Source organism: Flavobacterium kingsejongi (genome assembly GCF_003076475.1).
GTDB classification, from domain to species: Bacteria; Bacteroidota; Bacteroidia; order Flavobacteriales; family Flavobacteriaceae; genus Flavobacterium; species Flavobacterium kingsejongi.
Window position 1 is genome coordinate 3977786 of sequence record NZ_CP020919.1, and the last position, 115343, is coordinate 4093128.

Consider the following 115343-nt stretch of genomic DNA (forward strand, 5'->3'; position numbering starts at 1 on the left):
TTCCACTTGATTTTGTAAATGAGCATTTACACGAAATTCCACAGGGTCAGGATTTCTACCTCCATTGTGCTGGTGGCTACCGTTCTGTTATTATGGCATCGATTCTAAAATCAAGAGGCTACCATAATATCATCAATGTTGAAAAAGGAATTAGTGGAATCCGCAATGAAGGAATGCCATTGACCCAATTCGTTTGCCCGTCAGGTTCTTAAACACTATTAGAGAATATCCTGAATTTATCATAATACTGAAAAATAGTCCTAAATAATAACAAAAAATTAGATTTAAAAGTAGTTAATCCATCATAATTTTAAATACTTTTGCTCTCTAAATTAACTTATAGTAAAAAATGAAAAAATTTCTTTTGTTCGCTTCTGTTGCAGCAGTATTAGTATCGTGCAATAAAACTGAAAATGCGTATGTAATTTCAGGAACAGTAGCTGGTGTTGAAAATGGTGTAAATGTTATTCTTGAAAAACAAGGAGACCTGGGACAATTAGTTCCTGTGGATACCGTAAAAGTTGAAAATGGAAAATTTAAATTTGAAGGTTCAGCAAAAGAACCAGAATTTCATTTAATCCAGGTTGGTGCTGTACAAGGTAAAGTTCCTTTGATCCTTGAAAATGGTGAAATCAATGTAGTGGTTTATAAAGATAGTGTGCGTGCAAGTAAAATTAGCGGTACATATAATAATGATGAATTTGTAGCTTTCAACAAACAAGGCGAAAAGATTCAAAAGAAAATGATGGAGTTTCAACAAGCTAATATGGCTGTAATGACTGAAGCACAGAAATCAAACGATACTGTAGCCATCAATAAATTAAGAAAAGAATTCAATGGTTTCCAAAAAGAAATGCTGGACCAGTCTGATAAATATGTAGAAAGCCACCCAAAATCCTTCATCTCTGTATTGTTGATCGATGGTTTCCTGGGGCAGCCTGATGCAGACCTGGTTAAGATAAAAAAATATTTCAATGCGCTTTCTTCTGACCTGAAAGCCACTAAACCTGGTAAAGCGATTCAGGAAAAACTGGATAAAGTACAAGCTGTAGTAGTAGGCCAAATGGCTCCTGACTTCTCTGCTCCTACTCCAGAAGGAAAAACAGTATCCCTGAAAGAATCATTGGGTAAAGTTACAATCATTGATTTCTGGGCTTCCTGGTGTGCACCATGTCGTGCTGAAAATCCAAACGTTGTAGCACTTTACAATGAATTCCATGATAAAGGCCTAAACATCATCGGTGTTTCTTTAGATAAAGAAGGTGATGCTGAAAAATGGAAACAAGCTATTGCCGCTGATAAATTAACCTGGACACAGGTTTCAAACCTTAAATTCTGGCAGGATCCTATTGCTGTTAAATACAACATCCAAACGATCCCACAAATGTTCATCCTGGATGCAAGTGGTAAAATCGTAGGAAAAGACCTTAGAGGAGAAGCGCTAAAAGCGAAAGTAAAAGAACTTTTAGGCGCTTAATTCCTACCGGACACATACAATTTCAAAAAATCTCCTCCGGGAGATTTTTTTATTTTATTCAAAACCAATACATTAAAAAAAACCTTAAAATTATCTTCTGAAATTGTTTGTATACTAAAAAAACAGTCCTATATTTGCACTCGTTGAACGGAAAAGCTCAGGCTTTTCAGAGGATCGGGGAGATACTCAAGCGGCCAACGAGGGCAGACTGTAAATCTGCTGTGAAAACTTCGCAGGTTCGAATCCTGCTCTCCCCACGAAAATCTGGACATTGTCCAGGTTTTTTTTTGCCCTGTTTTCTCCTGACCGAATGCTCCAATACAACACATTAATATAGCAACTAAAAAAGAGCCTCCAAAACGTAGTTTTGAAGGCTCTTCAAGAATTAGATCATCCGTAGGCTTAACACCCGGGATATTGACTTATTTGCTTATTCCAGCATAAAACTGATACTTACATTGGAAGTAATTTCAATCTCGCCAATGGCTAATGTTTCCGGAGCCATATCAGCACTTCCAGCATTCATTTTCATAGCTGACATCATTGGACGTGGATAGTAAGGCTGTGTATTATCGGAAACCAAAACTGCTTTCCCTACTCTTTGCCCTAAAGCTGTTGCATAATCATTCGCTTTTAGCTTGGCATCAGCTACTGCTTTCACACGTGCTTCCGATTCATATTGCGCCAGTTTTGTTGATTTAAACTCTACTCCCTGGATGTTATTGATCCCTGAATCTACCAATCCGGTCATCAGTACATCATACCCTTTCAGGTCTTTCAAGGTAATTGCAATCGTTTGTGAAGCCGAATAATTGTATTTCTTTTTATCGTAATCGTAGTTCTTATTCAGGCTTACACGTTGCGTTTGGTAATCAGCCTCCGCTATTTTTGACTTTTTAAGGAATTTGATCACCGCATCAATGGCCATATCATTTTTCTTCTTCACCTCTGTAGCGTCAGCACCACTGTTTTCTACTCCTACCGTGATAATAGCAAAATCAGGTGCTACTTTAACCTTACCTTCACCAGCTACACTGATTTGTGGTACTAATTTGTGATCCTGAGCATTGGCTAAGGTTGATGTTGCTGCGAATAAAATAAAGACTAATTTTTTCATAATTTGATTTGTTAGATTTGTTTTCATTTTTACAATGTATTTTCTGTCATAAAGCAAAAGGTATGCCACTATAGTTTACCCGCTTTTTCAAGTACAAACAACAGCACGATGGGAATAGCCAGCAAAACAACCATTAATGTGTTTTCTGTAAACATTTCCGGCACTCTTGCCAGTGTGATGAGATATCCGGCTATCGCACCTCCAAAATGCGCTGTATGCCCTATATTATCGCGCTTCGCCCGCATTCCGTAGATAGAATATAATAAATACCCAATACCAAAGACATAGGCTGGAACCGGAATTATAAAATACAATCCCAAAGTCATATCTGGCCGTAATAAAATAGCAGCATATAAAATGCCTGTCACAGCACCCGAAGCTCCGATGGCGCGATAGCCGTAATTATTCTTATGGAAATAATAGGTCAACAGGCTTCCTGCTAATAAACTGGCAGCATAAATGAGTAAGAAATAAAAATTACCCAAATAAGCAATTACTACAGGAGCAAAGAAATATAGCGTAAGCATATTAAATGCCAGGTGCATGATATCGGCATGCAAAAAAGCTGAAGAAAACATCCGGATCTGATCTCCGGCACGTATACTCCCAATATGAAACTCATACTTTCGGAAAAAAGCCGGATCGGTAAACCCCTTATAACTGACTATACAAGTTAATACAATAATGCTGATTAAAAAAATATCCATAAAAAGATTTTAAGTAGCAAAAATAACCATTCCCCGGGCATATTGAGTTAGCGAAAGAATAAATTATACGAAAAACCAGAATTCTTTTTTAGAATAATAAAAAGTATATTTGTAAAAAAATCTATAATGCAATTATTCGTATTTATACTTGTTTATCCAATCTTGTGGTGCATTTCGATTCTGCCTTTTAGGATACTTTATTTTTTTTCTGATATTATCTATTTCATTGTATATCATATTGTGGGCTATCGTAAAGAAACCGTACGTGAAAACATGGCTATAGCACTCCCCCACCTGACAGATGAAGAACGTAAAATCGTAGAACAGAAATTCTACCACCACTTTTGTGATACATTCCTGGAAATGATCAAAACCATGACAATTTCAGAAAAGGAAATAAAAAAACGCTTTGTATTTGACAACCTTGAAATCATTGAAGAAATTGAGGCAAAAGGCAAAAGCATTATTCTCATGTGCGGCCATTATGCCAGTTACGAATGGTTATTGCTCATGAACAAATACATCTCATTCCAGGGCTTTGGGATCTACAAACGCATTTATAATAAATACTTCGACCGGTTGGTCCGAAGGATCAGGGGTAAGTTTGATGCCACATTAATTGATGCAAAAGAGGCCGCATTAAAAATGAAAGAAAACCAGCAAAAAGGTATTTTAGGATATTATGGCTTTATCAGCGATCAATCGCCAAAACTACACCGTACCAACCATTATACTAAATTCTTCGGTGTGGAAGTACCAGTACATACCGGTGCAGAACTATTGGCAAAAAAGCTGGATATGAATATCATGTTCGTAAAAGGCGAAAAAGTAAAAAGAGGCTATTACAAAGCTAACTTCATCAAATACATTGACGAGCCCAAAACAATACCGAATTACCAGATTACTGATTGTTTTATAAAACTACTGGAACAGCAAATAATTGAAGCTCCCGAATATTACCTGTGGACACACAAAAGATTCAAGCACCGCAGGGATCCGGTAACCACACAAGCTTCTTAAAAACAAAAAAGAGGGAACTCATATCGGTTCCCTCTTTTTTGTTGCTCTTTATTATTGAAACCACTGCTTTACCATATCAGCCTCAAATGTTCCGGCGTTTTTATGGATAAATTCATTGGATATTTTATTATAAGAATAATCTGCAGCCCATTCTTTATGATTTGCTGCAAGGGCTTTCAGGCTTTCACAAACAAACTGAATTTCTTCATTCGTTGTTGTAGGATGGATGGACATCCGGATCCAACCTGGTTTTTGCATCAGGTCACCGGAATCAATCCTGCAGGTCAGGTCATTGGAAGTGGCCTGGTCTACGTGTAACAAATAATGTCCATACGTACCGGCACAACTGCATCCACCGCGTGTTTGTATACCGAATTTGTCGTTTAGGATTTTAACGCCAAGATTAAAATGCAATTCTTCAATAAAAAAAGAAATCACACCCAGTCGGCTTTGGTGTAGCGGCGCCAATATATTCAGGTTGTCCACAGGTTCCAGTTCCGAAAAAACATAATCAATGATTTCTTTTTCACGTTCGAGGATATTTGCTACACCCATTTTTTCTTTAAGCTGTACGGCCAATGCTGTTTTGATCACCTGCAAAAATCCCGGGGTTCCCCCATCTTCGCGATCTTCGATATTGGTGACATATTTATGTTCTCCCCACGGATTGGTCCAGCTTACTGTTCCACCTCCCGGACAGTCGGGAATCATATTCTTGTACAGTTTTTTATTGAAAATCAGAACCCCTGATGTTCCCGGGCCTCCCAAAAATTTATGCGGAGAGAAGAAAATAGCATCCAGATAGGCTTCCGGATTTTCGGGATGCATGTCTACTGCCACATAAGGCGCCGAACAAGCAAAATCCACAAAGCAAACCCCGTTATGGCGGTGCATTAACTCAGCTACCTTATAATAGGGTGTTTTGATTCCTGTCACATTCGAACAGGCAGTAATCGAAGCAATCTTCAGCGTACAATCTTTGTATTTATCCAATAGTTTTTCCAGGCTTTCCAAGCAAAGCAATCCTTTTTCACAAGCCGGGATTACCTCAACCCGGGCAATCGTTTCCAGCCAGGATGTTTGATTGGAATGGTGTTCCATGTGGGAAATGAACACTACCGGTTTTTTTTCTTCCGGTACTATGGTAAATTCCTTTAAATTTTCCGGAACCTTAAGTCCCAAGATGCGTTGAAATTTATTAATAACACCGGTCATTCCTGTACCATCTGTAATAAGGACGTCATCTTCACTGGCATTGACATGGTGTTTGATAATGTGCCTGGCTTTATGATAGGCCATTGTCATCACGGTACCGGAGATAGTCGTTTCCGTATGTGTATTGGCTACGAATGGGCCAAATTGATTTATAATTTTCTCTTCAATCGGCCGATAGAGCCTTCCACTCGCTGTCCAGTCTGTATAAACAATTTTCTGTGTCCCAAAAGGAGATTCAAATTCCTGGTCAATTCCAATGATATTGGATCTGAATTGTTGGAAATACGTTTCTAACTTGGTTGGTATTACGGTACTTTCAGCTGTGTTCATACTATATTGATTTGTCGCAAATTTATGCTTTTTTATGGAAATGAAAATGTGTACCCCGATCTAATTATTGCGCTGCCTTTTATTTAACTAAAATTTACAATCCCAAACGCTGTAATCTTTTGGAAAGTTATTGGAAAAGAATTAGGTTTGAAAAACGTTTGAACTCAAAAAATAGAGCTCGATGAACTCTGTACACCAATAACCATTCAAAGTATAGCCTTAGCAGGGCAATTACATCCATAAGCATGACATTAGATTTCCATAGTATTAAAGACAAGAAATATTTATTCCGACTCGAAGACAGCCAGATTGCGTTACTTTCTGAAATATTCCAAATATTCCGACTGCGTTCGGGATTGTACATTGATCCGTATGGAGACGTGAAACTAAGCCTGGAATTGCAACGTTTACTATTACAGATTATTGATGAATACGTCGCTGCAACAGACCTCAACGCCAATAAAGAAAAAACCTCAGCCATATTGGAGTTTAAAGGACTTATCCGGTATTTCACAGCCAAAAAAACGGATCTTTTAATTGTAGGCGATTAAAAAAAATACGATGGACGCAATTACTATTTTAAAACATTTTGCAGAAGGAATTCTAACCGATCTGGAATTGGAGCTCCAATTGCAGGAGAACCCACAAATGGAGGCCTGCCTTTCCAACCCGTCCCTTGATTGGCAGCATACTTATTTACAGCATACTACGCCTTATTTGTATTTGGCTGAAATGAATATTCAAACCCTTACAGGACGTTACGAAGCGCAGGCAATGATTCAATTGTTCCTGGAAAAATCAGGCATAAAAAGTATTGATTACAAAAAATACAGGGAAGATTATGAGCTTATTTCCCGCGCTCAACCGAAATACGTTGATGCACCGCCCGCTTTTATTGAAAAACACATCCTTCCAAAAGAATCGGAGCATTCCAAAACAGCACAACAGCAATTGGTAAAAGAAAGGTTTGCAACACTTTTCAGGTTTCATGGCAAACCACCAAAATGGATCCAGAATCCTGCCTGGCCGATTGTAAATGAAAAGCCTTTATTTTATCTGGGGGCATTGCCCATCAAAAACTGCGACTTATTTCACGATGATGGATGCCTCTATATATTCACTGACCCGGATACCGGATTAATGACTACCATCCAGCAATGGTATTAGTTTTGAATTTTTCTATCTATAAAAAGTTCCATTTCATCATTTGCAGGAATTAGCTCCCTACGGGTTTGTTCCAATAAACGATCGGTAAAAAGAATACCATTCAAATGATCTACCTCATGCTGAAAAATCACAGCTGTAAATCCCTGTACCATTTCTTCCATAACCTCTCCCGATTCCAGCATGTATGAAAGGCGTATGGCATAACTCCGCAATACATCATCCTGTATATCCGGAATGGACAAACAACCTTCGTTTCCTTTACGTAATAAATCAGAGTACCAGATAATTTTGGGATTCAGGTAGAATTCCGCAGGATCATCGGGTTTGTCATAACGGGTCACCCATATTGCATTCCTGTTAATTCCAATTTGGGGTGCCGCAATTCCTATACCGGGATTGGCCGGATCATTCATGGACAGCAACATACGCTTCGCCAGAACACTCAACAGCTTCTCTCCCGGCCGTACATCAGCAGAAGCATGGGTAAGAATTTCCAGCTCTGCAGGTTCGGTAACCTGGATAATGCGCAGCTTCCCCTCTCCTGATGTGATGAGCTCCATCTCCTCCTTACTGAACTTCTCTGCTTTATTTTTCATCTTCTGTGCCTGTACAACCATTGTTAATAGTACGAAAACTAAGGTAACCTGAAATCTATTTTTCATTTCATAAATATAAAAAACCCCGGCAAATTATCAAAATGCCGGGGTTTTATTTTAAATTCCGGCAATCTGCCGTATTTCATCTATAATTCGCAAAGCAAGCTGATCTGCCGCCTCCTGCGAGAATGCCTCTGTATAAATTCTAATTATAGGCTCTGTATTGGATTTGCGCAGGTGCACCCAATTGTCTTCGAAGTCAATTTTCACCCCATCAACAGTAGTAATATCTTCCGATTTATATTTTTCGGTCATCGCTGCTAAAATAGCATCAACATCAATTTGCGGGGTAAGTTCAATTTTATTTTTGCTCATGTAGTATTCCGGATAAGATGCACGCAAAGCAGAAACTTTCATTTGCTTTTCGGCCAGATGTGTCAGGAATAAAGCTACCCCTACCAATGAATCCCGCCCGTAATGAGATGCCGGATAAATGATACCGCCATTTCCTTCACCTCCTATAATAGCATTATTCTTCTTCATCAGTTCTACGACATTCACTTCCCCTACAGCACTGGCTTCGTATGTTCCTTTATGACTGTTGGTCACGTCCCGCAATGCCCTGGAAGAAGACATATTAGAAACCGTATTCCCGGGTGTTTTCCCCAATACAAAATCAGCACAGGCAACCAGCGTATATTCTTCACCAAACATTTCTCCGTCTTCGCTGATAAAAGCCAAACGATCTACATCCGGATCAACAACGATTCCTAAATCGGCTTTTTCTTTTACAACCAACTCGGAAATATCGGTGAGATGTTCTTTCAGCGGCTCCGGATTATGCGGAAAATGCCCATTCGGCTCACAATAAAGCTTTACCACTTCCACGCCCATCTGTTCCAGTAATTTTGGTATAATAATACCACCCGAAGAATTGACACCGTCTACCACCACTTTAAATTTTGCTTTTTTTACAGCTTCCACATCAACCAAAGGCAAATTAAGCACTTCGTCAATATGAATGTCCATATAAGCATCATTTTGCGTAATTGTCCCCAGCGAATCCACATCCGAAAAATCAAAATCTTCGGCTTCGGCTATGGCGAGTATTTTCTCTCCTTCTTCCCCATTCAGGAATTCTCCTTTTTGGTTCAGTAGTTTCAAGGCATTCCATTGTTTCGGGTTATGGCTTGCGGTTAGTATAATCCCGCCGTCTGCTTTTTCCAAAGGCACCGCGATCTCTACTGTTGGTGTAGTAGAAAGTCCCAGATCAATAACATCAATCCCTAAACCGATGAGTGTATTAACAACCAGGTTATGGATCATAGGACCGGAAATACGGGCATCACGACCAATAACAACAGTAAGTTTTTCTTTTTTAGAGTACGCTTTCAGCCAGGTTCCATAAGCCGAAGCAAATTTTACAGCGTCTAATGGAGTTAAGTTATCCCCTGTTTTTCCGCCTATAGTTCCCCGGATTCCGGAGATTGATTTTATTAAGGTCATTTGTTTTAAATTAATTTGGTAACGCAAATATAAGAACTTGACAACAGTCAAAACTTCGCATTATTAAAAAATTATACTAATTTACAAAAAGGGCTTTCTGTACTTTGCATTTAAAACGGCAATTTACCACCACACCCAGGAAATACTTTGTAACTTTGGAATATGACCGCTAAAACACGAAATTAAAAATGAATTTTCTCGCACACATCTATTTATCCGGAGATAATGATCTTATAAAAATTGGCAATTTCATGGCAGATGGTATCCGTGGCAAAGAATATGAAAGCTACCCTGATGCGATCCAAAAAGGAATTCTATTGCATCGCGCTATCGACACCTACACGGATTCCCATGCTGTATTTCGGCAGAGCACCAAGCGGCTTCATGAGAAATACCATCATTATGCGGGAGTTATTGTCGATGTTTTTTACGATCATTTCCTGGCAAAAAACTGGGCGAAATACTCCGAAGAAAAGCTTGAAGATTTTGTCCAGCGTTTCTACGATTCGCTGGAAAAGCATTATCCGATCTTATCCGAAAAAACACAAAACATGCTGCCGTATATGACCGAACAAAACTGGCTCGTCAGTTATGCTACTGTCCCAGGAATTTCTAAAATTCTCGCCCAAATGGACAACAGGACAAAGAATCAATCGAAAATGAAACATTCACCGGAAGAGCTTGAAGCCTATTATTCCGAATTTGAATCCGAATTTACTATCTTTTTTGAAGATTTAAGAACACATGTAGCAGCGAAACGGGCTATTCTTTAAGAAACTGGCCAAATCGCATACCTACGTTAATTATTATACAATTTATGCCTGGTTTTTGACCTTTCTTTTTGTTAAAAATCTTATTTTAGCAGTTCGAAATAATAACCTCCTTTTTTCATCAAAAAAATTCAAATGCCCAATACTGCAGCTCTAAAAATACGACAGTTTTTCAGGAATATTTTCAATTCTTTTGAAACTGTTCTCTTCATCCTGAAGGGTTTTCTTAGCGACAGGCAGTTTATATATTTATCCTGTATCATCGTTTCGATTTCGTGTGCCTTTGCCGTAATTTTATTAAAGAGTTTTGCCCATTCTGTATTTCTTTTTGCCAATTACATCAACGGGTACCTGAAACTGCCTTTTATCAACAGTATATTACCAATTGTAGGGATTCTATTGACGGCTTTTGTAATTAAAAACATATTGGACGGCAAACTGGAAAAAGGAAGTTCCAAAATTCTGTATGCTGTAGCCCGTAAAGGCGGTATCATGCCTCGAAAACAGATGTACTCTCAGATTATCACCAGTTCCCTGACTGTAGGATTGGGAGGTTCTGCAGGATTAGAATCGCCAATTACCATCACTGGGGCAGCTTTCGGTTCCAATTATGCCCAAAAATATAAACTTTCGCAGAAAGACAGGATATTGCTATTGGCCTGTGGTGTGGCTGCCGGTATTGCTGCTGCCTTTAATGCTCCTATTGCCGGCGTGCTCTTTGCTATTGAAGTGGTACTGACCGATGTGACCATTACTGCCTTTATCCCACTAATGATCTCTGCAGCTACGGGTGCGATTGTATCCACTATTGTACTGAAAGAAGATGTATTACTCTCTTTCGGGCATCAGCAGCACTATGATTTTCATAATATCCCTTTTTACATTTTACTGGGAGTATTGGGTGGATTTGTGTCTATTTATTATGCCCGGAACTTCCAAAAACTGGAAAGCTATTTTCATAAATATAATAAACCCTATAAAAAAGCCCTGATTGGTGCTTCCATGCTGGCGGTCATGATATTTTTCTTCCCAACCCTTTTTGGGGAAGGATACGAAAGCATCAAAATATTATCCAATGCCACACCGCAGAAAATATTGGACAATACGCTTTTAGACGATTATAAAAGTAATGAATGGTTATTATTGCTGTTTGTAGGAATAACAATGATGCTGAAAGTTTTTGCTACAGGATTAACGTTAGGCAGTGGTGGAAACGGTGGGAATTTTGCCCCTTCCCTTTTTGTTGGTTCCTATCTCGGCTTCTTTGTTGCCAAGTTTTTTAACCTCCTTGGATTACCGCACCAGTTGCCAGTAGGCAATTTTACGATTGTAGGGATGGCCGGTATATTGAGCGGACTTTTTCATGCGCCACTAACCGCAATTTTCCTTATTGGGGAAATCACCGGCGGTTATAACCTGATGGTTCCACTGATGATCGTCTCTTCGATTAGTTTTGCTGTTTCTAAACGTTTTGAAAAACATTCTATGGATGTTAAGGATCTTGCCGCAAAAGGACAGGTTTTTACCAGTAACAAAGACAAAAACATCCTCTCTACCATTGAGTTATCCAAAATAATCGTCACCAATTTTAAGACCCTGCAGATTACCGACCGATTGGAAAAAGTAGTAGAATACCTTACCGATACCAAACAAATCATTTTTCCGGTGGTCAATGCCGAAAATGAACTGGTGGGCGTAATCAACTTTGATGCTGTACGGCAGGTCGTCTTTAACCCTTTCCGGGTCAAGCATACCACTATGGAAGAGATTATTACAAAAGACATTCATCCTATTACCGATGAGGATACGTTGTATTATATGCTAAAGAAATTTGAGGCATCACAACTTCCGGAACTACCCATGATAAAAAATGGCAAGCTTTCTGCTATGGTATCCAAGACACTTATCCTGGAAAACTATCGTGCCCAGGTAAAAACCATGACTATTGAATAAAAAAACCTGAGGTGTAAAACTGAAGCCCATACTTCGCCCTGGTTATAAATAAATGTTATAATAGTCCTTAATACCCATACGGTTGCTAAAAATAAACTTCAAAATAGTACCTTTGTATTTTGCTATAAATCTATGATCGAAAAGGATAATAATATCGAAGTATTGGGCGCTCGTGTGCACAATCTTAAAAATATAGATGTAACCATACCCCGGGAAAAATTAGTTGTAATTACTGGACTTTCGGGGTCTGGAAAATCATCACTGGCTTTTGATACCATATATGCCGAAGGGCAACGCCGCTATGTAGAGACTTTTTCTGCCTATGCACGGCAATTCCTGGGTGGCCTGGAACGTCCGGATGTCGACAAGATTGACGGACTTTCGCCGGTTATTGCTATTGAACAGAAAACAACCAGTAAAAGCCCGCGCTCTACCGTAGGTACTATCACAGAAATATACGATTTTCTGCGATTACTCTATGCACGTGGTGCAGATGCCTACAGTTACAATACCGGGGAGAAAATGGTCAGCTATAACGATGAGCAGATCAAAAACCTGATTATTGAAAATTTCAGTGGCAAACGCATCAATATCCTCGCTCCGGTGATCCGCTCCCGAAAAGGGCATTACCGTGAGTTATTTGAGCAGATCCTAAAACAGGGTTTCCTTAAAGTACGCGTTGATGGTGAGGTAAAAGATATTGAAAGTGGCTTCAAACTGGATCGTTACAAAACCCATGATATCGAGATCGTCATTGACCGTATGCTTGTAGAAGATACGCCAGATACGGACAAGCGTTTGAGCGAAAGCATTAAAACCGCCATGTACCATGGAGAGAATGTATTATTAATCCTGGAACAGGATTCAGGTGAAACGCGCTATTTCAGCCGGAACCTGATGTGCCCGACTTCGGGTATCTCCTATCCCAATCCGGAACCTAATAATTTTTCTTTCAACTCCCCAAAAGGAGCCTGTGATTACTGTAATGGCCTTGGCATCGTACACGAAACCAACCTGAAGAAAATCATACCCAATCAAAAACTTTCAATCAAAAGTGGTGGTTTTGCTCCTTTAGGTGAATACAAAAGCTCGTGGATGTTTAAACAGCTGGAAACAATAGGTGAAAAGTATGATTTTAAGCTCACCGATCCTATTGAAAAAATTCCGGAAGAAGCGATGGCTATGATCCTGAACGGTGGTAAAGAGAAATTCACCGTTGCTTCCAAGACATTAGGCGTAACAAAAGAATATAAAATTGAATTTGAAGGTATTTCAAATTTTATTAAAAGCCAGCATGACGATCCCGGATCAGCTTCCATCAGACGATGGGCGAAGGATTTTATGGACGAAATCGAATGCCCGGTATGTCACGGTTCCCGCTTGAAAAAAGAAGCATTGTATTTCAAAATCAACGATAAGAATATTGCGGAACTTTCTGCGATGGATATTTCGGATTTGGAAATATGGTTTGGCGATCTTACGAATAATATTTCTGAAAAACAGATCATTATAGCTTCTGAAATCATCAAGGAAATCAAGTCGCGGCTGAGTTTCTTAATGAATGTAGGCCTTAATTACCTCGCATTGAACCGGGGATCCAAAACCCTTTCCGGTGGAGAGGCACAACGTATACGGCTTGCAACGCAAATCGGTTCCCAGTTGGTGGGAGTGCTCTACATACTGGATGAGCCAAGTATCGGATTACACCAGCGCGATAACGAAAAACTGATTCATTCTCTGGAGCAGCTCCGGGACATTGGAAACTCTGTCATCGTAGTCGAGCACGATAAAGATATGATTGAACGGGCAGATTACGTCATTGATATCGGCCCAAAAGCCGGTAAACATGGTGGCGAAATCATCAGTACCGGTACACCAAAAGAATTACTGAAAGAGCATACACTTACCGCTTCCTACATGAACGGCGAAAGAATGCTGGCTATTCCTGAAAAAAGAAGGAAAGGAAATGGAAAAACGATCAAGTTGAGCGGCGCTACCGGAAACAACCTGAAAAATGTTACCGTAGAATTTCCATTAGGCCAGATGATTTGTGTAACAGGAGTTTCAGGAAGTGGAAAATCAACGTTGATAAATGGAACACTATATCCGATATTGAATGCCCATTTCTTCAACGGTGTTAAAAAACCGCAGCCCTATAAAAAAATAGAAGGCCTGGAACATATTGATAAAGTTATTGATATTGACCAATCGCCCATAGGACGTACACCACGATCCAATCCAGCTACTTATACCGAAGTATTTGCTGAGATCAGAAGCCTATTTACCATGACTCCCGAAGCGATGATTCGGGGTTATAAACCGGGACGATTTAGTTTTAATGTGAAAGGTGGGCGCTGTGAAACCTGTGAAGGCTCCGGAGTACGCGTCATTGAAATGAATTTCCTGCCGGATGTATATGTAGAATGCGAAACCTGCCAGGGCAAACGTTTCAACCGGGAAACCCTTGAGATTCGCTATAAAGGCAAATCCATATCGGATATCCTGAATATGACCATTGATGAAGCGGTACCATTTTTTGAAAACATCCCTAAAATCTACCGTAAGGTAAAAACATTGCAGGATGTGGGATTGGGTTATATTACACTGGGGCAGCAAAGCACTACGCTTTCCGGCGGTGAAGCACAACGTATTAAACTGGCCGGAGAACTTTCGAAAAAAGATACCGGAAATACGTTTTACATTTTGGACGAACCCACTACAGGCCTCCATTTTGAGGACATCAGGGTACTGATGGAGGTGATAGATAAACTGGTCGACAAAGGCAATACAGTACTGATTATTGAACACAATATGGACGTGATCAAATTAGCCGATTATATTATCGATATTGGCCCCGAAGGTGGGAAAGGCGGCGGGCAGCTGATTGCTAAAGGGACACCAGAGGAAATTGTGAAAGTTAAAAAAAGCTATACCGCTCAATTCCTCAAAAAAGAATTGCATTAATTCCTTTTAAAAATAATATTCCTGTGTAGTGCAGGCACAAAAATTAAAAAAGAAAACATGAGATTAGAAGATTTTGATAATGACGAAGATAAAGTAATACAGGATCGATTAAAGCAGAAAACCTGGAACGAAATACGAACCAATGACTCCTGGGCCATTTTTAAAATTATGGCTGAATTTGTCAATGGATACGAAAACATGGGGCGTATCGGGCCCTGCGTTTCTATTTTTGGATCCGCACGAACCAAACCCGATGACAAATACTACCTGCTGGCTGAAAAAATTGCTTTTAAAATCAGTAAAGCCGGTTACGGTGTTATTACTGGTGGTGGTCCTGGAATCATGGAAGCAGGTAATAAAGGAGCGCATCTGGGTGGTGGTACTTCAGTAGGGCTGAATATTGAATTGCCTTTCGAACAACATTTCAACCCGTATATAGACCGTGATAAAAACCTGAATTTTGATTATTTCTTTGTACGTAAGGTAATGTTTGTCAAATATTCCCAGGGATTTGTAGTGATGCCTGGTGGATTTGGTACATTGGATGAACTTTTTGAGGCGATCACACTGATCCAAACCAAAAAAATAGGTAAGTTCCCAATTATCCTGGTAGGATCTGATTTCTGGTCCGGTTTACTGGAATGGGTTAAAACGGTTTTGGTGGAAAAATATGCCAATGTCAGCCCAGCCGATCTTGACCTGATCAAAGTGGTGGATAATGAGGAAGAAGTCGTTCAGGCACTGGATGCATTCTATAAAAAATACAATTTAAGCCCTAACTTTTAGGCCTATAAATTCAAAAAAGCTGTCTTTACCGACAGCTTTTTTTATAGGGTATCTTTAAATTTTACGTTCCTATTGGATTATGAGTTTTTGGGTCGTTATACCATCAGCTGCACTGATCTTCGCGATATAAAGTCCCGATGCCAGTTCCGGTTGTATTTCACTCTCCCCAAAACAATGGTGTATGCCTAGCTTTTGCCCCGATACCGAATAGATCGCCACCGTATAGGCTCCGGTTAGTCCGGTTATCCTAAAGTGATTTTTAGCAGGATTAGGATAAAGCCCCCAACCGTTTTTTGAAATCTCGGTATTCGAAAGTGCGGCAAACCAGGGAATAGTTGTTTTGGTTCCCCAAATATAATCAGCAAGATCAGGATAATCAATAAACGGATTGCGATTGTGTTGCCAGGTATAAATGATATTATTACGGTTCATTTCAAAATCATCAGCTGGATCAGCGTGGTTCCATTGTAAAAGCGTCGCCAGATCGCCTATTTTATATGGCGTACTATCGGGTAGGTTTCCATTTACAACATCCAAAGCAGTATAACGTACTGCCATATAAAATAAGGCACGCGCCACATCCCCGTGCCAGCTTCCCTGATTCCCGACTGGCCCATTATAGTCATTCAGCCCATAATCCCGATTGCTTCGGGCACTATTTTCAGGTCCATCTTCACTTCGCAACGCATGGGCATCGGCATGCCCGCTTAATATATCATCCGCGTTGGTCGGGAGGTAAATTGCAATGCCGTCTGCCAACGGAGACGTCCCATTACTAAAACCTCCCCTGGATTGTGGAAAAATGTGCTCCCTATTCCAAAAGCCAACACTATTCGAGGTAAGCTGGAATTTGTACTTTGCCCTCCCCTGCTCTGTATACATCAGCCAGACTTCATTGCTATTCAGCGGGTTCTGATCTGCTTCATATAAGATTGAAGTAACATCGCGATAGCTATGTGCCCGTACAACCGCCGGATTGGCAATAATATCTTGCACCGCCTGCTTTAAAGCAGCTCCAGACAATCCTTCCAAAGAAGCATAATAATCAGGATCCTGGGTACTGCTCACAATTCCATAAGTAGGATTCAAAGGAGTTCCCCAGGATGAAACGGTATAATCATTATCCACAATACGTACTTCATAATTATCGTTTAACCGTACAAATTCCTCGGGAAGCGACAAAATCCGGATCAAAGCCACCTCATCCCCTTCATCCATACTATCATCAATAGTATGGATGGTGGTGCTATAAGTCGTGCTACCAGCAGGAATAGTTACTATTGTGTTTCCTGTATAATCTGCCGTATCAAATGTTCCATTGTCAAGGATAAAATTAAAAGTTAGCGGCGTTTCGACTGCAAACTGAGTGGTAAAAGAAATGGTAAAATCTCCACCTTCTTCCAATAGCGGTGTAGAAACGGTATAGGATACGCCATTAAATATAAAACCACTTCCATCATTATGCGTACCGGGTGTGGGTATTTTAACTTCAAAAGTTCCGTCCATTTTACGCTGGATCGAATGTAGAGTACTCAGATTATTCTCATTCTCATTGACCTGTGTCGTAATCCCAAAAATATTCATAAGGCCAGCATCATCCGGATCACTGGTATCATAAAGCAGCACATCTATCAAATGTTCTGTTGTGGCAAGGGTTTCGTCTGGAAAATCATCATACGCAGCCTGATAAATGGCTATAGCATCTGCACCATTCTGTATAATACTGGTGGGAAACAAACGTTGGGGCACCGGAGAAACAGCCGTATTTCCTACCACAACTAAGCCGTTTCTATCTGTAGTAAGTCCTGTCAAATCGATTGTATAATAACTTCGGTTGCCTCCCGCTCCGGATCCATTAAAAAATACCAGTACGTAACCATCTAAGGAAAAATAGGGGATTTCTGATTTGAGTTCTATGAACTCTTTGTCATCAATACTGGGTGTATCGCAATCCAGCTCATTAATAACAATTTGACTATGGGAAAAACTGAAAATCATCAACAAGAAAAAAAGTAGTGTTTTTTGCATAATTTTATCTTTTAGTCTTATCAAAGATAAGTTATTTAACAATTTATGACCCGAAAAAACATTTTTTAATTATTGCAGTACATTAATTCTCATTTTATTCTTCATATCCAACATCAGTGCTTATTTAACTTCTGTCCAAGCAACCTTTTGCACCTATTTCCCTCTATAGAATAGGACTTATCTGTCCATTTTATGTCGTGAATGAATACAAAATACTGATTATCAGCAATTAAAAAATAAAACATCACACCCTTTTATTTTTAAAGTTGAAGCTGTACTTTGCGTTTGGGAATACAGTATATTACAGGGATCAAGCCGGGGTAAAATTAATCCATACAGAACATTGAAATTATTTAAATTTATAGTTATCCTATTAATTCTATTGTCGTCGGTTAAAGACTATGCGCAACATCGTATTGTACTGAAAGCTGAAGTCGATCTGGAAACAAAAATCATTGCTGCAGAACAGGAGCTGGATTATTATAATGATTCCGATGTACCCTTAAATGCTATAGTCCTGAATGACTGGAACAATGCCTATTCTGCCAAAGATACTCCGCTGGCCCGAAGATTTTCGGATGAGTTTACCCGAAGTTTTCATTTAGCCAATGATGAAGAACGCGGTAATACCAACATCCTTTCTATCATTGGTCCGGAATATACTTCTCTACACTATACGCGGCCTCCCGAACATCCCGACCTCGTACTGGTGACCCTGCAGAATCCGGTTATGCCCCACCAGAGGATCCGTCTAAAAATAACATACCTCATTAAAATTCCAAGCGACCGTTTTACCCGATACGGTTATAACAGCAATGGGGAAATGAACCTGAAAGACTGGTTTTTAATGCCTGCCCGATTTCAGGATCAGACTTTTACCACCTATAGTAACGAAAATCTCGATGATGCTGCAAATGCAGCCAGTGATTATACGCTCTTGCTCACGGTTCCCAAAAACAAAGAAATCACTTCAGACCTGAACCAGATCCGTACCGAAGAGAAAGCGGAAAAAACAATCTACACATTCGAAGGGAAAAACCGTCATAATTTTAGTTTGGTCATCAGCCCTTTTATAAACTACAGCAGTTATAAAAATACTATCACAGAAGTAGTCACCGATATAAAAAGCAATCGGGTTACTGAAATACAAAAAGCGATCCTGATTGATAAAATAGTCCTTTTTGTAAATGATAATGTCGGCGGTTTTCCCCATGAAAAAATTACCGTGTCCCAACTGGATTATGACCGTGATCCATTTTATGGGCTTAACCAGCTTCCAGCATTTTTAGCCCCATTTTCAGACGATTTTTTGTACGAAATTAAATTCCTGAAAACCTATACCAATAATTTCCTAAAAAGCAGCCTGCAACTGGATCCCCGCAAAGAAAACTGGATTTATGACGGATTGCAGATGTACCTTATCATAAAATACATTGAAGAGAACCACCCGGACATGAAAATGATGGGGAATATCTCAAAATTCAAGCTGCTGAAAAGTTTTTATTTAACCAACATTGAATTCAACGGGCAGTTCAACTACCTCTATTTGCTGATGGCCCGTAAAAACTTAGATCAGCCTATAGGAGACGCTAAGACTACATTCATTAAATTCAATGAGCAGATCGCAGGAAAATATAAAGCCGGCCTCAGTTTCAACTACCTGGATCAGTTTCTGGGAGATGCTACGTTAACCATAGCCATTACCGACTTTTACAGCCTGAATAAAAAACAGCAAACGACAGAATACGATTTTGAAACCATCCTAAAATCAAGAACCGATAAAAATATTGATTGGTTTTTTAATACATTAGTCCATAGCCGGGAACTTATAGATTATCGGTTTGGAAATGTGGTCCGGTCAAAAGACAGCCTTACCGTAACCGTAGAAAACAATCAGAAAGCCACAGTTCCGATCTCTTTATACGGGTTCAAAAACGGCAAAATCGTTTTTAAAGAATGGCTTGAAAATATCAAAACCGACAGCACTTTTACCATTCCCCGAAATGGTGCCGATAAACTGGCTTTAAACTATACTGACGAAGTTCCGGAATACAACCAAAGAAACAACTGGAAGTCCCTGAAAGGATTTTTCGTTCCCAACAGGCCCATTAAATTCAACCTGATGAAAGATCTGGAACATCCGTATTACAACCAGATTTTCTATGTCCCCGATTTTGAATACAATCTCTATGATGGGTTGGCTTTGGGAATGCGCCTGCATAATAAATCGCTTTTGGACAAACCGTTCAGTTACGATGTAACTCCTATTTTTTCCTTCAAAACGCAGTCCCTGATCGGCTCAGCTTCTGTTGCTTACAATCAGCAGATTCGCGATTCACGGTTGTATAATATCCGCTATGGGATGAGCAGTTCCTATTATCATTACGCTCCTGATGCGGCCTATTTGAAACTGACTCCATCGGTTACCTTTCGCTTTCGCGAAGAAAACCTGCGGAATAATAAAAAGCGGTTTATCGGTCTGCGTTACGTGATGGTCGATCGGGAAAAAAGCATATTTACGATGGACAAAAACAATGAGAATTATTCTGTTTTGGATATCCGGTATGGAAGTACAAAAACCGAAGTGACCAATCATTTTAGCTTCCTGACCGATGTACAGGTATCCAACGCCTTTGGTAAGTTTTCCGGACAATTAGAATACAGGCACCTGTTTGATAACAACCGTCAGGTGAATTTGCGTTTTTATGGCGGTACATTCCTGTATCGTAAAACAGACTCCGATTTCTTTAGTTTTGCGACCGATCGCCCGACCGATTACCTTTTTGATTACAATTATTACGGTAGATCAGAAAGTAGCGGCCTGTTTAGCCAACAATTAATTATTGCTGAAGGGGGATTCAAATCCAAACTCGACATTCCCTATGCGAACCAATGGATCACAACGGTAAACGGCAGCTTTAATATCTGGAACTGGATAGAGCTTTATGGCGATGCAGGAATGGTCAAAAATAAATACAGCGATCCAAAATTCATCTACGACAGTGGGATCCGCCTGAATTTGGTAACGGATTATTTTGAATTGTATTTCCCGGTGTACTCCAGTAATGGATGGGAGATTGCCCAACCCAATTATAATGAGAAAATACGTTTTATCGTTACGATAAGTCCCGGTACGCTGCTGAATCTTTTCACCCGAAAGTGGCTGTAAATAAGTCTGATAAAACTTTCCCTTCTTATCTTCCCTGAGAGCAACAGCATGGAAATGCTTTTAGGAATTGTGCAATAAAAGAAGAATATACACTTTGAAAAAGAATTTTATGATCAAAGAAAAGGACTTTTTTTTATATTAAATTTATTTTAAGCATCACTATACTAACAATAGCATACCCAAATTATCATATGATGCCTATTCATTACGAATAATTAAAATTTATGTTTTTTGTTTTGTATCATTGTTTTGATTAAATTTGTTGCAACGAATAACTTTTTGACTTCATAAACATGACAGAAACACCCACTAAGCAGGCGCTATCTTTTGAAGATTTTAAAAACCAGGTACTTAACGATTATAAAATTGCGGTTACCAGTCGGGAATGCAGTTTGCTGGGAAGACGTGAAGTACTAACCGGAAAAGCCAAGTTTGGAATTTTTGGGGATGGAAAAGAACTTCCCCAGCTTGCTATGGCCAAAGCTTTTAAAAACGGGGATTTCCGTTCCGGATATTACCGTGACCAAACGTTTATGATGGCCATTGGAAAAATGACAATCCAACAATTTTTCGCCGGACTTTACGGCCATACCGATATTGAGCAGGAACCCATGTCTGCAGGAAGGCAAATGGGAGGTCATTTTGCTACCCATAGCTTAAACGAAGATGGGTCCTGGAAAAGTCTTACCCAACAAAAAAACTCCAGCGCAGATATCTCTCCTACGGCCGGGCAAATGCCACGTTTATTAGGACTCGCACAAGCTTCTAAAATATTCCGGAATGTTACCGGAATTCCAAATAAAACCGATTTTTCGATCAATGGAAATGAGGTAGCCTGGGGCACCATTGGTAATGCCAGTACCTCTGAAGGTTTATTTTTTGAAACCATCAATGCTGCCGGCGTATTACAAGTGCCTATGGTAATGAGTGTCTGGGATGACGAATATGGGATTTCCGTACACGCAAGGCATCAAACTACAAAAGAAAATATTTCAGAGATCCTGAAAGGATTCCAAAGGGATGAAAACACTAAAGGCTATGAAATCATCCGTGTACAAGGCTGGAATTATCCGGCGCTGATCACGGCTTATGAAAAAGCTTCAAAAGTAGCCCGTGAGGAGCATGTACCGGTTTTAGTACACGTGAATGAACTCACTCAGCCTCAGGGACATTCCACTTCTGGTTCACACGAACGTTACAAAAATGCGGAGCGTCTGGAATGGGAAGGTAATTTTGATTGCCTGCGCCAAATGAAAATTTGGATGACCGAAAACAATCTCATTACCGACGCTGAAATTGAAACGATAGAAACAACGATTCGTAAAGAGGTATTGGAAGGCAAAAAAGCAGCATGGAACGCTTACCTCAACCCTATCAAAGAAGAACAGCAGGAATTGGTAACGCTTTTAGTGCAAATTGCAGCAACAAGCGACAATAAGGTTTTTATTGAAAATGCTGCCGCAAACTTAAAAGGAATTAAAGAGCCTATCCGTAAAGATATTCTCGTGACTGCGCGAAAAGTATTGCGCATGGTGATCCGGGAAAATGGCAAAGCAGCCCTTTCCGCATGGGTTACTGCGTATACCGAAAAAATCCAGCCTAATTTCAGCTCCCACCTGTATTCCCAGTCGAAAACAGCAATTGATTCTGTAAAAGAATTATTGCCTACTTATGACGATAATGCCGAAGATGTAGATGCGCGATTGATCATACGTGATAATTTTGATGCTATTTTTACCAAATATCCGGAATCCCTTATTTTTGGTGAAGATGCCGGAAATATTGGTGATGTAAACCAGGGATTGGAAGGCATGCAGGAAAAATATGGCGAAGAACGTATAGCCGATGTTGGCATCCGTGAAGCAAGTATTATCGGGCAGGGAATTGGAATGGCGCTGCGGGGCTTACGTCCTATTGCAGAAATCCAATACCTCGATTACCTGCTCTATGCTATACAAATCATGAGTGATGATTTAGCTACCCTGCAGTACAGAACCCGTGGAAAGCAAAAAGCGCCACTAATCATCAGGACACGTGGCCACCGACTTGAAGGAATCTGGCACTCCGGATCTCCAATGGGAATGATTATCAATGCCATTCGTGGTATTCATGTATTAGTGCCCCGGAACATGACCAAAGCCGCCGGATTCTATAATACTCTATTGCAAACCGACGAACCTGCTCTTGTAATAGAATGCCTGAACGGTTACCGCCTGAAAGAAAAAATGCCTACGAATCTTGGTGAATTCACTACCCCAATCGGTGTCGTGGAAACGCTAAAAGCAGGAAAGGACATTACGCTGGTTTCTTACGGATCTACTTTACGGTTGGTAGAACAAGCGGCGAAAGAATTAATGGAAGTAGGTATTGATGCCGAAATTATCGATATCCAGTCTTTACTCCCTTTTGATACGCAACATGATATTGTAAAAAGCCTTGCCAAAACCAATCGTCTTTTAGTGATTGACGAAGACGTTCCCGGAGGTGCTTCTGCTTATATCTTGCAAAATATTCTGGAAGTCCAAAATGGGTACAAATACCTGGACAGCAAACCAGAAACATTGGCTGCAAAAGAACACCGTCCGGCCTATGGCACAGATGGGGATTATTTCTCCAAACCTTCAATAGAAGATATTTACGAAAAAATCTATGCCATCATGCATGAGAGTGATCCCAACACCTATCCTGCATTATTTTAGAGCATCGAAAAAGAATAAAAAAAGGATTAATCCCTGCGGATTAATCCTTTTTTGTTTTTACGAAAAACAAAAAATTAACGTATCTTAATTATTGATTGCCAATAAAATAATGTAATTTTATGAGATTACAATTATTTATAATTCAGTACTTATGATTACCAAACAGGGAATATTACTTCAGGCACCGCAATTATCCAACCAGAATTCATTGAAAACCTTAGTAGAAAACCGAACGGTATATACCCTGAATCACTGTGAGCTCAATATTTTTGAAACCTACCAACAGGCGCAGCTCGTCCCTTTAAAATTTAATGATTTGGTGGTGACCAGTATGCTACGGGGGAAAAAAGTAATGCATCTTTTCGACCAAAAAGGGTTTGATTACCTTCCCGGAGAAACTGTAATCGTGCCACCGAATATTGAGATGAAAATTGATTTTCCAGAAGCTTCTTACAAAAAACCAACCCAATGCCTGGCTTTAGCGCTGGACTATTCAAAAATCAATGAGACACTAAATTTCTTAAATGAAAAATACCCTAAAGAGGGCACCAATAATTACTGGGAACTGCATTCCAATAACTATTTCTTTTACAATAATGCCGATTTGGCTGCTTCCATCCAGAAGCTCATCAAAGTCTCCCTGAGTAGTTCGGTAACAAAAGATATTATTGCAGATCTAACCCTGCAGGAAATGCTGATACAGATTATACAGTTGCAAACCCTGAAAGCAACTCAAAATGATACTATCGAGGATTCCAAAAGTACCATAATGCCTATTGTATCTTACATCCGTGAAAACCTCAACAACGATCTCTCCCTGAAAAAATTAACTGATTTTTCCTGTATGAGCAAAACGACATTCCACCGCTTTTTCAAAAAGGAACTCGGCATGAGCCCCGTTGAATTCATCATGCATGAAAAAATAAAAATGGCGAAAGCTTTATTAAATGAACCCAATATCCAAATCAATCAGGTTTCGTACGAGCTGGGGTTTGATGACAGTAATTATTTTATCCGGTTGTTTAAAAAACACGAGGGTATTACGCCAAAGCAATACCAGAAATTAACTACTTAGTATCACCGTTTTACTCTACTGTGGTTACCGGTTCCAAATCAGCCTCTTCTTCCGGCGTAAAAATGCGGTAATCAATTTTGAATGTTTTTCCCATAGGCGTTTCCAGTGAGAATCCTCCTGCTCCAAAGCCATCCAGAACATCCAGTGTAAAATGGGTATGTTTCCAATATTCAAATAAATCCTTATCGACCCAGAATTCTGCTCCTTCCACAAGGCCTATGCATACATCTCCCATTCTCAGGTAGTAGCCCCCTTTTTCAAAACACATCGGTTGTGTCCCTTCACAGCAACCACCAGCCTGATAGAACATCAGTTCACCATGCTCTTCTGCCAATAGTGTAATCAGGTCTTTTGCTTTTTGGGTTGCATCAATTCTTTTTGTCATTTCCTTTTCCATTTAGGCATTTAAAAAAATAATATAATAAAAAAAGACAAAGCCCCGTTCGGACTTTGCCTTTTTTAAAATCTAAAATTAAAAGAATCCTAATTTCTTTTTATCATAAGAAATCAGCATATTTTTAGTCTGGCGATAGTGCCCTAACATCATTTTGTGGTTTTCCCTACCAATTCCGGATAATTTATACCCTCCAAAAGGAGCGCCTGCCGGATAGGAATGGTATTGATTGATCCAAACCCGTCCCGCCTGAATGGCTCTTGGAACCTGGTAAATTTCATGTGCATCACGGGTCCACACACCGGCACCCAGGCCATACATGGTATCATTTGCAATGGCAATAGCTTCTTCCGTCGTTTTGAAAGTGGTGACAGCCAATACCGGTCCAAAAATCTCTTCCTGGAAAATACGCATTTTATTATGCCCTTTGAATAAAGTCGGCTTAATATAGAATCCGCCGGCAAGTTCACCTTCTAAATGATTTACTTCACCTCCTGTCAATACCTCTGCTCCTTCTTCTTTTCCTAATTTAATATACGACTGGATTTTTTCAAATTGTACATTGGATGCCTGTGCGCCAATCATCGTTTTCTTATCCAGTGGGTTACCCGCTACAATAGCTTCAGTGCGCTCGATTACTTTTGCAATAAATTTATCGTAAATATCCTCATGGATCAATAATCGGGAAGGGCAAGTACAGATTTCCCCCTGATTTAAGGCAAACATCACTGCGCCTTCAATTGCTTTGTCAAAGAAATCATCATCATGATCGGCAATAGACGGGAAGAAAATATTCGGTGATTTCCCTCCTAATTCCAATGTCACCGGTATAATATTCTCTGTCGCATATTGCATAACCAGGCGACCAGTCGCAGTAGATCCTGTGAAAGCCGCTTTGGATACTTTCGGATTGGTCACTAAAGCCCGTCCGAGTTCTGCACCAAAACCATTCACAATATTAACTACTCCGGGAGGCAAAATATCACCAATCAATTCCATCAATACAAGAATCGATACTGGCGTACTTTCTGCTGGTTTTAAAACTACCGTATTTCCGGCTGCCAAAGCTGGAGCTAATTTCCATACTGCCATCAGGATTGGGAAGTTCCATGGAATGATTTGCGCAATAACCCCTAAAGGCTCACTTAGAGCGATAGAAACCGTATTAGAGTCCAATTCGGCTATAGAACTTTCTTCGGCTCTTATAACGCCTGCAAAGTAGCGAAAATGGTCTACTACCAATGGGATATCCGCCGCTAACGTTTCACGAACAGGCTTTCCGTTATCTATAGTTTCAACTACAGCAATATATTCCAGGTTGTCTTCAATTACCTGTGCTATTTTATTCAAGAGGTTACTTCGCTCCGTTACCGAAGTTTTCCCCCAGGTCTTAAGGGCTTCATGTGCTGCATCGACCGCTACTACCAAATCTTCCTTGCTCGATTTTGCGGCTTTTGTAAATACTTTACCATCGATAGGGGAAACATTATCAAAATATTCTCCTTTGATAGGTGGTACAAATTTACCATTGATATAGTTATCGTATTTGGGTTTAAATTCCGGTCTTTTAAAAATATCGCTCATAATTACAAATTTTAGTTTCACCCAAAGTTCAACTTTATAAATGCAATACAATAGCATTATCCGACCATAAAATAGCACAAAGGGATAAGTTCACTACCAAAGGTCAATTTTTTACTATTGCCAATATAGCTTCCGTTTTAGCAATACCTAATTCACGGAATGTTATATTTAATTTTTCATATTCTAAAAATATTGGTTTATAAAATATATTTTTATAATTTGCAGTCACTAAATATTATCATATAATGAATAACATAACGCGCTTATTCGATTTTCCATACTATCAACTTGAAAAACACAAACTTCCCAACTCCCTTGTTACAAAATATGACGGGAAATGGGTTAAAACATCCACGCAGGAATATATTGACCAATCCAATACCATTTCCCGTGGCTTGCTGCGGCTTGGCGTAAAAAAAGATGACAGGATTGCAGTGATATCGTCCAGCAACCGGACAGAGTGGAATATTATGGATATTGGTATCCTCCAGCTTGCTGCCCAGAATGTCCCAGTCTATCCAACGATCTCTGAAGAAGATTACGAATACATACTGAATCATTCCGGTGCGATTTATTGTTTTATTTCTGATAAAACAGTTTACGATAAAATCAACGCAATCCGCAATAACGTCCCAAAACTAAAGGAGATTTATGCTTTTGAAGATATTCAGGGATGTAAAAGCTGGAAAGAAATCCTGGATTTAGGGAAGGACGACAGCAATCAGCAGGAAGTGGAAACCTTAAAAGATTCCATAAACACAGAAGATCTTGCCACTATAATTTATACTTCCGGTACTACAGGACGTCCAAAAGGTGTAATGCTCTCCCACCAGAACATCGTATCCGATGTATTGATGAGTGCGGAAAGAGTTCCATTTGAAGCCGGAAAAAGCGTTGCCCTTAGTTTTCTGCCGGTTTGCCATATTTATGAGCGCATGATTTTATATCTGTACCAATATTATGGGGTAGCAATTTATTTTGCTGAATCGATAGAGAAAGTAAGTGATAATTTAAAAGAAGTACAGCCGCACGTTATTACGGCAGTACCTCGATTATTAGAAAAAGTATACGATAAGATTTATGCCAAAGGCGCTGATCTGACCGGAATAAAGAAAAAACTATTTTTCTGGGCTATTGAATTAGGCCTGCAATATGAGCCTTATGGAGCCAACGGAGCCTGGTATGAATTCAAACTATCCATCGCCCGTAAATTGATTTTCAGTAAATGGAAAGAAGGGCTTGGTGGTAACCTGGGACTTATGGTTTCCGGAAGTGCGGCCATCCAACCCCGACTGGCACGCGTATTTGCTGCCGCTGAAATCCCGGTAATGGAAGGTTATGGTCTTACCGAAACTTCCCCTGTGATTGCGGTAAATGATATGCGGAACCACGGTTTCAAAATTGGTACTGTTGGGAAAGTGCTCAATGGTGTTGAAGTGAAAATTGCCGAAGATGGTGAAATCCTCTGCAAAGGGCCTAATGTTATGTTAGGCTACCTGAACGATAAAGAAAAAACGGATGAAGTTTTAAAAGACGGTTATTTTTGTACGGGCGATATTGGTGAAGTAGACAAAGACGGCTTCCTAAAAATCACAGACCGGAAAAAAGAGATGTTTAAAACTTCCGGCGGAAAATATATTGCTCCTCAAATGCTGGAAAATGCCATGAAACAATCCCGTTTTATAGAGCAGATCATGGTGATAGGCGATGGCGAAAAAATGCCTGCTGCTTTCATTCAGCCTGATTTTGATTTCGTAAAACAATGGGCATCCCGCAAGCACCTGAATATTGGTACTACAAATGAAGAAATTGTAGGCAATAAAGAAGTCAACCAACGGGTACAGGAAGAAGTCGATGGGCTGAATCAAAAATTCGGACACTGGGAACAAATCAAAAAATTCGAACTCACACCCGACGTTTGGTCTGTAGACTCCGGGCAGCTCACCCCTACCCTCAAACCCAAAAGAAAAGTAATCAAGGAAATGTATAAAGACTTGTATACTAAAATATATGGTACAAATTAATTATAAAAGCTCCTTATCTTTATAGGAGCTTTTTTTTGCCCCTTTTTATAAAAATAATTCTATTTATTATGCATGCATAATAAATAAATTAGTATATTTGATATCACGAAATTACTATGAAAGATAAAACTATTGATTATATTTTAAGAGCAACGTGGCAAGCCGTCGCAAGGATGTATAATGAACAAGCTTCAAAATACGGTGCGACGATGGCTACAGGATTTGCCTTATTGAGTATCGATAAAGACAAAGGAACGCCCTCAACTTCCTTAGGCCCTAAGATGGGTATGGAAGCAACGAGCCTCACCAGGACCCTGAAATCTATGGAAGATAAAGGACTGATCACCCGAAAAAAAAATCCGGATGATGGCCGTGGTGTATTAATGTACCTGACGAAGTTCGGGAAAGAAAAAAGAGAGCTCTCCAAAAACACTGTGCTGAAATTTAATGAAACTGTACGTCAGCACATTTCAGAAGAAAAAATGCAGCATTTCATAGAGGTATCAGAGATTATCAATGAACTGATTTCCGAAAAAAATATTTTCACAGAAGATCATAAAGAATAAAAAAGTAAAGTTTTTCTTTAGGACGCTTTACGCAATCGATATAGAAACAAATAACAAAAAACATGAAACGGATTATCAAAAAAGTTGCCGTTATTGGTTCAGGTATAATGGGGTCAGGTATTGCAGCCCATTTTGCGAACATCGGCTTAGAAGTATTGCTTCTTGATATTGTTCCTCGTGAACTCACGGAAGCAGAACAGAAAAAAGGACTGACATTGGAAAGCAAAGCAGTCCGGAACCGAATCGTTAATGAGCATTTGGCAAATTCATTAAAATCGAAACCCTCTCCTATTTATCATCCAAAATTTGCCGATCGCATTACTACCGGTAATACAACAGATGATTTACCAAAAATCGCAACGTTTGACTGGATTATTGAAGTAGTCGTAGAACGCTTGGATATTAAACAACAGGTTTTTGAGCAAATCGAAAAGTATAGAAAACCGGGCACATTAATTACTTCCAATACCTCCGGGATTCCAATTCACTTTATGAGCGAAGGCCGAAGTGAAGATTTTCAACAACATTTTTGTGGAACCCATTTCTTCAATCCGGCACGTTATCTGAAGTTATTTGAAATAATCCCAGGACCAAAAACCACTCCTGAAGTATTGGACTTCCTGAATGAATATGGCGAGAAATTCTTAGGAAAAACTTCTGTAGTCGCTAAAGACACTCCTGCATTCATCGGAAACCGTATTGGTATATTCGGAATCATGAGTATGTTCCACCAGGTCAAAGAGCTTGGGCTTACTATTGAAGAAGTGGACAAGCTTACAGGTCCTGTTATCGGAAGGCCAAAATCGGCGACATTTCGTACTGTAGATGTTGTAGGACTTGATACTTTAGTCCATGTGGCAAATGGTATTTACGAAAATGCTCCGGAAGACGAATCCCATGAATTATTCAAATTACCGGAATTCATCAACACCATGATGACCAACAAATGGCTTGGAAGCAAATCCGGACAGGGATTTTATAAAAAAGTAGATAAGGATATCCTATCACTGGATCTTGATACACTTGAATACCGCCCGGCTAAAAAAGCATCTTTCGCGACGCTCGAACTTACAAAAACCATTGACAAACCCATCGACCGCTTTAAAGTTCTGGTAAAAGGAACCGATAAAGCAGGTGAATTTTACCGCAAGAACTTTAGTGGCATGTTCACGTATGTCGCCAATCGCGTACCTGAAATCACAGACGATCTTTATAAGATTGACGATGCGATGAAAGCGGGATTCGGATGGGAAAATGGTCCTTTTGAAATTTGGGATGCTATTGGTGTAGCGCAAGGAATTGCCCTGATGGAAGCAGAAGGATTGAAACCTGCAGCCTGGGTTACCGAAATGCTCGCTTCGGGTAATAAAAGTTTTTATTCTATTAAAGAAGGAGCAACCTATTATTATGATATCGCTACGAAGTCCCAGAAAAAAGTTCCGGGCCAGGATGCCTTCATTATTCTGAATAACATCCGCGAAAGCAAAAAAATATGGAGCAACAGCGGTGCAATCATCCAGGATCTGGGAGATGGCATCATCAATCTGGAGTTTCAGTCTAAAATGAACACAATTGGAGGCGATGTACTCCAGGGGATTAATAGAGCCATTGATCTTGCAGAAAAAGAATTCCAGGGACTGGTTATCGGTAATCAGGCCGCTAATTTTTCTGTTGGTGCCAACATCGGTATGATCTTTATGATGGCCGTAGAACAGGAATATGATGAGTTAAATATGGCCATCAAAATGTTCCAGGATACCATGATGCGTGTACGCTATTCGGGAATCCCGGTAGTAGTCGCACCACACGGTATGACATTGGGCGGTGGCTGTGAAATGAGTATGCATGCAGACAAAGTAGTCGCTGCTGCCGAAACCTACATCGGTCTGGTTGAATTTGGCGTAGGCCTTATTCCAGGCGGCGGCGGATCTAAAGAGATGACACTCCGTGCTTCAGATACCTTCCATAAAAATGATGTGGAACTGAATGTACTCCAGGAATACTTCCTTACGATAGGAACGGCAAAAGTTTCCACTTCAGCATATGAGGCTTTTGATTTGGGTATTTTACAAAAAGGAAAAGATGTTATCGTCGTGAATAAAGACCGACAACTCGCAGAAGCGAAGAAACACGCCCTTATCCTTGCTGATGCCGGATATACACAACCTGTAAAACGCAAAGATGTAAAAGTCCTTGGAAAACAAGCCTTGGGAATGTTCCTTGTGGGAACTGACAGCATGCAGGCTGGAAAATACATCTCGGAGCACGATAAAAAAATTGCCAACAAACTGGCGTATGTAATGGCTGGTGGTGATTTATCAGAACCGACGCTGGTAACAGAGCAATATCTTCTGGACCTGGAAAGAGAAGCATTTCTTTCCCTGGCAACCGAAAGAAAAACCCTGGAAAGGATACAATTCATGCTTACCAAAGGAAAACCATTACGCAATTAAATAAAGAAACCGGAAAATGAGGTTCTCATAGTAGGACTAAATTTCTGAACGCTTTACTCTAAAAATAACATTATGAAAACAGCATATATCGTAAAAGCATACCGTACTGCCGTGGGGAAAGCCCCAAAAGGCGTATTCCGATTTAAAAGACCGGATGAGCTGGCGGCAGAAACCATTCAGTATATCATGAATGAGCTTCCGGATTTTGATAAAAAACGTATTGATGATGTCATGGTTGGAAATGCCATGCCTGAAGCAGAACAAGGCCTGAATGTAGGCCGCCTAATTTCTTTGATGGGGCTAAAAATCGAAGATGTGCCCGGAGTTACCGTCAACCGCTATTGCGCTTCAGGATTGGAGACTATCGGGATGGCAACCGCTAAAATCCAGGCAGGCATGGCCGATTGCATTATTGCAGGAGGTGCCGAAAGTATGAGCTTCATCCCGATGGGGGGCTACAAGCCTACTCCGGATTATGCTGTCGCAAAAGAAGGAAATGAAGATTATTATTGGGGAATGGGATTAACCGCTGAAGCTGTAGCAAAGCAGTTTAACGTTTCCCGTGAGGATCAGGACGAATTTGCCTATAACTCGCACCAGAAGGCTTTAAAAGCCCAGGCAGAAGGTAAATTTGACAAACAGATCGTTCCGATAACTATTGAACAAATCTATGTGGATGAAAATGGCAAAAAAGCCACAAAATCCTATATTGTAAATAAAGATGAAGGCCCACGTGCCGATACTTCCAAAGAAGCCTTGGCAAAATTACGCCCGGTTTTTGCTGCCGATGGTAGTGTAACCGCAGGGAACTCTTCTCAAATGAGTGACGGTGCTGCTTTTGTGATGATCATGTCAGAAGAAATGGTCAAAGAACTAAACTTAGAGCCTATTGCACGCTTAGTGAATTTCGCTTCTGCAGGTGTTGAGCCGAGAATTATGGGAATTGGCCCGGTAAAAGCCATTCCAAAAGCCTTGAAGCAGGCAGGTCTTACCCTGAATGATATCGAGCTTTTTGAATTAAACGAAGCATTTGCTTCCCAATCCCTAGCCGTAATTCGCGAGTTGGGTATCAATCCGGATATTGTGAACGTCAATGGAGGCGCTATTGCCTTAGGGCATCCACTGGGATGTACCGGAGCAAAATTATCTGTTCAGCTATTCGATGAAATGAAACGCAGGGGTAATAAATATGGAATTGTAACGATGTGTGTAGGAACTGGGCAAGGAAGTGCCGGTGTGTATGAAATACTATAATCCTTCACGTACTACCTCAACAAACTAAAAAATAAATAAATCAGAGGATTTCAAATGTACGAACAGGAATACTGTGATAGCATTTGGAATCTAAAATCTAAAAAAAATAAAAATGGGAGCAATAACAAGAGGAGGTCAATTCCTCGTAAAAGAAACAAAAAGTGAAGACATTTTCACTCCTGAAGATTTTTCAGAAGAGCAGTTGATGATGCGTGATTCTGTAAAGGAATTTATCGATCGCGAAGTGTGGCCCCACAAAGACCGTTTTGAAAAGAAAGACTATGCTTTTACCGAAGAGACTATGCGTAAAGCAGGTGAATTAGGCTTTTTAGGTGTAGCAGTTCCGGAAGCATATGGCGGATTGGGAATGGGATTCGTTTCTACCATGCTGGTATGCGATTACATATCCGGAGCTACCGGGTCCTTCTCTACTGCTTTTGGAGCACATACCGGAATTGGTACGATGCCTATTACATTATACGGTACAGAAGAACAAAAGAAAAAATATGTCCCAAAATTAGCCACTGGCGAATGGTTTGGATCCTATTGCCTTACCGAGCCTGGAGCGGGTTCAGATGCCAATTCCGGTAAGACAAAAGCTGTGTTATCTGAAGATGGTAAATATTATTCCATCACCGGACAAAAAATGTGGATTTCTAATGCTGGCTTCTGTAGTGTATTTATCGTTTTTGCCCGTATTGGTGACGATAAAAACATTACTGGTTTTATCGTAGAAAATGATCCTGCAAATGGTATTTCCATGAATGAGGAAGAACATAAATTAGGGATTCGCGCCTCCTCTACCCGCCAGGTATTTTTTAATGATACCAAAGTACCGGTAGAAAATATGCTGGCAGGACGTGGTGAAGGTTTTAAAATAGCCATGAATGCTTTAAATGTTGGCCGTATTAAATTGGCTGCTGCCTGTCTTGACGCACAACGTCGCGTTATTTCTGCTTCAGTAAAATATGCCAATGAAAGAGTTCAATTCAATACCCCTATTTCCAGTTTTGGTGCTATCCGCTCTAAAATTGCAGAAATGGCTACGAATATCTACGCTGGTGAAAGTGCTGCCTACCGCGCTGCCAAAAACATCGAGGATCGTATTAATGCCCGTATCTCGGAAGGCGCAACACATCAGGAAGCGGAACTAAAAGGTGTGGAAGAATTTGCCATCGAATGTTCCATCTTAAAAGTAGCCGTTTCTGAAGATATCCAAAACTGCTCTGATGAAGGAATCCAGATTTTTGGTGGTATGGGATTCTCAGAAGACACACCAATGGAAAGTGCCTGGAGAGATGCACGGATTGCACGGATTTATGAAGGTACCAATGAGATCAACAGAATGCTTTCTGTAGGAATGCTGATTAAAAAAGCAATGAAAGGCCACGTAGATTTATTAGGCCCTGCAATGAAAGTAGCAGAAGAATTAATGGGAATCCCTGATTTTAATACACCTGATTACAGCGAACTTTTTGCAGAAGAAAAAGAGTTAATTGGTAAAATCAAAAAAGCATTTCTAATGGTTGCCGGTAGTGCTGTACAAAAGTACGGTCCTGCTTTAGACGAGCACCAACAATTATTAATGGCTGCATCCGATATGCTGATAGAAATTTATATGGCGGAATCTGTGATCTTAAGAACAGAGAAACTTGCAACAAATAAAGGACAGGAAAACGTAAAAGAACAAATCGCTATGGCTCAGTTGTATTTATACAAAGCGGTGGATATTGTAAACCTAAAAGGAAAAGAAGGAATCGCTTCTTTTGCCGAAGGTGACGAGCAACGCATGATGCTAATGGGATTGCGCCGTTTTACAAAATACACCAACCTGCCTAACGTAGCAGCATTAAGAGAAACAATTGCAAAGAAATTAATCGAGGATAATTCCTATTCCTTTTAATTTCCGGCATCAACTTTAGTTTAGTTTGTTTAGTTAAACCGCCTGTATCCACAAGATCAGGCGGTTTTCTTATACACAAAAACAGCTTCTCAAATAGAGAAGCTGTTTTCGAAAAATTAGTTAGTTTGTTTTTAATAAATTATATAGGTCGTTTTCCCTGAATAATTCTCAAAATTACAGCAATGATTGCAATTACTAATAAGATGTGTATCAGGTTCCCTGTTACAAATCCTCCAAAGAAACCGATTGCCCAAATGATAATCAGGATGACTGCGATTGTATAAAGTAAATTTCCCATAATAATAGTTTTAGATTGTTATTGTTTTGTTTGATAAAGGAAGGAACTCCTTACTGCTTTAGTCGGGGTATTGACTATTTGATTTTATCTTTCCAAGCTTCAGCTTTAGCCAAGTGTGCTTTTAAAACATCCAATTGTGCATTAGCCCAAGCTACAACTTCAGAATCTTTAGAGTTTTTAGCGGCATCTTCATATTTAGAGATCGCATCTTTATGGCTGCTTACTAACCAGCTTGCATAAGCTCTGTCAAAATCAGCACCTGTCTTTTTATTCAGGTCTTCAAAATCTTTTTTAGAATCATCTGTAAGACCTGCAGGTAAAGTAATTTGTTTTTTAGCAGCAAGTGCTTCTAATTCTTTCCAAGCTTTTTGGTGGTCTTCTTCCATCATTTTACCAGTAGCTTTTGTATCAGCATTAGCACTTTTCTGTACCAATTTACCTGCTTCAACCTGCTCCATATTAAATGCTGCTGCTTCTACCAAGAAATCAGCATCATCTTCTTTTTGTGTATCTTCGAATTTAGCTTCATTTTGATCCTCAGCTACTTTTTCAGTATCTGGAGTTTTGTTCTTGTCATTACATGCTGTAAGGGTGAATACCATAGAGGCTGCAATGAATGTACTACTCAATAAAATCGATCTTAAATTATTTACTTTTTTCATAATAATAAATGGTTTAGTTTGGTTAAACATTCTATATTACAAAATTGTAAAAAATGAAGGTAAGAGGCGTTACACGATAATTATTAAATGTTACAGAATATACATATCCCATATCAAAAAAGCCATTTCACAAGGCATACAGGCTTATTCTTTCTGTTTTTCTACTATAGTAGGCTTTATAATTTCGACAGAATACTTGTTTGGAATGATTTTCTTGCCGTAGGTATGAGCATACACTTTTGTAAATTCGGCCCCAAAATACAGAATGATAGCGGAATAATAAACCCACACCAAAATTACAATCACCGATCCAGCCGCACCATATACTGAAGCTACAGTAGAACTCCCAATATAGGCGCCAATCCCAAATTTGCCGAGCATAAAGAAAAGAGACGTAACACCAGCCCCGATAAGAGAATCTTTCATCCCTATTTTACCATCGGGCAACGTTTTAAAAATGAGCGAGAATAAGGCCGTAATAATTAAAAAAACAATAAATAAATTCAGCCCATAAAACAAGTAAACGGTTCCTTCGTGAAAATACAACAGAAGACGTTTATTAAGTACATCCATTAGGGTGTTTAAAATCAAACTGACCAATAACAGAAAGCCAACAGAGATAATCATGGAAAAAGACATGAGTCGGTTCTGTATAAATTTCCTTAGTCCTTTGTCTGGTTTTGCTTTAAATCCCCAGATGTAATTAATAGATGTCTGGATTTCGGCAAAAACGCTTGAAGCCCCAATCAGCAGCATTATGATCCCAATGGTCATTGCAAATTTATTATCACTGGAAACCTCAACATTTTTAATCGCTTCCTGGATCTGAAAAGCGGCATCATTTCCAACTAAACCATTAATTTGACCAAAAAATTCACCCCTTACCGCCTCTTCGCCAAAAAACAATCCGGCCAGTGATATAATGATGATGATTAATGGTGGTAAAGAAAAAATGGTGTAATACGACAATGAAGCACTCAATTTCATGGCATTATCCTCCAGAAATTCATTAACTGTCATTTTTAATAAGTCGTATATTTTGATAAAAATGCTTTTCCTTTTCATAGCCATTGGGGGTTTAGTCATACTAATTTAGGTAAAGTAAAATAAATAGCGACTACTATTTAGGAAGGAATATCGTAAAAGTAGTACCTACATCCGGGATGCTGCTTGCACTTATGAATCCCTGATGGTTTTCAATAATCTTTTTACAGATCGCTAATCCTATTCCCGTTCCGGAATATTCTGATTTGCTATGCAGCCTGTGAAATAATACAAAAATCTTATCGGCATAGGCCTGATCAAAACCAATTCCATTGTCTGTGACTACTATTTTATGGTAGAGTTTGTGTTTTTTTACCGTTATTTCAGGATAGTCCTTACTATCAATAATTGATGCCTTTATCGTGACCACAGGAGTTTCTTCCAGCTTACTGTATTTCAGTGAATTATTGATCAGATTAATCAATACCTGCTGGAACTGAAATGGAACAACGGAGATTGTCGGTAAATCTTCTGAAACGATTACAGCATTGGTATCATCGATTAGTTGTGCCAGTTCGTATTTGGCATTTTCCAACAATAAATTCAGGTTGATGTTCTCAGTAATCATTTCGCCTTTACTGGCACGCGAATACATCAGCAAATCCTGTATCAGAATTTGCATGCGGTTGGAGGAGTTTTGTATTTTTAGGAAATAGTCCTGCCCACTTTCTGAAAGATTGGAAAAATCCTTATCCTTGATTCGCGAAATGAACATTTGTATTTTTCGAAGTGGTTCCTGTAAATCATGACTGGCAACATGGTTAAAAGAAGACAATTCTGTGTTTTTTATTTCCAGTTCCCTATTTTTTTCTTCCAGGCCAACTGTGTTTTTATGGGATTTGGTAACATCACAGGTCACCCCGACAATCATTCTTTTGCCATGAATGTCCGTGATTATTTTTGCTGTAGATTTAAAGAAACGAATCTCCCCATCCTTCCGGATAATCCTATAATAGATGGATTTATTCTTTTCATCTTTTTGGTGTCGGGTACGGTCGCGCTTGAATTTATCAAGATCGTCCGGATGCACGAATTCCATGTATTTTTCAATATTAATATCGAATTCCTGAGGCTGATACCCAATAAGCCTGTAATAATTATCTGAAAATGTAATTTTATCCGTCGATAAATCGCGTTCCCAATGGCTGATACTGGCGATTGACTCCGCATGTTCAAATGCATTATTGACCAGTGTAAGTTTCTGGTTTAGTCGTTTGAAACGCTTCAGATCCGAATTGATCCTGTAAAATGAAAAGAGGAAAACAACAAGGGAAAATAATACTACAAACAGTGATGTAATGGGAGTCAGATTGAGTTCCTGCCTATGATCTTTTTCATATTTTAGCAGTTGCTTCATTTCTACATTGATCATCTTATTGGTTTGCGTCCGGATGCTGTCCATTACATTTTTGCCCATTATCATTTTATCCCGCAATGTGGATGCATCATAGTTGGGTGCATTGGACACTTCAATTCCCTGCAGCAATAAAACATAATGCTTATCTATAAGTGCTTTTAGTTTATCTAAATTTTCCAGCCGTTGTGGATGCTCTGAAAATATAGTATGCAGGTTTTCCAATGACTGATTGATTTTTATCCTGCTTCCGTTATAGGCTTGCAAAAAATCATTGTCATGTGTCAGAATATATCCTCTCTGCCCTGTTTCAGCATCTTTAATTGTAGAGACAAGCTGCTCCAACTGAATGTGTACCTTATGGGAATTAATAATTAACTCCTGGGATTTATTCAGCGACTGGATTTGCTTATTTGAAACTCCTGCAATAAAAAAAATTACAAAAACTGAGATTGCAAAAAGAATGATGTAAAATATAGAAGATTTGAAAGCCGGAATAATTTTCATCTTATACCATTTTAACCCTTAAAAAACTAAATATTTAAAAGGAAGGTTTCTTTATTGAGCCCAGAGGTATGATACTGCCAGTCCAGATTAATCACTTCAGACAGCACTTTTTTAAGCTCTGTAAAACTATTTGGTTTTTTAATGTAGATATTCGCCCCTCCACAAATGTATTCTCAATATCTTCTTCAGAAGAAGATGTAGAGTAAATCGCCACCGTCAATCCTTTAAGACGGCTATTATTTCTAATTTCTTTAAGGCAATCCAGACCTGATTTTGCAGGCATATTTAAATCGAGGAATACAATATGCGGTAAAACGATTTGCGGCTCATTCAAATAATTCATCAGCTGCACCCCATCATTTAGCGTTTTAATATTAGTCGAAATCTTAGTTTCGTCTAATGCATCTTTAAAAAAAAGACGATCATCCGGATCATCATCTGCAAGCAAAATATTATATATTATTTGCGACATATAGTAGTAAGGTTGGGTATAATTCTGTTCAAAGATAAGGCATTTTTTAAATAAAAAATATTGAAAAATTCCTGCTTATGACATGTTTAAATTCTTTCTCTTGGTAATGATGCGATGAAATGCTGTAGGGGTTAGCCCGGTAGTTTTCTTGAATTGATTGGACAAGTGTGCTACACTGCTGTAATTTAGCTTATAAGAAATCTCAGTAAGCGTAAGTTCTTCAGTAATAATTAATTTTTTTACACGTTCGATCTTTTGAATAATGATAAAGTTCTCTATAGAAGTATAGGTTACTTCTGAAAATAAATTGGAAAGATAACCATAACTATGGTTCAATTTTTCAGCGAGATAAACTGAAATCGTGGCGTTTGGCAATTTATCCTGAACATAAACCAAATCAATAATCGTATCTTTAATTTTTTGTATTAAAGCGCTTTTCTGATTACTAATAATTTCAATTCCATACCGCGCCAGTGCATCATTAAGCTGATTCTGCTGTGCCTCTGAAATATTCTCAATAATCTCTACTTCTCCAAACTCTTTTATTTTATAAGATAGTTCCATTTTCTCCAACTGCTCTTGCAAAATCACTTTACAAGCCTGGTGGATATCGTATTTTATATAGATCGTCATCATGCTTTTCTTAGGGAGTATAAATATATTAAAAAAAATTGGCATAAATCAAATCCTAACCGACAAAAAACAATAATTGATAAATCGCTAAAAAAATAATTAAAATATCGTTTTGTCCTAAAAAATAAAAAATAGGCTTTTAAATCACTTAAAAAAAAATTATATTTACATGCATTTAACATAAAATAAACTTTAAAGAAAAAACCCTTTTTATTCCTCCTGTAACTCCTTTAATTTCAATTTCTTGATTAAATTTGCACTATAAACCAAAAAGCCATGAATCCATCTGCCCAAGGCTGGATCGATAAATTTTTTTCCGAACAAAAACCATTACAACTCCCCGTTGTACCCTATATCGATGCTTTTTATAAAAAGACAAGAGAAACCGGATTTATCTATGGGCATATCGTCGCTTTTGATACTGTAACTCCTATAACCATTAAAGGCTGGACTTCAGAGGAAATCTCCAAAACAGCACTTTTGAATACATTGTACGGACTTTATGCTATAGTTACGCATGAAAGCAATCCAAAGGAATTCGTCATTAAGACAGTAGCCTTCTATAATGAAATGCATCGCGAAGGCTTTAGCCTCTTAAAAAAAATACTGCCTGATAATTCGCCTGCTATTGTTTTGGAGAAAATAATAGATGAGCAAGTACAAACCAACCAGAATATTATCAGTAAAAACTTCTCGCATATTGTAACGAATGCACTTCTTTTTATGGATGTGCTGGCGTTTTACCAGTACCTTCAAAAAGGAACTATTCCGAATAATTATCTCAAAAAACTGGAAGAAACTATAGTTAGCATTGTCACCCTATCCCTTAATACGAAAGAAAACAAATCAAAGTATGACGATTTGTTGATTCGGCTGTTTGAGGCTTCAATACGGTATACGAAATTTTCTAAAGTAAATGTCCAAAACCTGGAAAATCTGGGACTGGATTATTTTGAATCCGCGCTGGAAAAAAATTACCTCATCGACTTGGCCGGAATGACCCTCTGGAGCGACCAGGTCATGCAGAAGCAGGAAGCTTCTTTTCTCTATCAATTGGCAGAAACTATGCAGGTTTCAAAGGCATTTGTTTCAGAAAGTATTGCAACTACCAATACTTTTATTACCCATTATAAAAAAGAAATACCTTTCTTTAACTATTCCAACCCTGTCAAACACTTTTACGATCAAATGACGCAAACTGTCGTTTTACTGATCAATCGGAATAAAACCAGGCTATTGAAAGAACTGTCACAAAATGGTGAGTTAATGATTTTGTTAGCGCATTCTACAAAACGAAACCTCGAAGAAAAAGAGAAGAAAAAAATAAAAAAACAATTGCTGGAAATCTGTAAAACGATCCCTTCACTGACCATCTTCCTTTTACCCGGCGGCACCTTATTACTCCCAATCCTGATTAAGTTCATCCCACAGCTATTGCCTACTGCGTTCAATGAAAATCTCGATACTGAATAAAACACGAGTTGACATTATATAAAAAAACCTGACTTTACAGTCAGGTTTTTTCAATTTATATATTCAGCAACTAACTGCTTTTATTAAAACTTTAGCTGGTACACGGTATCCAGGTCATTATTAGAACAAAGATTTACATTCAGGTCTTTTACAATTCCAGAATCTAATCCATATACCCAGCCATGAACACATAATTCCTGACCGTTTTTCCAGGCACCCTGAACAATTGACGTTTTGGCGAGGTCATTGACCTGTTCTTTTACATTTAGTTCCACAAAAGCATTAAAGCGATCGTGTTCGTCAATGATAGAATCCAGGTAAGCATGGTGGATTCGGTATACATCTTTAATGTGTCGAATCCAGTTGTCTATAATACCAATAGAGTCATTACCCATTGCTGCCTTTACACCGCCACAGCCATAATGACCACATACAATAATATGTTTTACTTTCAGGACATTTACTGCATAATCCAGTACACTCAGCATGTTCATGTCAGAATGCACTACCATGTTGGCGATGTTCCTGTGTACAAATACTTCACCGGGTTGGGCCCCAATTACTTCGTTTGCCGGTACACGGCTATCCGAACAGCCTATCCACAACAGTGGTGGTGATTGTCCTTCTGATAATCTTTGAAAGTATTCTGGATCTGAAGATATTTTACTTTCTACCCATTTCTTATTCCCGTCTAATATTTTTTTATAAAAATCGCTCATTTTGTGTTTATTTTTAATTTCCCCGGAGTGCTATGTACCATTATTTTACACGCTCAGGATATCGTTTTTATTATTTATTTATGTTTTTCAATTGTGACATTGGTCATATCATAGTCACTGTTTTCTAATTGATAGGCTTCTTTAAAACCAATAAGGATGACCTCTATATTCTCTTCCTTCGCTTTGATTTCCTTAAACTCTTCAATAAGATCCAATACATCATGGGCAATATATACCGTATCGGATGCATTAATAATTACTTTCGAATTTTCCGGAATAGCAGATAATGTAGATTTAATCGCGGCTTTGTTCAAAAAAGAAACTTCCTGTGCCAGATCAATGTGGATTTCATCCCCATCCGTATATTCTTCTTTACGAAAATTATAGGCTCTTTTCAGATTTCCTCTCAGTATAAAAATAATACTGATCACCATCCCTAATGCTACCCCTTTTAGCAGATCTGTAAAAACTACAGCCAACATGGTACAGATAAAAGGAATAAACTGGTATTTACCTTTATGCCAAAAATGCAGTATTGTTGCTGGTTTAGCCAACTTATAACCTACTAATAACAATATCGCTGCCAGTGTAGACAAAGGGATTTTGTTCAGTAAAAAGGGAATTAGCAAGACACTCACTAAAAGCAATACCCCGTGAATAATAGTAGACATTTTCGTTTTTGCACCTGCATTTACATTCGCAGAGGAACGAACTACTACAGATGTCATCGGTAACCCTCCGATCAGCGCGCTGAGGAGATTTCCAACACCCTGTGCTTTCAACTCAACATTGGTATCGGTATAGCGTTTTTGTACGTCCATTCGATCTGAAGCTTCAATACATAACAACGTCTCGATCGAAGCTACTATAGCAATAGTAACAGCGGTAATCCATACTTTGGTATTGGTCACAGCAGTAAAATCGGGAACAACAATAATGTCTTTAAATTCATCAATGCTTTTTGGAATTGGAAGATTTACCAAATGTTCTTTTGAAATTGCCAAAGCACTTCCTGTGCTCATAAAGAATTCATTAATAACGATTCCCACCGCTACAGCCACTAAGGCTCCTGGAACAAGTTTTAGCCTTTTCAGAATTCCAATACGTTCCCAGCAAATTAAAATCAATAATGAAATCACGGTAATAATTACAGAGCCTAACTGGATTGAATTCAATAGTTCTGCAATAGGCGAAAATAATCCTTCACTTTGCCTCAGCGTTTCATCGCCTTCAAAATCGGAATCATATCCTATCGCATGCGGAATCTGTTTGATCACAATAATAATTCCAATCCCGGCAAGCATTCCTTCAATGACATTGGTTGGAAAGTAATTAGATATACTTCCTGCCTTGACAAAGCCTAAAATAAGCTGGATTACTCCCGCCAGAAAAAAAGCAGTCAAAGCAATATTAAAAGCACCGAAATCAGTAACCGCGGTGAGGATAATTGCGGTGAGTCCGGCAGCCGGACCTGTGACACTTATATGTGATTTACTTAAAAAGCCTACTACGATCCCACCAATAATCCCAGAAATAATTCCTGACAAGGGCGGTGCACCAGAGGCCAAAGCGATACCTAAACATAGGGGAAGTGCCACCAAGAAAACCACTAAACCAGATGGAAAATCTGATTTGAGGCTGGCAAAAAGATTTATTTTTTTTGTCATTACCTTTTAAAAAAATTTAATACTATCTAAGCCTTAATCATAAGCATGACTAAGACAGCTCTGGCCGCAATGCAGCAAAAGCAAAAAAAGTATTAAATCAATTCAGGAGGGGGAGAGAAAATCTCTTCAGAAATACTATCGTGTTTCTGATCATTTTCTGAAGCAATCGATTGTGAATTTTGAGGAAAGAATATAACAATATCTTCAATGCTGTTGAAAAAAAGTTTGCATTCTGCTTTTACTTCTTTATGGGAATGTTCCTCTTCGGACATATTGTAAACCAGGGATGTATCAATAGATTCCTTAATGATGCTCACAATAGTGGGAGCAGCAAGAAAGGTGATAAAAATTATCAATACCAGTTTAACAATCGTTTTCATGCTGCAATGATAGTAAATAAGTCGCTTATTTAAAAGAATTATAAATAAAATTAACGCAAAATTAAATTAGAAAAGCAGCCCTAGGGCTGCTTTTCTAACAAAAAGTTAAACCATTATATACCTTCTTCCAACCAGGCTTTCATCATCCATACCGTTTTTTCCTGTTCCGTAATAAAATCGCTTACTAAAGAGTTAGTCCCTTCGTCATTTACCGCTCCAGATTTTTCAAGTATAGCCCTTTCAATAACCAAAAGGCCTGTCAGTGAGGTAACCACTAAGTTTACAGCTTTCTCATCATTGGAGATATTTTTTCCAATTTCGAGTGTATTATGCTGTATATAATCTTCAAAAGTATGCAGTGGTGTACCACCCAGTGTCAGAACACGCTCTGCAATCAGATCAATTTTCAATTGTGCATCATTGTACAATTCCTCAAATTTTGGATGCAAATCGAAAAAACGTTTCCCCCTGATATTCCAATGAATACCGCGCAGGTTTTGATAATATATCTGAAAGTTCGCCAAAAGCGTATTGAGATCATCTACTAAAATTTGGCTTTCCTTTACCGGAAGCCCGATGCTATTAATTTTCATAAGTCCTTATTTTTATTTCTGTATTGTTATTTTCAAATTTATCAAAAATTTCACTACATTAATGATAGGATAAATTGATAGTTTTTATAATTTTATCAAAAATAATTATACAATGACGATTACTCAATTATATTATGTCCTGGCAGTCGCCGAAAACAAGAACTTTACCCTTGCAGCTGAAAAATGTTTTGTTACCCAGCCTACGCTTAGTATGCAAATTCAAAAACTGGAAGACGAATTAGGGATTCTTATTTTTGACCGCTCTAAAAAACCCATTCAGCTTACCGAAATTGGCCAAAAAATCGTTTCGCAAGCTAAAAATATTGTGAATGAATCCGGCCGGATCAAAGATATTGTAGACCAGCAAAAAGGCTATATTGGTGGGGAATTCAAATTAGGCATCATTCCAACTATAATGCCTACTTTACTACCGATGTTTTTAAATAATTTCATCAAAAAATATCCGAAGCTGAAGCTTATCATAGAGGAACAAAATACTGAAGATATTATACTGAAGCTAAAAAATGGCCATTTGGATGCGGCAATCGCTGCTACGCCTCTGGAAGATGATCATATTAAAGAAATGGTATTGTACTACGAACCTTTTGTAGCCTACATCCCTGAAAACCATCATAATTTTGGTAAAGAAAAAATTGATATCCAGGATTTGGATATTGATGATATCCTATTGCTACAGGATGGGCATTGTTTCCGCGATGGAATCTTAAACCTGTGCAAAACACAACATGATAGCAAGTCGCCTAATTTCCAATTGGAAAGTGGTAGTTTTGAAACATTGATCAAACTGGCGGATGAAGGTTTAGGGACAACATTACTCCCCTATTTACACACCTTGGATTTAAGGGAAAAAGACAAAATTAAATTACGTCATTTTAACGATCCTGCGCCTGCGAGACAAGTAAGTTTGATTTATCCAAAAAGCGAATTAAAGCTACACATCATTGAAGCGCTGCGAAGTACGATTGCCGGAGTTGTAAAAGGTGCTATCGCCTTTCATAATGTTCAGATCATCAGCCCGATCTCTAAAAGCACAAAAGCATAACACAAAGCCGGATAGTCATATCCGGTTTTTTATTTTAAAGCTTCCCCCGAATCAGGTTAACACAATCAGTAATCGTTTCCAGCTTTACACATTCTGCCTGTGTAATGCGGTTATTACCCTGCATGTCCCGTACAATAGAATTGAAAAAACGGGTAAACATCTTCTTATGAAACTGACGGATACCAAATTGATCCTTTAAATGGTGGTCCATCCTTAATGTAGTACATTCCGTGCCGATTACAGATTGTATTACTAATCGCAGCTGGCTTAAAATAAAAAGCTGTGTTTTGTCTGAAAATCCACCAGAAGATTTTCGGTCATCTGAATCAAACATTTGATTGTCCGATAATAACTTTTTTAATTCGTACGTAAAACGTAGCAGTTCTTCGTTATTATTATAATATTTCATACATCCGAGTATTATTTTAAACTTGTGCAGTAAAATTATAATTTATGCATATGCTAAAAAATACCCACTAATGGGGATTTTTTATGGGGTTATTAATTTTCTTCCGGAAAGATTATTGGCTTCGATATAAATCTTTTTAACATCCGGATACAACGCTTTTATTTCGGTTTCCAGCTTATGAATTGTTTCATTGAGTTCCTGTATTGTAATCTCTTTTTTAAACTGGACGTCCATCGCCAACAGAATTTCATTGGGCGCTAAGTGCATGGTTACCGGATAGTACAAACTAAAAACGTTAGGCTCATTATTGACCAACTGATAAATACCTTTGACAATATCGAGTTGCGCACTCTCGCCTACCAACAAATTTTTACTTTCAACAACCATAATAACCGCTACAAACACCAATAATAAACCAATGAGTATAGAAGCTGCCCCATCAAATAGTGGGTTGTTAAAATAATGCCCTAAGAAAATACCCAATAATGCAATTGCCAATCCGGTCAAAGCAGCACTTTCCTCATAGATTACGGCAAAAAGTGACGGATCCTTACTTAAGCGGACTTCTTTCCAAAATCCATGTATCCCCTTTTTTTTATTGAATTCGCGAATAGCAAATAGCAGTGATCCTCCTTCAAAAGCCATGGAGATAAATAAGACAATATAATTCCAGGTCGGATCTTTTAAAGGTGTAGGATTTTGCAAATGTGAAATCCCTTCATATAATGACATTCCCCCACCCAATGCAAAAACCAGCACGGCAACGATTAAAGTCCAAAAGTAAATTTCCTTTCCATAACCAAATGGATGTTCAACATCGGGTGCTTTCTGACTTCTACTAATACCCAATAATAATAGTAGCGAATTTCCAGAATCTACAGTACTATGAATACCTTCTGAAATCATTGCTGAACTTCCCGTAAATGCCGCAGCGATAAATTTTATAATTGCGATTCCAAGATTTGCTGCCAATGCACCATAAATTGCAAGCTTAGAGCCTTTTGCCATAAATAATCAGTTATTTTAACAAGAAAGGAAATAATATTTTGCATTTAGCCCATTTTCAGAACGTTAAAAATAAATAAACACAACACTTATTTCAATCCTGACTGCAAAACCATAAAACAATAACGCCAATCACCTTAAAGCTATTCCGTTACTAATTAAATGATTACTATATGATTACTATTCTCATCATGTTAGATCCTACGCAATTCAAGATTTTATTTTTTAGTAAGCAGCAAGAAATAGCCTCTTACACTACCTATAAAACAATTTGCCTGATGCAAAATTAATGAGATTGTAATGATGTAACATTAGATAAAAATTCTATAACCCATTTTTATCATGAAATGGCAATCTTTGTTTCACTTAGAAAATTGCTATACCTTCTAAATAAATTGCTATGAAAAACTTGACCATTTTAAAACCCCTTATTACGTTGTTTACCATTTTTGCACTGTTTGCTGCAATTGTAATTGGCCTGACATCATAAGTTAATAAGCGCTAAAAGCGTTACGAAAAAAGAAACGATTAATCAATAATTCACTTACTTACATTATGTACCCCCAAAACGCTGTGTCCAATTTTCCTAATACCAAAAAGATAAACCATACTGTTGAATTAAATGCCCTATTCATAGAACACCTGAAAAAAATGTTGTGGACAGAGCAGACCATATTACCTGTAATCAATGTCATGTTAGAAAATAGTACCTCTAAGAAATTAGTCGATTTTCTTACCCTAAAGCAACTGGAAGCAACAATACATCTTGCAAGCCTTGAAAGTATCTTCAGTGCCTTAAACCTTCCAATGGCTACGAAAGAATTTGATGCTGTTGAAAAACTGACACAACAACTTTTGGATTTCATGAATAACACAGATGCAGGAGATGTTATGGATGCAGGAATTATTTCGTACTGCAAAAAAATTCAGCACTATCAGGTTATGTCTTATGGTATATTAAGAGCTTACAGTATTACCGTACGTAAAGAAAAAATAATCCGCTTACTGGAGAATATCATTTTTGAAAACAAACAATCCTATCAAAAATTGGAAAGGCTTGCAGAATATTACATCTGATTTTAAATAACCCCTAAAAAAATCGTTATGCCTGACAAAAAACAAGATCTAAGAGAAACAGAAAACCTGAAACAACAGGATTTGAAAAGGAACAAAGAGAATGGAGACGGTCAGTTTATGACCACTGATCAGGGATTAAAAATCAATGATGATCAAAATTCTTTAAAAGCAGGCGAACGCGGCCCTTCTTTGCTGGAGGATTTTATCTTACGCGAAAAAATAACGCATTTTGATCACGAAAGGATTCCGGAACGAATTGTACATGCCCGAGGTTCAGCTGCTCATGGCTACTTTCAGGTATACAAGTCGATGGAAAAATATACCAAAGCCGGCTTTCTTCAGGATCCCAACATAAAAACTCCTGTTTTTGTTCGCTTTTCAACAGTTGCCGGATTTAGAGGTTCTACTGATTTAGCGCGTGATGTACGTGGCTTTGCAGTAAAATTTTATACCCAGGAAGGAAACTATGATTTAGTAGGAAACAATGTTCCTGTATTTTTCATTCAGGATGCTATGAAATTTCCGGATCTTATCCATGCTGTAAAACCAGAACCCCATAATGAGATTCCGCAAGCTGCCTCTGCCCACGATACTTTTTGGGATTTTATTTCACTAATGCCGGAATCGATGCACATGATCATGTGGGCGATGTCTGACCGTGCTATACCAAGAAGCTATCGTATGATGGAAGGTTTTGGTGTACATACCTTTCGTTTTATCAATCGCAAAAATGAATCTTTTTTCGTCAAATTCCACTGGAAACCTAAATTAGGGACACATGCCGTGGTTTGGGACGAAGCAGTAAAAATATCTGGTGCTGATGCCGATTTCCACCGTCGGGATTTATGGGAAGCCATAGATAGTGGAATGTTTCCCGAATGGGAACTGGGAGTACAAATCATCCCTGAAGCTGACGAGCACAAATTTGATTTTGACTTACTCGACCCTACTAAATTAGTTCCAGAAGAAACGGTACCGGTGACTATAATCGGAAAAATGGTGCTGGACAGGAATCCGGACAACTTTTTTGCCGAAACGGAACAAGTAGCCTTTCACCCGGCCCATTTGGTTCCTGGAATTGACCTCACTAATGATCCTCTATTGCAGGGAAGATTATTTTCGTATACCGATACTCAGCTTTCCCGATTGGGAAGCCCTAATTTCCACGAAATTCCCATCAACCGCCCCATAGCTCCATTACATAATAATCAACGTGATGGCCATATGCGTCAGGAGATTAATACAGGACGCGTGAGCTATCACCCCAACTCCCTTGGTGGTGGGTGCCCCTATCAGGCAAAAATTGCAGAAGGTGGATTCCATAGTTTTAATGAACGTATTGATGCCCAAAAAATACGCGACCGAAGCGAGAGCTTTAGCGATCATTTTAGCCAGGCAACTTTATTTTATAACAGCCAGACTCCGGTAGAACAAAATCATATCATTAATGCCTTACGCTTTGAATTGGGTAAAGTAGCCACCGTTGCAATTCGGAAAAGAACCGTAGGCCTATTATCCCAAATTGATGCTACACTGGCAGCTAAAGTTGCAGAAAGCCTGGGATTTCCTGTGGAAGCTCCTAAAAAGCCAATGAATCATGGTGTTCCTGCTGATGCTTCCAAAGAAAAGTACGAACCGAAAAGCAAAAAGCAGTCAGTTTCGTCTTCACCGGCATTGAGCATGCTCAAAAATAAAACCATAACCCCCACTATAGCATCCCGTCACGTCGGTTTTTTATGTACCGATGGTGTCGATGGCAAATCACTCAATGCATTAAAAACGGCACTGGAAAAAGAAGGTGCAGTGGCAAAAATTGTAGCCACCCACAATGGTTCCATACAAACCAGTGAAGGACGCGAACTGAAAGTTGATCATAGTTTCCTCACTTCTTCATCGGTACTTTTTGATGCTTTATTTATTCCTGCCGGCAAAAAGAGCATTGATGCCCTGAAAAATGACCCTACAGTCTTCGAATTTCTCAATGACGCTTACAAGCATTGTAAAGTAATCGGAGCCGATGGTGAGGGGATTGAAATCCTGGAACTAACTAATTTTTATAATCTGCTAAGCAAACAGGAAAGCCCCAATAATGGCATTATCCTAAATGCTAAAGATGATTCTACTGACTTTTCAACCAATTTTATTGATGCATTAGGAAGACACCGTATTTGGGAAAGAGAAAAGTTGAAATAAACATCAACTTATACAATCGAAAATGCCTTGCAACTGACATTTTCCCTAAACGAAAAATTGCACAATATTGCTTTACCCCTTAGATAAGCAATGACTAATGAACAGTAGAAAATATATAATATGGATAAGCCTAAAGAATTTCCGAAACAAGCCCAAAGCCAACAGCCCGGTAAGGAATCAGAGATGAATCCAAAGCCTGAAATTATACGAGACAATTATAAAGGAAGTGAAAAACTAAAAGGAAAAATAGCACTTATAACCGGTGGTGATAGTGGTATCGGACGAAGTACAGCCGTACATTTTGCCCGGGAAGGCGCTAATATAGCCATAGTTTATTATGATGAACTGGAAGACGCGAAAGAGACCAAAAGATTAATCCGTAAAGAAGGTGCAGAATGCCTGCTAATACGTGGTGACCTGAGAAATGAGGATTTTTGTAAGAAAGTTGTAGCACAAACTATTGCAGAATTTGGGACTATAAACATATTGGTAAACAATGCCGCCATGCAATTTCCAGAAAAAGATATTGAGAATATAAGCACCTCCCAGATTCATCAAACTTTTGAAACCAATATTTATCCTTTGTTTTTTGTAACACAGGAGGTTTTGAAATCAATGCAACAGGGAGATTGCATCATTAATACTACTTCTGTAACCGCCTATCGCGGCAGTGAGCACCTGTTGGACTATTCCAGCAGTAAAGGCGCTATCGTTTCCTTCACCCGTTCTGCAGCGACAATGCTTGCCGAAAAAGGAATCCGGGTCAATGCTGTAGCCCCAGGCCCTGTATGGACTCCTTTAATCCCTGCAACGTTTACAGAAGAACAAGTAGCTGTGTTCGGACAGGACACTCCGATGAAAAGAGCAGGCCAACCTTCAGAAATTGGGCCTGCCTATGTTTTTCTGGCCAGCGAAGACAGTTCCTATATTACCGGACAGGTCATTCATCCGAATGGTGGGGAAATAGTAGGAGGATAAAATCAAGAATCTAATCTTAAAAAAATACAACTATGAGTAATGGAAAATTAATTTTTGGAATTGCAGCAGGAGTTGCAGCCATAGCAGGAACAGCATTATACGCTCACAAAAGAGGGTTAATTGATTTGAACGAACTATGCAACAGAGCAGAAGATGAATTCAATAACTTTAAGAATAAAAGAGACGAAAAATTGAATTCATTGGAACAGAAAATCAATAATTCGATCGATAAAGGTTATGAATTCGCTGAAAAAGCAGAAATCAAGGCGGAAGAATGGGTAGAAAAAAACAATCCTCCTACACTATAACACTATATTGATAGTCCAGGTATAACCATATACGGGATGCAGTTGCTTTCGCCAAAATAATATAAATTTGCCGATCAATCTAATTCGTATTTCCCTATGAAACTTGTATTTGCCTCCAATAATAAAAATAAGATTAAAGAAATCCAGAACCTGCTTCCAGATATTATCGAAGTGGTAAGTCTGGAAGCAATTGGCTGTCATGAAGATATTGCAGAAACTGCGGATACTATAGAAGGCAACGCCAAACTGAAAGCGGATTATGTTACACAAAAATACGGCTATGCCTGTTTTGCCGACGATTCAGGCCTGGAGGTAATGGCATTAAATCATGCACCAGGTGTAATTTCTGCACGTTATGCAGGACCGGAACGCAATGATAATGCTAATATGGATCGCGTTTTGAAAGAATTGGACAATAATCCCAACAGGGCAGCACAGTTTAAAACCGTGATAGCACTTAATTTAGATGGTAATCAGCATCTTTTTACAGGTACTATACAGGGTAATATAACAACCGAAAAGCTGGGTAATCAAGGATTTGGATATGATCCTATCTTTATTCCGGAGCATTTTACCGAGACTTTTGCACAACTTCCTTTTACCGAAAAGAACAAAATTAGCCATCGGGCAAAGGCCATTGCGCAGTTAATTGCGTTCCTGAAAAAATAACATTCTGATTATCAATTATTAATAAAAAAATAAACTTCAAAATAGCATTAGTTTTTGTCAATTATAAACAGTACTTTTGCACCCTATTTTAAATACATATATGAATAAATTTGAACAATTAGGATTGAATGAATCGCTTCTGATGGCGATAAAAGATCTAGGATTTGAGAATCCGTCGGAAGTACAGGAAAAAGCGATTCCCCTATTATTGGAGCAAAACACAGACATTGTAGCATTGGCGCAGACCGGTACAGGGAAAACTGCAGCGTTTGGTTTTCCACTGATTCAGAAAATTGATGCTAACAACAGAAACACACAGGCATTAATTTTATCACCAACACGCGAACTTTGTTTACAAATCACAAATGAGATTAAACAATATTCAAAATACGTTAAGGGCTTAAACACTGTAGCAGTCTATGGTGGAGCAAGCATCACAGAACAGGCGCGTGAGGTAAAAAGAGGAGCACAAATTATTGTTGCTACTCCGGGGAGAATGCAAGACATGATCAACAGAGGACTGGTTAATATTACACAACTGGAATTCTGTATTCTTGACGAAGCAGATGAAATGCTGAACATGGGATTCTATGAGGATATCGTTTCCATTTTGTCTACTACTCCAGATGAGAAAAACACTTGGTTGTTTTCTGCAACAATGCCACAAGAGGTAGCAAGAATTGCAAAAGAGTTTATGCGCACACCGCAAGAAATTACGGTTGGGCATAAAAATGCTGGTTCTGCAACAGTTTCACACGAATTTTACCTAGTAAACGCTCGTGACCGTTATGAAGCACTGAAACGTTTGGCCGATGCTAACCCGGATATTTTCTCCGTAGTTTTCTGTCGTACCAAAAGAGACACACAAGCTGTAGCGGAAAAATTGATCGAAGACGGGTATAATGCTGCTGCCTTGCACGGTGATTTATCACAAGCTCAAAGAGATGGTGTAATGAAGTCATTCCGTGGTAGACAAATTCAGATGCTTGTTGCGACTGACGTTGCGGCAAGGGGAATTGATGTTGACAATATTACTCACGTAGTAAATTACCAACTTCCTGATGAAATTGAAACGTACAACCACCGTTCTGGTAGAACAGGTCGTGCTGGTAAATTAGGAACTTCTATCGTAATTATCACGAAAAGTGAATTGCGTAAGATTTCTTCAATTGAGCGAATCATCAAACAAAAATTTGAAGAAAAAACAATCCCTTCCGGAATTGAAATCTGTGAAATACAGTTATTGCACTTAGCCAATAAAATTAAGGATGTAGAAGTAGATCACGAAATCGATAACTACCTTCCTGCTATCAATAATGTGCTTGAGGACTTAACGAAAGAGGAATTGATTAAGAAAATGGTATCTGTTGAGTTCAACAGATTTATCAACTATTACAAAAAAACAAGAGATCTTTCTTCTCAATCTGCTGGAGAAAGACGCGAAAGTGATGGTGCTCCAAGAGAGAACAACAATGGTGCGGTTCGTTATTTTGTAAATATTGGCTCAAGAGACAATTTTGACTGGATGTCTTTAAAAGACTACCTGAAAGAAACATTGGATCTTGGTCGTGATGACGTGTTTAAAGTGGATGTAAAAGAAGGATTCTCATTCTTCAATACTGATGCAGAGCACTCTGATAAAGTCATGGAAATCCTAAACAACGTACAATTAGAAGGAAGACGTATCAACGTTGAAATTTCTAAAAATGACGGTGGCGGAAGAAGAGACCATAATGGAAGAAGTTCTTCTGGAGGTTCCAGAGGTGGATTCAACCGTGGTGGTGGAGAAAGAAGCGGTGGTTTCGGATCCAGAAGCAGCAGTGCGCCAAGAGGTGACCGTGGCGGAAGCCGTGAAGGTGGCTTTGGCTCAAGATCATCCTCTGCCCCAAGAAATGAAGGCGGTTTCTCTGATAGATCTTCAAGAAGATCTGAAGGGTTTGGTGGATCTGCTCCAAAACGTCCAAGAAAAAGCTAAGAATATTTTTTGTTAATATTCTTATAATTGCATACTGAACTACAAAATATCTTGAAAGTTTTACTACTTTTAAACCTTCTAAACAGGTTATGAGATATTTTGTAGTTTTTTTATTTTTATTCGTATCAGTTTCCTCTTTCTCTCAGGAGAATAATACTGTAACTAAAGTTACCGGAACCATTATTAACGATAATACCCTGCTCCCTATGAGCAATGTAAATATCATTAATATCAATCTTGTTAACGGAACCACAACCGATAACAAAGGAGTCTTTGAACTCAATGTCCGCGTTAATGACACACTGCATATTTCGTATGTCGGTTTTCAGTCCATAAAAGTCCGGGTGACCAATGACTGGGTGAAAGCAAAAACGACCAAAATCCAACTTACTGAAAAAGCATATGCTTTGGAAGAAGTAGTAATTAAATCCCATTACCTTACCGGTTATCTTGAAGTAGATACTAAATTGATCCCAGTTGCCGAAAATTATCGTTTCAGCATCTCTGGTTTGCCACAAGGTTATGAAGCTGGTGAGTATTCCCCAAATGCTTTATCTAAAGTATTAGGCTCCGTATTTAATCCTGCCGATTTACTCTATAATGTTTTTGGAAAAAAACCAAAAGAACTGGGTAAGCTCAAACAAATGAAAAAAGACGATACTGTACGGAACCTTTTACAGACAAAGTTTGACAGGGAAACACTATCTGTATTATTAGGACTTTCCAAAAAGGATATAGAAGATGTTTTAGAGCGTTGTAACTACTCTGAAACTTTTATACGCACCGCAAACGATCTTCAGATTATGGATGCTATCAGCGGCTGCTATGAAGAATATAAAATCTTAAAGCGTAATTAGAACGGTTTAATTTCTAAAAAACACAAAAGCGATTAATGTATTTTATTAATCGCTTTTTTATTACTTGATTTTTTCCAGGTAATGTTGCTCAATACGCTTGATGTCTTTGATTGATTTTCGGGTCCAGTCCAAACGTTTCTCTGTTATTTCTTCTTCAGTCAGTTGCCAGTCAATTTCGGAAGCCCGTAATCGGCTCGTGAGGTTTTGAAGAATTATCGCCGCTGAAACAGAAATATTCAGGCTCTCTGTAAAACCATTCATGGGAATTTTCAAAAATCCGTCGGCATGCTCCAATACTTCCTCTGATAATCCAAGGCGTTCGGTACCAAAGAAAAAAGCTGAAGGTTTAGTGATATCAAAATCTTCCAACAGACAGTCATTCTCATGTGGTGTTGTGGCTATAATCTGGTAGCCCTTTTCTTTTAAAGTCGTGATGCAATTTTTAATATCATTATACCGGGTAACATCTACCCACTTCTGCGCGCCCATGGCAATTTCCTTATCGATGGTCTTGCCGTATTTTTCCTCAATAATATGAAGATTTTGTATTCCAAATACTTCACAGCTCCGCATTACAGCACTGGTATTATGCAGTTGAAAAACATCTTCTACCGCGACCGTAAAATGGTTGGTACGTTGTTTCTAAACCTTCATGAATTTGTTTTTCCTGTTTTCCGTTATAAAATTTTCTAAATAACTGAGGTAATCTGTGTTTTCCAAACTTTTTCTGCTTTTTTATATCTGTATTATCAATAGATTTTCTACTTTAGTAAAGCACAAATCACAACCTATGACTCAAGAAGAATTACTACCGCTAATTTACAAAAAAGATGACAGGGCGTTCAAGCTTTTATACGATATGTATTCCAAAAGTCTCTACGGAATCATTTACAACCTATTAAAAGATAAAGAAGAATCCGAAGATGTACTCCAGGAAGTTTTTATAAAAATATGGAAAAACATCGACAGCTATACCGAATCAAAGGGGCGCTTTTTTACCTGGTTATTGAATATTGCCCGTAATGCTTCAATCGACAAACTCCGATCCAAAGGATTTAATAATAATAAAAAAAACTTATCTTCTGATAATTTCGTACATATTCTTGACAACAGCAATACACTATCAAACAAAATTGATACAATTGGAATTAAAGAATTTGTGAAAAAGCTAAAACCAAAATGCATCCAGCTTTTAGATCTTTTATTTTTTAAAGGATACACACAGCAGGAAGCTTCAGAAACACTGGAAATGCCGTTGGGAACAGTAAAAACACAAAACAGGAACTGTATTAGCGATTTAAGAAACTTATTAAAAGTATAATGGAAAAAACAGAACTTATCGAATCTGGGATTTTAGAACTTTACGTTTTTGGCACCTTAACGGAAGCTGAAAACAAAGAGGTAGCCGAATCTGCAAAAAAATATCCGGAAGTAGCTGCAGAAATTCTATCTATAGAAAAAGCAGTGATCAACCTTTCCGATAGTTTCGCACCTTATTTATCAGCAGAAAATTATGAGAAAATAAGAAAACAACTCATTGAGAAACACAGTAAAGTCATTCCTATCGCGGAAAAAGAAGAATCCCGAAATTCCTTCCGTTATATCGGATGGGCTGCTTCTATACTCCTACTTTTAGGTATTGGCTTACTTGGCTATCAACTGAACCAGAAAGAACAGCTTCTGGCGCAAAATCTAAAGGAAAAAAGTGTTTTGGAACAGAACCTTGCTTTAGTGCAGACTCAAAATGAGCACAGCAACCAGGCATTGGCGATTGTACGAAATGATGATAATATGGCAATCAAATTAGCAGGACAAGCCATTGATTCTACGGCTTCAGCAAAAGTGTACTGGAACAAAAATACCCAGGTAGCCTATGTTGACGCTGCAGGTTTACCCGATCCTCCAAAAGGAAAGGTCTACCAGGTATGGGCTTTAAAACTGAATCCGCTTACCCCAACAAGTATCGGAGTATTATCTGACTTTACAGCAGAAAACCTGAAGATATTTTCTGTAGCCAATGTAGCCGATGCAGAAGCATTTGGAATCACACTGGAACCGGAAGGAGGCAGTAAAGCACCAACGTTAGAACAATTGTACACCTTAGGAAAAGTATAAAACAACTACTAATTACAATGGGTTTTGGTTCACTTTAACAGTGCCGCCAAAACCCATTTTTTTGATATGAAACAGAAAATTGTAGCGCTCACAGGAGCAGGAATTAGTGCCGAAAGTGGCATCAAAACATTCAGGGATAGTGATGGGCTCTGGGAAGGTCATGATGTTATGGCAGTAGCCTCTCCCGAAGGATGGAGGAAAAATCCTGCACTTGTATTAGATTTTTACAATAAAAGAAGACAACAATTACTTACGGTATCCCCTAACCCTGCGCATGAAATACTTGCAGCACTGGAGGAAGATTATGCCATTACCATTATAACACAAAATGTAGATGACCTGCATGAAAGAGCAGGAAGTATAACAGTCCTCCATCTCCATGGCCAGCTTTTAGAATCAAGAAGTTCAAAAAATGAACATTTGATTTATGACTGCCGATCTGATATTAAAATAGGCGACTTCTGCAACGAAAATAGCCAACTAAGACCAAATATAGTTTGGTTTGGAGAAGATGTTCCTGCGATAGCTGAAGCGGCTCAAATCGTTGCAAAAGCGGATATTCTCCTGATTATAGGTACCTCACTCCAAGTCTATCCGGCAGCAGGACTAATCGATTATGCTCCGGATACTACCCCGATTTATTATATAGATACCAACCCTGCCCCCATCCCTACAATTCAAAATACCTGTACTGTAATTACCGCTAAGGCCAGTGAAGGATTAGCCACCTTTAAGAAGATGTTAGAAACTTCTATACGTTAACCTTTTGGAGTAAATCATTATGCTGCTGCGTAAATCATAACGTTTTTATAAATTTAATCTTTGACACCTGACTGTGAGTGGATATTTCGTATTTTAGAGGAAACTAAAAAAACGATTTATGAGTCTATTAAAGTCTTTTTCTACTATAAAAAATATAATTACACATCTTGATTTTGGTAAATTAGAAGCTCTTTCTAAAAAAGTAGACCTGAATGAAGTCATGGAATCCTTTTCAAAAATGAGTGATGGTGATTTAGCCAAACTCATGAAAATGATGAAATCCAATCAAAAAGAAAAAGTAATTCCTGAAGTAAATGGTGATTTTTATGAATTAGGAAAAACACTTCCAAACAATGAGCGTGAAATTTTACTTAAAGTCCGCGAATTCATGAATACCGAGATAAAGCCTATCGCAAACGAATACTGGAATAAAGCTGAATTTCCGATGGACATCATCCCAAAATTTGCTGAATTAAACATTGCCGGACTTACCTACCAGGGTTATGGTTGCGCCGGGCATTCTGCATTGCTGGAAGGTTTTATTGCTATGGAAATGGCACGTGTCGATAGTTCCATCTCTACTTTTTTTGGTGTACAAAGCGGACTTGCAATGGGTTCGATATACATTTGTGGCTCCGAAGCACAAAAGCAGGAATGGTTACCCAGAATGCAAAAAATGGAAGTTATTGGTGCTTTTGGATTAACTGAGCCACTTGTAGGTTCCGGTACCGCAGGAGGATTAACGACCACATGTAAGAGGAATGGTGACGAGTGGATATTGAATGGACAGAAAAAGTGGATTGGTAACTCCCCCTTTTCTGATATTACAATTATCTGGGCAAGGGATCTTGATGACGATAAAGTAAAAGGTTTTATCGTAAAAAAGGAGAATCCAGGATTTGAAGTCGAAAAAATGAAAGATAAAATGGCTTTGCGAACTGTACAAAATGGCCTGATCACACTTACTAATTGTAGCGTTCCCGAAACCGACCGCCTACAAGAAGCCAATTCCTTTAGAGATACAGCAAAAGTATTGCGAATGACCCGGGCCGGAGTAGCTTGGCAAGCCGTTGGCTGTGCCCGTGGCGCTTATGAATTGGCTCTAAAATATACAAATGAAAGAATTCAATTTGGTAAACCCATAGCCAGTTTCCAATTGGTACAGGGCATGCTTGTTTCCATGTTGGGCGACCTTACAGCCATGCAAGCGATGGTCTACCGGCTTTCTGTGATGCAAGACCAGGGTGATTTAGCAGACGAACACGCTTCGCTTGCCAAAGTTTTCTGCACCTCAAGGATGCGGGATATTGTAGGCCATGCCCGGGAACTTTTTGGAGGAAACGGTATTCTTCTTGAATATGACATCGCCCGATTTGTTGCTGATGCTGAAGCCATATATTCTTATGAAGGAACAAAAGAAGTCAATTCATTAATTGTGGGTAGAGCAATTACCGGACATAGTGCGTTTGTGTAGTCCCATAACAATATAAAAAGCTGTATTTTTGCAGTGTACTTAATATAGAACAAAATGCTAGGATTAAAACTTGCCACCGACCCACGCTGGGTTAATATTGTGGAATCGAATATTGAAGAGATACTTACAGATCACGCTTGGTGTGAACAAAAAGCAGCCACTAATGCAATCACTATCATCACGTATAACTCTGAACTGGAAGACCTTGTAACAGAATTATTAGTTATTGCAAAAGAAGAACTGGATCACTTACAATTGGTCCATAATATTATCAAGCAAAAGGGGCTTGTCCTAGGCAGGGAACGGAAAGATCATTATGTAAATGAATTATTCAAATTCATGAAAAAAGATGGAAGCCGTAATGATGCATTAATAGACCGTCTTCTCTTTTCTGCAATGATCGAAGCCCGTAGCTGTGAGAGGTTCAAAATATTATCAGAAAACATCAAGGATTCCGAATTAGCAGCATTTTACCGTGAATTAATGATCAGTGAAGCGGGACATTACACCACTTTTCTCGGATTTGCGCGAAAATATACCGAAAAAATCGATGTGGACAAACGCTGGAAAGAATGGATAGAATTTGAAACTTCCATTATCACTAATTATGGTAAAAATGAGACCATTCACGGTTAATCGCAATAAATTACAAACGACAAAAGCCAATGATTTCATCATTGGCTTTTTGTTGTTTGGTTAGAACTGTTAGTGCTTTTTTTTTAAGCTTCCTTCACAAATTCACCGGCAGCAGTAAAGAGAGCCGTTACTTTTTGCCCGTCTTTCGAGAGTACCAATTTGTATTCTCCATCAGCAGCTACATACGCTTCATCCATACTGTAACCTCCATATTTTTTAGAGATATTTTGAAGCGCTTCCTGAGATACTTCCGATCCGTCGATTCTTTTATATTCTTTCTCCTGGTGGATAGTAGTGTTGGTAGTTGTAGTTTCAGTTACTGTATTAGCAGAGGCATTAAACGATAAGGCGATTACTAAAGCGGCTGTTAAAAATAAATTTTTCATAATGCTATATTTTAAGGTTGTACTTGTTCTCTGTATAATCAGTATGAAAGAACTATACCAAACACAGCTATTTATTCAAGCTTGTCGTTTAACTGTTCTATTACAATACTTTATGAAGTTTCCTATGCTTTATGGAAATCTAAAAAAGCAGTTTTATTTCTACACTATGGGGAAGTCGTACCCAAAAATGCTACACTTTTGTTGTTTGTTTTGTTATACAGAAGTTTGTCTAGTCCTAGAATAGCAATACAGGATTAATAATAATAAAAGTACATTTTTTAGACAGAAGTAGCTTCATGGTTACTTCTGTTTTTTGTTTTATAGGTTTTCATTTCTATTTCTTTTTGCTGATGCATTTGCATCGGAGTAAGCATATGATTAGAGCAATGCGGTCTTACTAGATTATAAATCTGTATAGATTCCTTAACTACTAACTTAATAATATTAAGTTGCTGATCATTATACCTATCTACTAAAAACTCCTGTTTTAATATTCCATTTACCCTTTCAGCGACCGCATTTTGATATGGATCATAAGACTCAGTCATGCTACAGCGCAGGTTTTTAGTCTTGCGTATCACTTTTTGATATTCATCAGAACAATATTGTATACCTCTATCTGAGTGATGGATTAACGACAAACAACTATTTTTCCTGCTCTTAAGAGCCATTTGTAAAGCTTTAAGACTATTTTCGGCATTTAAATTAGTAGCTACATTAAATCCCATGATCCGTTTTGAATATGCATCTGTTACTAAGCTTAAATAGCAGGGCTTACTTCTTTTTCCGATGTATGTAATATCGGATACCCAAACCTGTTCAGGACGTATTATTTTTAAGTTTTCAATTAAATTCTTGTGTTTTTTAAAACGATGATATGAGTTAGTCGTAATATGATAGCTCCGTTTTGGAGATATTAGCAGATGGTTTACTTTGAGGATATTAAAAAACATATCTCTTCCAATCTTCAATGCTCTAAGCTCCTGGTTTAATAAATAATACAACTTTCTCGTACCGATACGAGGCATTTTCATCCTAATCTTTCTTACCATAAGAATGACTTGTTCAGACTTTGATTGCTTTAAGATTTTTCTTTTAATGCTACGATAATAGACCTGCCTGTCTATCCCGAACAAACTACAGGTAAAACCTAAGGTTTGTTTTTGTTCTTCTTTAAATAGGACAATTGTTCGGGTGATGAGTTTTTTCGGATATCGATATTATATTCTTTCTCTGCAATATCAATAAGCATATCAAAAATAATAGCTTTCTTATCCGTAAAATTAACTTGTTGCTCCAGATGAGCTTTCTGTTTTTCAAGAAGCGTAACTTTAGCTTCGAGTTCCATGATTTGCTGTTCAGGTGTTTTAGCCATTTGAGATGGGGTTTGGGTTTCCCAATCAAAGTTACCAAATTTTCTAAGCCAACTAACAACTGTTGAACGTGCTTGCACACCATATTTTTTACAAGCTCCATGTGTAGATAACTCTCCTCGTTCAATCTCATGGACGATTTGCAATTTGAGAGACATACTGTAATCTCGCTGGGTTCGCTTTACATAATTTTTCTCTTTAGACATAATTGAGTTTTTTTTTGTATCGCTATTTCAGGACGGGACAGTTTTGTAAAACAAAAAACCCTTCATCATAGATGAAGGGTTTTTAAAAGAAAGGCGACGACATACTCTCCCACATAACTGCAGTACCATCTGCGCAGGCGGGCTTAACTTCTCTGTTCGGGATGGGAAGAGGTGAGCCCCGCCGCAATAACCACCTTAAGTCGTTACAATTGCTTTGGGCAATCTTTCTATTATTAATACACCATAAATTGATGCAAAACAACAGACAATATCTTAACATACTGAGATAAAGAAAGTATTTTTATTTACTATTTTTAGAAAGTTGCACCCTCCCGGTTCCCCGGGAGGATTCGTACATAAGCTTACGGGTTATTAGTACTACTCGACTATGACATTACTGCCTTTACATCTATAGCCTATCAACGTGGTCATCTTCCACGACCCTTAAAAGAAATCTCATCTTGTGGTGGGTTTCGCGCTTATATGCTTTCAGCGCTTATCCCTTCCAAACGTAGCTACTCTGCGATGCCCCTGGCGGGACAACAGATACACTAGAGGTTTGTCCAACTCGGTCCTCTCGTACTAGAGTCAGATCCACTCAAATTTCTAACGCCCACAGTAGATAGAGACCGAACTGTCTCACGACGTTCTGAACCCAGCTCGCGTGCCACTTTAATGGGCGAACAGCCCAACCCTTGGGACCTTCTCCAGCCCCAGGATGTGACGAGCCGACATCGAGGTGCCAAACCCCCCGTCGATATGAGCTCTTGGGGGAGATCAGCCTGTTATCCCCGGCGTACCTTTTATCCTTTGAGCGATGGCCCTTCCATGCGGAACCACCGGATCACTATGCTCTACTTTCGTACCTGATCGACCTGTATGTCTCTCAGTCAAGCTCCCTTATGCCATTGCACTCTACGCACGGTTACCAAGCGTACTGAGGGAACCTTTAGAAGCCTCCGTTACTCTTTTGGAGGCGACCACCCCAGTCAAACTACCCACCAAGCAATGTCCCCCGCAATACGGGGTTAGGCTTCAGATAAGCAAAGGGTGGTATTTCAACAATGACTAACCAACGCCTGGCGACGCTGGATCGAAGTCTCCCACCTATCCTACACATCACTTATCCAAAGTCAATACTAAGCTATAGTAAAGGTGCACAGGGTCTTTTCGTCCCACTGCGGGTAATCGGCATCTTCACCGATACTACAATTTCACCGAGCTCATGGCTGAGACAGTGTCCAGATCGTTACACCATTCGTGCAGGTCGGAACTTACCCGACAAGGAATTTCGCTACCTTAGGACCGTTATAGTTACGGCCGCCGTTTACTGGGGCTTCAATTCAATGCTTCTCCGAAGATAACATCTCCTCTTAACCTTCCAGCACCGGGCAGGTGTCAGGCCCTATACTTCATCTTACGATTTTGCAGAGCCCTGTGTTTTTGATAAACAGTCGCCTGGACCTCTTCACTGCGGCCAGCTTGCGCTGGCGACCTTTCTCCCGAAGTTACAGGTCTATTTTGCCTAATTCCTTAGCCATGAATCTCTCGAGCACCTTAGGATTCTCTCCTCGACTACCTGTGTCGGTTTACGGTACGGGTACTAATAACCTGAAGTTTAGAGGTTTTTCTTGGAAGCCCTTAGGTGTACTATCTCTTTGTCCGAAGACTCCGAGTACTATCGGCCTTTGCCATTCTCAACGGATTTGCCTATCGAGAATATAGCTACAGCCTTCAACGAACTATTCCGTCAGTTCGCGACACTTTCATCACTCCGTCACCCCATCACAGTTATCAGTAGTACGGGAATATTAACCCGTTGGCCATCGACTGTCCCTTTCGGGTTCGCCTTAGGACCCGACTAACCCTCAGCTGATTAGCATAGCTGAGGAAACCTTAGTCTTTCGGTGTGCGGGTTTCTCGCCCGCATTATCGTTACTTATGCCTACATTTTCTTTTCTAACCGGTCCAGCATACCTCACGATACACCTTCGGCCCTGTTAGAATGCTCCCCTACCACTTGTAATAAATTACAAATCCATAGCTTCGGTAATATGCTTATGCCCGATTATTATCCATGCTCGTCCGCTCGACTAGTGAGCTGTTACGCACTCTTTAAATGAATGGCTGCTTCCAAGCCAACATCCTAGCTGTCTGGGCAGACAAACCTCGTTTTTTCAACTTAGCATATATTTGGGGACCTTAGCTGATGGTCTGGGTTCTTTCCCTCTCGGACATGGACCTTAGCACCCATGCCCTCACTGTTAGTGAACATTATATAGCATTCGGAGTTTGTCAGGAATTGGTAGGCGGTGAAGCCCCCGCATCCAATCAGTAGCTCTACCTCTATATAACTTTATAACTAACGCTGCACCTAAATGCATTTCGGGGAGTACGAGCTATTTCCGAGTTTGATTGGCCTTTCACCCCTACCCACAGGTCATCCGAAGACTTTTCAACGTCAACCGGTTCGGACCTCCACTATGTGTTACCACAGCTTCATCCTGCCCATGGGTAGATCACACGGTTTCGCGTCTAACACTACTGACTAAAGCGCCCTATTCAGACTCGCTTTCGCTACGGATCCGTGGCTTAACCACTTATCCTTGCCAGCAACGTTAACTCGTAGGCTCATTATGCAAAAGGCACGCCGTCACCCCACGAAAGGGCTCCGACCGCTTGTAAGCGTATGGTTTCAGGATCTATTTCACTCCGTTATTCACGGTTCTTTTCACCTTTCCCTCACGGTACTGGTTCACTATCGGTCTCTCAGGAGTATTTAGCCTTAGCGGATGGTCCCGCCAAATTCAGACAGGGTTTCACGTGCCCCGCCCTACTCAGGATACCACTATTCTTATCTTCTATTACTAATACGGGACTATCACCCTCTATGGTTTAACTTTCCAGTTAATTCTTATTCTATCCGCAAGAAATCGCGTGGTCCTACAACCCCAAAATTGCCGTAACAACTTTGGTTTGGGCTAATCCGCGTTCGCTCGCCACTACTTACGGAATCACTTTTGTTTTCTTCTCCTCCGCCTACTTAGATGTTTCAGTTCAGCGGGTTTGCTCACCTATCGGTGTGGCATGTCTTCAACATACCGGGTTGCCCCATTCGGATATCTACGGATCAAGTCGTGTGTGCCGATCCCCGTAGCTTTTCGCAGCTTATCACGTCCTTCATCGCCTCTGAGAGCCTAGGCATTCCCCATACGCCCTTATTTTGCTTATTGTACTTTCTCTTTACATATTACTATGTAAAAAATTGTGCTTTCTACTTTTTAATATTTTTCTTATCTCAATATGTCAATGAACTTTTTTCACTCTACGTGAATTGTGGAGAATATCGGAGTCGAACCGATGACCTCCTGCGTGCAAGGCAGGCGCTCTAGCCAGCTGAGCTAATCCCCCATTTCCTAATTTTAAATTATGAATGTTGAATTTTGAATTAATGGTAATTCATACTCATACTTCTAAAATTTCCTTTTAATTAAGCTTAAAATAGTAGTCCCGGGCAGACTCGAACTGCCGACCCCTACATTATCAGTGTAGTACTCTAACCAGCTGAGCTACGAGACTCTGTTTTTTTGCTTAATTTGTATTATTTGAACTAACAGCGAGAGTAATGCATCATATACATCATAAAGAGCTTCATTTTACGTCTTTCTCTAGAAAGGAGGTGTTCCAGCCGCACCTTCCGGTACGGCTACCTTGTTACGACTTAGCCCCAGTTACCAGTTTTACCCTAGGCAGCTCCTTGCGGTCACCGACTTCAGGTACCCCCAGCTTCCATGGCTTGACGGGCGGTGTGTACAAGGCCCGGGAACGTATTCACCGGATCATGGCTGATATCCGATTACTAGCGATTCCAGCTTCACGGAGTCGAGTTGCAGACTCCGATCCGAACTGTGAACGGTTTTATAGATTCGCTCCTGGTCGCCCAGTGGCTGCTCTCTGTACCGTCCATTGTAGCACGTGTGTAGCCCAAGGCGTAAGGGCCGTGATGATTTGACGTCATCCCCACCTTCCTCTCAGTTTGCACTGGCAGTCTCGTTAGAGTTCCCGACATGACTCGCTGGCAACTAACGACAGGGGTTGCGCTCGTTATAGGACTTAACCTGACACCTCACGGCACGAGCTGACGACAACCATGCAGCACCTTGTAAATTGTCCGAAGAAAAAACTGTTTCCAGTCCTGTCAATCTACATTTAAGCCTTGGTAAGGTTCCTCGCGTATCATCGAATTAAACCACATGCTCCACCGCTTGTGCGGGCCCCCGTCAATTCCTTTGAGTTTCATTCTTGCGAACGTACTCCCCAGGTGGGATACTTATCACTTTCGCTTAGCCACTCAGATTTGCACCCGAACAGCTAGTATCCATCGTTTACGGCGTGGACTACCAGGGTATCTAATCCTGTTCGCTACCCACGCTTTCGTCCATCAGCGTCAATATATTAGTAGTAACCTGCCTTCGCAATCGGTATTCCATGTAATATCTAAGCATTTCACCGCTACACTACATATTCTAGTTACTTCCTAATAATTCAAGCCCTGCAGTATCAATGGCAATTTCCCGGTTGAGCCGGGAGATTTCACCACTGACTTACGAGGCCGCCTACGGACCCTTTAAACCCAATGATTCCGGATAACGCTTGGATCCTCCGTATTACCGCGGCTGCTGGCACGGAGTTAGCCGATCCTTATTCCTACGGTACCGTCAATCTGGCTCACGAGCCAGGGTTTCTTCCCGTATAAAAGCAGTTTACAATCCATAGGACCGTCATCCTGCACGCGGCATGGCTGGATCAGGCTTGCGCCCATTGTCCAATATTCCTCACTGCTGCCTCCCGTAGGAGTCTGGTCCGTGTCTCAGTACCAGTGTGGGGGATCTCCCTCTCAGGACCCCTACCCATCGTTGCCTTGGTATGCCGTTACCATACCAACTAGCTAATGGGACGCATGCTCATCTTTTACCGATAAATCTTTAATTATTAAATGATGCCACTCAATAATACTATAAGGTATTAATCCAAATTTCTCTGGGCTATCCCTTTGTAAAAGGTAGATTGCATACGCGTTACGCACCCGTGCGCCGGTCTCTGGTTCCGAAGAACCATACCCCTCGACTTGCATGTGTTAAGCCTGCCGCTAGCGTTCATCCTGAGCCAGGATCAAACTCTTCATCGTATAATTTTAATAATTTGTCGACGAAAATTTTAGCGTATTCTTTACTACTTATAGTAGCCTTACTCTCTCTTATTTGCTGTCAATTCAATATGTCTATGAACGTGTCTTCTTGTGTTTCGCTTGTCTCTCAAAGCGGCTGCAAAACTATATCTTTCGTTTCTATCTCGCAAGCTTTTTTTGAAGTTTTTTTTTCGGAAGATTTAACACCTCCTTTTCCCTTCTATTACTTACTCAATCTTTCAACGAACTTCCCGTGTTTTGCGGAGCGCAAAGGTAAATCATCTCTTTATTTCTGACAAGCTTTTTGTAAAGTATTTTTTCAACACCTTTTCTTAAACCCATCTCAATATAATTATGAACTCGCCCTTATTGCGGGTGCAAAAGTAACCCCTTTTTCCGCTTTTCCTAGCCTTTAATACCCTTTTTTTAGGTTTTATTTAATATTATATTTTAATCCGCTCGAAAACAATAAATTAACTGTAAATTTATTTTATAGATTATAATCCTAAATCACCTAAACATCTTGTAAAATCAGTCATTCTCTAACTATGCAGATTCAATATCGAATTTAAGAGACAAATAAAACACATCAATACCGCTCTAAAATGGCATCCAAATATTCAATTTTTCAAAAATCCTATATTTCAGGCATACTTCAATTCTCTTCAGACCAATAAACCATCATCCATATTTTATTTTTAGGCCTTTCATGAAAAATTATTTAAATTTTCTATATAAAATAGCATCCTAAATCAATCTCAATAAAAAGTCCCTATCTCAATAATAGACTATCCAGAATCTTCAGGAGTAACATCCAAAATAAAAAATGATTTTGCAAAATTAACAGTCAATATTACTCTTTCACACCATCAATCCATAACCAGGATAACATTTCACTCTGAATTAATGATCAGTGAAGCGGGGCATTATACTACTTTCTTAGGATTTGCGCGAAAATATATCGAGAAAATCGATGTAGACAAACGCTGGAAAGAATGGATAAAATTTGAAACTTCCATTATCACTAATTATGGTAAAAATGAGACCATTCACGGTTAATCGCAATAAATTACAAACAACAAAAAGCCAATGATTTCATCATTGGCTTTTTGTTGTTTGGTTAGGACTATTATAGTGCTTTTTTTTTAAGCTTCTTTCACAAATTCACCGGCAGCGGTGAAGAGAGCGGTTACTTTTTGCCCATCTTTCGAGAGTACCAATTTGTATTCTCCATCAGCGGCTACATACGCTTCATCCATACTGTAACCTCCATATTTTTTAGAGATATTTTGAAGCGCTTCCTGGGATACTTCCGATCCGTCGATTCTTTTATATTCTTTCTCCTGGTGGATAGTAGTGTTATTCGTTGTGGATTCAGTTACTGTGTTAGCAGAAGCATTAAACGATAAGGCGATTACTAAAGCGGTTGTTATAAATAAATTTTTCATAATGCTATATTTTATAGGTTATACTTGTTCTCTGTATAATCAGCATGAAAGAACTATACCAAAGCATATCGTTTTATTAAACACCCATGTTTAACCATTATATTACAGCGACTTATGAAGTTTGGTGTGCTTTATTGAAATCTAAAAAAGAAGTTTTATTTCTACACTATGTGGAAGCGGTACCCAAAAATGGGATCAAACGCAAAACTTGGGGATTACCCAAAAAGATTAGATAATCTAAATAAGAAGAAATCTACTTTACGCACTCCTCTAAATTGACTCCTAAATGCTTTTACTTTAGCATTAAAAGATTCTGCTGAAGCATTTGTACTTCTATTGTCAAAATAGTTTAAGATTGACTGGTAATTAACCGTTATAGTATTTAAAAGGATATTAAAATTTTTAAACCCTGACTCCTCTATATTCCTGTACCAATGTGCCAGTTTTGTCATCGCAACGTGTTTATTGTTATGATTGTTGTAAATACCTCGTAGTTGTTGGGTTAAACTGTATGCTTTTTTAATATCGGGATATAAGCCAAATAATAATTGGGCTCGTTCGTTTTGTCTTTCGGTCCATTTATCGCGGGATTTATAAAGAACATATCTACTTCTGGCGAGCAACTGTTTTACAGAGTCTCCGATAAAAGATCTGGGAGATAAGTTTTGTTTTCTCTTTTCGCTTGTAATATCAATCGATTCTCAGTATCCATCGCTTCCCAACGATATTTTATTCTAATCTCCTGTAATGCTTCTAGAGCTAATTTTTGAACATGAAATCTATCGGTAACCTGTACCGCTTTTGGAAAACATTTTTTGGAAATCAACTTCATGGAATTAGCCATGTCAAGTGTTATTTCTTGAACCCAACTTCTTTTTTTGTAATCAATTTTACAGATATGTTCAATGACCTGATCTGCCTTTGTCCCTGCAATAATAGCAACTAGGCAACCTTTTTTACCTCTAGCTTCCTTATTAGTTACGATAGTAAAAAGCTCACCCTGAGACAAGGCTACTTCATCAATTGACAAGTGGGTACCTATATTTTCAGGATAAATAATCCACTCATGCGCATGTTCACGTGGAGCCCACATACTAAAGGAGCTTAAATATTTTTTGTATTGTCTTTGTAATTTTTTTCCATTGACTCCAAAGAAACCTCCAATGGTACGACAGTCAGTAGCAGTTTTATCTATTAATTTCTTTTAAAAAAGCCGCAAAATCCTGAGTCATACGGGTTCTCTTGGCAACTAGATTCCAATCTCTTTTAACGACCTCACTTGTGTCTTTATTGGTCCAGCGACGTCTTTTGATGTGTAGATACACAAACTTCCCTCTCAAAGGAAAGTCCTGAATGGTGATCTCATCCTGGAAACCCTTTGAAATTAACTGAAGTCCATTAAATTCTGACGGAGGTTTGGCATTCTCTTCAAAGTATAGGTGTAATATTTCTTCTGTATTAGTAGAAGAAACCACTTCAAAATGGGCAACTAAAAAATCAGGAAGCATAAACTTCAATAGCTCTATAGGGGTCATATCAAATTCTTAGATTGCAAATTTCTGATTTTATTTTGACATTCCTCCCCAAGTTTTGCGTTTGATCCCCAAAAATGCTACACTTTTGTTGTTTGTTTTGTTGTACAGAAGTTTTGTAAAACAAAAAACCCTTCATCATAGATGAAGGGTTTTAAAAGAAAGGCGACGACATACTCTCCCACATAACTGCAGTACCATCTGCGCAGGCGGGCTTAACTTCTCTGTTCGGGATGGGAAGAGGTGAGCCCCGCCGCAATAACCACCTTAAGTCGTTACAATTGCTTTGGGCAATCTTTCTATTATTAATACACCATAAATTGATGCAAAACAACAGACAATATCTTAACATACTGAGATAAAGAAAGTATTTTTATTTACTATTTTTAGAAAGTTGCACCCTCCCGGTTCCCCGGGAGGATTCGTACATAAGCTTACGGGTTATTAGTACTACTCGACTATGACATTACTGCCTTTACATCTATAGCCTATCAACGTGGTCATCTTCCACGACCCTTAAAAGAAATCTCATCTTGTGGTGGGTTTCGCGCTTATATGCTTTCAGCGCTTATCCCTTCCAAACGTAGCTACTCTGCGATGCCCCTGGCGGGACAACAGATACACTAGAGGTTTGTCCAACTCGGTCCTCTCGTACTAGAGTCAGATCCACTCAAATTTCTAACGCCCACAGTAGATAGAGACCGAACTGTCTCACGACGTTCTGAACCCAGCTCGCGTGCCACTTTAATGGGCGAACAGCCCAACCCTTGGGACCTTCTCCAGCCCCAGGATGTGACGAGCCGACATCGAGGTGCCAAACCCCCCCGTCGATATGAGCTCTTGGGGGAGATCAGCCTGTTATCCCCGGCGTACCTTTTATCCTTTGAGCGATGGCCCTTCCATGCGGAACCACCGGATCACTATGCTCTACTTTCGTACCTGATCGACCTGTATGTCTCTCAGTCAAGCTCCCTTATGCCATTGCACTCTACGCACGGTTACCAAGCGTACTGAGGGAACCTTTAGAAGCCTCCGTTACTCTTTTGGAGGCGACCACCCCAGTCAAACTACCCACCAAGCAATGTCCCCCGCAATACGGGGTTAGGCTTCAGATAAGCAAAGGGTGGTATTTCAACAATGACTAACCAACGCCTGGCGACGCTGGATCGAAGTCTCCCACCTATCCTACACATCACTTATCCAAAGTCAATACTAAGCTATAGTAAAGGTGCACAGGGTCTTTTCGTCCCACTGCGGGTAATCGGCATCTTCACCGATACTACAATTTCACCGAGCTCATGGCTGAGACAGTGTCCAGATCGTTACACCATTCGTGCAGGTCGGAACTTACCCGACAAGGAATTTCGCTACCTTAGGACCGTTATAGTTACGGCCGCCGTTTACTGGGGCTTCAATTCAATGCTTCTCCGAAGATAACATCTCCTCTTAACCTTCCAGCACCGGGCAGGTGTCAGGCCCTATACTTCATCTTACGATTTTGCAGAGCCCTGTGTTTTTGATAAACAGTCGCCTGGACCTCTTCACTGCGGCCAGCTTGCGCTGGCGACCTTTCTCCCGAAGTTACAGGTCTATTTTGCCTAATTCCTTAGCCATGAATCTCTCGAGCACCTTAGGATTCTCTCCTCGACTACCTGTGTCGGTTTACGGTACGGGTACTAATAACCTGAAGTTTAGAGGTTTTTCTTGGAAGCCCTTAGGTGTACTATCTCTTTGTCCGAAGACTCCGAGTACTATCGGCCTTTGCCATTCTCAACGGATTTGCCTATCGAGAATATAGCTACAGCCTTCAACGAACTATTCCGTCAGTTCGCGACACTTTCATCACTCCGTCACCCCATCACAGTTATCAGTAGTACGGGAATATTAACCCGTTGGCCATCGACTGTCCCTTTCGGGTTCGCCTTAGGACCCGACTAACCCTCAGCTGATTAGCATAGCTGAGGAAACCTTAGTCTTTCGGTGTGCGGGTTTCTCGCCCGCATTATCGTTACTTATGCCTACATTTTCTTTTCTAACCGGTCCAGCATACCTCACGATACACCTTCGGCCCTGTTAGAATGCTCCCCTACCACTTGTAATAAATTACAAATCCATAGCTTCGGTAATATGCTTATGCCCGATTATTATCCATGCTCGTCCGCTCGACTAGTGAGCTGTTACGCACTCTTTAAATGAATGGCTGCTTCCAAGCCAACATCCTAGCTGTCTGGGCAGACAAACCTCGTTTTTTCAACTTAGCATATATTTGGGGACCTTAGCTGATGGTCTGGGTTCTTTCCCTCTCGGACATGGACCTTAGCACCCATGCCCTCACTGTTAGTGAACATTATATAGCATTCGGAGTTTGTCAGGAATTGGTAGGCGGTGAAGCCCCCGCATCCAATCAGTAGCTCTACCTCTATATAACTTTATAACTAACGCTGCACCTAAATGCATTTCGGGGAGTACGAGCTATTTCCGAGTTTGATTGGCCTTTCACCCCTACCCACAGGTCATCCGAAGACTTTTCAACGTCAACCGGTTCGGACCTCCACTATGTGTTACCACAGCTTCATCCTGCCCATGGGTAGATCACACGGTTTCGCGTCTAACACTACTGACTAAAGCGCCCTATTCAGACTCGCTTTCGCTACGGATCCGTGGCTTAACCACTTATCCTTGCCAGCAACGTTAACTCGTAGGCTCATTATGCAAAAGGCACGCCGTCACCCCACGAAAGGGCTCCGACCGCTTGTAAGCGTATGGTTTCAGGATCTATTTCACTCCGTTATTCACGGTTCTTTTCACCTTTCCCTCACGGTACTGGTTCACTATCGGTCTCTCAGGAGTATTTAGCCTTAGCGGATGGTCCCGCCAAATTCAGACAGGGTTTCACGTGCCCCGCCCTACTCAGGATACCACTATTCTTATCTTCTATTACTAATACGGGACTATCACCCTCTATGGTTTAACTTTCCAGTTAATTCTTATTCTATCCGCAAGAAATCGCGTGGTCCTACAACCCCAAAATTGCCGTAACAACTTTGGTTTGGGCTAATCCGCGTTCGCTCGCCACTACTTACGGAATCACTTTTGTTTTCTTCTCCTCCGCCTACTTAGATGTTTCAGTTCAGCGGGTTTGCTCACCTATCGGTGTGGCATGTCTTCAACATACCGGGTTGCCCCATTCGGATATCTACGGATCAAGTCGTGTGTGCCGATCCCCGTAGCTTTTCGCAGCTTATCACGTCCTTCATCGCCTCTGAGAGCCTAGGCATTCCCCATACGCCCTTATTTTGCTTATTGTACTTTCTCTTTACATATTACTATGCAAAAAATTGTGCTTTCTACTTTTTAATATTTTTCTTATCTCAATATGTCAATGAACTATTTTCACTCTACGTGAATTGTGGAGAATATCGGAGTCGAACCGATGACCTCCTGCGTGCAAGGCAGGCGCTCTAGCCAGCTGAGCTAATCCCCCATTTCCTAATTTTAAATTATGAATGTTGAATTTTGAATTAATGGTAATTCATACTCATACTTCTAAAATTTCCTTTTAATTAAGCTTAAAATAGTAGTCCCGGGCAGACTCGAACTGCCGACCCCTACATTATCAGTGTAGTACTCTAACCAGCTGAGCTACGAGACTCTGTTTTTTTGCTTAATTTGTATTATTTGAACTAACAGCGAGAGTAATGCATCATATACATCATAAAGAGCTTCATTTTACGTCTTTCTCTAGAAAGGAGGTGTTCCAGCCGCACCTTCCGGTACGGCTACCTTGTTACGACTTAGCCCCAGTTACCAGTTTTACCCTAGGCAGCTCCTTGCGGTCACCGACTTCAGGTACCCCCAGCTTCCATGGCTTGACGGGCGGTGTGTACAAGGCCCGGGAACGTATTCACCGGATCATGGCTGATATCCGATTACTAGCGATTCCAGCTTCACGGAGTCGAGTTGCAGACTCCGATCCGAACTGTGAACGGTTTTATAGATTCGCTCCTGGTCGCCCAGTGGCTGCTCTCTGTACCGTCCATTGTAGCACGTGTGTAGCCCAAGGCGTAAGGGCCGTGATGATTTGACGTCATCCCCACCTTCCTCTCAGTTTGCACTGGCAGTCTCGTTAGAGTTCCCGACATGACTCGCTGGCAACTAACGACAGGGGTTGCGCTCGTTATAGGACTTAACCTGACACCTCACGGCACGAGCTGACGACAACCATGCAGCACCTTGTAAATTGTCCGAAGAAAAAACTGTTTCCAGTCCTGTCAATCTACATTTAAGCCTTGGTAAGGTTCCTCGCGTATCATCGAATTAAACCACATGCTCCACCGCTTGTGCGGGCCCCCGTCAATTCCTTTGAGTTTCATTCTTGCGAACGTACTCCCCAGGTGGGATACTTATCACTTTCGCTTAGCCACTCAGATTTGCACCCGAACAGCTAGTATCCATCGTTTACGGCGTGGACTACCAGGGTATCTAATCCTGTTCGCTACCCACGCTTTCGTCCATCAGCGTCAATATATTAGTAGTAACCTGCCTTCGCAATCGGTATTCCATGTAATATCTAAGCATTTCACCGCTACACTACATATTCTAGTTACTTCCTAATAATTCAAGCCCTGCAGTATCAATGGCAATTTCCCGGTTGAGCCGGGAGATTTCACCACTGACTTACGAGGCCGCCTACGGACCCTTTAAACCCAATGATTCCGGATAACGCTTGGATCCTCCGTATTACCGCGGCTGCTGGCACGGAGTTAGCCGATCCTTATTCCTACGGTACCGTCAATCTGGCTCACGAGCCAGGGTTTCTTCCCGTATAAAAGCAGTTTACAATCCATAGGACCGTCATCCTGCACGCGGCATGGCTGGATCAGGCTTGCGCCCATTGTCCAATATTCCTCACTGCTGCCTCCCGTAGGAGTCTGGTCCGTGTCTCAGTACCAGTGTGGGGGATCTCCCTCTCAGGACCCCTACCCATCGTTGCCTTGGTATGCCGTTACCATACCAACTAGCTAATGGGACGCATGCTCATCTTTTACCGATAAATCTTTAATTATTAAATGATGCCACTCAATAATACTATAAGGTATTAATCCAAATTTCTCTGGGCTATCCCTTTGTAAAAGGTAGATTGCATACGCGTTACGCACCCGTGCGCCGGTCTCTGGTTCCGAAGAACCATACCCCTCGACTTGCATGTGTTAAGCCTGCCGCTAGCGTTCATCCTGAGCCAGGATCAAACTCTTCATCGTATAATTTTAATAATTTGTCGACGAAAATTTTAGCGTATTCTTTACTACTTATAGTAGCCTTACTCTCTCTTATTTGCTGTCAATTCAATATGTCTATGAACGTGTCTTCTTGTGTTTCGCTTGTCTCTCAAAGCGGCTGCAAAACTACATCTTTCGTTTCTATCTCGCAAGCTTTTTTTGAAGTTTTTTTTTCGGAAGATTTAACACCTCCTTTTCCTTCTATTACTTACTCAATCTTTCAACGAACTTCCCGTGTTTTGCGGAGCGCAAAGGTAAATCATCTCTTTATTTCTGACAAGCTTTTTGTAAAGTATTTTTTCAATACCTTTTCTTAAACCCATCTCAATATTCTTATGAACTTCATTCTTATTGCGGGTGCAAAAGTAACCCCTTTTTCCGCTTTTCCTAGCCTTTAATACCCTTTTTTTAGGATTTATTTTTAAAACACTTATTTACAACCATTTAAAGCCAACTTTATTTTCTACAATAAAACCAAATCCCTAATACCACCCTATCACCGCAGTTCTTCCAGTAATACTCCCTGTATATATCACCAAATCTAACCATAACAAAGCTATCACACTCCTTATATATAGCCATGATCACAATACCTACCTTCACCATACTAACAATAAAGCTATAAGCAATGAAGCCCATCCACTATCGAAACCATACTATAACACAAAAACCATCTAACACGGGGGCACATCAAAATTTTACACCTATATATAATAGGAGAAAACAATAACACTCCAATACCCCCCATCGTAATAAAGTTTTAATTCTATAGTGCAAGTTTTAATATACAGGCTACCTATTATATTTTATATTATTTTATATTTGCGGTCATAAATTTTATATGATGATAAAGATTACGTTACCCGATGGGTCAGTTAAAGAGTTTGCACCAGGTGTAACTCCTATGGATGTTGCGAAAAGCATTAGTGAAGGTTTTGCCAGAAATGTAATTTCTGCGAGCTTTAACACCACTACTGTTGAAACGACGACACCACTGACGACGGATGGGTCACTAATATTATATACATGGAATGATAAAGAAGGCAAAAAAGCTTTTTGGCATTCCACGTCACACGTACTGGCACAAGCCCTACAGGAGATGTACCCCGGCATAAAACTCACAATAGGCCCTGCCATTGAGAATGGTTTCTATTATGATGTAGATTTCGGAGAACACACTATTTCCGATAAGGACTTCAAAGCTGTGGAAGACAAAGTACTGGCGATAGCCCGTGAAAAGCATGAATTCACTATGCGTTCTGCTACTAAAGCAGAAGCTTTGGCTTTCTACCAAAACGAAGATAATCCTTATAAAACAGAATTGATCAACAACCTGGAAGACGGTACAATCACTTTCTGTGACCATGCTACCTTTACAGACCTTTGCCGTGGTGGACATATTCCGAATACCGGAATTATCAAAGCAATGAAGATCATGAGCGTTGCAGGTGCTTATTGGAGAGGTGACGAAAAAAACAAACAGCTTACACGCGTATACGGAATTTCTTTCCCAAAACAGAAAGACCTTACGGAATACCTGGAATTACTGGAAGAAGCAAAACGTCGCGATCACCGTAAACTAGGAAAAGAACTGGAACTGTTTGCTTTTTCAGCAAAAGTAGGCCAGGGATTACCATTATGGTTACCCAAAGGAGCCGCTTTACGCGATCGCCTTGAGCAGTTTTTGAAAAAAGCACAGAAAAAAGCCGGATACGAGCAGGTAGTAACACCACATATCGGCCAAAAAGAATTATATGTTACTTCAGGTCACTATGAAAAATATGGAGCAGACAGCTTCCAGCCTATTCATACACCAGCTGAAGGAGAAGAGTTCTTATTAAAACCAATGAACTGCCCGCACCACTGTGAAATCTACAATGTAAGACCGTGGTCTTATAAAGATTTACCAAAGCGTTATGCTGAATTTGGTACCGTATACCGATATGAACAGAGTGGTGAGCTTCACGGCTTAACCCGTGTACGTGGATTTACTCAGGATGATGCACATATTTTCTGTACTCCGGATCAGCTGGATGCCGAATTCAAAAAAGTAATTGACCTGGTACTTTATGTATTTGGTTCCTTAGGCTTTGAGAATTTTACCGCACAAATTTCATTGCGTGATCAGGAAGACAGAGCGAAATATATTGGATCTGACGAAAATTGGGAAAAAGCAGAAAATGCTATTATCAATGCCGCCAGAGACAAAGAACTGAATACCGTAGTAGAATACGGTGAGGCTGCATTTTACGGCCCTAAATTAGATTTCATGGTAAAGGATGCCTTAGGAAGACAATGGCAACTTGGAACGATCCAGGTAGACTACAACCTTCCGGAGCGTTTTGACCTGACGTACAAAGGTTCGGATAATGAGTTACACCGTCCGGTAATGATTCACCGCGCACCTTTTGGATCTATGGAACGCTTTATTGCAATCCTATTGGAACATACAGCAGGAAATTTCCCACTTTGGCTGATGCCTGAACAGGCTATTATATTGTCTTTGAGCGAGAAATATGAAAATTATGCTAAAAAAGTTTTAGAATTGCTGGAAAATCACGAAATTCGCGCCCTGGTTGATAACAGAAATGAGACAATCGGTAAGAAAATCCGCGAAGCTGAAGTTCAGAAACTACCGTTTATGCTGATTGTAGGAGAAGAAGAGGAGAAAAACGGCACCATCTCTGTACGACGACACGGACAAGAAGGAAAAGGAAATATTACCGTTACTGTTGAAGAATTCGCTTCAATTGTGAACGAAGAAATAAAAAAGACATTAAAAACATTTACAGTTTAACTTAAATTTTAAAGCCATAGCAATAAGAAACAACAGAGGTTACCAACCTCGAGTAGAAAAAAAAGACGCCCACAGAATAAACAATCTTATTCGTGTTCCTGAGGTGCGTCTGGTAGGAGAAAATGTAGAACCAGGAGTATACAAAACTTCGCAAGCTTTGCAGATGGCAGAGGGATTCGAACTTGATTTGGTGGAAATTTCCCCAAATGCGGAGCCTCCTGTATGTAAAATCATGGACTACAAAAAGTTTCTTTACGAACAAAAGAAACGCGATAAACTGCTGAAAGCAAAATCTACTCAGATTGTAGTGAAAGAGATCCGTTTCGGGCCTCAGACAGATGAGCATGATTATGAATTTAAAAGAAAGAATGCAGAGAAGTTCCTGAAAGAAGGATCAAAATTGAAAGCATTTGTATTCTTCAAAGGCCGTTCGATCATTTATAAAGACCAGGGGCAGATTTTATTGCTACGTCTGGCAACCGATCTGGAAGAGTATGGTAAAGTGGAAGCGATGCCGGTACTGGAAGGAAAGAGAATGATTATGTTTATTGCGCCTAAGAAGAAAAAATAAAGTCAGCCGCAACGGGAATGCAATACAACTCATACCGCTGCAGGACAAAAAATAAGTAAGTAAGATAATTTAAATAAACTAGGAAGAAGATGCCTAAAATGAAAACCAAATCCAGTGCTAAGAAACGTTTTAAAGTTACTGGCTCCGGAAAGATTAAAAGAAAGCACGCATTTAAGAGTCACATTTTGACTAAAAAATCTAAAAAGCGTAAGCTTGCCCTGACACACTCTGCATTGGTTCACAAGACTGATGAGAAAAGTATCAAACAACAATTAAGAATTATCTAATACCGAAATTTTAGTATTATATAATCCTTTAGGTTAAAACAATTAATATAACCTTGGAGTATGGCTTTGAAGTGCCTTGATTCAATTCAGGACGCCTGCTACAAAAAAAAGTAAAATTATGCCAAGATCAGTAAATTCAGTTGCTAAAAGAGCACGAAGAAAAAAAGTATTAAAGCAAGCCAAAGGTTACTTTGGAAGACGTAAAAACGTTTGGACAGTTGCGAAAAACGCGGTAGAAAAAGCAATGACTTATGCATACCGTGACAGAAAGCAGAAAAAAAGAAATTTCCGTGCATTATGGATCATGCGTATTAACGCTGGTGCAAGATTACATGGATTGTCTTATTCTCAATTTATCGGAAAAGTAAAAGCTAACGGAATCGAATTGAACAGAAAAGTTCTTGCCGATTTAGCGATGAACCACCCGGAAGCTTTCACAGCTATCGTTAACAAAGTAAAATAAACGTTTTATAAACTATAATTATCTTACTTACTTATATAAAAACCCGTTCTTTTAGAATGGGTTTTTTGTTTTTAGGAACTTCCTAAAAACTGTATATTTACATCAAAAACTGGAAACTCTAATTGCACACATCCGAAACTATATTCCACTCGATCCGGAAGAAGTAAGCCTACTATCTTCCTGTTTCGAAAAACAGCAGTATTCCAAAAAAGAACTATTGCTTGAAGCTGGCAAAAATTGTAACAGCCTGTATTTTGTCAGTCGGGGTTGCCTGCGGTTGTATATCCTCAACCAAAAAGGAACCGAGCAAACCATACAGTTTGCTATCGAGAACTGGTGGCTTACCGATTACCTCAGTTTTAGCCACGACAAACCTTCAGCCTTTGCGATACAGGCTGTCGAAAACTCAGAGATACTCTGCATCACTAAAGAAGCAAGGGAAACTTTATTTCAGCGTATTCCTAAGTTGGAACGCTATTTCAGGATTGTATTACAACTGTCTTATGGCGCTTCACAAATGCGCATCAATTACCTTTTTACTATGTCGGCGGAAGAGCGCTACCATCATTTCAATGCTAAATTTCCCGAGTTTGTACAACGCATACCACAATATATGCTGGCTTCTTACCTTGATTTCACACCTGAATTCCTCAGTAAAATTCGTGCTGGCAAACCCTGATTTTGTTTCTTAAAGTAGATTAAGTTTTTTAAGATCGTACTGACGGATCTTTGTCATTCAATTTTAAAACTTCTAATCATGTCAAAGAGAATCAATATTGCCCAACTCGAACCGGAAGCTTACAAAGCCTTACTGGGATTTGAGAAATACCTTGCCGATTCAAAACTCCAGCCTATACACAAAGAACTCATCAAGATCAGGGCCTCCCAAATTAATGGTTGTGCGTTTTGCCTGAACATGCATACCAAAGAAGCCCGGGCACTGGGAGAAACAGAACAGCGCATTTACCTGGTCAGCGTATGGCGTGATACCGCTACACTATTCACGCCCGAAGAAAAAGCAATATTAGCCCTGACAGAAGAAATGACTTTGATCCAACAGCATGTTTCTGATACAACCTACCAAAATGCAGCAGAGCTTTTTGACAAAAATTACCTTGCACAACTCATGATGATGATCATTACCATCAACAGTTGGAACCGATTTGCCATTGCCACCGAAATGCAAATTGAGTAATACTACAATAGTCCATTAGCAAAAAACTAATGGACTATTGTCCTTTTTAATACAACGTATGTTTGATTTTTGTAATTTTGTACTATGAAAACAGAAAGCATAGAAGATTTTTACAGACATAAGTTTGATGGGGTACCTGATAATCTCAAGCAAGCAACCGGCCATTTTAATGTTTTCCGACTGGAGGATTGTCTTTCCAAAGAGGGATCAACAGTGCGTTACAGCCGTAGGGATTTTTATAAGATCAGCCTTATTAGGGGTACCAATCGGTATCACTATGCAGACAAAAGCGTAGAGATAGCAGGAACGACCTTAATGTTTTTCAATCCACAGGTACCATACACCTGGGAATCCCTTTCCGATGACATCACAGGATACTTCTGTATTTTCACCGAATCGTTTTTTACCGAAAAAATAAAAGGGCGCCTCAATGACCTCCCTATGTTTGCCAACGGCGGAAAACCTACCTACTTCCTCACCCCCGAACAGGACGCAGACGTAAGTGCGATCTTTTCTAAAATGCTGGAAGAAATCGATTCCGACTATGCCTACAAATATGACCTACTCCGGAATTACATTACCGAGCTCACCCATTACGCCTTAAAAAGGCAACCATCGGAAATGTTATACCAGCATCCGGATGCCAATTCCAGGATTACTGCAGTATTCACCGAACTATTGGAACGTCAATTTCCAATAGAGACTACCGCACAGCGTTTTACCCTGCGATCAGCCAAGGATTTTGCGCAGCAACTTTCCATTCATGTCAACCACCTCAACCGGGCGATTAAGGAAACCACCGGAAAAACCACTACCCATTACATTACCGAACGCATTGTTGCTGAAGCCAAAGCATTACTCCGTCATACCGACTGGAATATTTCAGAAATCAGTTATTGCCTTGGTTTTGAAGAAGCTGCCCATTTTAATAATTTTTTCAAAAAACAAACCGAACAAACACCAGGATATTTTAGAAATGTTTGATTTTTACAATCATCCGTTTGATTGGAGTACTAAAGTGTAAACCTTCCTGTTTTAATTTTGCCTTATAATCTAAAATAACAATTATGACACGTGAATTAAAAAAAGTTTGGTTTATTACCGGGGCTTCCAAAGGGTTCGGCCTGTTATTAGTGAAACAATTACTCGAAAAAGGACAGGCGGTAGCAGCAACATCACGGTCACTTCATGACCTGCAACAGCTGATTGCCCCTAATGAAAACTTCCTGCCCCTTGAAATGGATTTGGTTAATGAAGCGAATGTAAAACTGGCCATTGACAAGACAATAGCCACATTTGGCAGGATCGATACTGTAGTGAACAATGCCGGTTACGGACTATTGGGCGCGCTCGAAGAATTGACGGATGCCGAAGCACGTCACAATTTTGACGTTAATGTTTTCGGATCTTTAAATGTAATCCGCCAGGCACTTCCTCATTTACGCCAGCAACAATCCGGGCACATTTTTAATATTTCTTCTATCGGTGGATATACCGGAGATTTTCCAGGATTTGGTATTTATTGTGCTACCAAATTTGCCGTTATCGGTTTTACAGAAGCGTTGGCTGCAGAAACAAAAGCATTTGGCATCAAAGTAACCGCAGTATTGCCAGGCTATTTCCGCACCAATTTCCTAAGCTCCGGATCGCTGGTCACATCAAAAAATCAACTGGACGACTATCCGGAAACCAGGGCTTCACAGGAACTTCACCAAAAAAAAATCGACAACAACCAACCTGGCGATCCCGAAAAAGGGGTAGCCGCAATCATCGCAATGGCTGCAACAGAAAATCCGGCGCTGCATTTATTCTTAGGCAGTGATGCTTATGATACCGCCAAAAAGAAAGCTTCGGCAATCGGGGCTGAACTCGATCAGTGGAAAGCCATTTCTGTGGCAACCGATTTTGATGCTTAATTGTTTTTGGGCGTGTTAACGGGCTGTCCGCTGTATCTTTTTGCCAGAAAAAGGCAAAAAAGGATGCCGCTTCCATCCCGCACGCAAAATATCGAATACAAAAAAACGGCCTGAGATCTTCAGGCCGTTTTGTAATTTATACTAAAATCGTTTTACCTTAATTAAAAACCATTTCTTTTTCACCATCAAAACTCGCGAATACCATACTGGGATGGGAATCCTGATGTACGATTGCCCCCATGTGGTCGATGGCAATGGCACCGGCAAAACCATCAAACAAAGCCAGTTCTTCAAAAGTTTTTTCGAAAGCCTGCTGCAGCGAAAAACCATCCGTTACACGGGTTACGATTTTAGCTGCTACCGCACCACTAACAATATCTTCACCAACACCTGTAAGGCTCACGCCACAAAACGAATTGGCATAATTACCCGCTACAGTAGCCGAATCTGATATCCTGCCTGGAATTTCAAACCCTTTTCCACCGGTAGAAGTGGCGACTGCGATTTTACCTTCGCTATCCAACACCACACATCCTACAGTTCCAGTTCCGTTTGCTTTTAATTTTGCTTCATATTCTTCCCGGCGCTGGGGAATTTCGGTTGAAAACTCAGTAAAGCCCTGCTGCCTTGCAAAAGCAATAGCACCACTACCGCCCAAAACCTTATCCTCATACGGGAATAGTTGTTCTGCCACACGCACCGGATTTTTTACGTTTTCAATATTAATCACGCCTGTCATTTTCTGGGTATCCCCATCCATGATCGAGGCACTCATCCGGATTATACCGTCACGCTGGATCTGGGATCCCGTTCCGGCATTGAACAATATATTGTCTTCCAATAAAGCAACCGTATGTACTACTGTTTCCACAGCGCTATGGCTTTTCAGAAAATCAAATCCCTGATGGACAATCTCCAATAATGCCTGTTGCTTGGCCGCTTTCATTTCTGCACTTGTAGAAGATTCACTAAAGAAACCACCGTGAATTATTATTTTCATTTTTATTGGGATTTAAATATGACGCATCCAGGAACAATTCCAGGATGCAACTATTCTATATATTGTGAAGAATGAATGACCAGGTCGTGGTTTTTAAGGTTGTAGGTATCATACTGGCTCATCACATGTACAATCATATTTTTAATAGAAATCGGCTGTCCGAGTTCTACAGTCGTAAGATTCGTGTCTTTAATCTGGAGCCCGTCAACGATAATCACAAGTCCAGAACCAATGGCTTCCATCTTATGTCCCTCAGTGATCAGCAGTCCGGTATCCTCCCCCAGTCCGATTCCCAGTACTTTTGGATTTCCAACTACAGCCTGGAACAATCTCCCGATACGGCCGCGTTGTACAAAATGGGTATCAATAATAACATCGTTAATAAACCCGAGGCCGCTGGTAATTTTAACCTCACCTTTCAGTAAGGCTTCCTGGCTGCTACCCTGGTAAATCATAGCATTCGAAGCAGCTGCAGCACCGGCTGAAGTGCCTGCATATATAAATTCCTCATTCTGGTATTTGTCCAAAAGCATATTATGAAACGGTGTACCGCCCAGGATGGAAGTCAGGCGCAGCTGGTCTCCTCCGGTAAATACAACAATATCGGCGGCTTTCAAGAGATCCAGTACTTCCGGATCAGAAGCCTGCTCCCTTTTGGCAAGGTAGATGACTCCAACATTTTCAGCATTGAGATGGTGGAATGCTTTTACATATTCCGGGCCCACTTCTTTTGGGATATGGGATGCGGTCGTAATAATTTCAATTCTTGATTTTTCCTTATGTTTTGATTCGTCAATAATTCTTTTGAGAATTCCTGTCTCGAAAAAATTGAGGTTATGCACCAAATTCAGATTATAATCCGCTTCTGTAAAGCTTCCTTTGTCTACTGCACCCCCTATAACGATCAATTTTCCTTTCACTTCCATTTGGTAAAAATAAATAAAAAGATAAAATCGGCAACTTTATATGCTTTGTTTTGTCGGTAAATCTTAAAAAATGGGGATTCAGCAGCATATACGGTAAAACGGTGCGTCATCCTTTGAAAACATCCTAAAATAATCTATATTAGTATCGTTATATTTTTTTCTTTTAACAGCATTAATAAAAGAAAATATACTTTATTCTAAATTTCCTTCCAGAGTACTAATTACCCTTTTACCCGGAATTCCTAACCCCCTTAATACGAATTATCGATTTATGAAAATACTCAAAATTCAGGCCCTCAGAGGTCCTAACATCTGGAGTGTACAACGAAAAAAACTCATCCAAATGCGATTAGATCTGGAAGAGATGGAACAACTCCCGACCAATCTGATTGAAGGATTTCGCGAACGCATTGAAGAAATGCTTCCAAGCCTGATCGAACACCGGTGCTCCGAAGGAACACGCGGTGGCTTCTTTTCCCGAATCGAAAGAGGAACCTGGATGGGGCATGTGATCGAACATATCGCACTCGAAATCCAATCGCTGGCCGGAATGGAAACCGGATTTGGCAGAACGCGTGAAACAAAAACACCCGGAACCTACAATGTAGTTTTTAGCTATCTCGAGGAAAATGTCGGTATTTTTGCCGCAGAATCTGCTGTTGCTATTGCCGAAGCACTCATTGCCGGTACCCCCTATGACCTTCAGGCCGACTTACAAACCATGCGGGAAATCAGGGAAAAGGTACGTCTGGGCCCGAGTACCGGAAGTATTGTCGAAGAAGCCGTTTCCCGTGATATCCCCTGGATCCGTTTGGGAACGAATTCCTTAGTGCAATTGGGCTACGGCATCAACCAAATGCGCTTTCAGGCCACTATGACATGCAAAACCAGTAATATTGCAGTAGCTATTGCCTGTAATAAAGAGGAAACTAAACGCATGTTGGACAATGCCTCTATCCCTGTGGCCAAAGGCGATATCTGTACCAACGAAGAAGATCTTGAAAAAACCATTCATACGATAGGTTATCCAATTGTGATCAAACCGCTGGATGGGAATCATGGCAAAGGAGCTTCCATCAATGTTACCGGATGGGAAGAGGCCAAAGCCGGACTCGAATATGCCCAAAAATATAGCAAAAGAGTTATCGTAGAAAAATTCATCACCGGATTTGATTTTAGAATCCTCGTGATTGACAATAAAATTGTAGCCGCTGCCAAAAGAGTTCCTGCCCATGTTATTGGGAATGGCGCTACTACTATTGAAGAGCTGATTGCCATTGAAAACAGTGATCCCAAACGCGGGTATGGCCATGAGAATGTGCTTACCGAAATCTCGGTAGACCGTGATACACTTGATTTGCTCAGCCGCATGAATTATACACTTGAAACAATTCCATTGCGTGGTGAGATCGTCTACCTGAAATCGACTGCCAATTTAAGTACTGGTGGAACTTCCGTTGATATTACCGATATGCTGCACCCGGAAAATATTTTTCTTGCCGAGCGTATCTCCCGAATTATAGGGCTGGACATTTGCGGAATAGATATCATGGCCGAAAACCTGACACAGCCGTTAAAAGAAAATGGTGGTGTGATCCTCGAAGTCAATGCTGCTCCCGGTTTCCGAATGCACCTCGCCCCTTCCGAAGGATTGCCCCGAAATGTCGCTGCTCCCGTAATTGATATGCTGTATCCTCCGGGAAAACCAAGCCGTATCCCTATTATTGCAGTTACAGGAACCAATGGTAAAACTACCACTACCCGGCTTATTGCCCATATTGTAAAAAACAATGGATATAAAGTAGGCTACACTACTTCCGATGGTATTTACATCCAGAACCACATGTTGGAAAAAGGAGATACTACCGGTCCGTTGAGTGCCGAATATATTTTAAAAGATCCTACTGTAGAGTTTGCCGTTTTAGAAACCGCCCGGGGTGGCATATTGCGTTCCGGACTCGGATTCAGCCGCTGTGATATCGGTGTAATTACCAATATCCAAGCCGATCACCTTGGCCTGAGTGACATCCATACCCTTTCTGATTTGGCCCGTGTCAAAAAAACCGTAGCACGAAGCATTAAAAAAGACGGCTGGGCGATCCTGAATGCCGATGATGCTGAATGTGTCAAAATGGCTTCAGAATTAGACTGTAATGTGGCCTTTTTCAGCCTTGATGAAGAAAACCCGTTACTCAAAAAACTCAGTAAAGAAGGAAAAACGGTAGCCGTTTATGAAAATGGATTCATTACCGTAAAAAAAGGCGACTGGAAAATCAGGATCGAAAAAGTAACCCAGGTTCCTTTAACCTTAGGCGGTAAAGCAAAATTTATGATTGCCAATGTCCTCGCAGCAACACTCGCCAGTTATTTATGGGGTTTTAAAACCGAAGACATCAGCCTTTCCTTAAAAACTTTTATTCCAAGTGTGGCACAGACCCCGGGAAGAATGAATATTTTCGAATTCCGAAAATTCAAGGTTCTGATTGACTTTGCCCATAATCCTTCCGGTTATGCGGCCATTGAAGACTACCTGAATACGGTAGATGCGACCCAAAAAATCGGGATTATCTCCGGAGTGGGTGACCGCAGGGATGAAGACATCCGTGAATGTGGATTGATCGCCGGACGAATGTTTAACCATATTATCATTCGTCAGGAAAAATACCTGAGAGGCCGAACTGAAGAAGAAATCATTAACCTCATCCTGGAAGGTATACAAGAATCCGGCAGGGAAGTTACTTATGAAATTATCCCAAAAGAAATTGAAGCCATCAAACACGCGATCAATATTGCGGAAGAAGGAACCTATATCACCGCTTTAAGCGATGTAGTGAGTAATGCTATTGAAATTGTACAGCAATACCTCGATAAAGAAAATGAGGGAACACTAGTGTAAAACATAGTAACTACATTTTTAAAGAGGCTATTTCACGATTCGTGGAATAGCCTCTTTTACTTTTGCAAAAGTAAAAAACACCGAAGCGATACCCACACCTATAGCAACTTTTTCCACACACTTAGAAATTGTATACACGCCTATAGCAACCTATTCCACATACTTAGAAATTCTACACACACCTATAGCAACTTATTCCGCACACTTAGAAATTGTATACACGCCTATAGCAACTTATTCCGCACACTTAGAAATTGTATACACACCTATAGCAACTTATTCCGCACACTTAGAAATTGTATACACGCCTATAGCAACTTATTCCGCACACTTAGAAATTGTATACACGCCTATAGCAGCTTATTCCACACACTTAGAAATTGTATACACGCCTATAGCAACTTATTCCGCACACTTAGAAATTGTATACACGCCTATAGCAACTTATTCCGCACACTTAGAAATTGTACACACACCTGTAGCAATTTATTACTCTCTGATAGTCTTTCACTAAACACGATATACGAAAAGAGGCTGTTTCACAATTGCGAAGCAGCCTCTTTTCGTAATTTTAATTTTATTCCTGACGGGAAATTTACCGTAGCATTTCGATAGCCAACAGGGTTATTGAAATACCGGATTCCCTTGTGCAATTATGTCTTTAGTTTTTTCTTTTTGGCAGCCGGAAACAATACATTATTGAGAATCAAGCGGTAACCCGGAGAATTTGGGTGCAGGTCTAATACGGTTGGAGCATCCCCTACCCGGTGCTGGTAATCTTCAGGATCGTGTCCGCCATAAAAAGTAAACATTCCTTTCCCTTTTGTCCCATGAATGTAACGGGCTTCCTCATTAATAGTATTTTCACCCATCACCAAAATATTAGACTTGATCAGTTCACGCGCAAAAGCTGTCGTCTGTCCCATAAATCCTTTGATAAGTTGTGTATGGTTCTGGCACAACATGGAAGGAACCGGATCCCATTTTGCTGAAAAATCCATCAGGGTAAAATAATCTTTATCCGGCGGAATTTGGGTCATGCGTTTTTGGGTCATATCAATATCAGAAAATTCATAGACAATAGGGTTACGTTCCAATACAAAATCTTTGAAGGCTAATGTTTTGCTATAATCAATTTTCGACTGGTAACTCGGTGTACTCGCGTCACCATCAAACATCGGTTCACAGATATCCACACCATCTGCGGAAAGTGCAATATCGAAACTATCCGTAGCTGAACACATTGCAAACATAAATCCACCGCCAATTACAAAAGCATTTATCTTTTTGGCAACGGCTAATTTCTCTTCTGATACTTTAGCATAGCCTAACTTTGCCGCAAGTGCTTCTGCCTCGGTTTTTTGTTCGATATACCAGGGTGCATTACGGTAAGCGCCATAAAATTTTCCATATTGGCCTGTAAAATCTTCATGGTGCAGGTGCAGCCAGTCATATAACAATAAGGCATCGGAAAGCACTTCCTCATCATAAATCGGGGTAAACGGAATTTCGGCATACGTGAGTACTAACGTAACCGCATCATCCCAGGGTTTCTTTCCTTTGGGGGTATATACTGCTATTTTAGGGGATTTTTCCAATACTACCGTTTCCATATTCTGGGAAGGGCTACTGATCTCATCGAGAATAGTATTCGCCTGTGCATCGGAAAGCAGTTCCATACTTACACCACGAATCTGGCATTCTTTACGGATTTCAGGTGCGTCGGGCAGCAAAAAAGAACCGCCGCGATAATTGAGCAGCCAGCTGACTTTATAACTTTTATTGAGCGCCCAATAGGTAATCCCATAGGCCTTAAGGTGATTTTGTTGGGAAGTTTCATCCATCGGAAGCAATACAAAAGAAGCTTTTGCACCGAAGGACGCGATAAAAAACAATACAATACAAAACGTTTTATGAAGCGGCATTTCTGTTTATTTTATCCCAAAGATAACGAAAAACAGGCTTCCAATCTGCGCCTTGAAAAAGCTTTTCCCGTGGACACTTCATAATTTTTTTGTAAAAAATAAATTTTGAATGTTTTTTTTATATAGTTTTGCAGCAGTAATAAAAGCAATTAATTCATTGCAACACCCATGAAATTAAATCAACTACATCATCATTTTCATACTGGCTCTCAGGCGAGATGGAAATGATTTGTTTGTATTGAACTAAAATATTCCCGAACCCGTTTGAGTAAATCAGACGGGTTTTTTGTTTTTATACCATTCCCATTCTTTTTTACTCAGGCTTTAATTTTAAAAAATGAGTACATTAAAAATTGCCATCCAAAAAAACGGAAGGCTGAGTGAAAAATCACTCCAACTATTGAAAGAATGCGGTATCAAATTATCCAATGGAGCGCGCAGGCTCAAAACTACCGCTTCCAATTTTCCGGTCGAAATCTTATTCCTACGCGATGATGATATCCCCCAATATGTAGAACAAGGCGTTGCCGATATTGGTATACTGGGTGAAAATGAAGTCTGGGAAAAAGACAAAGCCGTAACCATCCTCAAAAAATTAGGTTTTGCCCAATGCCGCCTGTCTTTAGCCATTCCAAAAGACGAGACCTATCCCGGTATTTCGTATTTCAACAATAAAAAAATAGCAACCAGCTACCCGGGAATCTTAGCCCGTTATTTTCAGGAATTACAGTTGGAGGTGGAAATTGAAACCATTGGGGGAAGTGTAGAAATCGCACCGGGAATTGGACTCGCAGATGCTATTTTCGATATTGTCAGCACTGGCAGCACACTACAACTGAATGGGCTTCGGGAAGTGGAACTTGTGACCAATAGCGAAGCCGTAATCATCAGCAACCGCAATCTTTCCGAAGCCAAAAATGCTATTTTAGAACAGCTTCTTTTCCGCATGGAATCGGTAAAAAATGCAGCGGAAAATAAATACATTCTGCTCAATGCCCCTAATGCTGCCATTCCGGAAATCACCGCACTCCTTCCAGGTATAAAAAGCCCCACACTATTACCCTTACTACAGGAAGGCTGGAGCAGTGTTCATACCGTAATACAAGAAGATACATTCTGGGAAATTATCGACCGCCTGAAAAAACTCGGAGCCGAAGGCATCCTGGTTATGAATATTGAAAAAATGATCCTTTAAAAAAGTACGCTATGCAAACGCCAATTCTAAATCCATTGCCCGCCGAATGGCCGGCTTTATGCCAAAGACCACAATTACCAGTACAAAATCTGGAAGATACCGTACGCCAGATCTTTTCAGAAATCCAACGCAATGGAGATATTGCTGTAAAAAAGTACACTTATTTTTTCGATAATGCCCAATTGGAAAACCTGCGTGTTCCGGAGGCAATAGTCGAAAACAGTTCGACCCTGATATCAGAAGCACTAAAAAATGCGATGCTACTCGCAAAGAACAGCATTGAGAAATTCCACAGCTCCCAAAAAGAAACAGTACGATACATCGAAACCAATCCTGGTGTAACCTGTTGGAGGGCTTCCCGTGCTATTGATAAAGTGGGAATCTATATCCCGGGAGGTACTGCTCCCCTGTTTTCAACAGTGCTTATGTTAGGGATTCCTGCCAAACTCGCCGGTTGCCGTGATATTATACTCTGTACGCCACCCGATGCCCAGGGAAATATCAATCCCGCGATTTTATATGCGGCCCAATTAGTCGGAATCAATACGATCTACAGTATTGGTGGGATACAGGCCATTGGAGCCATGACTTTTGGTACCGAAAGTGTCCTGAAAGTCGATAAGATATTTGGCCCAGGGAATCAGTTTGTCACTGCCGCCAAACAGGCAGCATTACACTATGGTGTTGCGATTGATTTGCCTGCGGGTCCCAGTGAATTGCTGGTCATTGCGGATACAACTGCCAATCCGGAATTTGTTGCTGCCGACCTGCTTTCCCAGGCCGAACATGGCGCCGACAGTCAGGTCATGCTGCTTTCCGATAATGAAGAAATGATCCGTGCAATCCTAAAAGCCATTACGGTACAGCTAAAAACATTACCCCGAAAGGGCATCATCGAAAAAGCATTAGCCAGTAGCAAAGCGATTGTCTTGCCTACGATTTCAGAATGTATTGCATTTAGCAACAGTTATGCGCCGGAGCACCTGATTATCGCATCGGAAAACCCGGAGCCATATACCGATAAAATTACGAATGCCGGTTCCGTTTTTCTGGGTAATTACAGTTGTGAAAGTGCGGGTGATTATGCGAGTGGAACAAATCATACGCTGCCTACGAATGGCTATGCCCGGAATTACAGCGGAGTTTCGTTAGATAGTTTTGTCAAGAAAATTACATTTCAGCAACTAACCGCTGATGGAATCCGGACGATAGGCCCTGCTATCGCCACTATGGCCGAAGCAGAACAACTCGATGCCCACAAAAATGCTGTTGTCTTACGCTTAAAAAATGCAACCAATGTTTGATCTCAAAAAAATAGTTCGTCCTACGATTCTCTCGCTCGAGCCCTATTCCAGTGCCCGCAACGAATATACCGGAACTGCCGGTGTCTTTTTAGATGCCAATGAAAATCCGTTCGGCACCTGGAACCGCTACCCTGATCCAAATCAGCAAAAACTTCGGGAGAAAATTGCCCAGGTGAAATCTGTTACTACAGATAGCGTGTTTTTGGGAAATGGCAGTGATGAAATTATCGATTTATGTTTCCGTATTTTCTGTGAGCCAGGGAAAGACAAAGCCCTGACCTTTACGCCTACCTATGGAATGTATGAAGTGAGTGCTGCAATTAATACTGTTACACTATTGGAGTTGCCGCTAAATGAAGCATTCCAGATTGATGAAGCCGCTGTACTACCGCTATTGCAAACTGAAAACCTAAAACTTGTTTTTCTGTGTTCTCCGAATAATCCTACGGGTAATACTTTAGAAGGTATTGATTTTATCCTGGCTCATTTTAATGGGATTGTCATAGTCGACGAAGCCTATATCGATTTTTCAAACCGACCATCGTATAGCCAGAAAATCAACCAGTATCCCAATTTGATTGTGCTGCAAACATTAAGTAAAGCCTGGGGAATGGCGGCTTTACGAATTGGTATTGCTTTGGCACAACCGGAGCTGCTGAGCTTACTGAACCGGATCAAACCGCCTTATAACATTAGTAGCCCGGCGCAGCAAATCGCACTGGAAGCTTTAGAAGCTACCGCTCTTTTTGAGACCCAAAAACAACTATTAATTACAGAAAGGGAAAAGATGACCGAAGCCTTACAACAGTCACCCATCATCCGGAAGGTTTATCCCTCCGAAGGGAATTTCATACTGGTCACCGTTAGTGATGCCGATCGGGTTTACAAACAACTGACCGATACAAACCTGATTGTCCGCAACCGGAATACGGTGATCCGAAACTGCCTTAGGATTACCATTGGAACACCGGAAGAGAATGTGCTGTTATTAGCAGCTTTACAAAATATAAAATCATGAAAAAAATACTTTTTATCGACCGCGATGGTACGCTGGTCATCGAACCGCCGACTGACCTGCAACTGGACAGCCTGGAGAAACTGGAATTTTATCCCGGCGTATTCCGTTACCTGTCCCAAATCGCCACCGAATTGGATTACGAGCTGGTGATGGTGACCAATCAGGATGGCTTGGGTACTGCCTCTTTTCCGGAAGCTACCTTTTGGCCTGCCCAAAATAAAATCATTCAGGCTTTTGAAAATGAAGGGATTCTTTTTTCAGAGATTATTATCGATAAGAGTTTCCCAAACGAAAACCTTCCGACCCGGAAACCCGGAACAGCATTGCTGACCCATTATATAAAAGGAAACTATAATCTGGAAGCCTCTTTTGTCATTGGTGACCGGAAAACAGATATACAATTGGCTCAAAACTTAGGCTGTAAGTCCATCTATATGGGATCGGAAATGAAACAAGCTGATCTGGTGACCCAAAGCTGGCAGGAAATTTACCAGTTTCTCAAATCCCATCCCCGCAAAGCCACTGTGGTTCGAAAAACAAAAGAAACGGAGATTGCCATTACCATCAGTCTCGACGGAACCGGAAAAAGCAATATTGCTACCGGAATTGGTTTTTTTGATCATATGCTGGAGCAAATCGCCCGCCATGGCACTATTGACCTGGATATCCAAGTTAAAGGTGACCTTTATATTGACGAACACCACACGATAGAAGACACGGCTTTGGTCCTTGGTGAAGCTTTTAAGATTGCTTTAGGCCGTAAAAAGGGAATTGAACGTTATGGTTTTTTATTACCTATGGATGATGTACTTGCCCAAGTAGCTATTGACTTTGGCGGTCGGCCGTGGCTGGTGTGGGAAGCTGATTTTAAACGGGAAATCATTGGTGGCATGCCTACCGAAATGTTTATGCATTTCTTCAAATCGTTCAGCGATACGGCACAATGCAACCTCAATATGAGCGCAACAGGAACAAATGAGCACCATAAAATTGAAGCCCTGTTCAAGGCTTTTGCCAAAGCAGTACAAAAAGCAGTACAACTAACGGATAATTATACGATCCCAAGCACCAAAGGAAGTTTATGATTGCGATAGTAAAATACAATGCCGGAAACACAAAATCAGTTGAAAATGCGGTTCGCCGCCTGGGCTATGATTTTATTGTAACAGCAGATGAAAATGAAATCAGGAAAGCGGATAAAGTAATCTTCCCCGGAGTGGGTGAAGCAGGATCTGCGATGCAACACCTGCAGGCCACTGGACTGGATCAGGTGCTTCGGGATCTAACCCAACCGGTATTGGGTATTTGCCTCGGCCTGCAACTGATGTGTGCTTCTTCTGAAGAATCCGAAACAACCGGACTGGGAATCTTTGATGTGGTCGTCAAGAAATTTCCACCCCGGGATAAAGTGCCCCACATGGGTTGGAATAATTTTACTGCGGTAAATGGTTCCCTGTTCAGCAATGTACAACTTGCTGATGATGTCTATTATGTTCACAGTTATTATGCAGCAGTATCCGAAAATACTATCGGCATTTGTGATTACATCCTGCCTTTTTCCGCAGCCCTGCAAAAAGACAACTTTTATGCCGTGCAATTCCATACCGAAAAATCGGGTGCTGTTGGAATACAGATTTTAAAAAACTTTTTAGCCTTATGAGAATTATACCTGCTATTGATATTATTGACGGAAAATGTGTGCGCCTGACCAAAGGGGATTATACCACCCAAAAAACATATAGTACTGATCCCGTTGCCATGGCTAAATCATTTGAAGATGCCGGAATAGCATACCTGCACCTGGTCGATTTGGATGGGGCAAAATCCAACAGGATCATCAATCATAAAGTCCTGAACGCTATTGCATCACAAACAAGTCTAAAGATTGATTTCGGCGGTGGCCTGAAAAGCAATACCGATCTCGAAATTGCACTCGATAATGGTGCCAATCAGATTACGGCCGGGAGCATCGCCATCACAGCACCACTACAGGTACAGGAATGGATCAGGGATTACGGACCGGAAAAAATAATTTTAGGTGCCGACTGCCAGGATCGTAAAATTGCCTTACACGGCTGGCAGGAAAAAAGCGATCTCGATGTACTGGATTTTATCCGGGAATATCAAAAGCATTCAATCTGTAACGTCATTTGCACTGACATTTCCAAAGACGGTATGCTCCAGGGGCCAGCCTTCGACTTGTATACCGAAATTATTACGGCTACCGGAATACAACTTACAGCCAGCGGTGGCATTCATTCCCTTGAGGATCTTATCCGGCTGCAAACTATCGGTTGTGATGGTGCTATCATTGGCAAAGCCATTTATGAAGGTTATATCACCCTAAAAGAATTAAGTACATTATGCTAAAGAAAAGAATTATTCCCTGTTTTGATATTAAAGACGGGAGAGTGGTAAAAGGAATTCATTTCCTCGACCTTAAAGATGCGGGTAATCCAGTGGAAATGGCTGCAGCATATGCCCGCCAGGGTGCTGATGAATTGGTATTCCTTGATATTGCAGCCACAATGGAAAACCGGAAAACGCTGACCTCCCTTGTGGAAGCAATAGCGAATGAGATCAATATCCCTTTTACTGTAGGTGGAGGCATTACGACTGTGGCTGATGCGGAACGGCTGATCCGTTCGGGAGCGGATAAAATAAGTATTAATTCTTCAGCCCTTAAAAATCCCGAACTGATTACTGCAATTGCAAAACATTTAGGCAGCCAGGCTGTAGTAGTGGCCATTGATACCAAATATATAAACGGTGAATGGATGGTTTTTAGCAATGGCGGAACCCAAGCTACCAGTTACACTGCTTTGGAGTGGGCACAAAAGGTGGAAAGACTGGGTGCCGGAGAAATCCTCCTGACTTCTATGAACAATGATGGGGCTCGCAACGGTTTTGCACTTGACATTACCGCTATTGTAAGCGATAGCATTACTATTCCGCTCATTGCTTCGGGAGGTGCCGGGGAAAAAGTGCATTTTAAAGCAGTTTTTACCACAATGAAAGCTACCGCAGCCTTAGCGGCCAGTGTATTCCATTATGGCAGCATTGGCATACCCGATTTAAAAAATTATTTAAGAAACGAAAAAATAGCGATACGATGAATCTGGATTTTACTAAAACAAACGGACTTATTCCTGTTATCATTCAGGATTATTACTCCTTAAAAGTACTCATGCTCGGTTATATGAATGCGGAAGCCTACGAAAAAACAGTAACTGAAAAAATCGTGACGTTTTACAGCCGAAGCCGTAAAAAACTCTGGACCAAAGGGGAAACTTCCGGCAACTTCCTTACCGTACAGGAAATTAGTACCGACTGCGACCAGGATACTGTATTGATTTCAGTAACTGCTGCAGGCCCAACCTGCCATACCGGAAGTCAAAGCTGCTTTCAAAGTCAACCGAACAGTAAAGGTTTTTTATATGAACTCGAAAAAACCATCAGTGAAAAGATTGATACCAATGCGCCAAACTCGTATACCAACTTATTATATAGGAGTGGCATGAATAAAATAGCACAAAAAGTAGGCGAAGAAGCCGTTGAATTGGTCATTGAAGCGAAAGATACAAATGCAGCGCTATTCAAAAATGAAGCTGCCGATTTGCTCTATCACTTCCTGATCCTCTTAAAAGCCAAAGCTTTCCGACTGGAGGATATCGAGTCGATATTACAGGATCGAAATCAATAAATTGAAACCGCCGCAATGGCGGTTTTTTTATGCTCCAGCTTTTCTTAAAGAAGTCTAAAAACTTGCAAGATCAGTAGCCTTTTGGCTTTCTACCAATATAAATTGTTTCATTCAATTAAAAAACAGGTAAAAACACCTGTTTTCATGAATTCATTATCATCTAATTTTGGTTCTAATCTTTTTAAAACTTACAACTATGTCTACTGAACCATTTATCGGAGAAATTAAAATTTTAGCGTTTAATTTTCCTCCTATAGGTTACCTAACCTGCCAAGGGCAAACATTATCAATTCAACAAAACACAGCACTTTTCTCTTTAATAGGCACCTATTACGGAGGAAACGGCCAAACAACATTTATGCTCCCTAACCTACAGGGCCGGATGCCTATAGGCCAGGGACAAGATAGTTTTGCAAACACTTATGTGATGGGACAAACTGCAGGTGTGCCAAGTATAACATTATTAACGTCAAATATTCCTGCCCATGTCCACACCTTGAATAGTGTGGCAGTGAAAATTAAGGCCTCAACTGCCAATGCAGATGAAACGTCGCCAAATGGAAATTTCCCTGCAGTCACTCAGAGTCCTGGATATTCAGGAAACGGAGCTACGAACAATGTTTTTAGCGGTGGGACTACTATTTCCGGTACGACCGATATTACTGGTTCCAGTATTCCAGTTAACATTCAGAATCCCTATTTAGCCATAAATTATTCCATTGCAACACAGGGAATATTTCCATCCAGAAATTAACTAAAAAAGGAGCACTTCATATCAAGTGCTCCTTTTTATTATTTAAAAGTAGTATGCAAACAATAGGGATCTTATTGTCTCGTTCTTCCTACTATCAAACCATTGGTTTTGATTTATATGAAGGCCTTCGTTCCGGACTAAAACAATTAGGTCGGGATGATATCAAAATAGTTACGGAAAATATAGGATTTGGCACCGATAAACAACAGTGTTACCGGAGTGCCGAAAAACTGCTATTGGAAGAAAATGCAACTATTGTAATTGCTTATATCGGACATCGGACTGCACAATTACTACGCCCCCTTTTTCTGGCCGCCAATAAAATACTGATTGTCCTGGATGCTGGTGCCAACATACCGCAGGAATGGCCAAGCTGCCCCAATATTTTTTACCATTCCCTTCATAATGCTTTAGGAGCAGCACTTGCCGCCAAAGAAGCTACAAATGATGGGTATACAAATGGTGGAATTGTGACTGGTTATTATGATGCAGGATACTTACACACCTATAGTCTTTCCAAATCATTCCAGGATATGGGAGGGACTATAACATTTAATCATGCCACTGGTTATCAAACCCATGATTTCAAAATGGAACCTTTGAAAGATCATTTGAAAAGTTTTCCGGATAGTGCCTTGCTTACCTTATTTAGTGGAGAATATGTAGAATGGTATTTTGAGCAAATGAAAAATATATTCAACGGAAAAAACTTACCGGTCTATCTCTCACCGTTTGGTCTGGAAGAAACCATGCTAAGCAATACTGTTTATGCATCCGAAAATATAAAAGGTATTGCTGCCTGGTCTAAAAAAATAAAGTCGGCAGAAAATGAACGCTTTGTTGAGACCATTACGGAATTGGGCAGAATTCCTAATCTTTTCTCCTTGTTAAGTTGGGAATGCGCTTCAATTGTCCTAAAAGTATTGGAACTGAGCCGCGAACATAAAAATAACATCTCAGGCATTGCCCAGGATCTTCATTCCTTCTCATTTGTAAGTCCAAGGGGGACAATTCATTTTGATGCTAAAACAAATACCTCCATTTCACCTTTATACAAAGTGGCAGTCATTCCCAATGAAGAAGGAAAGTGTGAATTACAGTTAGAAAGTGAAGCCCCGGAAGTACAGGAAGATTATAATAAGCTAACCAATCAGGATCTCGAACACTGTACATCAGCCTGGCATAATAGTTATGTCTGTATCTAATTATGGAAACACAGAAAAAAATAATGATCTTATGTGGCGGAAAGTTCGCCTTCAAAACATTGCAATTATTAACGTATGAAAAATTCATATGCGCTATTGGCATTGGAAAAAGCAGCAATAGGATAATGGATGCTTTAGAGCAGGAAGCAGAAGAGAATAAATTGGGCTTCCAAGCTTTCCCTTCTAAAAAAAGTATGGAAAAAATGAGGGACTGGATCGATACCATCCAACCCGATTATATTTTTTGTATCTCTTTTCCATATCTCCTTCCTGAATCCGTATTGTCTTACGGAACTGACAAGTTTATCAATTTTCATCCTGGGCCACTACCACAATATCGTGGTGCAATGCCCATTTTCGAAGTACTGAAAAATCAGGAAAAAGAAACGGCCATTTGTACACATTTTATGAATGAGAAATTTGACGGAGGCAATATTATTTTTAATGACCCAATGCCGATTCAGGAAGGTGATACTTACGGACAACTGGCTGTAAAACTGAGTGACCGTATGGCGCAGGTGGCTTTAAATATGGCCAATATGCTACAGTTTGCTACTCATATTCCAAACCATCCACAGGATGAATCAGCAGCCTACTATTATGAAAAACCCGAACTAACAGATACCTATATTAATTGGAAACGGATGAGTGCAGCTGAAATTATTGCTTTGGTACATGCCTGCAATCCCTGGAATTCTGGTGCTGATGCCACATTATTGGGGGAACAGGTTAAAATAATCGTTGCGCGATTATTAGACGAACCTCACAATACGCAACCGGGAACCATTACCTCCATAAATACCACAATAAATGTCGCCTGTGCCGATAACGAGCAAATTGCAATCGAAATACTCAGCACAGACGAAGGTATCATGACAGTCGAACAGTTTACACTTTTAAAACCCCAAATTACAACTGTATTACAATGAAAATTAACACTAATTACTTAAAATTTATGCGATTATGAAAAAGAACTTTACTTTAATTTTTGCGTTACTGCTCTACCTCTGTAGTTTCAGGGGTATGGCACAAACGCAATTCTGGTCCGATACCTTTGAGGATACCGGTGCGCCAAGTACAGGCGTAAGAACACCGTCGATAGCGGAATTCGCTATTGGTGGCCCACCTGCAACAGCTTATTTCTTCCGAACTATTCCTACTGGGATTAACCTTCAAAACGGTCCTTATTCAGGATTCCAGGGATCGAAAGTTTGGGCAGCAGAAGATATTGACAAGGGCCCATCCGGAGTCAATAATTCAATAAGCCCCAATCAGCAGGTTACCTGGGCTTCAATTAATATTGCAGGAAAAAGTGGCTTGTCATTTAAAGGTATTTTTGCTGCCAATAATTTTAACGCAAGCTGGAATGGGACAAGTTTTGCTCCCAATCAGGATTTTATCGCTATCGAATATCGAATCGATGGCGGTTCATGGACCAAAATTATCGCATTTTATGCTGGATCCACGGCCACAACCAATGCCTTGTCCCTGGATACAGATGGGGATTTAATAGGAGATGGTGCTGCACTAAGCTATGCTTTTAGTGAATTTACAGCTACTATTCCAGGTACAGGAACACTCTTGGAAATTCGATTAAATTGCTCGGCAAATGGTACTGACGTTCAGGAATTTGCTGTAGATAATTTTCGTCTTTTCGAAACTCCGGCGTGCACTGCACCCGTCATTACAGCCAATCCGCCCAATAGAGCTATTTGTGTAGGAAACAATACTACATTTGCTGTTACGGCAACTGGAGCCACAACCTACAAATGGCAGGTCGATCAAACCGGATCCGGTACCTATACTGATCTTGCCAATACTGCTCCTTATTCTGGAGTAACTACTACTACATTGACTATATCTGGTGCAACAGCAGCAATGAGTTCTTACAGATACAGGGCTGTTGCTATTAATGGCATTGCCAGCTGTTTTACAAATTCAAATTATGGTACATTAACCGTTTCCAATATAACCAGTACCGGCGCTCAAAATAATATTGTTTGTGCTGGTAGTTGTACTGGTAGTGCTGCCGTTAATGCTACTGGTGGTATTGGTACTTATACTTATTCATGGGCTCCATCAGGTGGCACTGGAAGTATTGCTACAGGTTTATGCGCAGGAAACTATATTGTAACCATTACGGATGCGATAGGATGTACCGCGACCCGAAACTTTACCATCACTACATCAGGAACACCTATTACCACGACTGGTTCACAAACCAATGTAAGTTGCAATGGTGGTACTAACGGTACTGCTACTGTGGTGGCAGCTGGTGGAACACCTGCTTATTCTTATTTGTGGTCTCCTTCCGGAGGAACAGGGGCCACCGCCTCAGGACTTGCGGCAGGTGCTTATACCGTAACGGTAACCGATGCCAATGGATGTAGTACCACACGTAATTACACTATTACACAACCTGCTGCAATAACTACTACAGGATCACAAACGAATGTGTCTTGTAATGGCGGAAGTAATGCTACAGCTTCTGTAAGTGCTACTGGAGGAACAGGAACCTATACGTATTCATGGGCTCCTTCCGGTGGAACAGGGGCTACCGCTTCAGGACTTACGGCTGGTGCTTATACCGTAACGGTAACCGATGCCAATAGTTGTACTACTACACGTAATTTTACTATTACCCAACCCGCTCCACTAACCACTACAGGATCACAAACGAATGTATCTTGTAATGGCGGAAGTAATGGTGTGGCTTCTGTAACTGCTAATGGAGGGACAGGAACTTATACCTATTCATGGTCTCCATCCGGTGGAACAGCGTCTACGGCTTCAGGATTAACTCCAGGAGCTTACACAGTAACGGTAACCGATGCTAATAGTTGTACTATTACACGTAATTTTACCATTACACAACCTTCTGCAATAACTACTACAGGATCACAAACCAATGTGTCTTGTAATGGAGGAAGTAATGGTGTAGCTTCTGTAACTGCTACTGGTGGTACAGGAACCTACACCTATTCATGGTCTCCATCTGGTGGAACTGCAGCTACGGCTTCAGGACTTGTTCCCGGTGCCTATACTGTGACTGTGACCGATGCCAATGGATGTACCAGGACACGCAATTATACCATAACGCAGCCTACTGCCATAACGGCTTCAACATCACAAACGAATGTATCTTGTAATAGTGGTAGTAATGGCTCAGCTTCTGTAACTGTTTCTGGCGGAGCCGGTGGTTATACCTATAGTTGGGCTCCTTCCGGAGGAACAGCAGCTACTGCTTCAGGACTTGTTGCAGGCGCTTATACCGTAACCATAACAGATGCCAATAGTTGTACCATAACACGTAATTTCACTATTACCCAACCTTCGCTACTAACGACTACTGGATCACAAACCAATGTGTCTTGTAACGGTGGTAGCAATGGTTCAGCTTCTGTAACTGTTTCAGGCGGAACAGCTGGTTATACCTATTCATGGTCCCCTTCCGGAGGAACTGCAGCAACTGCTTCAGGACTTACGGCAGGTGCTTATACTGTGACTATTACTGATGCGAATAGTTGTACTACTACACGTAATTACACCATTTCACAACCTTCATCAATAACGACTACTGGATCACAAACCAATGTGTCTTGTAACGGTGGTAGTAATGGCTCAGCGAGACTGGTCGAAATTTTGTGTAAACAGTTCTTAGTGTTTAATATTACACCTTTCTCCAAATATGACCAAGAACTGATTCATGATTAATCCCCAGCTTGGTATTGCATTTATCCAGCTTTTTTCACAATTTTGTATTGCTAAATAGACTGATTTCTTGACGCTTTTTTCATCTGGGAACTGCACTTTTGTTTTGGTATATTTTCTAATTCCCCTGTTTAAGTTTTCTATTGTATTTGTGGTGTACATTATTTTCCTGATTTCAGCAGGATAGGCCAAAAAAGGCATGAGATTTTCCCAATTCTTTTCCCAGGAGCAAACGGCATATTTATATTTTGCTTCCCAGTTTTTTTTAAATTCAGCCAGAGCTAAAACGGCTTCTTCCTGATTTATTGCAGTATATACTTCTTTCATTGCACTGCAAAATGCTTTTCTATCCTTAACTACTACAAACTTAAGGCTATTCCTTATTTGATGAACAATGCAAAGCTGGGATTCTGTATTTGGAAAAACACCTCTGATAGCTTTTGTAAATCCGGTAAGGTTATCTGTACAGGCAATGAGAATATCCTTTACTCCACGAGATTTTATGTCAGAGAGTACAGTCATCCAAAATGAAGCCGACTCTTCTTTATTTAGCCACATTCCTAATACTTCTTTCTTACCATCTGTTTTTAGTCCGATTACAATGTAAATTGCATGGTTTTCATATTTCCCATCTGTTCTTACTTTCATATGCACAGCATCCATCCAAACAATCAGATACTGTGGTTCTAAAGCCCTTTTAGTCCATAAATCAACATCAGCCAGTATTCTATCAGAGATGGTCGAAATCGTGGACTCACTTACTGATATCCCATAAACTTCTTTAACTTGTTCTACAATATCACTACGGGTCATTCCACGACTGTACATTCCTAAAATAGCATCTTCAATCTTTTCACTCATCGATTGGCCTTTTCCGATGACCTGAGGCTCGAATTCACCATTTCTATCCCGGGGAATAGCCAGGACCATATTGCCCAAAGTCTCTGATTTTATATTCTTTGAGAAAGAACCATTACGGCTATTGCCTGTATTGTATCCGTCAATATTATGCTTCTCATATCCCAGATGAGCATCCAATTCTCCCTGGAGTAGTTGTTCAATGCCTTGTTTATACAGGTCTTGAAAAAAAGTATGGAAGTCTTCTTTGTTTTTAAATTGCTTTGCAAAATCTTTGGGTAATTTACCATCTTCGATCATAATCCGCTCTTTTTAAATTATTTAAATGTAGTTCTTTTAAATTCTATACTTAATGATCTGTTGTTTTTTGGCTAAGCCTTAAAATCTCAAATCAAATTAAAATCAATTTCTACGTTTACACAATCTAACGACTACTCCCGGCTCAGCTTCTGTAACTGTTTCAGGCGGAACACCTGGCTACACCTACAGTTGGTCTCCGTCAGGAGGAACAGCAGCTTCAGCCTCAGGATTAACTCCAGGAGCTTATACGCTGACCATTACCGATGCCAACGGGTGTACTGCAACACGTAATTTTACCATTACGCAACCTTCGCTTATAACGACTACAGGATCACAAACCAATGTGTCTTGTAACGGTGGTAGCAATGGTTCAGCTTCTGTAACTGTTTCAGGCGGAACACCTGGTTATACCTATTCATGGTCCCCTTCCGGAGGAACTGCTGCAACTGCTTCAGGACTTACGGCAGGTTCTTATACTGTGACTGTGACCGATGCTAATAGTTGTACTACTACACGTAATTTTACCATTACGCAACCTTCGCTACTAACGACTACAGGATCACAAACCAATGTGTCTTGTAACGGTGGTAGCAATGGTTCAGCATCTGTAACTGTTTCCGGTGGAACATCCGGTTATACGTATTCATGGTCCCCTTCCGGAGGAACTGCAGCCACGGCTACAGGGCTTACTGCAGGAACCTATACTGTTACCATTACCGATGCAAGCGGATGTACTGCAACACAAAGTTATACCCTAACAGAACCTGCTGCTTTAACCGCTACAACATCTCAAACCAATGTAAGTTGTAATTCCGGATCAAATGGGTCAGCTTCTGTTGTCGTAACAGGTGGAACAGGTGACTATACTTATGTTTGGTCTCCTACAGGTGGAACAGCAGCAACTGCTGCAGGACTTGTTGCAGGAACTTATACTTTAACAATCACTGATGAGAATGCCTGTACAATTACCCAATCGGTAACTATCACAGAGCCTGCTGCTTTAACCGCTACAACAGCTCAAACCAATGTAAGTTGTAATTCTGGATCAAACGGAACAGCTTCTGTTGTCGTAACAGGTGGAACAGGTGACTATACTTATGTTTGGTCTCCTACAGGTGGAACAGCAGCAACTGCTGCAGGACTTACTGCAGGAACTTATACTGTAACAATCACTGATGCCAATGCCTGTACAATTACCCAATCGGTAGCTATCACAGAGCCTGCTGCTTTAACCGCTACAACAGCTCAAACCAATGTAAGTTGTAATTCCGGATCAAACGGAACAGCTTCTGTTGTCGTAACAGGTGGAACAGGTGACTATACTTATGTTTGGGCTCCTACGGGTGGAACAGCAGCTACTGCTACTGGACTTACTGCAGGAACTTACACTGTAACAATCACTGATGAGAATGCCTGTACAATTACCCAATCGGTAACTATCACAGAGCCTGCTGCTTTAACCGCTACAACAGCTCAAACCAATGTAAGTTGTAATTCTGGATCAAACGGAACAGCTTCCGCTGTCGTAACAGGTGGAACAGGTGACTATACTTATGTTTGGGCTCCTACGGGTGGAACAGCAGCTACTGCTACTGGACTTACTGCAGGAACTTACACTGTAACAATCACTGATGCCAATGCCTGTACAATTACCCAATCGGTAACTATAACAGAGCCTGCTGCTTTAACGGCTACAACAGCTCAAACCAATGTAAGTTGTAATTCTGGATCAAACGGATCAACTTCGGTTGTAGCAACGGGTGGAACAGGTGACTATACTTATGTTTGGTCTCCTACGGGTGGAACAGCAGCTACTGCTACTGGACTTACTGCAGGAACTTACACTGTAACAATCACTGATGAGAATGCTTGTACAGTTACCCAATCGGTAACCATTACAGAGCCTGCTGCTTTAACCGCTACAACAGCTCAAACCAATGTAAGTTGTAATTCTGGATCAAACGGATCAGCTTCGGTTGTCGTAACAGGTGGAACAGGTGACTATACTTATGTTTGGTCTCCTACGGGTGGAACAGCAGCTACTGCTACTGGACTTACTGCAGGAACTTACACTGTAACAATCACTGATGAGAATGCTTGTACAGTTACCCAATCAGTAACCATTACTGCACCAACAGCAATTACTGCTACAACGGCTCAAACTAATGTAAGCTGTAATGCCGGTACTAACGGATCAGCTTCTGTTGTAGCAACGGGTGGAACAGCTCCTTACACGTATGCCTGGTCTCCTACGGGTGGAACAGCCGCTACTGCTACTGGACTTACTGCTGGAACTTACACCGTAACAATCACTGATGAGAATGCTTGTACAGTTACCCAATCGGTAACCATTACTGCACCAACAGCAATTACTGCTACAACATCTCAGACTAATGTAAGCTGTAATGCCGGTACTAACGGATCAGCTTCTGTTGTAGCAACGGGTGGAACAACTCCTTACACGTATGCCTGGTCTCCTTCGGGTGGAACAGCCGCTACTGCTACTGGACTTACTGCTGGAACTTACACCGTAATAATCACTGATGCGAATGCGTGTTCGATTACCAAATCGGTAACCATTACTGCACCAACAGCAATTACTGCTACAACGGCTCAGACTAATGTAAGCTGTAATGCCGGTACTAACGGAACAGCTTCGGTTGTAGCAACGGGTGGTACAGCGCCTTATACGTATGCCTGGTCTCCTTCGGGTGGAACAGCTGCTACAGCTACAGGACTTACTGCTGGAACTTACACTGTAACAATAACTGATGCGAATGGGTGTTCAATTACCAAATCGGTAACCATTACAGCACCAGCGGCAATTACTGCTACAATATCTCAGACTAATGTAAGCTGTAATGCCGGTACTAACGGATCAGCTTCGGTTGTAGCAACAGGTGGGACAGCTCCTTACACGTATGCCTGGTCTCCTTCGGGTGGAACAGCGGCTACTGCTACTGGACTTACTGCTGGAACTTACACTGTAACAATCACTGATGCGAATGCTTGTTCAATTACCAAATCGGTAACCATTACAGCACCAACAGCAATTACTGCTACAACATCTCAGACTAATGTAAGCTGTAATGCCGGTACTAACGGATCAGCTTCGGTTGTAGCAACAGGTGGTACAGCTCCTTACACGTATGCCTGGTCTCCTTCGGGTGGAACAGCGGCTACCGCCGCTACAGGACTTACTGCTGGAACTTACACTGTAACAATCACTGATGCGAATGCTTGTTCAATTACCAAATCGGTAACCATTACTGCACCAACAGCAATTACTGCTACAACGGCTCAGACTAATGTAAGCTGTAATGCCGGTACTAACGGAACAGCTTCGGTTGTAGCAACGGGTGGTACAGCGCCTTATACGTATGCCTGGTCTCCTTCGGGTGGAACAGCTGCTACAGCTACAGGACTTACTGCTGGAACTTACACTGTAACAATCACTGATGCTAATGCTTGTTCAATTACCAAATCGGTAACAATTACAGCACCAGCAGCAATTACTGCTACAACATCTCAGACTAATGTAAGCTGTAATGCCGGTACTAACGGATCAGCTTCTGTTGTAGCAACGGGTGGAACAGCGCCTTATACGTATGCCTGGTCTCCTACGGGTGGAACAGCTGCTACAGCTACAGGACTTACTGCTGGAACTTACACGGTTACAATCACTGACGCTAATGCTTGTTCAATTACCCAAACGGTAACCATTACTGAACCAACGGCCATTTTTATCAATTCTCAACCTGGAAATAGCAGTACTACTTATGGTGGTACAACAACCTTTGTTATTGTTGCAGTTAATGAAACTAGCTTCCAATGGCAATCGAGTACTGACGGAGGAACAACATGGACCCCAATTGTAAACGGAGGAACTAATCCAACGTATTCCGGTGCTACTACAGCGACACTTACCTTAACAGGTGTTGTCACTGCCAACAACGGAACGCTGTACCGTGTTCTTTTAGCCACGGGTACTTGTGCTGCTAATGCTTCTGGATCAGCATCACTTACAGTAACCAATAGTGTAGTTGCTACTGATGATGATTTCACAGCGACTCAGATTTACGCAGGTACAGGTGGTGTATTTGGAAATGTATTAACCAATGATCTTTACAATAATAGCCCAGCTGTTGCAAATCAGGTTACACTTTCCGTTACTAATGATGGTGGCCTTACCGGAGTTACTCTTGATGCCAATGGCAATCTGGCTGCTCCGGCATCTGCAACACAAGGAACCTACACCATAACGTATACCGCTTGTGATGCAACAACTGCAAATAATTGTGATACAGCTACTGTAACGGTTACTGTATTGCCTACACTGGGTGTACCTACTTTTACAGATGCTTCTATCAGCCTCTATCCGAATCCTGCGATTTCAAAAGTGTATATTAAAGTGGCGAATATCGCGCTTTACAACAACATGAAAGTCGTAGTGTACGATATGAATGGAAGACAGCTTATCGTTCAGACATTAAATGCCAGCGAAAATACAATCGATATCGATCGATTCGCCAGCGGAACCTATCTGTTCACAATTACTTCAGACACTGCTAAAATCACTAAAAGAGTAATCAAGCAGTAAAATTAATTACGCATAACAACAGAAATGCCGGATGAATTATCATCCGGCATTTTTTTTACTTGTAATTTATGTGATAGCTTTTCTTCCGGATTAAAAACAGAACATCACTACCCCTATTACTACTATTCTTATTATTTCCAAAAGCATTATAAGCCGATTTATAGCGATCAATTGGCCAGCGAGACTATCGTTCACAATTACTTCAGACAATGCTAAAATTACTACAGGAGGGATCAAGCACTACAATTGAGTATATATAATAACAGAAATGCCGGATGATAATTCACCCGGCATTTTTTATATCTCCAATTTATGTAATAGCATCCGTTACTGCTCCGGATTAAAACGGAACATCGCTATCATCATCAATACTATTCATATTACTGCCAAAGGCATCGTTTGCCGAAGGTAGGTTTTTAGTGATAAATGGATTCTCATCATGATTCATTTTTGATGGCAGGTCATTAAAGTCCCCATTAAATTCTTCAAGGTTATCAAATTTACCCAGGTTACCGATAAATTTCAAACGGATATTATCCAAACCACCATTCCTGTGTTTCGCCACAATAAACTCTGCCTGTCCTTGTGTTGGGGTATGCTCATCATCATCCCACTCATCAATTTTATAATATTCCGGACGGTAGATAAAGGATACGATATCCGCATCCTGCTCAATCGCTCCCGATTCACGAAGGTCAGAAAGCAGTGGTCGTTTACTCGATCCACGGGTCTCTACCGCACGTGATAACTGTGAAAGTGCAATCACGGGAACACTAAGTTCCTTCGCGAGTGCCTTAAGGTTTCGGGAAATGGTCGAGATTTCCTGCTCACGGTTTCCGCCCCCTTTACTTCCCCCCGCAGTCATCAGCTGGAGGTAGTCAATTACAATAAGTTTAATTCCGTGTTGGGAGGCGAGACGCCTTGCCTTGGCACGTAAATCAAAAATAGACAACGACGGGGTATCATCAATAAAAAGCGGAGCCTTTTCCAGGTCTTTCACTTTGATACTCAATTGCTCCCACTCGTGTTTTTCTAATTTTCCTGTACGGAGTTTCTCCGAAGACAATCCGGTTTCAGACGAAATCAAACGGGTAATCAACTGTACAGAGGACATCTCCAGGGAGAATAGTGCTACGGGATGATTTCCATCAATCGCAACGTTACGGGCCATGGATAGTACGAATGCTGTTTTCCCCATACCAGGACGGGCTGCAATAATGATCAAGTCACTCGGCTGCCAACCTGAAGTCAGCTTATCGAGCTTGTCAAATCCTGTCGCAATCCCACTGAGGCCTTCTTTATTAGCGATTTCTTCAATTCGCTTTTTCGCCTGAATCACCAAACTCTGTGCGGTCTCTGAACTTCGCTTAATATTACCCTGCGTTACCTCATACAATTTAGATTCTGCCTTATCAAGCAGGTCAAAAACATCGGTAGCATCATCATAGGATTCCTCAATAATTTCCGAAGAAATTTTAATAAGGCTGCGCTGAATGAATTTCTGCAATATAATACGCGAGTGAAATTCGATATGCGCGGAAGATGAAATTTTCTGGGTCAGCTGGATCAGGTAAAAATCACCGCCGGCAAGTTCCAGTTTTGCATTCTTCCGAAGCTGGGAAGAAACTGTTAATAAGTCAATAGGTTGTGAATCGTTGAAAAGCTGTACTACAGCCTCAAAAATATGCTTGTGTGCCTCTTTGTAAAAGGCTTCGGGTTGTAAAATATCGATTACCTCATCTACCCCTTTTTTATCAATCATCATTGCGCCGAGTACGGCTTCTTCAAGGTCGAGTGCCTGGGGCGGCAGCTTTCCTTTTTCCAGGTTGATGATCGCAGATTTATCTGTTCGTACCGGGTTTAAATTCTTGAGATTTTCCATAATGCGAAAGTAACCATAAAATAAAAAATTTACTTCTTTTATTGTCAGCTACTTATGTTGATAACTAATTAATTATTGTTTATAACCAAAAAAAAATCCGAAACCAAAGGGCTTCGGATTGAGTATAAAATTGTAAGGTTTTACTCTTTAAATTCGCCCATCTTACTGTATTTGTCCATTCTTTGAGCGATTAACTTCTCTGTTGATAAGTCTTTCAGTTCATTGAATCCTTTCAATACATATTCCTGTACTGATTTGAAAGTAGTTTCCCGGTCAAAATGAGCGCCACCAAGAGGCTCCGGAATAATATCATCAATCAGTTTTTGTTTTTTCATATCAAAAGAAGTCAGTTTCAGAGCTTCGGCAGCCTGTTCTTTGAATTCCCAACTTCTCCATAAGATGGAGGAGCAGGATTCAGGAGAAATTACAGAATACCAGGTATTTTCCAACATGTAAACTTTATCCCCTACGCCTATTCCCAATGCACCACCGGAAGCACCTTCACCCACAATAACAGTGATAATTGGTGTTTTTAGGCGGATCATTTCAAAAATATTACGCGCAATAGCTTCGCCCTGTCCTCTTTCCTCAGCTTCTAATCCAGGATAGGCTCCGGGAGTATCGATTAAGGTTAAAACCGGGATACCAAATTTCTCTGCCATTTTCATCAAGCGTAATGCTTTACGATATCCTTCCGGATTGGCCATACCAAAATTACGGTACTGACGGGTTTTGGTATTGTAGCCTTTTTGCTGGCCGACAATCATAAAAGACTGTCCTCCAATTTTGCCCAATCCACCAATCATGGCTTTGTCGTCTTTAAAGTTACGATCCCCGAAAAGTTCCAGGAATGTATCACCACAAAGAGCCCTAACGTGATCCATGGTGTAAGGACGGCCCGGATGCCTGGACATCTGAACACGTTGCCATGCTGTAAGGTTTTTATATATTTTCTTTTTTGTTTCTTCTAGTTTTTTTTCAATCTGTTTACAAGTCTGGGTAACGTCAACATCTGACTCCTGACCAATAACCTGACACTTGTCCAATTGGTCTTCAAGTTCTTTTATTGGAAGTTCAAAATCTAAATATTCCATATGATTTTGCATTATTTTGTTTAAGTTCGAAGCGCAAAGATAAAATTTTCAATCGAGAATGGAAGTTAAATTTTAAAACTTTTACCGGATTACCCTAAGTCTAATGCATTATAACCACAGCTACCCCGCTATTGCATATTATGCAACAGCTTTCTTTTTGTAGTTCTTAATAATTACATTCATGATGACGGTCGAAAGGATGACCAGAGCACCGATATAAAACTCAAAACTCATTTTTTCTTTACCCGGAAAAAACAGTACCGCCAGCGTAATCCCATAAACGGGCTCCAGGTTAATGGTAAGCATTACGGTGTAAGGGCTTATGAATTTCATTACTTTCACCGATCCGATAAAAGCATAGGCCGTACAGATAGAGCTCAGTAGTAATAACCATCCCCAGTCGGAGGCGGTCAGCGTAAAAAAATCTGCAGAAAACCCACCGGTACACAGTAGAAAAATACTTAGAAAAAGTACTCCTCCTGCAATTTCATAAAAGGAAATCAAGGACGGGTTATAGGTTTTTGCAAATGTCCCGTTGATGATCGAAAATGATGCTGATAAAAAGGCGGAAGTCAGCGCCAGGGCTATGCCTTCTATATATTTCGTCTCCACCTTAAAAATAATGCCAAGGCCAATGACCACAATAACACCAAAAAGCACTTCATACCAAATCACTTTCTTTTTATAAAAAAGTGGCTCCAGCAGCGCTGTAAAAAAAGCACCTGTCGAAATACATGCCAGCGTTACCGATACATTAGAGACTTTGATCGCCATAAAAAAGGTGAGCCAGTGCAGTGCAATGACCAATCCCGCAATCAGCAATCCAACAACAGTACGCAAAGGAATGCGTAGTGGTATTTTCTTAAAGTACACATACAGCGCAATGAAAACCACAGCAAGTGACATTCTAAACCATACTAAAGGCAAGGCATCCAGTGAAATTAAAGCACCCAGTATTGCCGTAAATCCCCAAATAAATACAATAAGATGCAATTGAAGATAGCTTTTTAAATTATCGTTTGGCATTTCGTAGAAGATAGATAGCCAGCAATCCGAAAGTAAAATTAGGAATCCAGACTGCAATTATAGGTGGGAAACTGGACTTTTCGGCCATCGTTCCAAATATTTTATCAAAGAATATAAAGGTAAAGGCCAGTCCTATCCCTAAGGCCAGGTTAATTCCCATTCCACCCCTTCTTTTCATCGAAGATACCGAAACCGCAATAATGGTCAGGATGAATGCCGAAACCGGAATACTGTATTTTTTGTATTTTACAACCCGGTAGGTATTAATATTGGAAGATCCCCTTTCGCGTTCCTTTTCGATAAACTTATCCAATTCGGTAATCGAAAGTGTTTCTGCAATATAGATCACCGGAGTAAGATCGTCGAGGTCAAAGGCAAAAACGGTATCTTTTGAAGGTACATTTACAATAAGCGTATCATCAAGATCCCCAACTTTCCTTTTGGTAAAGTTTGTCAGGGTGTAAATACTATCTTTGGGATTGAATTTAATGCGGGAGGCCTGCACTTTGTATTTCAGTACGCCTTTTTCAAATTTTTCCATCGTAAAGTCATTCCCGATTTTGGTCACGGGATTAAAACTTTTTACGTGGATGAATTCATCGTCGCCAATCTGCTTGAATACATCCGAGTTTTCCCGGACTTCCGCATTCTTTTTGAGATACGTATACCGAAAATCATTAAAGCCCTGGCTGGCATTTGGCACTAGGAAGAACCCCATAATCAGCGCAAAGATCGAAATCAGCGTCGCACCGACAATATAAGGCCGCAAAAACCTCGTAAAAGAGATTCCCGAACTTAAAATCGCAATGATTTCGGTATTATTGGCTAACTTGGAGGTAAACCAGATTACGGAAAGGAATAAGAAAATTGGGAACAACAGGTTGGCAAAATAAATCGTAAAATCCAGGTAATATTTGGCCACAGCCAAAAATGGGACTTTGGCTTCCAGTATTTTATTGATTTTTTCAGAAACGTCAATTACAATTCCAATCGGTATAAAGAGTAATAACATCACGGAAAAGGTCGCGAGGTATCGCTTCAGAATGTATAAATCGATTTTCTTCATGTTACTTTTGTTACTATTACCGGTAGCCCTATGTCAAATATTTCTGCTGCTTTTACGCTATTCCCAATCGATTCGTGATCTTACAGCCTTTTATCCATTTGTTTTACCATCATTTCCTTCCACACCCTGAAATCTCCGCCAATGATATGCTTTCTCGCTTCACGAACAAGCCACATATAGAATCCAAGATTGTGAATGGTCGCAATTTGTTTTCCAAGGTATTCATTGGCTGCAAAAAGGTGCCTCAGGTACGCCTTAGAATATTCACGGTCTACAAAAGTAGTTCCGTTTTCATCCAATGGAGAAAAATCATCTTCCCATTTTCTGTTTTTGATATTAATGGTTCCGTGTGCTGTAAATAACATTCCGTTTCTGGCATTACGCGTCGGCATAACACAGTCGAACATATCCACGCCCAATGCGATATTTTCCAAAATATTAATCGGTGTTCCCACACCCATCAGGTATCTTGGTTTGTCTTCCGGCAAGATATCACATACCACTTCTGTCATGGCATACATTTCTTCTGCAGGTTCCCCTACCGATAATCCACCGATAGCATTCCCCTGTTGCCCGGAGTTGGCAATATATTCTGCAGACTGCATGCGCAGGTCTTTATAGGTACTTCCCTGTACAATCGGGAAAAAAGTCTGTTCATAGCCATATTTAAATGGCAATTTTTCCAAATGATTGATACAACGGTCCAGCCATCTGTGGGTCATGTGCATCGAACGTTGTGCATACCGGTAATCACAAGGATAAGGTGTACACTCGTCAAAGGCCATGATGATATCGGCTCCGATAGTACGTTGGATTTCCATTACATTTTCCGGTGTAAAAAAGTGATACGAACCGTCAATGTGCGATTTGAACTTCACTCCTTCTTCCTTAATTTTACGATTGGCGGATAGTGAATACACCTGGTAGCCTCCCGAATCAGTAAGGATATTACGATCCCAGTTCATGAACTTGTGCAGTCCACCAGCCTTCTCCAGAATTTCAGTTTTCGGCCGAAGATAAAGATGGTAGGTGTTTCCCAGAATAATATCCGGATTGATTTCTTCTTTTAATTCCCGCTGGTGTACGCCCTTAACAGAAGCCACTGTACCAACAGGCATAAAAATAGGCGTTTCAATAACACCGTGATCCGTAGTAATCGCGCCCGCTCTTGCTTTGGTATGCGGGTCTTTCGTAACAAAATCGAACTTCATAATAGCTTTTTACAGTCGGCAAAGATAAGTTAAATGTAAATTACGAATTGTGAATTCTACATTAAAATTATTATAAGTCCCTAATTTGTTCGCTATTGGCAGAAAGCCAGTATCTTTTCGACACTTTACTTTCCCCGGCAGCATCTCGCTTTATGTTGCGACTGTTTCTGCTTTCATTTTTTGCATCACAAAATAAAATCCTAAAGCAATGAACAGGCTCAGTATTCCCGTCCCATACCAAAGGGTATCAAAACCATAATGAGCGGCGATTTTTGTCCCTACAAAAGGCGATATAATATGTGCTACCGAATAAGACAGCGCACTGAATCCCATATAAGCACCACGATTGGAAACAACTGAACGCCTTACGGTTATAGTAGCGATAAACGGCATCGCCAGGATTTCCGAAATGCAAAGCACAAACATAGAGCCATACAACACCCACTGCCCTCCTCCTATATTCAGCATCACAAAAGACATCCCACACAGTAAAGTCCCAAAAATAATAATCTGTGCAGGTGACATTTTACGATCTGCAATATGAACCAAAAGCATTTCGAGTGCAAAAACGACAATTCCACTAAAAGCCAGGATAATACCAATATCGGCTTCAGTCATCTTATGCACTTCACGATAAAACAACGGCAGGGTGCTCAGCAGTTGAAAAAAACAAATTGCATACAGGGAACACAAAACATTAAAGGCTATAAATAACTTATCCTTATAAGGAGACCGTGCTTTGGTATCGGTTGCTGCATCTTCCTTATGCAAAACACGTTCGTTCCCTTTACGGTTGCGGAAGTAAAAATAAAACAGGCAACCTGCCATAAAAGCCACCATTCCATTTCCATAAAAAAGCCAACTGTAGGAGATGAGTGCCAACGCCCCACCCAAAGCCGGCCCGATCGAAAACCCAAGATTAATTGCCATCCGGTTCAGCGAAAAGGC

Annotated in this window: 89 protein-coding genes, 5 tRNA genes, 6 rRNA genes and 4 pseudogenes (2 of these 104 running past the window's edge); 56 read left to right on the forward strand and 48 right to left on the reverse strand. The window is 40.3% G+C overall.

Annotated features, from left to right (window positions below):
* The 3 genes from FK004_RS17925 to FK004_RS17935 form a co-directional block, all read left to right on the forward strand.
* Positions 1-212 carry the 3' portion of an MBL fold metallo-hydrolase gene (locus FK004_RS17925; RefSeq protein ID WP_108738501.1) on the forward strand. It extends 1201 nt beyond the left edge of the window, so the window shows 212 of its 1413 coding nt (coding positions 1202-1413); its start codon lies off the left edge, out of view; it ends in the stop codon at positions 210-212.
* 137 nt (positions 213-349) lie between these two features.
* Positions 350-1477 (forward strand): redoxin domain-containing protein, encoded by a 1128-nt coding sequence (locus tag FK004_RS17930; protein WP_108738502.1) that lies wholly within the window; start codon positions 350-352, stop codon positions 1475-1477.
* Positions 1478-1653: 176 nt separating this feature from the next.
* Positions 1654-1734: transfer RNA gene (locus FK004_RS17935), tRNA-Tyr, on the forward strand.
* 173 nt (positions 1735-1907) lie between these two features.
* On the opposite strand, the gene FK004_RS17940 is transcribed toward FK004_RS17935, so the two are convergent.
* Positions 1908-2594, reverse strand: coding sequence for an SIMPL domain-containing protein (locus FK004_RS17940; RefSeq protein ID WP_108738900.1), 687 nt, complete (start codon positions 2592-2594; stop codon positions 1908-1910).
* Positions 2595-2662: 68 nt separating this feature from the next.
* A complete protein-coding gene (locus FK004_RS17945; protein ID WP_108738503.1) occupies positions 2663-3301 on the reverse strand; it encodes a rhomboid family intramembrane serine protease in 639 nt (212 codons plus the stop codon).
* Positions 3302-3427: 126 nt separating this feature from the next.
* Between FK004_RS17945 and FK004_RS17950 the strand changes: the two genes are divergently transcribed.
* Positions 3428-4321 (forward strand): lysophospholipid acyltransferase family protein, encoded by an 894-nt coding sequence (locus FK004_RS17950; RefSeq protein WP_108738504.1) that lies wholly within the window; start codon positions 3428-3430, stop codon positions 4319-4321.
* Between the two features lie 51 nt (positions 4322-4372).
* On the opposite strand, the gene FK004_RS17955 is transcribed toward FK004_RS17950, so the two are convergent.
* Entirely contained in the window at positions 4373-5866 is a 1494-nt protein-coding gene (locus FK004_RS17955; protein ID WP_108738505.1) for an aminotransferase class V-fold PLP-dependent enzyme, read from the reverse strand.
* Between the two features lie 245 nt (positions 5867-6111).
* Between FK004_RS17955 and FK004_RS17960 the strand changes: the two genes are divergently transcribed.
* A complete protein-coding gene (locus tag FK004_RS17960) occupies positions 6112-6417 on the forward strand; it encodes a hypothetical protein (RefSeq protein ID WP_108738506.1) in 306 nt (101 codons plus the stop codon).
* A 10-nt stretch (positions 6418-6427) separates the two neighbouring features.
* Positions 6428-7033, forward strand: coding sequence for a hypothetical protein (locus tag FK004_RS17965; protein WP_108738507.1), 606 nt, complete (start codon positions 6428-6430; stop codon positions 7031-7033).
* On the opposite strand, the gene def is transcribed toward FK004_RS17965, so the two are convergent.
* Both def and glmM read right to left on the reverse strand, forming a co-directional pair.
* Positions 7030-7695 (reverse strand): peptide deformylase, encoded by a 666-nt coding sequence (gene def / locus FK004_RS17970; protein WP_108738508.1) that lies wholly within the window; start codon positions 7693-7695, stop codon positions 7030-7032. The two genes, FK004_RS17965 and def, sit on opposite strands and share 4 nt — an antisense overlap.
* Before the next feature lie 51 nt (positions 7696-7746).
* The gene (gene glmM, locus FK004_RS17975; RefSeq protein WP_108738509.1) at positions 7747-9135 is read right to left on the reverse strand and encodes a phosphoglucosamine mutase; all 1389 of its coding nucleotides are present in this window, start codon (positions 9133-9135) and stop codon (positions 7747-7749) included.
* Between the two features lie 188 nt (positions 9136-9323).
* Between glmM and FK004_RS17980 the strand changes: the two genes are divergently transcribed.
* The 4 genes from FK004_RS17980 (at position 9324) to FK004_RS17995 (ending at position 15608) form a co-directional block, all read left to right on the forward strand.
* A complete protein-coding gene (locus FK004_RS17980) occupies positions 9324-9908 on the forward strand; it encodes an acyl carrier protein phosphodiesterase (RefSeq protein WP_108738510.1) in 585 nt (194 codons plus the stop codon).
* Between the two features lie 132 nt (positions 9909-10040).
* Positions 10041-11858 carry a chloride channel protein gene (locus tag FK004_RS17985; protein ID WP_108738511.1) on the forward strand — a complete coding sequence of 606 codons (1818 nt, stop codon included), beginning with the start codon at positions 10041-10043 and terminating at the stop codon, positions 11856-11858.
* Positions 11859-11990: 132 nt separating this feature from the next.
* Complete coding sequence (gene uvrA / locus FK004_RS17990) at positions 11991-14822, forward strand: excinuclease ABC subunit UvrA (RefSeq protein WP_108738512.1); 2832 nt, start codon at positions 11991-11993, stop codon at positions 14820-14822.
* A 57-nt stretch (positions 14823-14879) separates the two neighbouring features.
* Positions 14880-15608, forward strand: a complete 729-nt coding sequence (locus FK004_RS17995) for an LOG family protein (RefSeq protein ID WP_108738513.1) — start codon at positions 14880-14882, stop codon at positions 15606-15608.
* Positions 15609-15677: 69 nt separating this feature from the next.
* On the opposite strand, the gene FK004_RS18000 is transcribed toward FK004_RS17995, so the two are convergent.
* Positions 15678-17636 (reverse strand): endonuclease, encoded by a 1959-nt coding sequence (locus tag FK004_RS18000; RefSeq protein ID WP_108738514.1) that lies wholly within the window; start codon positions 17634-17636, stop codon positions 15678-15680.
* A 343-nt stretch (positions 17637-17979) separates the two neighbouring features.
* Here FK004_RS18000 and FK004_RS18005 point away from each other — a divergent pair, with 343 nt between their 5' ends.
* The 3 genes from FK004_RS18005 to FK004_RS18015 all read left to right on the forward strand — a co-directional run bounded on the left by FK004_RS18005 (position 17980) and on the right by FK004_RS18015 (position 24579).
* Positions 17980-20805 carry a gluzincin family metallopeptidase gene (locus FK004_RS18005; RefSeq protein WP_227871635.1) on the forward strand — a complete coding sequence of 942 codons (2826 nt, stop codon included), beginning with the start codon at positions 17980-17982 and terminating at the stop codon, positions 20803-20805.
* A 293-nt stretch (positions 20806-21098) separates the two neighbouring features.
* Positions 21099-23504 carry an alpha-ketoacid dehydrogenase subunit alpha/beta gene (locus FK004_RS18010; protein WP_108738515.1) on the forward strand — a complete coding sequence of 802 codons (2406 nt, stop codon included), beginning with the start codon at positions 21099-21101 and terminating at the stop codon, positions 23502-23504.
* Between the two features lie 151 nt (positions 23505-23655).
* A complete protein-coding gene (locus FK004_RS18015; RefSeq protein WP_108738516.1) occupies positions 23656-24579 on the forward strand; it encodes an AraC family transcriptional regulator in 924 nt (307 codons plus the stop codon).
* Between the two features lie 10 nt (positions 24580-24589).
* Here the strand turns inward: FK004_RS18015 and FK004_RS18020 are convergent, their stop codons facing one another.
* Complete coding sequence (locus tag FK004_RS18020) at positions 24590-24964, reverse strand: DUF779 domain-containing protein (protein WP_108738902.1); 375 nt, start codon at positions 24962-24964, stop codon at positions 24590-24592.
* An 87-nt stretch (positions 24965-25051) separates the two neighbouring features.
* Positions 25052-26557 (reverse strand): aldehyde dehydrogenase family protein, encoded by a 1506-nt coding sequence (locus FK004_RS18025; protein ID WP_108738517.1) that lies wholly within the window; start codon positions 26555-26557, stop codon positions 25052-25054.
* A gap of 245 nt (positions 26558-26802) precedes the next feature.
* On the opposite strand from FK004_RS18025, the gene FK004_RS18030 reads away from it, so the two are divergent.
* From FK004_RS18030 to FK004_RS18050, 5 genes are all read left to right on the forward strand, one after another.
* Positions 26803-28581 (forward strand): AMP-dependent synthetase/ligase, encoded by a 1779-nt coding sequence (locus FK004_RS18030; protein WP_108738518.1) that lies wholly within the window; start codon positions 26803-26805, stop codon positions 28579-28581.
* A 116-nt stretch (positions 28582-28697) separates the two neighbouring features.
* On the forward strand, positions 28698-29147 hold the full coding sequence (locus tag FK004_RS18035; protein ID WP_108738519.1) for a MarR family winged helix-turn-helix transcriptional regulator: 450 nt from the start codon (positions 28698-28700) through the stop codon (positions 29145-29147).
* A gap of 62 nt (positions 29148-29209) precedes the next feature.
* Positions 29210-31600 (forward strand): 3-hydroxyacyl-CoA dehydrogenase/enoyl-CoA hydratase family protein, encoded by a 2391-nt coding sequence (locus FK004_RS18040; RefSeq protein ID WP_108738520.1) that lies wholly within the window; start codon positions 29210-29212, stop codon positions 31598-31600.
* 72 nt (positions 31601-31672) lie between these two features.
* On the forward strand, positions 31673-32854 hold the full coding sequence (locus tag FK004_RS18045) for an acetyl-CoA C-acyltransferase (RefSeq protein WP_108738521.1): 1182 nt from the start codon (positions 31673-31675) through the stop codon (positions 32852-32854).
* A 112-nt stretch (positions 32855-32966) separates the two neighbouring features.
* Positions 32967-34757 carry an acyl-CoA dehydrogenase family protein gene (locus FK004_RS18050; protein ID WP_108738522.1) on the forward strand — a complete coding sequence of 597 codons (1791 nt, stop codon included), beginning with the start codon at positions 32967-32969 and terminating at the stop codon, positions 34755-34757.
* A 139-nt stretch (positions 34758-34896) separates the two neighbouring features.
* Here FK004_RS18050 and FK004_RS18055 read toward each other — a convergent pair whose 3' ends face one another.
* The 6 genes and pseudogenes from FK004_RS18055 to FK004_RS18080 form a co-directional block, all read right to left on the reverse strand.
* A complete protein-coding gene (locus FK004_RS18055) occupies positions 34897-35055 on the reverse strand; it encodes a lmo0937 family membrane protein (RefSeq protein WP_108738523.1) in 159 nt (52 codons plus the stop codon).
* 74 nt (positions 35056-35129) lie between these two features.
* Positions 35130-35717: a DUF4142 domain-containing protein gene (locus tag FK004_RS18060; RefSeq protein WP_108738524.1), complete on the reverse strand. Its 588-nt coding sequence runs from the start codon at positions 35715-35717 to the stop codon at positions 35130-35132.
* A gap of 144 nt (positions 35718-35861) precedes the next feature.
* Entirely contained in the window at positions 35862-36782 is a 921-nt protein-coding gene (locus FK004_RS18065; protein WP_108738525.1) for a YihY/virulence factor BrkB family protein, read from the reverse strand.
* 55 nt (positions 36783-36837) lie between these two features.
* Entirely contained in the window at positions 36838-38622 is a 1785-nt protein-coding gene (locus tag FK004_RS18070; protein WP_108738526.1) for a sensor histidine kinase, read from the reverse strand.
* A 26-nt stretch (positions 38623-38648) separates the two neighbouring features.
* A pseudogene (locus FK004_RS18075) lies at positions 38649-39094 on the reverse strand (response regulator).
* A 75-nt stretch (positions 39095-39169) separates the two neighbouring features.
* Entirely contained in the window at positions 39170-39727 is a 558-nt protein-coding gene (locus FK004_RS18080) for a helix-turn-helix domain-containing protein (protein ID WP_108738527.1), read from the reverse strand.
* 276 nt (positions 39728-40003) lie between these two features.
* Between FK004_RS18080 and FK004_RS18085 the strand changes: the two genes are divergently transcribed.
* Positions 40004-41200 carry an LETM1-related biofilm-associated protein gene (locus tag FK004_RS18085; RefSeq protein WP_108738528.1) on the forward strand — a complete coding sequence of 399 codons (1197 nt, stop codon included), beginning with the start codon at positions 40004-40006 and terminating at the stop codon, positions 41198-41200.
* An 83-nt stretch (positions 41201-41283) separates the two neighbouring features.
* On the opposite strand, the gene can is transcribed toward FK004_RS18085, so the two are convergent.
* The 4 genes from can to FK004_RS18105 all read right to left on the reverse strand — a co-directional run bounded on the left by can (position 41284) and on the right by FK004_RS18105 (position 44559).
* The gene (gene can / locus FK004_RS18090) at positions 41284-41919 is read right to left on the reverse strand and encodes a carbonate dehydratase (protein WP_108738529.1); all 636 of its coding nucleotides are present in this window, start codon (positions 41917-41919) and stop codon (positions 41284-41286) included.
* Positions 41920-41993: 74 nt separating this feature from the next.
* Positions 41994-43586 (reverse strand): SulP family inorganic anion transporter, encoded by a 1593-nt coding sequence (locus FK004_RS18095; RefSeq protein ID WP_108738530.1) that lies wholly within the window; start codon positions 43584-43586, stop codon positions 41994-41996.
* Between the two features lie 92 nt (positions 43587-43678).
* Positions 43679-43966 carry a hypothetical protein gene (locus FK004_RS18100; RefSeq protein WP_227871636.1) on the reverse strand — a complete coding sequence of 96 codons (288 nt, stop codon included), beginning with the start codon at positions 43964-43966 and terminating at the stop codon, positions 43679-43681.
* Between the two features lie 113 nt (positions 43967-44079).
* Positions 44080-44559, reverse strand: coding sequence for a Dps family protein (locus FK004_RS18105; protein ID WP_108738531.1), 480 nt, complete (start codon positions 44557-44559; stop codon positions 44080-44082).
* A gap of 112 nt (positions 44560-44671) precedes the next feature.
* Here FK004_RS18105 and FK004_RS18110 point away from each other — a divergent pair, with 112 nt between their 5' ends.
* Positions 44672-45622: a LysR substrate-binding domain-containing protein gene (locus FK004_RS18110; RefSeq protein WP_108738532.1), complete on the forward strand. Its 951-nt coding sequence runs from the start codon at positions 44672-44674 to the stop codon at positions 45620-45622.
* Between the two features lie 34 nt (positions 45623-45656).
* Here the strand turns inward: FK004_RS18110 and FK004_RS18115 are convergent, their stop codons facing one another.
* Both FK004_RS18115 and FK004_RS18120 read right to left on the reverse strand, forming a co-directional pair.
* Positions 45657-46031 carry a hypothetical protein gene (locus FK004_RS18115; RefSeq protein ID WP_108738533.1) on the reverse strand — a complete coding sequence of 125 codons (375 nt, stop codon included), beginning with the start codon at positions 46029-46031 and terminating at the stop codon, positions 45657-45659.
* A gap of 81 nt (positions 46032-46112) precedes the next feature.
* Positions 46113-47039: a cation diffusion facilitator family transporter gene (locus FK004_RS18120; protein ID WP_108738534.1), complete on the reverse strand. Its 927-nt coding sequence runs from the start codon at positions 47037-47039 to the stop codon at positions 46113-46115.
* Between the two features lie 552 nt (positions 47040-47591).
* Here FK004_RS18120 and FK004_RS18125 point away from each other — a divergent pair.
* The 7 genes from FK004_RS18125 (at position 47592) to FK004_RS18155 (ending at position 55093) form a co-directional block, all read left to right on the forward strand.
* On the forward strand, positions 47592-48113 hold the full coding sequence (locus tag FK004_RS18125) for a DUF892 family protein (RefSeq protein ID WP_108738535.1): 522 nt from the start codon (positions 47592-47594) through the stop codon (positions 48111-48113).
* A 27-nt stretch (positions 48114-48140) separates the two neighbouring features.
* Positions 48141-50306 carry a catalase gene (locus tag FK004_RS18130; protein ID WP_108738536.1) on the forward strand — a complete coding sequence of 722 codons (2166 nt, stop codon included), beginning with the start codon at positions 48141-48143 and terminating at the stop codon, positions 50304-50306.
* Between the two features lie 120 nt (positions 50307-50426).
* Positions 50427-51284, forward strand: coding sequence for an SDR family oxidoreductase (locus FK004_RS18135; RefSeq protein WP_108738537.1), 858 nt, complete (start codon positions 50427-50429; stop codon positions 51282-51284).
* Positions 51285-51316: 32 nt separating this feature from the next.
* The gene (locus tag FK004_RS18140) at positions 51317-51592 is read left to right on the forward strand and encodes a hypothetical protein (RefSeq protein ID WP_108738538.1); all 276 of its coding nucleotides are present in this window, start codon (positions 51317-51319) and stop codon (positions 51590-51592) included.
* Between the two features lie 96 nt (positions 51593-51688).
* On the forward strand, positions 51689-52261 hold the full coding sequence (locus tag FK004_RS18145; RefSeq protein ID WP_108738539.1) for a non-canonical purine NTP diphosphatase: 573 nt from the start codon (positions 51689-51691) through the stop codon (positions 52259-52261).
* Positions 52262-52361: 100 nt separating this feature from the next.
* Positions 52362-54236 (forward strand): DEAD/DEAH box helicase, encoded by a 1875-nt coding sequence (locus FK004_RS18150; protein WP_108738540.1) that lies wholly within the window; start codon positions 52362-52364, stop codon positions 54234-54236.
* 89 nt (positions 54237-54325) lie between these two features.
* Positions 54326-55093 carry a carboxypeptidase-like regulatory domain-containing protein gene (locus tag FK004_RS18155; protein ID WP_108738541.1) on the forward strand — a complete coding sequence of 256 codons (768 nt, stop codon included), beginning with the start codon at positions 54326-54328 and terminating at the stop codon, positions 55091-55093.
* 60 nt (positions 55094-55153) lie between these two features.
* On the opposite strand, the pseudogene FK004_RS18160 reads toward FK004_RS18155, so the two are convergent.
* Positions 55154-55813, reverse strand: a pseudogene (locus FK004_RS18160) (TrmH family RNA methyltransferase).
* A gap of 70 nt (positions 55814-55883) precedes the next feature.
* Between FK004_RS18160 and FK004_RS18165 the strand changes: the two are divergent.
* From FK004_RS18165 to FK004_RS18185, 5 genes are all read left to right on the forward strand, one after another.
* Positions 55884-56414, forward strand: a complete 531-nt coding sequence (locus FK004_RS18165; RefSeq protein ID WP_108738904.1) for an RNA polymerase sigma factor — start codon at positions 55884-55886, stop codon at positions 56412-56414.
* Positions 56414-57208: an anti-sigma factor gene (locus FK004_RS18170; protein ID WP_108738542.1), complete on the forward strand. Its 795-nt coding sequence runs from the start codon at positions 56414-56416 to the stop codon at positions 57206-57208. Before FK004_RS18165 ends, FK004_RS18170 begins: the two co-directional genes overlap by 1 nt.
* Positions 57209-57274: 66 nt before the next feature.
* Entirely contained in the window at positions 57275-57970 is a 696-nt protein-coding gene (locus tag FK004_RS18175; RefSeq protein WP_108738905.1) for an SIR2 family NAD-dependent protein deacylase, read from the forward strand.
* A gap of 118 nt (positions 57971-58088) precedes the next feature.
* Entirely contained in the window at positions 58089-59444 is a 1356-nt protein-coding gene (locus FK004_RS18180; protein ID WP_108738543.1) for an acyl-CoA dehydrogenase family protein, read from the forward strand.
* Between the two features lie 54 nt (positions 59445-59498).
* Positions 59499-60080, forward strand: a complete 582-nt coding sequence (locus FK004_RS18185; protein ID WP_108738544.1) for a MiaE family protein — start codon at positions 59499-59501, stop codon at positions 60078-60080.
* 83 nt (positions 60081-60163) lie between these two features.
* Here FK004_RS18185 and FK004_RS18190 read toward each other — a convergent pair whose 3' ends face one another.
* From FK004_RS18190 to FK004_RS18225, 8 genes are all read right to left on the reverse strand, one after another.
* A complete protein-coding gene (locus FK004_RS18190) occupies positions 60164-60466 on the reverse strand; it encodes a hypothetical protein (protein ID WP_108738545.1) in 303 nt (100 codons plus the stop codon).
* A gap of 278 nt (positions 60467-60744) precedes the next feature.
* Positions 60745-61602, reverse strand: coding sequence for an IS3 family transposase (locus tag FK004_RS18200; protein ID WP_262497642.1), 858 nt, complete (start codon positions 61600-61602; stop codon positions 60745-60747).
* 14 nt (positions 61603-61616) lie between these two features.
* Entirely contained in the window at positions 61617-62045 is a 429-nt protein-coding gene (locus FK004_RS19530; RefSeq protein ID WP_227871586.1) for a hypothetical protein, read from the reverse strand.
* A gap of 88 nt (positions 62046-62133) precedes the next feature.
* A 5S ribosomal RNA gene (gene rrf / locus FK004_RS18205) occupies positions 62134-62243 on the reverse strand.
* 154 nt (positions 62244-62397) lie between these two features.
* Positions 62398-65278, reverse strand: a 23S ribosomal RNA gene (locus tag FK004_RS18210).
* Positions 65279-65382: 104 nt separating this feature from the next.
* Positions 65383-65456, reverse strand: a tRNA-Ala gene (locus FK004_RS18215).
* Between the two features lie 94 nt (positions 65457-65550).
* Positions 65551-65624: transfer RNA gene (locus FK004_RS18220), tRNA-Ile, on the reverse strand.
* A gap of 93 nt (positions 65625-65717) precedes the next feature.
* Positions 65718-67233, reverse strand: a 16S ribosomal RNA gene (locus FK004_RS18225).
* Together the 16S, 23S and 5S rRNA genes with 2 tRNA genes alongside form the textbook arrangement of a ribosomal RNA operon.
* An 891-nt stretch (positions 67234-68124) precedes the next feature.
* On the opposite strand from FK004_RS18225, the pseudogene FK004_RS18230 reads away from it, so the two are divergent.
* Positions 68125-68292: pseudogene (locus FK004_RS18230) on the forward strand (tRNA 2-methylthio-N6-isopentenyl adenosine(37) hydroxylase MiaE); the annotation flags it as partial.
* Between the two features lie 86 nt (positions 68293-68378).
* On the opposite strand, the gene FK004_RS18235 reads toward FK004_RS18230, so the two are convergent.
* The 9 genes from FK004_RS18235 to FK004_RS18270 all read right to left on the reverse strand — a co-directional run bounded on the left by FK004_RS18235 (position 68379) and on the right by FK004_RS18270 (position 75474).
* Positions 68379-68681, reverse strand: coding sequence for a hypothetical protein (locus tag FK004_RS18235; RefSeq protein ID WP_108738548.1), 303 nt, complete (start codon positions 68679-68681; stop codon positions 68379-68381).
* 215 nt (positions 68682-68896) lie between these two features.
* Entirely contained in the window at positions 68897-69304 is a 408-nt protein-coding gene (locus tag FK004_RS19735; protein ID WP_420358879.1) for an ISL3 family transposase, read from the reverse strand.
* Between the two features lie 5 nt (positions 69305-69309).
* On the reverse strand, positions 69310-69876 hold the full coding sequence (locus FK004_RS19740; protein WP_420358902.1) for an ISAon1 family transposase: 567 nt from the start codon (positions 69874-69876) through the stop codon (positions 69310-69312).
* Positions 69869-70216, reverse strand: coding sequence for an ISAon1 family transposase N-terminal region protein (locus tag FK004_RS18245; protein ID WP_108738549.1), 348 nt, complete (start codon positions 70214-70216; stop codon positions 69869-69871). Before FK004_RS18245 ends, FK004_RS19740 begins: the two co-directional genes overlap by 8 nt.
* A 157-nt stretch (positions 70217-70373) precedes the next feature.
* A 5S ribosomal RNA gene (gene rrf, locus FK004_RS18250) occupies positions 70374-70483 on the reverse strand.
* A 154-nt stretch (positions 70484-70637) separates the two neighbouring features.
* Positions 70638-73519: ribosomal RNA gene (locus tag FK004_RS18255) — 23S ribosomal RNA — on the reverse strand.
* Between the two features lie 104 nt (positions 73520-73623).
* Positions 73624-73697, reverse strand: a tRNA-Ala gene (locus FK004_RS18260).
* 94 nt (positions 73698-73791) lie between these two features.
* Positions 73792-73865: transfer RNA gene (locus tag FK004_RS18265), tRNA-Ile, on the reverse strand.
* A gap of 93 nt (positions 73866-73958) precedes the next feature.
* Positions 73959-75474, reverse strand: a 16S ribosomal RNA gene (locus tag FK004_RS18270).
* Positions 75475-76336: 862 nt separating this feature from the next.
* Between FK004_RS18270 and thrS the strand changes: the two genes are divergently transcribed.
* From thrS to FK004_RS18310, 8 genes are all read left to right on the forward strand, one after another.
* A complete protein-coding gene (gene thrS / locus FK004_RS18275; protein ID WP_108738550.1) occupies positions 76337-78289 on the forward strand; it encodes a threonine--tRNA ligase in 1953 nt (650 codons plus the stop codon).
* 16 nt (positions 78290-78305) lie between these two features.
* Positions 78306-78860 carry a translation initiation factor IF-3 gene (gene infC / locus FK004_RS18280; RefSeq protein WP_420358903.1) on the forward strand — a complete coding sequence of 185 codons (555 nt, stop codon included), beginning with the start codon at positions 78306-78308 and terminating at the stop codon, positions 78858-78860.
* An 89-nt stretch (positions 78861-78949) separates the two neighbouring features.
* A complete protein-coding gene (gene rpmI / locus FK004_RS18285; protein WP_011921545.1) occupies positions 78950-79147 on the forward strand; it encodes a 50S ribosomal protein L35 in 198 nt (65 codons plus the stop codon).
* Positions 79148-79265: 118 nt separating this feature from the next.
* Positions 79266-79610, forward strand: coding sequence for a 50S ribosomal protein L20 (rplT, locus tag FK004_RS18290; protein WP_108738552.1), 345 nt, complete (start codon positions 79266-79268; stop codon positions 79608-79610).
* Positions 79611-79752: 142 nt separating this feature from the next.
* The gene (locus tag FK004_RS18295) at positions 79753-80289 is read left to right on the forward strand and encodes a Crp/Fnr family transcriptional regulator (protein ID WP_227871730.1); all 537 of its coding nucleotides are present in this window, start codon (positions 79753-79755) and stop codon (positions 80287-80289) included.
* A 78-nt stretch (positions 80290-80367) separates the two neighbouring features.
* Positions 80368-80805, forward strand: a complete 438-nt coding sequence (locus tag FK004_RS18300; RefSeq protein WP_108738554.1) for a carboxymuconolactone decarboxylase family protein — start codon at positions 80368-80370, stop codon at positions 80803-80805.
* 84 nt (positions 80806-80889) lie between these two features.
* A complete protein-coding gene (locus tag FK004_RS18305; RefSeq protein ID WP_108738555.1) occupies positions 80890-81789 on the forward strand; it encodes a helix-turn-helix domain-containing protein in 900 nt (299 codons plus the stop codon).
* An 83-nt stretch (positions 81790-81872) separates the two neighbouring features.
* Positions 81873-82721, forward strand: a complete 849-nt coding sequence (locus FK004_RS18310) for an SDR family NAD(P)-dependent oxidoreductase (RefSeq protein WP_108738556.1) — start codon at positions 81873-81875, stop codon at positions 82719-82721.
* A gap of 157 nt (positions 82722-82878) precedes the next feature.
* Here FK004_RS18310 and FK004_RS18315 read toward each other — a convergent pair whose 3' ends face one another.
* On the reverse strand, positions 82879-83721 hold the full coding sequence (locus tag FK004_RS18315; RefSeq protein WP_108738557.1) for an isoaspartyl peptidase/L-asparaginase: 843 nt from the start codon (positions 83719-83721) through the stop codon (positions 82879-82881).
* 50 nt (positions 83722-83771) lie between these two features.
* Entirely contained in the window at positions 83772-84647 is an 876-nt protein-coding gene (locus tag FK004_RS18320; protein ID WP_108738558.1) for a cyanophycinase, read from the reverse strand.
* A 271-nt stretch (positions 84648-84918) separates the two neighbouring features.
* On the opposite strand from FK004_RS18320, the gene cphA reads away from it, so the two are divergent.
* On the forward strand, positions 84919-87543 hold the full coding sequence (gene cphA, locus FK004_RS18325) for a cyanophycin synthetase (RefSeq protein ID WP_108738559.1): 2625 nt from the start codon (positions 84919-84921) through the stop codon (positions 87541-87543).
* A 653-nt stretch (positions 87544-88196) separates the two neighbouring features.
* On the opposite strand, the gene FK004_RS18330 is transcribed toward cphA, so the two are convergent.
* Entirely contained in the window at positions 88197-89468 is a 1272-nt protein-coding gene (locus FK004_RS18330; protein WP_108738560.1) for an asparagine synthetase B, read from the reverse strand.
* A gap of 337 nt (positions 89469-89805) precedes the next feature.
* Here FK004_RS18330 and hisG point away from each other — a divergent pair, with 337 nt between their 5' ends.
* From hisG to FK004_RS18390, 12 genes are all read left to right on the forward strand, one after another.
* On the forward strand, positions 89806-90663 hold the full coding sequence (gene hisG / locus FK004_RS18335) for an ATP phosphoribosyltransferase (protein ID WP_108738561.1): 858 nt from the start codon (positions 89806-89808) through the stop codon (positions 90661-90663).
* Positions 90664-90674: 11 nt separating this feature from the next.
* Positions 90675-91967, forward strand: a complete 1293-nt coding sequence (gene hisD / locus FK004_RS18340; RefSeq protein WP_108738562.1) for a histidinol dehydrogenase — start codon at positions 90675-90677, stop codon at positions 91965-91967.
* Entirely contained in the window at positions 91960-92985 is a 1026-nt protein-coding gene (gene hisC / locus FK004_RS18345) for a histidinol-phosphate transaminase (RefSeq protein ID WP_108738563.1), read from the forward strand. The genes hisD and hisC overlap by 8 nt, the downstream gene beginning before the upstream one ends.
* Complete coding sequence (gene hisB / locus FK004_RS18350) at positions 92982-94070, forward strand: bifunctional histidinol-phosphatase/imidazoleglycerol-phosphate dehydratase HisB (RefSeq protein ID WP_108738564.1); 1089 nt, start codon at positions 92982-92984, stop codon at positions 94068-94070. The genes hisC and hisB overlap by 4 nt, the downstream gene beginning before the upstream one ends.
* Positions 94067-94645, forward strand: a complete 579-nt coding sequence (hisH, locus tag FK004_RS18355; RefSeq protein ID WP_108738565.1) for an imidazole glycerol phosphate synthase subunit HisH — start codon at positions 94067-94069, stop codon at positions 94643-94645. The genes hisB and hisH overlap by 4 nt, the downstream gene beginning before the upstream one ends.
* Positions 94642-95355, forward strand: coding sequence for a 1-(5-phosphoribosyl)-5-[(5-phosphoribosylamino)methylideneamino]imidazole-4-carboxamide isomerase (hisA, locus tag FK004_RS18360; protein ID WP_108738566.1), 714 nt, complete (start codon positions 94642-94644; stop codon positions 95353-95355). Before hisH ends, hisA begins: the two co-directional genes overlap by 4 nt.
* Complete coding sequence (hisF, locus tag FK004_RS18365) at positions 95349-96101, forward strand: imidazole glycerol phosphate synthase subunit HisF (protein ID WP_108738567.1); 753 nt, start codon at positions 95349-95351, stop codon at positions 96099-96101. The genes hisA and hisF overlap by 7 nt, the downstream gene beginning before the upstream one ends.
* Positions 96098-96688, forward strand: a complete 591-nt coding sequence (hisIE, locus tag FK004_RS18370; protein ID WP_108738568.1) for a bifunctional phosphoribosyl-AMP cyclohydrolase/phosphoribosyl-ATP diphosphatase HisIE — start codon at positions 96098-96100, stop codon at positions 96686-96688. The genes hisF and hisIE overlap by 4 nt, the downstream gene beginning before the upstream one ends.
* 196 nt (positions 96689-96884) lie before the next feature.
* On the forward strand, positions 96885-97442 hold the full coding sequence (locus tag FK004_RS18375; RefSeq protein ID WP_108738569.1) for a phage tail protein: 558 nt from the start codon (positions 96885-96887) through the stop codon (positions 97440-97442).
* Between the two features lie 53 nt (positions 97443-97495).
* Positions 97496-98647 carry an ABC transporter substrate-binding protein gene (locus FK004_RS18380; protein WP_108738570.1) on the forward strand — a complete coding sequence of 384 codons (1152 nt, stop codon included), beginning with the start codon at positions 97496-97498 and terminating at the stop codon, positions 98645-98647.
* Positions 98648-98649: 2 nt separating this feature from the next.
* Positions 98650-99576 (forward strand): methionyl-tRNA formyltransferase, encoded by a 927-nt coding sequence (locus FK004_RS18385; protein ID WP_227871637.1) that lies wholly within the window; start codon positions 98650-98652, stop codon positions 99574-99576.
* Between the two features lie 34 nt (positions 99577-99610).
* Entirely contained in the window at positions 99611-102361 is a 2751-nt protein-coding gene (locus tag FK004_RS18390; protein WP_108738571.1) for a beta strand repeat-containing protein, read from the forward strand.
* On the opposite strand, the gene FK004_RS18395 is transcribed toward FK004_RS18390, so the two are convergent.
* Positions 102305-103516 carry an IS256 family transposase gene (locus FK004_RS18395; RefSeq protein ID WP_108735429.1) on the reverse strand — a complete coding sequence of 404 codons (1212 nt, stop codon included), beginning with the start codon at positions 103514-103516 and terminating at the stop codon, positions 102305-102307. The two genes, FK004_RS18390 and FK004_RS18395, sit on opposite strands and share 57 nt — an antisense overlap.
* Before the next feature lie 145 nt (positions 103517-103661).
* Between FK004_RS18395 and FK004_RS19745 the strand changes: the two are divergent.
* Both FK004_RS19745 and FK004_RS18400 read left to right on the forward strand, forming a co-directional pair.
* Positions 103662-103937: pseudogene (locus tag FK004_RS19745) on the forward strand (SprB repeat-containing protein); the annotation flags it as partial.
* Between the two features lie 63 nt (positions 103938-104000).
* Positions 104001-108116, forward strand: coding sequence for a T9SS type A sorting domain-containing protein (locus tag FK004_RS18400; protein ID WP_420358904.1), 4116 nt, complete (start codon positions 104001-104003; stop codon positions 108114-108116).
* 340 nt (positions 108117-108456) lie between these two features.
* On the opposite strand, the gene dnaB is transcribed toward FK004_RS18400, so the two are convergent.
* The 6 genes from dnaB to FK004_RS18430 all read right to left on the reverse strand — a co-directional run.
* Positions 108457-109998, reverse strand: coding sequence for a replicative DNA helicase (gene dnaB / locus FK004_RS18405; protein WP_108738572.1), 1542 nt, complete (start codon positions 109996-109998; stop codon positions 108457-108459).
* Between the two features lie 140 nt (positions 109999-110138).
* A complete protein-coding gene (locus tag FK004_RS18410; protein ID WP_108738907.1) occupies positions 110139-111092 on the reverse strand; it encodes an acetyl-CoA carboxylase carboxyltransferase subunit alpha in 954 nt (317 codons plus the stop codon).
* Positions 111093-111230: 138 nt separating this feature from the next.
* Positions 111231-112118 (reverse strand): DMT family transporter, encoded by an 888-nt coding sequence (locus FK004_RS18415; protein ID WP_108738573.1) that lies wholly within the window; start codon positions 112116-112118, stop codon positions 111231-111233.
* Positions 112105-113184: an LptF/LptG family permease gene (locus FK004_RS18420; protein ID WP_108738574.1), complete on the reverse strand. Its 1080-nt coding sequence runs from the start codon at positions 113182-113184 to the stop codon at positions 112105-112107. The genes FK004_RS18415 and FK004_RS18420 overlap by 14 nt, the downstream gene beginning before the upstream one ends.
* A gap of 80 nt (positions 113185-113264) precedes the next feature.
* Entirely contained in the window at positions 113265-114395 is a 1131-nt protein-coding gene (gene tgt, locus FK004_RS18425; protein ID WP_108738575.1) for a tRNA guanosine(34) transglycosylase Tgt, read from the reverse strand.
* Between the two features lie 150 nt (positions 114396-114545).
* On the reverse strand, positions 114546-115343 hold the 3' portion of the coding sequence (locus FK004_RS18430) for an MFS transporter (protein WP_108738576.1). It continues 423 nt past the right edge of the window; 798 of the gene's 1221 nt are visible here — the last part of the coding sequence; its start codon lies off the right edge, out of view; it ends in the stop codon at positions 114546-114548.

Excerpts from the sequence above, each read along its gene's own strand:
- hisC (WP_108738563.1), top strand. The coding sequence starts at position 91,960 with ATGTTTGATCTCAAAAAAATAGTTCGTCCTACGATTCTCTCGCTCGAG.
- FK004_RS18415 (WP_108738573.1), bottom strand. The coding sequence starts at position 112,118 with ATGCCAAACGATAATTTAAAAAGCTATCTTCAATTGCATCTTATTGTA.
- FK004_RS18385 (WP_227871637.1), top strand. The coding sequence starts at position 98,650 with ATGGAAACACAGAAAAAAATAATGATCTTATGTGGCGGAAAGTTCGCC.
- FK004_RS18390 (WP_108738571.1), top strand. The coding sequence starts at position 99,611 with ATGAAAAAGAACTTTACTTTAATTTTTGCGTTACTGCTCTACCTCTGT.
- FK004_RS18315 (WP_108738557.1), bottom strand. The coding sequence starts at position 83,721 with ATGAAAATAATAATTCACGGTGGTTTCTTTAGTGAATCTTCTACAAGT.
- FK004_RS18180 (WP_108738543.1), top strand. The coding sequence starts at position 58,089 with ATGAGTCTATTAAAGTCTTTTTCTACTATAAAAAATATAATTACACAT.
- FK004_RS18100 (WP_227871636.1), bottom strand. The coding sequence starts at position 43,966 with ATGAAAACGATTGTTAAACTGGTATTGATAATTTTTATCACCTTTCTT.
- FK004_RS17960 (WP_108738506.1), top strand. The coding sequence starts at position 6,112 with ATGACATTAGATTTCCATAGTATTAAAGACAAGAAATATTTATTCCGA.
- FK004_RS18175 (WP_108738905.1), top strand. The coding sequence starts at position 57,275 with ATGAAACAGAAAATTGTAGCGCTCACAGGAGCAGGAATTAGTGCCGAA.
- FK004_RS18135 (WP_108738537.1), top strand. The coding sequence starts at position 50,427 with ATGGATAAGCCTAAAGAATTTCCGAAACAAGCCCAAAGCCAACAGCCC.
- glmM (WP_108738509.1), bottom strand. The coding sequence starts at position 9,135 with ATGACCTTAATAAAATCAATCTCCGGAATCCGGGGAACTATAGGCGGA.
- hisF (WP_108738567.1), top strand. The coding sequence starts at position 95,349 with ATGCTAAAGAAAAGAATTATTCCCTGTTTTGATATTAAAGACGGGAGA.
- hisH (WP_108738565.1), top strand. The coding sequence starts at position 94,067 with ATGATTGCGATAGTAAAATACAATGCCGGAAACACAAAATCAGTTGAA.
- dnaB (WP_108738572.1), bottom strand. The coding sequence starts at position 109,998 with ATGGAAAATCTCAAGAATTTAAACCCGGTACGAACAGATAAATCTGCG.
- FK004_RS17940 (WP_108738900.1), bottom strand. The coding sequence starts at position 2,594 with ATGAAAAAATTAGTCTTTATTTTATTCGCAGCAACATCAACCTTAGCC.
- FK004_RS18015 (WP_108738516.1), top strand. The coding sequence starts at position 23,656 with ATGATTACCAAACAGGGAATATTACTTCAGGCACCGCAATTATCCAAC.
- FK004_RS17930 (WP_108738502.1), top strand. The coding sequence starts at position 350 with ATGAAAAAATTTCTTTTGTTCGCTTCTGTTGCAGCAGTATTAGTATCG.
- rpmI (WP_011921545.1), top strand. The coding sequence starts at position 78,950 with ATGCCTAAAATGAAAACCAAATCCAGTGCTAAGAAACGTTTTAAAGTT.
- FK004_RS18375 (WP_108738569.1), top strand. The coding sequence starts at position 96,885 with ATGTCTACTGAACCATTTATCGGAGAAATTAAAATTTTAGCGTTTAAT.
- FK004_RS18235 (WP_108738548.1), bottom strand. The coding sequence starts at position 68,681 with ATGAAAAATTTATTTATAACAACCGCTTTAGTAATCGCCTTATCGTTT.
- hisIE (WP_108738568.1), top strand. The coding sequence starts at position 96,098 with ATGAATCTGGATTTTACTAAAACAAACGGACTTATTCCTGTTATCATT.
- hisG (WP_108738561.1), top strand. The coding sequence starts at position 89,806 with ATGAGTACATTAAAAATTGCCATCCAAAAAAACGGAAGGCTGAGTGAA.
- FK004_RS18020 (WP_108738902.1), bottom strand. The coding sequence starts at position 24,964 with ATGACAAAAAGAATTGATGCAACCCAAAAAGCAAAAGACCTGATTACA.
- rplT (WP_108738552.1), top strand. The coding sequence starts at position 79,266 with ATGCCAAGATCAGTAAATTCAGTTGCTAAAAGAGCACGAAGAAAAAAA.
- FK004_RS18095 (WP_108738530.1), bottom strand. The coding sequence starts at position 43,586 with ATGACAAAAAAAATAAATCTTTTTGCCAGCCTCAAATCAGATTTTCCA.
- FK004_RS17985 (WP_108738511.1), top strand. The coding sequence starts at position 10,041 with ATGCCCAATACTGCAGCTCTAAAAATACGACAGTTTTTCAGGAATATT.
- FK004_RS18300 (WP_108738554.1), top strand. The coding sequence starts at position 80,368 with ATGTCAAAGAGAATCAATATTGCCCAACTCGAACCGGAAGCTTACAAA.
- FK004_RS18065 (WP_108738525.1), bottom strand. The coding sequence starts at position 36,782 with ATGAAAAGGAAAAGCATTTTTATCAAAATATACGACTTATTAAAAATG.
- FK004_RS18245 (WP_108738549.1), bottom strand. The coding sequence starts at position 70,216 with ATGACCCCTATAGAGCTATTGAAGTTTATGCTTCCTGATTTTTTAGTT.
- FK004_RS18025 (WP_108738517.1), bottom strand. The coding sequence starts at position 26,557 with ATGAGCGATATTTTTAAAAGACCGGAATTTAAACCCAAATACGATAAC.
- FK004_RS18330 (WP_108738560.1), bottom strand. The coding sequence starts at position 89,468 with ATGCCGCTTCATAAAACGTTTTGTATTGTATTGTTTTTTATCGCGTCC.
- FK004_RS18155 (WP_108738541.1), top strand. The coding sequence starts at position 54,326 with ATGAGATATTTTGTAGTTTTTTTATTTTTATTCGTATCAGTTTCCTCT.
- FK004_RS18035 (WP_108738519.1), top strand. The coding sequence starts at position 28,698 with ATGAAAGATAAAACTATTGATTATATTTTAAGAGCAACGTGGCAAGCC.
- FK004_RS18320 (WP_108738558.1), bottom strand. The coding sequence starts at position 84,647 with ATGGAAGTGAAAGGAAAATTGATCGTTATAGGGGGTGCAGTAGACAAA.
- FK004_RS18395 (WP_108735429.1), bottom strand. The coding sequence starts at position 103,516 with ATGATCGAAGATGGTAAATTACCCAAAGATTTTGCAAAGCAATTTAAA.
- uvrA (WP_108738512.1), top strand. The coding sequence starts at position 11,991 with ATGATCGAAAAGGATAATAATATCGAAGTATTGGGCGCTCGTGTGCAC.
- hisA (WP_108738566.1), top strand. The coding sequence starts at position 94,642 with ATGAGAATTATACCTGCTATTGATATTATTGACGGAAAATGTGTGCGC.
- FK004_RS18000 (WP_108738514.1), bottom strand. The coding sequence starts at position 17,636 with ATGCAAAAAACACTACTTTTTTTCTTGTTGATGATTTTCAGTTTTTCC.
- FK004_RS17965 (WP_108738507.1), top strand. The coding sequence starts at position 6,428 with ATGGACGCAATTACTATTTTAAAACATTTTGCAGAAGGAATTCTAACC.
- FK004_RS18070 (WP_108738526.1), bottom strand. The coding sequence starts at position 38,622 with ATGAAAATTATTCCGGCTTTCAAATCTTCTATATTTTACATCATTCTT.
- FK004_RS17980 (WP_108738510.1), top strand. The coding sequence starts at position 9,324 with ATGAATTTTCTCGCACACATCTATTTATCCGGAGATAATGATCTTATA.
- FK004_RS17945 (WP_108738503.1), bottom strand. The coding sequence starts at position 3,301 with ATGGATATTTTTTTAATCAGCATTATTGTATTAACTTGTATAGTCAGT.
- FK004_RS18190 (WP_108738545.1), bottom strand. The coding sequence starts at position 60,466 with ATGAAAAATTTATTTTTAACAGCCGCTTTAGTAATCGCCTTATCGTTT.
- FK004_RS18420 (WP_108738574.1), bottom strand. The coding sequence starts at position 113,184 with ATGAAGAAAATCGATTTATACATTCTGAAGCGATACCTCGCGACCTTT.
- def (WP_108738508.1), bottom strand. The coding sequence starts at position 7,695 with ATGAAAAATAGATTTCAGGTTACCTTAGTTTTCGTACTATTAACAATG.
- FK004_RS18185 (WP_108738544.1), top strand. The coding sequence starts at position 59,499 with ATGCTAGGATTAAAACTTGCCACCGACCCACGCTGGGTTAATATTGTG.
- FK004_RS18145 (WP_108738539.1), top strand. The coding sequence starts at position 51,689 with ATGAAACTTGTATTTGCCTCCAATAATAAAAATAAGATTAAAGAAATC.
- FK004_RS18130 (WP_108738536.1), top strand. The coding sequence starts at position 48,141 with ATGCCTGACAAAAAACAAGATCTAAGAGAAACAGAAAACCTGAAACAA.
- FK004_RS17950 (WP_108738504.1), top strand. The coding sequence starts at position 3,428 with ATGCAATTATTCGTATTTATACTTGTTTATCCAATCTTGTGGTGCATT.
- FK004_RS17955 (WP_108738505.1), bottom strand. The coding sequence starts at position 5,866 with ATGAACACAGCTGAAAGTACCGTAATACCAACCAAGTTAGAAACGTAT.
- FK004_RS18125 (WP_108738535.1), top strand. The coding sequence starts at position 47,592 with ATGTACCCCCAAAACGCTGTGTCCAATTTTCCTAATACCAAAAAGATA.
- FK004_RS17995 (WP_108738513.1), top strand. The coding sequence starts at position 14,880 with ATGAGATTAGAAGATTTTGATAATGACGAAGATAAAGTAATACAGGAT.
- FK004_RS18010 (WP_108738515.1), top strand. The coding sequence starts at position 21,099 with ATGACAGAAACACCCACTAAGCAGGCGCTATCTTTTGAAGATTTTAAA.
- FK004_RS18030 (WP_108738518.1), top strand. The coding sequence starts at position 26,803 with ATGAATAACATAACGCGCTTATTCGATTTTCCATACTATCAACTTGAA.
- FK004_RS18120 (WP_108738534.1), bottom strand. The coding sequence starts at position 47,039 with ATGGCAAAAGGCTCTAAGCTTGCAATTTATGGTGCATTGGCAGCAAAT.
- FK004_RS18170 (WP_108738542.1), top strand. The coding sequence starts at position 56,414 with ATGGAAAAAACAGAACTTATCGAATCTGGGATTTTAGAACTTTACGTT.
- FK004_RS18055 (WP_108738523.1), bottom strand. The coding sequence starts at position 35,055 with ATGGGAAATTTACTTTATACAATCGCAGTCATCCTGATTATCATTTGG.
- hisD (WP_108738562.1), top strand. The coding sequence starts at position 90,675 with ATGCAAACGCCAATTCTAAATCCATTGCCCGCCGAATGGCCGGCTTTA.
- FK004_RS18305 (WP_108738555.1), top strand. The coding sequence starts at position 80,890 with ATGAAAACAGAAAGCATAGAAGATTTTTACAGACATAAGTTTGATGGG.
- FK004_RS18150 (WP_108738540.1), top strand. The coding sequence starts at position 52,362 with ATGAATAAATTTGAACAATTAGGATTGAATGAATCGCTTCTGATGGCG.
- FK004_RS18045 (WP_108738521.1), top strand. The coding sequence starts at position 31,673 with ATGAAAACAGCATATATCGTAAAAGCATACCGTACTGCCGTGGGGAAA.
- FK004_RS18115 (WP_108738533.1), bottom strand. The coding sequence starts at position 46,031 with ATGAAATATTATAATAATAACGAAGAACTGCTACGTTTTACGTACGAA.
- FK004_RS18140 (WP_108738538.1), top strand. The coding sequence starts at position 51,317 with ATGAGTAATGGAAAATTAATTTTTGGAATTGCAGCAGGAGTTGCAGCC.
- can (WP_108738529.1), bottom strand. The coding sequence starts at position 41,919 with ATGAGCGATTTTTATAAAAAAATATTAGACGGGAATAAGAAATGGGTA.
- hisB (WP_108738564.1), top strand. The coding sequence starts at position 92,982 with ATGAAAAAAATACTTTTTATCGACCGCGATGGTACGCTGGTCATCGAA.
- FK004_RS18080 (WP_108738527.1), bottom strand. The coding sequence starts at position 39,727 with ATGACGATCTATATAAAATACGATATCCACCAGGCTTGTAAAGTGATT.
- FK004_RS18165 (WP_108738904.1), top strand. The coding sequence starts at position 55,884 with ATGACTCAAGAAGAATTACTACCGCTAATTTACAAAAAAGATGACAGG.
- FK004_RS18050 (WP_108738522.1), top strand. The coding sequence starts at position 32,967 with ATGGGAGCAATAACAAGAGGAGGTCAATTCCTCGTAAAAGAAACAAAA.
- FK004_RS18040 (WP_108738520.1), top strand. The coding sequence starts at position 29,210 with ATGAAACGGATTATCAAAAAAGTTGCCGTTATTGGTTCAGGTATAATG.
- FK004_RS18105 (WP_108738531.1), bottom strand. The coding sequence starts at position 44,559 with ATGAAAATTAATAGCATCGGGCTTCCGGTAAAGGAAAGCCAAATTTTA.
- thrS (WP_108738550.1), top strand. The coding sequence starts at position 76,337 with ATGATAAAGATTACGTTACCCGATGGGTCAGTTAAAGAGTTTGCACCA.
- FK004_RS18110 (WP_108738532.1), top strand. The coding sequence starts at position 44,672 with ATGACGATTACTCAATTATATTATGTCCTGGCAGTCGCCGAAAACAAG.
- FK004_RS18380 (WP_108738570.1), top strand. The coding sequence starts at position 97,496 with ATGCAAACAATAGGGATCTTATTGTCTCGTTCTTCCTACTATCAAACC.
- FK004_RS18085 (WP_108738528.1), top strand. The coding sequence starts at position 40,004 with ATGAATCCATCTGCCCAAGGCTGGATCGATAAATTTTTTTCCGAACAA.
- FK004_RS19530 (WP_227871586.1), bottom strand. The coding sequence starts at position 62,045 with ATGTCTAAAGAGAAAAATTATGTAAAGCGAACCCAGCGAGATTACAGT.
- tgt (WP_108738575.1), bottom strand. The coding sequence starts at position 114,395 with ATGAAGTTCGATTTTGTTACGAAAGACCCGCATACCAAAGCAAGAGCG.
- FK004_RS18060 (WP_108738524.1), bottom strand. The coding sequence starts at position 35,717 with ATGAAAAAAGTAAATAATTTAAGATCGATTTTATTGAGTAGTACATTC.
- cphA (WP_108738559.1), top strand. The coding sequence starts at position 84,919 with ATGAAAATACTCAAAATTCAGGCCCTCAGAGGTCCTAACATCTGGAGT.
- FK004_RS18310 (WP_108738556.1), top strand. The coding sequence starts at position 81,873 with ATGACACGTGAATTAAAAAAAGTTTGGTTTATTACCGGGGCTTCCAAA.
- FK004_RS18410 (WP_108738907.1), bottom strand. The coding sequence starts at position 111,092 with ATGGAATATTTAGATTTTGAACTTCCAATAAAAGAACTTGAAGACCAA.